Origin of the sequence: Uliginosibacterium sp. H1, assembly GCF_036017065.1 — a bacterium.
GTDB lineage: Bacteria > Pseudomonadota > Gammaproteobacteria > Burkholderiales > Rhodocyclaceae > Uliginosibacterium.
Map to the genome: position 1 here is coordinate 57,672 of NZ_JAYXHR010000001.1, position 113,190 is coordinate 170,861.

General features: G+C 65.9%; 106 protein-coding genes and 1 pseudogene (2 of these 107 running past the window's edge). 58 read left to right on the forward strand and 49 right to left on the reverse strand.

Annotation, left to right across the window (positions count from 1 at the left end; translation table 11 throughout):
- Positions 1-2,019: the 3' portion of a DNA topoisomerase IV subunit A gene (gene parC / locus VVD47_RS00245; RefSeq protein ID WP_327601391.1), read on the forward strand. Its footprint begins 375 nt before the window's first position; the window shows 2,019 of its 2,394 coding nt (coding positions 376-2,394); its start codon lies off the left edge, out of view; its stop codon occupies positions 2,017-2,019.
- Between the two features lie 102 nt (positions 2,020-2,121).
- Here parC and VVD47_RS00250 read toward each other — a convergent pair whose 3' ends face one another.
- The 4 genes from VVD47_RS00250 to VVD47_RS00265 all read right to left on the reverse strand — a co-directional run bounded on the left by VVD47_RS00250 (position 2,122) and on the right by VVD47_RS00265 (position 7,494).
- The gene (locus tag VVD47_RS00250; RefSeq protein WP_327603158.1) at positions 2,122-3,276 is read right to left on the reverse strand and encodes a GGDEF domain-containing protein; all 1,155 of its coding nucleotides are present in this window, start codon (positions 3,274-3,276) and stop codon (positions 2,122-2,124) included.
- An 82-nt stretch (positions 3,277-3,358) separates the two neighbouring features.
- The gene (locus tag VVD47_RS00255; protein WP_327601392.1) at positions 3,359-4,462 is read right to left on the reverse strand and encodes a mechanosensitive ion channel family protein; all 1,104 of its coding nucleotides are present in this window, start codon (positions 4,460-4,462) and stop codon (positions 3,359-3,361) included.
- Between the two features lie 36 nt (positions 4,463-4,498).
- Entirely contained in the window at positions 4,499-5,263 is a 765-nt protein-coding gene (gene otsB / locus VVD47_RS00260; RefSeq protein ID WP_327601393.1) for a trehalose-phosphatase, read from the reverse strand.
- A complete protein-coding gene (locus VVD47_RS00265; RefSeq protein ID WP_327601394.1) occupies positions 5,260-7,494 on the reverse strand; it encodes an alpha,alpha-trehalose-phosphate synthase (UDP-forming) in 2,235 nt (744 codons plus the stop codon). The genes otsB and VVD47_RS00265 overlap by 4 nt, the downstream gene beginning before the upstream one ends.
- A 162-nt stretch (positions 7,495-7,656) precedes the next feature.
- Between VVD47_RS00265 and VVD47_RS00270 the strand changes: the two genes are divergently transcribed.
- The gene (locus VVD47_RS00270) at positions 7,657-9,462 is read left to right on the forward strand and encodes a glycoside hydrolase family 15 protein (protein ID WP_327601395.1); all 1,806 of its coding nucleotides are present in this window, start codon (positions 7,657-7,659) and stop codon (positions 9,460-9,462) included.
- A 71-nt stretch (positions 9,463-9,533) separates the two neighbouring features.
- Here VVD47_RS00270 and VVD47_RS00275 read toward each other — a convergent pair whose 3' ends face one another.
- The 32 genes and pseudogenes from VVD47_RS00275 to VVD47_RS00430 form a co-directional block, all read right to left on the reverse strand.
- Positions 9,534-10,496, reverse strand: coding sequence for a Gfo/Idh/MocA family protein (locus VVD47_RS00275; RefSeq protein ID WP_327601396.1), 963 nt, complete (start codon positions 10,494-10,496; stop codon positions 9,534-9,536).
- A gap of 87 nt (positions 10,497-10,583) precedes the next feature.
- Positions 10,584-11,387: pseudogene (gene rsxB / locus VVD47_RS00280) on the reverse strand (electron transport complex subunit RsxB); the annotation flags it as partial.
- 70 nt (positions 11,388-11,457) lie between these two features.
- The gene (locus tag VVD47_RS00285; protein ID WP_327601397.1) at positions 11,458-12,468 is read right to left on the reverse strand and encodes a quinone-dependent dihydroorotate dehydrogenase; all 1,011 of its coding nucleotides are present in this window, start codon (positions 12,466-12,468) and stop codon (positions 11,458-11,460) included.
- An 81-nt stretch (positions 12,469-12,549) separates the two neighbouring features.
- On the reverse strand, positions 12,550-13,173 hold the full coding sequence (locus VVD47_RS00290) for a hypothetical protein (protein ID WP_327601398.1): 624 nt from the start codon (positions 13,171-13,173) through the stop codon (positions 12,550-12,552).
- Positions 13,174-13,193: 20 nt separating this feature from the next.
- Positions 13,194-14,420 (reverse strand): beta-ketoacyl-ACP synthase, encoded by a 1,227-nt coding sequence (locus VVD47_RS00295; RefSeq protein ID WP_327601399.1) that lies wholly within the window; start codon positions 14,418-14,420, stop codon positions 13,194-13,196.
- A complete protein-coding gene (gene fabG / locus VVD47_RS00300) occupies positions 14,417-15,148 on the reverse strand; it encodes a 3-oxoacyl-ACP reductase FabG (protein ID WP_327601400.1) in 732 nt (243 codons plus the stop codon). The genes VVD47_RS00295 and fabG overlap by 4 nt, the downstream gene beginning before the upstream one ends.
- Positions 15,149-15,178: 30 nt before the next feature.
- Positions 15,179-15,655, reverse strand: a complete 477-nt coding sequence (locus tag VVD47_RS00305) for a hotdog family protein (protein WP_327601401.1) — start codon at positions 15,653-15,655, stop codon at positions 15,179-15,181.
- Entirely contained in the window at positions 15,648-16,823 is a 1,176-nt protein-coding gene (locus tag VVD47_RS00310) for a beta-ketoacyl-ACP synthase (protein WP_327601402.1), read from the reverse strand. Before VVD47_RS00310 ends, VVD47_RS00305 begins: the two co-directional genes overlap by 8 nt.
- Positions 16,824-16,899: 76 nt before the next feature.
- The gene (locus VVD47_RS00315) at positions 16,900-17,481 is read right to left on the reverse strand and encodes a DUF3261 domain-containing protein (RefSeq protein WP_327601403.1); all 582 of its coding nucleotides are present in this window, start codon (positions 17,479-17,481) and stop codon (positions 16,900-16,902) included.
- The gene (locus VVD47_RS00320) at positions 17,478-19,784 is read right to left on the reverse strand and encodes an MMPL family transporter (RefSeq protein ID WP_327601404.1); all 2,307 of its coding nucleotides are present in this window, start codon (positions 19,782-19,784) and stop codon (positions 17,478-17,480) included. The genes VVD47_RS00315 and VVD47_RS00320 overlap by 4 nt, the downstream gene beginning before the upstream one ends.
- Before the next feature lie 885 nt (positions 19,785-20,669).
- Positions 20,670-21,269, reverse strand: coding sequence for an outer membrane lipoprotein carrier protein LolA (locus tag VVD47_RS00325; protein ID WP_327601405.1), 600 nt, complete (start codon positions 21,267-21,269; stop codon positions 20,670-20,672).
- Positions 21,257-21,691, reverse strand: a complete 435-nt coding sequence (locus tag VVD47_RS00330) for an acyl-CoA thioesterase (RefSeq protein ID WP_327601406.1) — start codon at positions 21,689-21,691, stop codon at positions 21,257-21,259. Before VVD47_RS00330 ends, VVD47_RS00325 begins: the two co-directional genes overlap by 13 nt.
- A 15-nt stretch (positions 21,692-21,706) precedes the next feature.
- Positions 21,707-22,642, reverse strand: coding sequence for an LpxL/LpxP family acyltransferase (locus tag VVD47_RS00335; protein ID WP_327601407.1), 936 nt, complete (start codon positions 22,640-22,642; stop codon positions 21,707-21,709).
- Positions 22,639-23,382, reverse strand: coding sequence for a glycosyltransferase family 2 protein (locus VVD47_RS00340; RefSeq protein ID WP_327601408.1), 744 nt, complete (start codon positions 23,380-23,382; stop codon positions 22,639-22,641). Before VVD47_RS00340 ends, VVD47_RS00335 begins: the two co-directional genes overlap by 4 nt.
- Positions 23,379-25,130, reverse strand: coding sequence for an ApeI family dehydratase (locus tag VVD47_RS00345; protein ID WP_327601409.1), 1,752 nt, complete (start codon positions 25,128-25,130; stop codon positions 23,379-23,381). The genes VVD47_RS00340 and VVD47_RS00345 overlap by 4 nt, the downstream gene beginning before the upstream one ends.
- Positions 25,123-25,683 carry a hypothetical protein gene (locus tag VVD47_RS00350; RefSeq protein WP_327601410.1) on the reverse strand — a complete coding sequence of 187 codons (561 nt, stop codon included), beginning with the start codon at positions 25,681-25,683 and terminating at the stop codon, positions 25,123-25,125. Before VVD47_RS00350 ends, VVD47_RS00345 begins: the two co-directional genes overlap by 8 nt.
- A complete protein-coding gene (locus tag VVD47_RS00355) occupies positions 25,680-25,928 on the reverse strand; it encodes an acyl carrier protein (RefSeq protein WP_327601411.1) in 249 nt (82 codons plus the stop codon). Before VVD47_RS00355 ends, VVD47_RS00350 begins: the two co-directional genes overlap by 4 nt.
- A gap of 15 nt (positions 25,929-25,943) precedes the next feature.
- Positions 25,944-26,204, reverse strand: a complete 261-nt coding sequence (locus VVD47_RS00360; protein ID WP_327601412.1) for a phosphopantetheine-binding protein — start codon at positions 26,202-26,204, stop codon at positions 25,944-25,946.
- Positions 26,188-26,988: a lysophospholipid acyltransferase family protein gene (locus tag VVD47_RS00365; protein ID WP_327601413.1), complete on the reverse strand. Its 801-nt coding sequence runs from the start codon at positions 26,986-26,988 to the stop codon at positions 26,188-26,190. Before VVD47_RS00365 ends, VVD47_RS00360 begins: the two co-directional genes overlap by 17 nt.
- Entirely contained in the window at positions 26,985-27,734 is a 750-nt protein-coding gene (locus VVD47_RS00370; RefSeq protein ID WP_327601414.1) for a beta-ketoacyl synthase chain length factor, read from the reverse strand. Before VVD47_RS00370 ends, VVD47_RS00365 begins: the two co-directional genes overlap by 4 nt.
- A 187-nt stretch (positions 27,735-27,921) precedes the next feature.
- A complete protein-coding gene (locus VVD47_RS00375) occupies positions 27,922-28,845 on the reverse strand; it encodes a cation diffusion facilitator family transporter (RefSeq protein ID WP_327601415.1) in 924 nt (307 codons plus the stop codon).
- 26 nt (positions 28,846-28,871) lie between these two features.
- Positions 28,872-29,639: a flagellar brake protein gene (locus VVD47_RS00380; protein WP_327601416.1), complete on the reverse strand. Its 768-nt coding sequence runs from the start codon at positions 29,637-29,639 to the stop codon at positions 28,872-28,874.
- Positions 29,636-30,043 (reverse strand): EscU/YscU/HrcU family type III secretion system export apparatus switch protein, encoded by a 408-nt coding sequence (locus tag VVD47_RS00385; RefSeq protein ID WP_327601417.1) that lies wholly within the window; start codon positions 30,041-30,043, stop codon positions 29,636-29,638. The genes VVD47_RS00380 and VVD47_RS00385 overlap by 4 nt, the downstream gene beginning before the upstream one ends.
- Complete coding sequence (gene fliK / locus VVD47_RS00390; RefSeq protein WP_327601418.1) at positions 30,040-31,320, reverse strand: flagellar hook-length control protein FliK; 1,281 nt, start codon at positions 31,318-31,320, stop codon at positions 30,040-30,042. Before fliK ends, VVD47_RS00385 begins: the two co-directional genes overlap by 4 nt.
- Positions 31,321-31,346: 26 nt before the next feature.
- A complete protein-coding gene (locus VVD47_RS00395) occupies positions 31,347-31,682 on the reverse strand; it encodes a flagellar protein FliT (RefSeq protein WP_327601419.1) in 336 nt (111 codons plus the stop codon).
- Positions 31,679-32,092 carry a flagellar export chaperone FliS gene (gene fliS / locus VVD47_RS00400; protein ID WP_327601420.1) on the reverse strand — a complete coding sequence of 138 codons (414 nt, stop codon included), beginning with the start codon at positions 32,090-32,092 and terminating at the stop codon, positions 31,679-31,681. The genes VVD47_RS00395 and fliS overlap by 4 nt, the downstream gene beginning before the upstream one ends.
- A gap of 18 nt (positions 32,093-32,110) precedes the next feature.
- Entirely contained in the window at positions 32,111-33,496 is a 1,386-nt protein-coding gene (gene fliD / locus VVD47_RS00405) for a flagellar filament capping protein FliD (RefSeq protein ID WP_327601421.1), read from the reverse strand.
- A gap of 83 nt (positions 33,497-33,579) precedes the next feature.
- Positions 33,580-33,960, reverse strand: a complete 381-nt coding sequence (locus tag VVD47_RS00410; protein ID WP_327601422.1) for a flagellar protein FlaG — start codon at positions 33,958-33,960, stop codon at positions 33,580-33,582.
- A gap of 414 nt (positions 33,961-34,374) precedes the next feature.
- Entirely contained in the window at positions 34,375-35,208 is an 834-nt protein-coding gene (locus VVD47_RS00415; RefSeq protein ID WP_327601423.1) for a flagellin N-terminal helical domain-containing protein, read from the reverse strand.
- Between the two features lie 457 nt (positions 35,209-35,665).
- Positions 35,666-36,505 (reverse strand): flagellin N-terminal helical domain-containing protein, encoded by an 840-nt coding sequence (locus VVD47_RS00420; protein ID WP_327601424.1) that lies wholly within the window; start codon positions 36,503-36,505, stop codon positions 35,666-35,668.
- A 32-nt stretch (positions 36,506-36,537) separates the two neighbouring features.
- A complete protein-coding gene (locus VVD47_RS00425) occupies positions 36,538-37,368 on the reverse strand; it encodes a flagellin N-terminal helical domain-containing protein (RefSeq protein WP_327601425.1) in 831 nt (276 codons plus the stop codon).
- A gap of 36 nt (positions 37,369-37,404) precedes the next feature.
- Positions 37,405-38,229 carry a flagellin N-terminal helical domain-containing protein gene (locus tag VVD47_RS00430; RefSeq protein WP_327601426.1) on the reverse strand — a complete coding sequence of 275 codons (825 nt, stop codon included), beginning with the start codon at positions 38,227-38,229 and terminating at the stop codon, positions 37,405-37,407.
- Between the two features lie 440 nt (positions 38,230-38,669).
- Here VVD47_RS00430 and VVD47_RS00435 point away from each other — a divergent pair, with 440 nt between their 5' ends.
- The 17 genes from VVD47_RS00435 to pseG all read left to right on the forward strand — a co-directional run bounded on the left by VVD47_RS00435 (position 38,670) and on the right by pseG (position 57,833).
- Positions 38,670-40,823 (forward strand): motility associated factor glycosyltransferase family protein, encoded by a 2,154-nt coding sequence (locus VVD47_RS00435; protein ID WP_327601427.1) that lies wholly within the window; start codon positions 38,670-38,672, stop codon positions 40,821-40,823.
- Between the two features lie 583 nt (positions 40,824-41,406).
- Positions 41,407-42,408, forward strand: a complete 1,002-nt coding sequence (locus tag VVD47_RS00440; protein ID WP_327601428.1) for an NAD-dependent 4,6-dehydratase LegB — start codon at positions 41,407-41,409, stop codon at positions 42,406-42,408.
- An 8-nt stretch (positions 42,409-42,416) separates the two neighbouring features.
- Positions 42,417-42,914, forward strand: coding sequence for a hypothetical protein (locus VVD47_RS00445; protein WP_327601429.1), 498 nt, complete (start codon positions 42,417-42,419; stop codon positions 42,912-42,914).
- A gap of 49 nt (positions 42,915-42,963) precedes the next feature.
- Positions 42,964-43,230, forward strand: a complete 267-nt coding sequence (locus tag VVD47_RS00450) for a hypothetical protein (RefSeq protein WP_327601430.1) — start codon at positions 42,964-42,966, stop codon at positions 43,228-43,230.
- 143 nt (positions 43,231-43,373) lie between these two features.
- A complete protein-coding gene (locus tag VVD47_RS00455; RefSeq protein ID WP_327601431.1) occupies positions 43,374-44,555 on the forward strand; it encodes a LegC family aminotransferase in 1,182 nt (393 codons plus the stop codon).
- Positions 44,556-44,957: 402 nt separating this feature from the next.
- Complete coding sequence (neuC, locus tag VVD47_RS00460; RefSeq protein WP_327601432.1) at positions 44,958-46,139, forward strand: UDP-N-acetylglucosamine 2-epimerase; 1,182 nt, start codon at positions 44,958-44,960, stop codon at positions 46,137-46,139.
- 52 nt (positions 46,140-46,191) lie between these two features.
- Positions 46,192-47,334 (forward strand): N-acetylneuraminate synthase, encoded by a 1,143-nt coding sequence (neuB, locus tag VVD47_RS00465; protein ID WP_327601433.1) that lies wholly within the window; start codon positions 46,192-46,194, stop codon positions 47,332-47,334.
- Positions 47,331-47,987 (forward strand): acetyltransferase, encoded by a 657-nt coding sequence (locus tag VVD47_RS00470; RefSeq protein ID WP_327601434.1) that lies wholly within the window; start codon positions 47,331-47,333, stop codon positions 47,985-47,987. Before neuB ends, VVD47_RS00470 begins: the two co-directional genes overlap by 4 nt.
- Positions 47,988-48,038: 51 nt before the next feature.
- On the forward strand, positions 48,039-49,097 hold the full coding sequence (locus VVD47_RS00475; RefSeq protein ID WP_327601435.1) for a nucleotidyltransferase family protein: 1,059 nt from the start codon (positions 48,039-48,041) through the stop codon (positions 49,095-49,097).
- A gap of 48 nt (positions 49,098-49,145) precedes the next feature.
- A complete protein-coding gene (locus VVD47_RS00480) occupies positions 49,146-50,327 on the forward strand; it encodes an N-acetyl sugar amidotransferase (protein ID WP_327601436.1) in 1,182 nt (393 codons plus the stop codon).
- 248 nt (positions 50,328-50,575) lie between these two features.
- Entirely contained in the window at positions 50,576-51,217 is a 642-nt protein-coding gene (hisH, locus tag VVD47_RS00485) for an imidazole glycerol phosphate synthase subunit HisH (protein ID WP_327601437.1), read from the forward strand.
- Positions 51,214-51,972 carry an imidazole glycerol phosphate synthase subunit HisF gene (hisF, locus tag VVD47_RS00490; protein ID WP_327603159.1) on the forward strand — a complete coding sequence of 253 codons (759 nt, stop codon included), beginning with the start codon at positions 51,214-51,216 and terminating at the stop codon, positions 51,970-51,972. Before hisH ends, hisF begins: the two co-directional genes overlap by 4 nt.
- Positions 51,973-52,600: 628 nt before the next feature.
- On the forward strand, positions 52,601-53,299 hold the full coding sequence (locus tag VVD47_RS00495; RefSeq protein WP_327601438.1) for a hypothetical protein: 699 nt from the start codon (positions 52,601-52,603) through the stop codon (positions 53,297-53,299).
- Positions 53,296-54,009, forward strand: coding sequence for an acylneuraminate cytidylyltransferase family protein (locus VVD47_RS00500; protein ID WP_327601439.1), 714 nt, complete (start codon positions 53,296-53,298; stop codon positions 54,007-54,009). Before VVD47_RS00495 ends, VVD47_RS00500 begins: the two co-directional genes overlap by 4 nt.
- A 23-nt stretch (positions 54,010-54,032) precedes the next feature.
- The gene (locus VVD47_RS00505; protein WP_327601440.1) at positions 54,033-55,325 is read left to right on the forward strand and encodes a glutamate-1-semialdehyde 2,1-aminomutase; all 1,293 of its coding nucleotides are present in this window, start codon (positions 54,033-54,035) and stop codon (positions 55,323-55,325) included.
- An 11-nt stretch (positions 55,326-55,336) separates the two neighbouring features.
- Entirely contained in the window at positions 55,337-56,119 is a 783-nt protein-coding gene (locus tag VVD47_RS00510) for an oxidoreductase (RefSeq protein ID WP_327601441.1), read from the forward strand.
- A gap of 196 nt (positions 56,120-56,315) precedes the next feature.
- Positions 56,316-57,833 carry a UDP-2,4-diacetamido-2,4,6-trideoxy-beta-L-altropyranose hydrolase gene (gene pseG / locus VVD47_RS00515; protein ID WP_327601442.1) on the forward strand — a complete coding sequence of 506 codons (1,518 nt, stop codon included), beginning with the start codon at positions 56,316-56,318 and terminating at the stop codon, positions 57,831-57,833.
- A 99-nt stretch (positions 57,834-57,932) separates the two neighbouring features.
- On the opposite strand, the gene VVD47_RS00520 is transcribed toward pseG, so the two are convergent.
- Positions 57,933-60,110: a DUF3141 domain-containing protein gene (locus VVD47_RS00520; protein ID WP_327601443.1), complete on the reverse strand. Its 2,178-nt coding sequence runs from the start codon at positions 60,108-60,110 to the stop codon at positions 57,933-57,935.
- 152 nt (positions 60,111-60,262) lie between these two features.
- Complete coding sequence (locus VVD47_RS00525; RefSeq protein WP_327601444.1) at positions 60,263-61,753, reverse strand: glycosyltransferase family 9 protein; 1,491 nt, start codon at positions 61,751-61,753, stop codon at positions 60,263-60,265.
- Between the two features lie 337 nt (positions 61,754-62,090).
- Between VVD47_RS00525 and VVD47_RS00530 the strand changes: the two genes are divergently transcribed.
- The gene (locus tag VVD47_RS00530) at positions 62,091-62,774 is read left to right on the forward strand and encodes a bifunctional 4-hydroxy-2-oxoglutarate aldolase/2-dehydro-3-deoxy-phosphogluconate aldolase (RefSeq protein WP_327601445.1); all 684 of its coding nucleotides are present in this window, start codon (positions 62,091-62,093) and stop codon (positions 62,772-62,774) included.
- Between the two features lie 87 nt (positions 62,775-62,861).
- The gene (locus VVD47_RS00535) at positions 62,862-63,962 is read left to right on the forward strand and encodes a sugar kinase (RefSeq protein WP_327601446.1); all 1,101 of its coding nucleotides are present in this window, start codon (positions 62,862-62,864) and stop codon (positions 63,960-63,962) included.
- Positions 63,963-64,147: 185 nt separating this feature from the next.
- Here VVD47_RS00535 and VVD47_RS00540 read toward each other — a convergent pair whose 3' ends face one another.
- Together VVD47_RS00540 and VVD47_RS00545 are read right to left on the reverse strand one after the other, a co-directional pair.
- Positions 64,148-64,333, reverse strand: a complete 186-nt coding sequence (locus VVD47_RS00540) for a hypothetical protein (RefSeq protein ID WP_327601447.1) — start codon at positions 64,331-64,333, stop codon at positions 64,148-64,150.
- Positions 64,334-64,430: 97 nt separating this feature from the next.
- Positions 64,431-64,631, reverse strand: coding sequence for a hypothetical protein (locus tag VVD47_RS00545; protein ID WP_327601448.1), 201 nt, complete (start codon positions 64,629-64,631; stop codon positions 64,431-64,433).
- A gap of 168 nt (positions 64,632-64,799) precedes the next feature.
- On the opposite strand from VVD47_RS00545, the gene VVD47_RS00550 reads away from it, so the two are divergent.
- From VVD47_RS00550 to VVD47_RS00595, 10 genes are all read left to right on the forward strand, one after another.
- Complete coding sequence (locus VVD47_RS00550; protein ID WP_327601449.1) at positions 64,800-65,876, forward strand: ABC transporter substrate-binding protein; 1,077 nt, start codon at positions 64,800-64,802, stop codon at positions 65,874-65,876.
- Between the two features lie 16 nt (positions 65,877-65,892).
- Entirely contained in the window at positions 65,893-66,810 is a 918-nt protein-coding gene (locus tag VVD47_RS00555; RefSeq protein ID WP_327601450.1) for an ABC transporter permease, read from the forward strand.
- Complete coding sequence (locus VVD47_RS00560; protein WP_327601451.1) at positions 66,807-67,640, forward strand: ABC transporter ATP-binding protein; 834 nt, start codon at positions 66,807-66,809, stop codon at positions 67,638-67,640. Before VVD47_RS00555 ends, VVD47_RS00560 begins: the two co-directional genes overlap by 4 nt.
- Before the next feature lie 52 nt (positions 67,641-67,692).
- Entirely contained in the window at positions 67,693-69,210 is a 1,518-nt protein-coding gene (locus VVD47_RS00565) for an amidohydrolase family protein (protein WP_327601452.1), read from the forward strand.
- A 156-nt stretch (positions 69,211-69,366) separates the two neighbouring features.
- Positions 69,367-69,771: a hypothetical protein gene (locus tag VVD47_RS00570; RefSeq protein WP_327601453.1), complete on the forward strand. Its 405-nt coding sequence runs from the start codon at positions 69,367-69,369 to the stop codon at positions 69,769-69,771.
- A 67-nt stretch (positions 69,772-69,838) separates the two neighbouring features.
- Positions 69,839-70,333, forward strand: a complete 495-nt coding sequence (gene mobB, locus VVD47_RS00575) for a molybdopterin-guanine dinucleotide biosynthesis protein B (RefSeq protein ID WP_327601454.1) — start codon at positions 69,839-69,841, stop codon at positions 70,331-70,333.
- An 11-nt stretch (positions 70,334-70,344) separates the two neighbouring features.
- Positions 70,345-71,529 (forward strand): molybdopterin molybdotransferase MoeA, encoded by a 1,185-nt coding sequence (locus VVD47_RS00580; RefSeq protein WP_327601455.1) that lies wholly within the window; start codon positions 70,345-70,347, stop codon positions 71,527-71,529.
- Between the two features lie 8 nt (positions 71,530-71,537).
- Positions 71,538-71,789, forward strand: coding sequence for a molybdopterin converting factor subunit 1 (moaD, locus tag VVD47_RS00585; RefSeq protein WP_327601456.1), 252 nt, complete (start codon positions 71,538-71,540; stop codon positions 71,787-71,789).
- Between the two features lie 23 nt (positions 71,790-71,812).
- Entirely contained in the window at positions 71,813-72,271 is a 459-nt protein-coding gene (gene moaE, locus VVD47_RS00590; RefSeq protein WP_327601457.1) for a molybdopterin synthase catalytic subunit MoaE, read from the forward strand.
- A gap of 161 nt (positions 72,272-72,432) precedes the next feature.
- Positions 72,433-74,571 (forward strand): WD40/YVTN/BNR-like repeat-containing protein, encoded by a 2,139-nt coding sequence (locus VVD47_RS00595; RefSeq protein WP_327601458.1) that lies wholly within the window; start codon positions 72,433-72,435, stop codon positions 74,569-74,571.
- Positions 74,572-74,635: 64 nt separating this feature from the next.
- On the opposite strand, the gene VVD47_RS00600 is transcribed toward VVD47_RS00595, so the two are convergent.
- From VVD47_RS00600 to VVD47_RS00610, 3 genes are read right to left on the reverse strand one after another with little or no spacing between them, the layout of a single operon-like run.
- Positions 74,636-75,211, reverse strand: coding sequence for a nucleotidyltransferase domain-containing protein (locus VVD47_RS00600; protein WP_327601459.1), 576 nt, complete (start codon positions 75,209-75,211; stop codon positions 74,636-74,638).
- 9 nt (positions 75,212-75,220) lie between these two features.
- Complete coding sequence (locus VVD47_RS00605) at positions 75,221-75,778, reverse strand: type II secretion system protein (protein ID WP_327601460.1); 558 nt, start codon at positions 75,776-75,778, stop codon at positions 75,221-75,223.
- A gap of 6 nt (positions 75,779-75,784) precedes the next feature.
- Entirely contained in the window at positions 75,785-76,261 is a 477-nt protein-coding gene (locus tag VVD47_RS00610; RefSeq protein WP_327601461.1) for a type II secretion system protein, read from the reverse strand.
- 358 nt (positions 76,262-76,619) lie between these two features.
- On the opposite strand from VVD47_RS00610, the gene VVD47_RS00615 reads away from it, so the two are divergent.
- Positions 76,620-77,363: a transglycosylase SLT domain-containing protein gene (locus VVD47_RS00615; RefSeq protein WP_327601462.1), complete on the forward strand. Its 744-nt coding sequence runs from the start codon at positions 76,620-76,622 to the stop codon at positions 77,361-77,363.
- Here VVD47_RS00615 and VVD47_RS00620 read toward each other — a convergent pair.
- Positions 77,347-78,513, reverse strand: coding sequence for an aminotransferase class I/II-fold pyridoxal phosphate-dependent enzyme (locus VVD47_RS00620; protein WP_327601463.1), 1,167 nt, complete (start codon positions 78,511-78,513; stop codon positions 77,347-77,349). The genes VVD47_RS00615 and VVD47_RS00620 overlap by 17 nt on opposite strands.
- 121 nt (positions 78,514-78,634) lie before the next feature.
- On the opposite strand from VVD47_RS00620, the gene VVD47_RS00625 reads away from it, so the two are divergent.
- The 3 genes from VVD47_RS00625 to pbpG all read left to right on the forward strand — a co-directional run bounded on the left by VVD47_RS00625 (position 78,635) and on the right by pbpG (position 83,300).
- On the forward strand, positions 78,635-80,914 hold the full coding sequence (locus VVD47_RS00625; RefSeq protein WP_327601464.1) for an NADP-dependent malic enzyme: 2,280 nt from the start codon (positions 78,635-78,637) through the stop codon (positions 80,912-80,914).
- Between the two features lie 109 nt (positions 80,915-81,023).
- Entirely contained in the window at positions 81,024-82,208 is a 1,185-nt protein-coding gene (locus VVD47_RS00630; protein WP_327601465.1) for a patatin-like phospholipase family protein, read from the forward strand.
- Positions 82,209-82,340: 132 nt separating this feature from the next.
- Entirely contained in the window at positions 82,341-83,300 is a 960-nt protein-coding gene (pbpG, locus tag VVD47_RS00635) for a D-alanyl-D-alanine endopeptidase (protein ID WP_327601466.1), read from the forward strand.
- A 65-nt stretch (positions 83,301-83,365) separates the two neighbouring features.
- Here pbpG and VVD47_RS00640 read toward each other — a convergent pair whose 3' ends face one another.
- Positions 83,366-84,154, reverse strand: coding sequence for an IclR family transcriptional regulator (locus VVD47_RS00640; RefSeq protein WP_327603160.1), 789 nt, complete (start codon positions 84,152-84,154; stop codon positions 83,366-83,368).
- 67 nt (positions 84,155-84,221) lie between these two features.
- Positions 84,222-84,731: a disulfide bond formation protein B gene (locus tag VVD47_RS00645; protein WP_327601467.1), complete on the reverse strand. Its 510-nt coding sequence runs from the start codon at positions 84,729-84,731 to the stop codon at positions 84,222-84,224.
- 278 nt (positions 84,732-85,009) lie between these two features.
- Between VVD47_RS00645 and rimP the strand changes: the two genes are divergently transcribed.
- The 21 genes from rimP to VVD47_RS00750 all read left to right on the forward strand — a co-directional run bounded on the left by rimP (position 85,010) and on the right by VVD47_RS00750 (position 106,198).
- A complete protein-coding gene (gene rimP / locus VVD47_RS00650) occupies positions 85,010-85,438 on the forward strand; it encodes a ribosome maturation factor RimP (RefSeq protein WP_327601468.1) in 429 nt (142 codons plus the stop codon).
- 39 nt (positions 85,439-85,477) lie between these two features.
- Complete coding sequence (gene nusA, locus VVD47_RS00655) at positions 85,478-86,950, forward strand: transcription termination factor NusA (protein ID WP_327601469.1); 1,473 nt, start codon at positions 85,478-85,480, stop codon at positions 86,948-86,950.
- Positions 86,951-86,965: 15 nt separating this feature from the next.
- Positions 86,966-89,689: a translation initiation factor IF-2 gene (gene infB / locus VVD47_RS00660; RefSeq protein ID WP_327601470.1), complete on the forward strand. Its 2,724-nt coding sequence runs from the start codon at positions 86,966-86,968 to the stop codon at positions 89,687-89,689.
- A 67-nt stretch (positions 89,690-89,756) separates the two neighbouring features.
- Positions 89,757-90,152 (forward strand): 30S ribosome-binding factor RbfA, encoded by a 396-nt coding sequence (rbfA, locus tag VVD47_RS00665; protein WP_327601471.1) that lies wholly within the window; start codon positions 89,757-89,759, stop codon positions 90,150-90,152.
- Positions 90,152-91,063, forward strand: coding sequence for a tRNA pseudouridine(55) synthase TruB (truB, locus tag VVD47_RS00670; RefSeq protein WP_327601472.1), 912 nt, complete (start codon positions 90,152-90,154; stop codon positions 91,061-91,063). The genes rbfA and truB overlap by 1 nt, the downstream gene beginning before the upstream one ends.
- A gap of 211 nt (positions 91,064-91,274) precedes the next feature.
- Complete coding sequence (gene rpsB, locus VVD47_RS00675) at positions 91,275-92,036, forward strand: 30S ribosomal protein S2 (RefSeq protein ID WP_327601473.1); 762 nt, start codon at positions 91,275-91,277, stop codon at positions 92,034-92,036.
- 111 nt (positions 92,037-92,147) lie between these two features.
- Positions 92,148-93,047, forward strand: coding sequence for a translation elongation factor Ts (gene tsf, locus VVD47_RS00680; protein ID WP_327601474.1), 900 nt, complete (start codon positions 92,148-92,150; stop codon positions 93,045-93,047).
- Positions 93,048-93,056: 9 nt separating this feature from the next.
- On the forward strand, positions 93,057-93,770 hold the full coding sequence (gene pyrH, locus VVD47_RS00685; protein ID WP_327601475.1) for a UMP kinase: 714 nt from the start codon (positions 93,057-93,059) through the stop codon (positions 93,768-93,770).
- A 31-nt stretch (positions 93,771-93,801) separates the two neighbouring features.
- The gene (frr, locus tag VVD47_RS00690; protein ID WP_327601476.1) at positions 93,802-94,359 is read left to right on the forward strand and encodes a ribosome recycling factor; all 558 of its coding nucleotides are present in this window, start codon (positions 93,802-93,804) and stop codon (positions 94,357-94,359) included.
- A 50-nt stretch (positions 94,360-94,409) separates the two neighbouring features.
- Positions 94,410-95,183, forward strand: coding sequence for an isoprenyl transferase (locus VVD47_RS00695; protein WP_327601477.1), 774 nt, complete (start codon positions 94,410-94,412; stop codon positions 95,181-95,183).
- Positions 95,176-95,973, forward strand: a complete 798-nt coding sequence (locus VVD47_RS00700; RefSeq protein WP_327601478.1) for a phosphatidate cytidylyltransferase — start codon at positions 95,176-95,178, stop codon at positions 95,971-95,973. Before VVD47_RS00695 ends, VVD47_RS00700 begins: the two co-directional genes overlap by 8 nt.
- A 4-nt stretch (positions 95,974-95,977) precedes the next feature.
- Complete coding sequence (ispC, locus tag VVD47_RS00705) at positions 95,978-97,162, forward strand: 1-deoxy-D-xylulose-5-phosphate reductoisomerase (protein ID WP_327601479.1); 1,185 nt, start codon at positions 95,978-95,980, stop codon at positions 97,160-97,162.
- Complete coding sequence (gene rseP / locus VVD47_RS00710; protein ID WP_327601480.1) at positions 97,159-98,523, forward strand: RIP metalloprotease RseP; 1,365 nt, start codon at positions 97,159-97,161, stop codon at positions 98,521-98,523. The genes ispC and rseP overlap by 4 nt, the downstream gene beginning before the upstream one ends.
- A 4-nt stretch (positions 98,524-98,527) precedes the next feature.
- Positions 98,528-100,828, forward strand: coding sequence for an outer membrane protein assembly factor BamA (bamA, locus tag VVD47_RS00715; RefSeq protein ID WP_327601481.1), 2,301 nt, complete (start codon positions 98,528-98,530; stop codon positions 100,826-100,828).
- A gap of 18 nt (positions 100,829-100,846) precedes the next feature.
- On the forward strand, positions 100,847-101,353 hold the full coding sequence (locus VVD47_RS00720; RefSeq protein ID WP_443080953.1) for an OmpH family outer membrane protein: 507 nt from the start codon (positions 100,847-100,849) through the stop codon (positions 101,351-101,353).
- 8 nt (positions 101,354-101,361) lie between these two features.
- Positions 101,362-102,399, forward strand: a complete 1,038-nt coding sequence (gene lpxD, locus VVD47_RS00725; RefSeq protein ID WP_327601483.1) for a UDP-3-O-(3-hydroxymyristoyl)glucosamine N-acyltransferase — start codon at positions 101,362-101,364, stop codon at positions 102,397-102,399.
- A 17-nt stretch (positions 102,400-102,416) separates the two neighbouring features.
- Positions 102,417-102,863, forward strand: a complete 447-nt coding sequence (fabZ, locus tag VVD47_RS00730; RefSeq protein ID WP_327603161.1) for a 3-hydroxyacyl-ACP dehydratase FabZ — start codon at positions 102,417-102,419, stop codon at positions 102,861-102,863.
- Between the two features lie 19 nt (positions 102,864-102,882).
- Positions 102,883-103,653 (forward strand): acyl-ACP--UDP-N-acetylglucosamine O-acyltransferase, encoded by a 771-nt coding sequence (gene lpxA / locus VVD47_RS00735; protein WP_327601484.1) that lies wholly within the window; start codon positions 102,883-102,885, stop codon positions 103,651-103,653.
- 7 nt (positions 103,654-103,660) lie between these two features.
- Entirely contained in the window at positions 103,661-104,818 is a 1,158-nt protein-coding gene (gene lpxB, locus VVD47_RS00740) for a lipid-A-disaccharide synthase (RefSeq protein ID WP_327601485.1), read from the forward strand.
- Complete coding sequence (gene rnhB / locus VVD47_RS00745) at positions 104,818-105,396, forward strand: ribonuclease HII (protein ID WP_327601486.1); 579 nt, start codon at positions 104,818-104,820, stop codon at positions 105,394-105,396. The genes lpxB and rnhB overlap by 1 nt, the downstream gene beginning before the upstream one ends.
- Before the next feature lie 13 nt (positions 105,397-105,409).
- Positions 105,410-106,198 carry a TrmH family RNA methyltransferase gene (locus tag VVD47_RS00750; protein ID WP_327601487.1) on the forward strand — a complete coding sequence of 263 codons (789 nt, stop codon included), beginning with the start codon at positions 105,410-105,412 and terminating at the stop codon, positions 106,196-106,198.
- Positions 106,199-106,270: 72 nt separating this feature from the next.
- On the opposite strand, the gene VVD47_RS00755 is transcribed toward VVD47_RS00750, so the two are convergent.
- Positions 106,271-108,838, reverse strand: coding sequence for a sodium-translocating pyrophosphatase (locus VVD47_RS00755; protein ID WP_327601488.1), 2,568 nt, complete (start codon positions 108,836-108,838; stop codon positions 106,271-106,273).
- A 251-nt stretch (positions 108,839-109,089) separates the two neighbouring features.
- Here VVD47_RS00755 and VVD47_RS00760 point away from each other — a divergent pair, with 251 nt between their 5' ends.
- On the forward strand, positions 109,090-110,259 hold the full coding sequence (locus VVD47_RS00760; protein WP_327601489.1) for a M20 aminoacylase family protein: 1,170 nt from the start codon (positions 109,090-109,092) through the stop codon (positions 110,257-110,259).
- A gap of 36 nt (positions 110,260-110,295) precedes the next feature.
- Here VVD47_RS00760 and hydA read toward each other — a convergent pair whose 3' ends face one another.
- Complete coding sequence (gene hydA, locus VVD47_RS00765; protein WP_327601490.1) at positions 110,296-111,711, reverse strand: dihydropyrimidinase; 1,416 nt, start codon at positions 111,709-111,711, stop codon at positions 110,296-110,298.
- 11 nt (positions 111,712-111,722) lie between these two features.
- Positions 111,723-112,451 (reverse strand): maleate cis-trans isomerase family protein, encoded by a 729-nt coding sequence (locus tag VVD47_RS00770; RefSeq protein WP_327601491.1) that lies wholly within the window; start codon positions 112,449-112,451, stop codon positions 111,723-111,725.
- Between the two features lie 373 nt (positions 112,452-112,824).
- On the opposite strand from VVD47_RS00770, the gene VVD47_RS00775 reads away from it, so the two are divergent.
- Positions 112,825-113,190, forward strand: partial view of a putative bifunctional diguanylate cyclase/phosphodiesterase gene (locus VVD47_RS00775; protein WP_327601492.1) — the 5' portion only. The gene runs 2,589 nt beyond the window's last position; the window shows 366 of its 2,955 coding nt (coding positions 1-366); its start codon is at positions 112,825-112,827; the stop codon falls past the right edge of the window.

Sequence of the window (113,190 nt, forward strand, 5' to 3'; positions counted from 1 at the left end):
GCTGCGGTGCGCCTGGCGCAGGATTTCTCGCTGCGCTATCCGCTGATCGATGGCCAGGGCAACTTCGGCTCGCGTGACGGCGACGGTGCGGCGGCGATGCGCTACACCGAAATGCGCCTGACGCCGATCGCCGAGCTGCTGCTGTCGGAAATCGACATGGGCACGGTGGACTTCGTGCCCAACTACGATGGTGCCTTCGAAGAACCGAAGCTCTTCCCGGCACGCCTGCCGATGCTGTTGCTCAACGGTGCCTCCGGCATCGCCGTGGGCATGGCGACGGAATGCCCCCCGCATAACCTGCGCGAGGTGGCCGCAGCCGCCACGCTGCTGATCAAGAAGCCGGACGCCTCGCTGGACGAGGTGATGGCCGTGTTGCCCGGCCCGGATTTTCCGGGCGGCGGGCAGATCATCTCGCCGGCCGCGGCGATCCGCGAAGCCTACGACGGTGGTCGCGGCAGCCTGCGCGTGCGTGCGCGCTGGCGCATCGAGCAACTGGCACGCGGCGCCTGGCGCGTCATCATCGACGAGCTGCCGCACGGCGTGTCGGCCGCCAAGGTGTTGTCGGAAATCGAAGCGGTGACCAACCCGCAACCGAAGGCCGGCAAAAAGGAAATCTCGCAGGACGAGAAGAACAACAAGGCGCTGGTGCTGGGCGTGCTCGACGCCGCCCGTGACGAGTCCTCCGACAAGGCGCCGGTACGCCTGGTGTTTGAGCCCAAGACCCGTACGCAGGAGCCGGACGAGCTGATGCGCGTGCTGCTGGCACACACCAGCCTCGAATCCTCGGTGTCGGTGAACCTCACCGTGGTGGGCCGCGACGGCCGGCCGGGGCAGAAGGGCCTGCGTACGCTGATCAGCGAATGGATCAGCTACCGCTTCGACACCGTGGAGCGTCGCACCCGCCACCGCCTGGGGCAGGTCGACCGCCGCATCCACATCCTGGAAGGCCGCCAGATCGCCTGGCTGCACATCGACGAAGTCATCAAGGTGATCCGCGAGGCCGACGAGCCGAAGACCGAGCTGATCGCGCGCTTCGGCCTCACCGAGACGCAGGCCGAAGACATCCTGGAAATCCGCCTGCGCCAGTTGGCCAAGCTGGAATACATCGCCATCGAGAAGGAGCTGGCGACGCTGCGCGACGAGCGCAAGGGACTGGTGGAACTGCTCGAGAACCGCAACGCGATGACCAGGCTGATCCTCAAGGAAATTGCCGAGGATACGAAGAAGCACGGCGACGACCGCCGCACGCTGATCGAGACCGCGACACCGGTCGCCGCGGTGGAGGCCGTGGTGCTGGACGAGCCGGTGACGGTCATCCTGTCGAAGAACGGCTGGGTACGCGCGCGCCAGGGGCATGGCATCGACCCGATGAGCCTCAGCTACAAGAGCGGCGACAGTGCCTTCCTGGTGGCCGAGTCGCGCACCGCCTGGCCGCTGGTGCTGATCGACACGATGGGTCGCGCATATTCCGTCCGGGTATCCGACCTGCCGGGTGGACGCGGCGACGGCGTGCCGATCACCACACTGATCGAACTGCAGGGCGGCGCTCGCATCGCGCAGGCGCTGAGCACCGATCCGGACAGCGACTGGCTGTTCGCCAACAGCGGCAGCTACGGTTTCATCAGCAGGCTTTCGGAGCTCGTCGGCCGCAACCGCGCCGGCAAGACCTTCATGACCATCGAGGACAAGGAAACGGTGCTCGCACCGGCCCGCGCCGAAGGTCAGTGGATTGCCGCCGTGTCCGGCAACGGCCGCCTGCTGTACTTCCCGCGTGCCGAGCTGAAGGTGATGCCGCGCGGTCGCGGCATGATCATCATGGGCCTGGACGAGAAGGAAGAGCTGGTCGGCGTGTGCTGCCCGCCTACCGACGCCGTGAAGGTGTCCGGCGCCGGCCGTGGCGGCAAGGAGACCGAGCTGGTGGTCAAGGGCGTGGCGCTGGATGCCTGCCGTGGCAAGCGCGCCCGCAAGGGCGGCGTGCTGGCACCGAAGGTCAAGCCTGTGAGTGTGACCGGCGCCTGATTCCCGCTGGTCGTCGCAGGATGCGACACAGGAAAGGGCAGACCGTGGTCTGCCCTTTTTCTTTCCGTTGGGGTGCCGCGCCCCGGTACGCCGATGGCATCCCTAGGGCATGTAGTGGCGGACTTCCACGCGATTGCGGCCGAAATGCTTGGCGTCGTACAGGGCCTCGTCGGCGATACGCATCAGCAAGGACAACTCTGCCTTGCGGGGTGACAGGCACACACCGATGCTGACCGTGACCCGCAAGGGCACGCCGGGCACGCATTCCAGCATGGCGATCTGCGCGCGGATGCGTTCCGCGAGGCGCTGCGGGAAGCCCTGGCGCGAGTCCGGCATGACGATCACGAACTCCTCGCCGCCGAGCCGGGCGAACAGGTCTTCGCTGCGGATGCTGCCACGTACCGTGTCGGAAAACTGCTGCAGCACGATGTCGCCGATGCCGTGGCCGTGCGTGTCGTTCACCGACTTGAAGTGATCCAGGTCGAGCGCGATGATCGCCATGCCGGTGCTCTCGTGCAGGCGTCTCATGCGCTCGCGCAACTCGGCGTTGAGGCCGCGACGGTTGAGCGCGCCTGTCAGCGGATCGAGCAGCGCGCTCTGGCGAAGACTCTCCGCCACGCGGAAGCTGGTCAGCATCAGCATGCAGAAATTGAGCATGAACCAGATGGACAGGTCGGCCTGCACGTAGGGGGCGTTCGGCAGGTAGGTGCCGAACAGGGCGGCCAGCAGATCGCGGCCGTAGAGCAGCATCAGCAGGCCGCAGCCCACCATCATCAGGCGTGCGGGCAGTACGTCGGGCCGCGTGCTCAGTTCGCGCAGGTGCCAGACGATGAGGACGAGGCTCAGCACTTCGGCCGCGCTCATGGCGGCGCCCTGTGCGCCCGGCGTGCTCCACAGCCAGCCGACCAGCGAGAAAGCCAGGCAAACGGGGACGAGCGCCAGTTCGACGCGCGTGAGGCTGCGTTGCTGGACGAACTGAACCACCGCCAGCGCCAGGCCCGCCATGCCGCCGCAGGCAAGCAGGCCGCCGGCGCGGATCAGCGTCTGCAGCCACATGTCGACCGGGTGGCCGCTGCCAACCAGTTGCACGGATCCGTCCAGCAGCGCTGCGCCGAGCGTGTAGGCCAGATGCGCGGCGCCCCAGGTCGCGATGCCCCGCAGTCCACGCGCGATCTGCGCTGCGTACCAGAAGAGGCCCAGCAGGACGACCGACAGCAGGCAGTCGCTCAGGAGGATGAGGTAGAAGTCCGCATTCATGCTCGTCACGGATTATCGTTCATGACGATGCGTTGGCGGAACCCGCTGCGCCAATGGGCGGTGCAGCGGGCCGGGCGGGGGCTCAGCCGGAGGACACTTCCGGCGCCGGTGGCCGTTCGCCTTGCAGGGCGCCGGCGTGGCCGAGGACGCGCAGCGTCTGCGTCGGCAGGGCCAGCGCGATGTCCTTGCTCTGCAGGTGGCGGATCAGGGCGAGGTTGATGCGCTGCTGGGTGTCCATGTACTTGTTGAAGTCCGGGTCGAGCGTGAAATACACGACCTCGAAATCCAGACTGGATGCGCCGAAGCCGCGGAAGTGCGCGCGGTCGAAGCGCGTGCCTTCCTGTGACTCGACGATGGCGCGCACTTCGCCGGGCAGGGCTTCCAGCTGGTCGGCCGGCGTGTCGTAGGTGACGCCGAAGGTGAAGACGATCCGCCGTTCGTTCATGCGCTTGTAGTTGCGGATGCGGCTCTTCAGCAGGTCGTTGTTGGAGAAGATCAGCTCTTCCCCCGACAGGCTCTGGATGCGCGTGGTCTTGAGGCCGACATGCTTCACCGTGCCCATGTAATCGTCGACGATGATGAAGTCGCCCACCACGAAGGGCTTGTCGATGGCGATCGACAGCGAGGCGAACAGGTCGCCCAGGATGTTCTGCAGGGCCAGCGCCACGGCCACGCCGCCGATGCCCAGGCTGGCCACCAGTGTCGTGATGTTGACGCCCAGATTGTCGAGCAGCAGCAACAGCACGATGACCCAGATCATCAGCCGGGTGATGAAGGCGATGACGCCGAAGTTGGTGATGGCTTCGCCGTCGCCGGCCTGGGTACTGCGTTCCAGCCGCTTGCGTACCCAGGTGCCCACGCCGCGGCTGGCCCAGATGCCAGCCTGCAGGATCAGCAGCACCATCATGGCCTTGTACGGCAGGGTTTCGACTGAGGGCGGCAGCTCGATCTGCGTCAGGCCGGCCAGCACGGAGATCCACAGCAGGAAGGGCAGCTTGGTGGAGTCGACCACCTCGGCCAGCACGTCATCCCAGATCGCGATGCTCTGCGCAGCCCGCGCATGCAGGCGGGAACTGAGCATGCGGCGGACGAAGAGAAGGGCGGCGAACGCCGCTGCCGCCACGCACAGCGCGAGGATGACCTGTTCAAGCGAGTTGTGATCGCGGATGTACAGCAGTGCCTTCATTCGATGCTCTCCGGAGGGCCTTGGGGGCGTGATGTTCTACAGGCGGTGTCGCTCGATGCTCTTCAACAGACGTTGCAGGAAGATGGCGACTTCGTTCTGGTGATTCAGGTGGAAGCGGGCGCGGTGGTGGTCGCGGGCCTCGACGCGGATCGTGAGCCAGCTCGCGGGGGCTTGTTCGAAGACCACGTCGTCCGTGATGTCGTCGCCGGCGAAGATGACGGTGTCACATTCGGCGACCCGCATCAACTCCACTGCGGCACGGTACTTGTCCGGGGCGCCTTCCGGCAGCAGGTTGATGACGAACTTGCCGTCGATGACCCGCGGCGTGGGCTCCAGGGCCGACACGGTGGCCTGGATGGCATCGAGCGCGCTGACACGGTCGCGTGCCAGCCGGTAGTGCAGGGAGAAGGAGTGTCCCTTGTCTTCCACCAGCACGCCCGCCGCGTCCAGCACGGGCGCGAAGTCCTGGTTCAGCGCGCGGCGCCAGCGGCCAACGGCCTGCGTGGCGCCGGAGACGGTACTGTCAGGCAAGCCTTCGGCGCCATGGTTGCCGACGATGTAGTGCGGCGAGAACCCCAGTCGTTCGGTGACATCGGCGATGGCGCGGCCGGTGACGATGGCGACCGGCATCAGCTCGGCCAGGCGCGCCAACACGCGTGAGATGGGCAGTGGCGTCCGTGCGTTTTCCGGCAGCGGCACGATGGGAGCCAGGGTGCCGTCGAAGTCCAGCGCGAGAAGCGGCTTGCGGGTGACGATCTCGTCGAGGGCGTGATCGCCCTCCGGGGAAAACAGGTGGCTCATGCCGCACGCGCCTCCCGCGACACGATGCGTGCGCTGACGCGCTCCGCGCGGCGCAGGCGGGCTGCGTCCAGCAGCATGTGGGCGGCCCAGCGGTACACGTTGTCCTCGCGCACCATGGTGCGCAGGCTGCGCATGCGCTCGGCCTGTTCGGCGCGGCTCATGGTGAGCCCGCGATACAGCGCATCGGCCGTCTCCTCGACGTCGTAGGGATTGACGATCAGCGCGGTGTTGAGCTCGCGTGCCGCGCCGGCAAACTGGCTCAGCACCAGCGTGCCGTAGCCGTCGTCGCGGGCTGCCACGAATTCCTTGGCCACGAGGTTCATGCCGTCGTGCAGGCTGGTCACCACGCAGCAGTCGGTGCCACGGTAGTGGCGCGTCACTTCGTCGCTGTCCTGGTGTTCCGCGATCAGGCGGATCGGTTGCCAGCTGCTGTCACCGTGGCGCGCGTTGATACGGTCGGTCAGCGTGTGCACCTGCTGCACGAAGAGCTGGTACTCGTCCAGCGAACTGCGCGTGGGCGCGGCGAACTGCACGAAGGTGAAGCGGCGCTTCAGCTCGGAGTGCTTCTGCAGCAGGCGGTCGACCGCGTGGAAGCGCTCGATGATGCCCTTGGTGTAATCGAAGCGGTCGATCCCCACCGCCACGAGGTGATCGTCCGCGACACCGAGCATCTCGCGCAGGCCACTGCGGCAGTCCTGCACCGACGGCCACCGGGCGCTCTCCTCCAGGGTCGGCCAGTGGATGGAGATCGGATAGGCATTCACCTGGGTCAGGTCGTTGGCGAAGGAGACGGTCGACTCCTCCATGCGGATGCGGGCTTCCAGGAAGCGGTCCACCGACTCCAGGAAGTTGCGGCTGTGCTGGCGGGTGTGGAAGCCGAGGATGGAACTGCCCAGCAGGCCCTTGAGGATTTCCTCGTGCCAGGGGCAGACCCCGAAGGATTCCGGATTCGGCCAGGGGATGTGCCAGAAGGTGATGATCGTGGCATTGGGCAGGCGGGCGCGGAGCAGGTCGGGCAGCAATGCGAAGTGGTAGTCCTGCACCAGCACGATGGGGTCGTCGGTGCGGGCTTCCTTCACCACTGCGTCGGCGAAGCGCTGGTTGATCGCCTTGTAGTGCTCCCAGTCGGACAGGCGGAACACAGGCCGTACGTGGGCGAGGTGACACAGGGGCCACATGCCCTCGTTGGCAAAGCCGAAGTAGTAGCCCTGTTCCTCCTCCTCGGTCAGCCAGACACGGCGCAGGCTGTAGGAGGGGTCGTCCGGCGGCACCATGACGCGGTCGTTGTGGTCGACGGACTCGCGGTCGCCGCTGCCACTGCCGTGTGCGATCCAGGTGCCGGAACAGGCGCGCATCACCGGCTCGATGGCGGTGACCAGACCGCTCGCGGGGCGCTGCACCTCCAGGCCTTGCTCACGCTTGAAGTGGATGTAGGGCTCGCGGTTGGACACGACGATGACCTGTTCGCCACGCATGTCGGTGTTCAGAAGCTGGCGCAGGCGCTCCGGCGTCCAGTCCTCGGCATGCATGCGCGATCGTCGCTCCTCGTCCATCTCGCGCAGCATCTCGCGCAGGTCGGTCGCCACCACCTGCAGTTCGGGCGGCGGGCGGAACGGTTCGAGCAGGCCTTCGCCGCGCAACAGCGCCTTGGTGCCGGCCACCCAGCCACGCCAGCTGATGTGGGCCACCAGCACCGTGATCAGCGCCATGCCGCAGCCCAGCGCCACGAACAGCATGATCAGGTAGCGCCGGGTGTCGGCGCTGCGCAGGTGGATGTAGCTCAGATCGTGCAAGACGACGAGACGGCCGTCCTTCAGGTTGGGCAGCGTCAAGGGCACCACGGTGACGTGCACGTCGCCACGCGGCAGGGTGACGATCGCCGGTGACTGCGCCGCGGCTTCCCTCGCCTGCGTGCAGTCCAGGCGCGGCGGAAAGGCGGCGGTGCTGGCGGTCAGCTTGCTGTCGGCATTGCACAGGCCGATGGCGAAGATCCGTTCGTCGCGGATCGCGCGGTTGAATTCCGATTGCAGCTGCCGCTGGCTGGGGACTTCGGGAGTCTCTACGATGGTATTTGTCATGTTCTCCGCGATGAGCTGGGAGCGCACGTCCAGATCGCGGAGAAACCAGCGCAGCGTGAGCTTGTCGACGAGTGGAACCGTGACATACGCGGCGATGACCAAGAGGAGAACCAGCGGTAGCAGGAAGCGCAGCTGGAGACGGAGTGATTTCATTGTGTAGGAATGCTCCGACAGGCTGTGGTTATTGTTGGGAGGCCTTTGATCTGCCGGCATGCGGACAGATCAAAAATTCGATGTTGCGCAGCAGCGACAGTTCCATCGAATTAAGTTTTAGACCGAAAATCAGTGTGTTGCGACAAGAAGAAAGGTGAACGCATGCAAACGGCATCGCTTGAAAACGGCCTTATCGGCAACAGCGCGATCAGCGCACTCGTAGACGGCAACGGCAGCATCGTGTGGGCATGCCTGCCACGCTTCGACGGCGACCCCGTGTTCTGCAGCCTGTTGTCACCCGTGGGTGGAAGCGGCGAAGACGGCGACGGCCGCGGTGCCTGTTCCGTGCTGCTGGCGGACTTCACGCGCGCCGAGCAGGAGTACATATCGCATACCGCCGTGCTGGTGACGCGGCTGTACGACGCCCACGACGCGTGTATCGAGATCACCGACTTCGCGCCGCGTTTCAAGATGAACGGGCGCATGTTCCACCCGATGATGCTGGTGCGCCGCGTGCGGCGCGTGAGCGGCAATCCGCGCGTGGCCTTCCGCGTGCGGCCGCTGTTCAGCTATGGCGAGCTCGACCCCGAGGTGACCGTGGGTAGCCATCACGTGCGTTACGTCGGCCCGCAGATGGTGGTGCGCCTCACCACCAACACTTCCATCAATGCACTGGTGGAGGAGCGATACACCTACCTGCATGACACGGCCACCCTGATCTTCGGGCCGGACGAGACGGTGCAGGGGAGCGTGGAAGACATCGGCCGCCGCTTCATGGACGAGACCGTGGCCTACTGGAAGGACTGGGTGCGCACGATCTTCGTGCCGGTGGACTGGCAGGACGAGGTGATGCGCGCCGCGATCACGCTCAAGCTCAACGCCTTCGACGACACCGGCGCGGTAGTGGCGGCGATGACCACCTCGGTGCCGGAGCATCCCGGCTCGGGCCGCAACTGGGACTATCGTTACTGCTGGCTGCGTGACGCCTACTTCGTGGTTAACGCCTTGAACCGGCTCGGCGCCACGACGACGATGGAGAACTACATCAACTTCATCCTCAACGTCGTGGCGGCGGCGGAGGGCGGGGTGCTGCAGCCGGTGTACGGCATCAGCGGCCACAGCGCACTGTACGAGGGGCAGGCGACTGCGCTGGCGGGGTACCGCGGCATGGGGCCGGTGCGGGTCGGCAACCAGGCCTACGAGCAGATCCAGCATGACGTGTATGGATCGGCAGTGCTGGCGGCGACCCACATGTTCTTCGACGCGCGCCTGCGCCACCGTGGCGACGAGAGTCTTTTCCGCCAGCTGGAGCCGCTTGGCCACCACGCCCTGGCCACCTACAACCAGCCGGATGCGGGCATCTGGGAGCTGCGCGGCTCAAAGCGCGTGCATACCTATTCCAGCATCATGTGCTGGGCGGCAGCGGACCGGCTGGCACGCATCGCGGTCAAGCTGGAGCTCCAGGAGCCGGCAACGTTCTGGCGGACGCATGCCGACCGCATCCACGCCGAGATCTGCGGGAAGGCCTGGGATGAAGGACGAGGCGCCTTCGTGGCCTTCTGGGGCGGCGACGTGCTGGACGCCAGCCTGCTGCTGATGCACGAGTTCGGTTTCCTGAAGGCGGACGACCCGCGCTTCGCCGGTACCGTGGAAGCCATCGAAGCCGAGCTGAAACATGGCGACTTCATCTACCGCTATGTCGAGCGGGACGACTTCGGGCATCCGGAGAACGCCTTCCTGGTGTGCACCTTCTGGTACGTCTATGCGCTGGACGCACTGGGCCGCAAGGAGGAAGCGCATGCCAGCTTCGACAAGCTGCTGAAGTGCTGCAGCAAGCTCGGGCTGCTGGCCGAGGACATCGACCCGGTCAGCCGCGAGCAGTGGGGCAACTTCGTGCAGACCTACAGCATGGTCGGGCTGGTGAACTGCGCGTTGCGCCTGTCGCGGCCCTGGGACGAAGCGTATTGAAGTAACCGGGGAGCCGACGGAAAGGCGTCGGCTCCCAAGGCCGGACGCCTGTCGGCGCCCCGTGCCAGGTCTCAGCGTTTGAGCGCCTGCGCCACCCGGTCCAGCACTTCGGCGTTGCGGATGGTCTCGTCCAGTCCGAACAGGGGCTGACGGCCTTCGAGGATCGCAGCGGAGAAGTCTTCCACCTCGCCACGGTAGCGGTCCGATTCGACCACCGGGATCAGCCGCGTGCCTTCCCTGGTATGCAGGCTGAGGTGGCCGCGGAAATCCAGGAAGGGGTCCGGCACCTCCAGGACGCCCTGCGTGCCAATGATCTCCGCCCCCTGGCGGCCGAAGGCATTGAAGCCGGTATGGATGGTGGCCAGCAGGCCATCCTCGTAGCGGAACAGGGCGGACAGATTCACGTCGACGCCGTTGTCGAACTCTGCCTCCGCATGCACGGCGATGGGCGTGCGTCCGGTGATCAGGCCCAGCAGGTTGATCGGGTAGCAACCCACGTCGTACAGCGCGCCGCCGCCCAGTTCAGGCTGCACCTTGATGGTGTTCGGCCGGTCGAGGAAGAAACGGAATTGCGCATTGACGTGACGGATGCTGCCCAGCACGCCGCTGTCGATGATCTCCTTCAGCTTGCGGCTGCGCTCCGTGTAGCGATACATGAAGGCTTCCATCAGCAGGCGCTGCGCGGCCCGTGCGGCATCCGCCATCTCGCGCGCCTCCGCAGCGTCCAGTCCCAGCGGCTTCTCGCACAGCACATGCTTGCCGGCTGCCAGCGCCTTCAGCGTCCATGGCTTGTGCATGGAGTTGGGCAGCGGGATGTAGATGGCATCCACGTCGGGGTCGGCGATCAGCGCTTCGTAGCTGGCGTGCACATTGCCGCAGCCGGTCTCCTGGCGGATGGCGTCGAGCTTGTCGCTGCCACGGGTGGCAATGGCCTGGAGGCGTGCATTGCCGCTACGGGCGAGCGCCGGCAGGAAGCTCATGCGTGCGATGCGGGCGTAACCCAGCACGCCCCAGCGGATGGTGGATGTCGTCATGGTGGAACCTCTCGTGTTGCGTGCTGCAGGAATACGATGGGAAACGGTGGCAAGCGGTGGCGGGCGCAGGCGTAGCGGCCCCGGGAGTCAGCGTTGCGGGCCGTCGCCGGACGCGGCATTGCGTTGGGCCGCGTCGGCGCGGCGACGTTCTGCTTCGTCGACCTGCCGTTGCTGGGCGGTGGTGAGGCCGCTGGTGTTGGCGGGCTGCACGGCGGCGCGCTGGGCCCTGGCACGCTCCATGGCGGCAGCGATCAGTGCCTTCTTGCGCGCCTCCGCGTCATCGACGCCGGGCGACGGTGCCGCGGCCGGCGATGTGCCCGCGGCGGGCGCCGTCTGTGTGCGCTGGCGCATCGCCAGGCGCTCGGCCTTCTCGCGGCGCTCCCGCTCCAGGCGGACGTTGCGCGCTTCGAAGCGGGCCCGGTAGCTGTCGGCCACGCGGAGCGGCTGTTGCGGCGTGCGCCACTGCAGGACGGGCGGCGTGGTGGGTTTCCAGGCAGCGGCCGGTTCCATGCTGATGCAGTCGACCGGGCAGGGGGCAACGCACAGTTCGCAACCGGTGCAGTCCCGCACGATCACGGTGTGCATCTGCTTGGTGGCACCCATGATGGCGTCCACCGGACAGGCCTGGATGCACAGCGTGCAGCCGATGCAGACACGCTCGTCGATGAGCGCGACCGCCTTGCGCCGATGCTCGCCGTTGGCCGGGTTCAGCGGCCGGACTTCACGTCCCAGCAGGCTGGCGAGCTTGCGGATGCCGGCGTCGCCGCCGGGTGGGCACTGGTTGATGTCGGCCTCGCCGTCGACGATGGCCGTGGCATACGGGCGGCACCCGGAATGGTTGCACTTGCCGCACTGCGTCTGCGGCAGCAGGCTGTCGATGCGTGCGATCAGCCGCTGACGATCCGGCGCGGGGCCGGGAAAGGGTGCGGAGTGCGGCGCGACCACGCGGTGTTCCTGCGTCTCAGAAGTCGCGCGTTGCCGTCACGGCGTCACGGACCAGCGAGGGTCCGTGGTAGATGAAGCCGGTGTAGAGCTGTACCAGGCTGGCGCCGGCCTCCAGCTTCTCGCGTGCGTGCTGGCCCTCGGTGATGCCGCCGACGCCGATGATCGGCAACTCGCCGGCCAGTGCCTTGGCCAGTTTGGCGATGACCGCGGTGGAGGCGTGGCGCAGCGGGCCGCCGGACAGGCCGCCCGTCTCGTCGGCATTCGGCTGGCCGCTCACGGCCTCGCGCGACAGCGTGGTGTTGGTGGCGATCACACCGTCGATGCGATGGCGACGCAGCGCGTCGGCGATGTTGGTGATCTGCGCATCGTCGAGATCCGGCGCGATCTTCAATGTCAGTGGCACATAGCGCCCGTGCTGGTCGCTCAGTTGCTGCTGGCGGGCCTTCAACTGGCCGAGCAGGCCGTCGAGTTCCGACTCACCCTGCAACTGGCGCAGGTTCTTGGTGTTCGGGCTGGAGATATTGACGGTGACATAGCTGGCGTGGGCGTACACCTTGTCCAGGCAGATCAGGTAGTCGTCTACCGCACGCTCGATCGGCGTATCCAGGTTCTTGCCGATGTTCACGCCCAGCACGCCCTTGAAGCGGGCGGTGCGGATGTGCGACACCAGGTTGTCCACCCCGTGGTTGTTGAAGCCCATGCGGTTGATGATGGCTTCGCTCTGCGGGATGCGGAAGATGCGCGGCTTGGGGTTGCCGGGCTGGCCGCGCGGCGTGACGCTGCCGACCTCGATATGGCCGAAGCCGAAGCTCGCCAGGGCGTCGATGGCTTCCCCGTTCTTGTCCAGTCCGGCGGCGAGGCCGACGCGGTTGGGGAATCGTATGCCCATCACTTCGACGGGCTGGGCTTCCAGCGGCTGCGCCGCGGGCATCCAGCCTGCGAAATGCTTGAGGGTCCAGATGGAGAGTTCGTGCGCGGAGTCCGGGCTCAGCGCGAAGAGCAGGGGGCGGGCGAGGTCATAGAGCATGGCCGCGATTCTACCGTCTTTGCCCCCTGCTTCCGGGTGCCCACCTCCATCGTGGGCGGCCCGGCCGTGCTGCGGTGCTGCTTACTTCAGCTTGACGAAATCACCCTTGAGGGCGACGCCAGCCATCAGTGCGCCTTCGGCGCACTCGAACTCGGTCGGGCTGGAGAACTCGATGTTGTCGTAGTTGCTGCGGATGTTCACCACCGCGTCGGCGCCCTTGCGGCGGGCTGCGTCCTGGAAGCGGATCAGCGCGCTCGCGAGGGCGATCCCGCAAGCATGCTTGGCCGTCTTGTTGACCGAGTTGGTACGCACGCTGGTGCGGTCCTCGCCGAATTTCTGCGCGACCACCGGCGTCTTCTGGTTTCCGAAGTAGAGCTTGACGCCGTTGAACTTGCTGGCGTCCGGTCCAGTGAGCACGTCCTGCAGCGGGAAGCGGTTGATGCCACGGCGTCCCGAATCCGGGCTGGTCGTTGCCGCAGCCGGGGCGGCGGCAGTGCTGCTGGCCGTGCCGGTGGACGCGGTGCTGGCAGCCGGCTTGGCCGCCGGGGCGGTGCTGGCCGAAGAACTGGAGGATGACGCGCTGGACGTCGACGACGGGGCAGGTGCCGGCGTGCTGGATGCCGATTGGGTGTTCGAACCGGAGCTGGCGCAGGCGGCCAGCACGGCGGTCATGGCAAGGGCGAGGGCGGTTGTTTTCAGCGTCATGTAAAGCTCCTGGGCAAGAGTCAGAGTTTGCGGAAAATCAGCGAAGTATTGATACCACCAAAAGCGAAGTTGTTGCTCATGACGTACTCGCCATCGATCTGGCGGGTGCTGCCGGCGATGTAGTCGACATCGCCGCAGCGCGGATCGATGTTCTGCAGGTTGAGGTTCGGCGCGAACCAGCCTTCGCGCTGCATCTCGATGCTGTACCAGGCCTCCAGTGCACCGCAGGCGCCCAGCGTGTGGCCCATGTAGCTCTTCAGCGTGCTCAGCGGAATGCGCTTGCCGAAGACATCCTGGGTGGCGTGCGACTCGGCGATGTCGCCATGCTCGGTGGCGGTGCCATGACCGTTTACGTAGCAGATGGCATCAGGCGGCAGGCCGGCGTCCTCCAGCGCGAGACGCATGGCCTGGGCCATGGTGCTGCTCTGCGGCTGGGTAACGTGGTTGCCGTCGCAGTTGGTGCCGTAGCCCACCAGTTCCGCATGGATGCGCGCGCCGCGGGCCACGGCGTGATCCCAGTCTTCCAGGATCAGGGTGCCGGCGCCTTCGCCCAGCACCAGGCCGTCGCGTGCCGCGTCGTAGGGACGCGGGCTCAGTTCCGGCGTGGCGTTGGTGGTCGAGGTGGCAAACAGCGTATCGAATACCGCGGCTTCGGTCGGGCACAGCTCCTCCGAGCCGCCCGCCACCATCGCGACAGCCTTGCCGCTCTTCACCGCTTCGTAGGCATAGCCCACGCCCTGGCTGCCGGACGTGCAGGCGCTGCTGGTGGTGTAGACGCGACCGGAGAGGCCGAAGTACACGCCGATGTTCACTGCCGCGGAGTGCGACATCATGCGCAGGTAGCTGTTGGCGTTGATGCCCTCGGTGGACTTGTTGAGCAGCATGCGGCCGAAGTCGCGGATCGCGGGCGGCGAGCCCATCGACGAGCCGTAGGAGACGCCGACTTCGCCGCTCTTCAGCAGCGGGTCGCCGAGCAGGCCGGCATCCGCCAGCGCCAGTTCCGTGGCGCGCACCGCCAGAATGGCGACACGGCCCATGCTGCGCGTGCGCTTGCGGTCGTAGCCCTCGGCGGGCAAATCGAAAGGCGCGGCCGGTGCGGCCAGGCGGGTCAGCAGGCCTTCGTACTGATCCCAGTCTTCCATGTACTGCACGGCATTGCGCAGCGACAGCAAGCGCTCGCGCACGCTGGGCCAGTCGGTGCCCAGGGGGCTGAACCCGGCCATGCCGGTGACTGCTACACGCTTCAAACCATGCCTCCGTTCACGCTGATGACCTGGCGGGTGATGTAGCCCGCGTCCTCGCTCATCAGGAATGCCACTGTTCCTGCCACTTCGTCCACGCTGCCCATGCGGCGCATGGGAATCATCGCCATCGCTTCTTCCAGCACCTCGGGCGACACCATGTCGGTGTCGATCAGGCCTGGCGCCACGCAGTTGACGGTGATCTTGCGCTTGGCCAGTTCGATCGCCAGCGCCTTGGTGGCGCCGATGATGCCGGCCTTGGCCGCGCTGTAGTTCACCTGGCCGCGGTTGCCGGCGACGCCGGACACCGACGACAGCGTGACGATTCGCCCTGGCTTGCGCGTCTGCACCATCGGCAGCACCAGCGGGCGCAACACATTGTAGAAGCCATCGAGATTGGTGCCGACCACGCTGTCCCATTCCTCGTCGGTCATCGCCGGAAAGGCGTTGTCGGCATGGATGCCGGCATTGCAGACAACGCCGTAGTAGGTGCCATGCGCGGCGATGTCCGCTTCCAGCAGATTGCGTGCAGCGTCGCGATCAGCCACGTCGAACTGCAGCGTGCGGGCGCGACGTCCCATGGCCTCGATCTCTGCCGCGACGGCCTGTGCTTCGTCGATGCGCGAGCGGCAATGCACGACGACGTCATGGCCGTCGCGCGCCAGCCTCAATGCGATACCCCGTCCGATGCCGCGGCTCGCGCCGGTGACCAGGACTGTCTTGTTGGTGCTCATGTGGAACCCGATGGTGCTTTCTTGCGTTCTTTACTGAGGAGCCTGCTGCAGGTACTGCGCCACGTTGGCCGGTTCGAAGACGGACAGGGTTGCCTCGGCAGCCAGGCCGTCCTGGTCCTCGATGGAGCAGGCGAAGGCGGCAAGCCCGTCGCCGCCCTGGAACTCGCGGCGCGCCGTCACGCGCAGCACGCTGCCAATGGCGAAGCGCGGGCGGTGGCACAGCTGCTTGCGGGTACCGAGAAGGAAGCCGACTTTCGGCGGCTGTCCCTGCTGGCGCCAGACGTTGCCGCCGTATGCGCCGACCGCCTGCGCCATGTATTCGATGCCGACCCAGGCACCGACCGCACCGTCGCGGCAGAACATGGTGTCGGGCCGGATCACCACCTCCGCCACCAGGTGCTCCTCGCCGATCTCCACGCAGCGATCCAGCAACAGCATGCGGCTTGCATGCGGCAGCAGGCTGGCGATGTCCGGGAGGACCGGTTGGCCGGAGGTTGCTTCAGTCATGGCGCGAGAGTACCAGCGCGGCATTGTTGCCGCCGAAAGCGAAGGAGGTGGACAGGACGTTGCGCACGGGCCGTGTGGCGTGTCCGCCAATTGCCACCAGGTTCAGGGCCGGCAATTCGCTGTCGGCCTGGCCGTCCCACAGATTGGGCGGCAGCCGGTGTTGCGCGTCAGTCAGGGTCAACCAGCACAGCGCGGCTTCCACGGCCCCGGCCGCGCCGAGTGTATGGCCGGTCAGCGCCTTGGTGGAACTGGCCGGCACTTGTGGGCAGAGCTCGCCGAACACACGCGACTCCATGGCGTCGTTCAGCGGCGTGGCGGTGCCGTGGCAGTTGATGTAGTCGAGCTGCGCAGCGTCCAGCCCCGCGCGCTGTAGCGCCTGGCAGACCGCTTCGCGTGCGCCGCGGCCGGAGGGCTCGGGGGCCGAGATGTGGTGGGCGTCGGAGCTCTCGCCCCAGCCGCTCAGCGCCACCGGCCCGGGATCGCGGCTCATGACGAACAGGGCGGCCCCTTCGCCGATGTTGATGCCGTGGCGATTCGCGGAGAACGGGTTGCAGCGTTCGGCCGATACCGACTCCAGCGCCGAGAAGCCGGCCACCGTGAAGTGGCACAGGCTGTCCGCTCCGCCAGCGATCACCAGGTCCACCATGCCGGCGCGCAGCATGCGGGCACCGGTGGCCAGCGCGCGGGCACTCGACGAGCAGGCGGTGGAGATGGCGTAGGCCGGCCCGCGGGCGCCACTCAGGTGGGCGATGAAGGTGGCCGGCGTGCCCAGCTCGTGGTGGGCATAGTGGTAGTCGTCCGGCCACGCTCCGTGTTCGGCCTTGTAAGGCAGGGCGTGTTCGGTCTGGCTGATGCTGGAGGTGCTGGTGCCGAGGATGACCGCGATGCGCTCCGGCGCGATGCCTTGCGCAAGCTGCCGGTATCCGGCTTCGATCTGCGCGAAGGCCTGTGCGAGCAGCGCGTTGTTGCGGCCGCGCAGCGGCAGGGGCTGGTCGTCCAGCGAGGGCAGGTCGGTGCCCACCGTGCCCAGCGTCAGGGCGCGGCCGGGGCTGAACGCATCGGTCGTCCGCATGCCCGGCGAGTGGCCGGCGAACAGGTTCTCGCGGATCGTGTCCGTCGAGTCGCCCAGCGCGCACAGCAGGCCCACGGTGTTCAGGAATACCTTCATCTCGTCACGTTCCCGGTTGGCGTGTCGTATGTGTGTCGTTCGTGCATGTCGTGTCGTGGCTTGCCCGATGCCGTGCCTACTTCACTTCGGCGCTCACGATGTCCAGCGTGTAGCCGCCCAGGCGTTGCTGCACGCGCAGGCTGCCGTTCCACGGGGCGTCGGGGCCGTACTCGATGTCGATGGCGGGCTGGCCGTCCTTCAGCAGGATGCGGCTGCCTTCCTCGTCGACGACCTGCCAGCCTGCGGGCAGGGCCTTGCGCAGCGTTTCGATCGGTGCCAGGGCATACAGCATGTCGTTCATGATCCAGGCCGGCGGCAGGCCTTCCGGCAGGCGATTGTCGCTGATTGCGAGACGCTCGCCATCGTAGTCGAGGGCCAGCAGGCGCAGGCCCACGCCGCTGGCGACCAGGCGCAGGCGTCTGGCGTCGATCTCCACCACGGCGTCGAAACTGCGGGTGGTGCCGCCGCGGGTGATGCTGACCTGCTGGTTCAGGGTGCGCTCGCCCAGTGCCGCCACCGGGATGCGCAGCAGTTGAGGCTCGTCCGCCGGCGCGCAGGCGGCGAGCAGGCCGAGCAGGAGTGCGCCGGCAAACGAGCGGGCGACAAAGCGGGCGACAAAGCAAACGCCACGGTGGGCAACAAGGTGGGCAAGGCTCATGCGGTCTCCAGGCGGCGGAACAGGGGGGCGGACAGGGCGGCGATGCCGATGCCGGCAAAGATGGCGAAGCCGAATGCGCCCAGTGCCGGCGTGCTGGAGAAGGCCAGCAGGCCGAAGGACAGCACGGTGGTGGAGGCCGCCAGCAAGGTGGCGACGAAGCTGCGCCCGTCGCCATGGCTGTCCACGATGAACACGCCGTAATCCACGCCCATGCCCAGCACGATCAGCAGGGCCAGCATGGTCAGCAACTGTACCGGCATGTTCAGCGCGCCCATCAGCGCCAGCGTGCAGGTGCAGGCGAACACCACCGGCGCCAGCACCCGCCAGCTGTCGCCACGGAAGCGCGGCCACAACAGCGGGACGGTGAGTGCGAAGGCGATCACGCAGATCCAGCCCAGGCGCTGGCGATAGTGGCTGAACAGGCCGGAAATGCGCTCGGGCTTGTCCACCCATTGCACGCCCTCGGTCTGCAGGGCCGACAGGGCGGCGATGCTGGCCTGCCCCGACAGGCCTTTCAGCAAGACGACGCTGGCCGGGGGTGTATCGCCGCCGCCGGGCAGCCACAAGCCCTGCAGCAGCGGCAGCAATGGCGAGCTCATGAGGGTGGGCAGGCTGAGCGTCTGCTCGCCGCGCGCCGCCGGTTGCCAGTCGGCGTCCAGCCCGAGCGCATCGCGCAGGGGCGCGATGCCCGGTTCGCCGTAGAGCCGCGCCGTCGCCTCGCGGGCGGCTTGCTGGCGAGCGGCCGATGGCAGCCAGTCCGACAGGGCCTGATAGCCTCCCAGGCTGCCGGCGGCCATCGCCTCGCGCAGCCTGGCGGTAAGGGCTTCCTCGCGCTGCAGGACGGTCTCCGCGTCCGGTCCGCTGACCAGGAAGAACTGCGCCGGACTGGGCAGGCCCAGCACGCGCGCCACTTCGCCGTGCTCGGCGAGCAAGGCCGGGTTGCTGGCCATCAGCCCGCGGATGTCGTCGCTGATGGTAAGTCGCGACAGCCCCCAGCCCAGCGGCAGCGCCAGCACCGCGGCAAGGGCGAAGCCACGCCAGCCCGACGGCCAGATCGGGTAGCGCTCGCGCTGGCGCAGCAGCACCGCGGCAAGCGGCCCCGGCCGCAGCGAGGCCGGCGCGATGAAGGGATACCACAGCACCACGCACAGCCAGGCGGCGGTGATGCCGATCAGCGCGAACACCGCCATCTGGCGCAGGCCGGGAAAGGGCGTCACCAGCAGGCCGGCGTAGGCGAGCACGGTGGTCAGCCACGCCAGCGCCATGCCCGGCAGCAGGATGCGGTAGCGCTGCCGTGGCGGCTGCGGGTCGTCCAGGCTGCTGCCCAGCGCGTGCTCGGCGTAGTCCACCGCCACGCCGATGAGGCTGGCGCCGAACACGAGGGTCAGCACGTGCACCTGGCCGAAGACCAGGAAGCTGCCCCCCAGCGCCCACAGCGAGCCGATGGCTACCGGCAGCAGCATCAGCGGCAGGCCGCGCCAGCCACGGAAGGTCAGCAGCGTGACCAGCACGATGCCCAGCATCGAGCCATTGCCGATGAGGTTCAGTTCGTGCTCCGCCGCGCGGGCCGTGGCGGCGGCATGCATGATGACGCCGGCGCGACGCACCGCGACACCCGGCCGCGTTGCCGACGCGATGGCGGCGCTGACCGCGGCATCGATCTCCTTCTGCACGCTCAAGGAAAACGCGTTGCCGGTGATGCGGTAGTTCAGGATCGCATGCGTCTGGCCGCCTTCCGCCACTTCCAGCAGGTCGCCGACCGGGCGTGCCGGCGATGCTTGCGCGCGCTCCAGCAGCCAGTTGCCGAACAGGCCATAGGGGTCGTCGTTCCAGCTCAGGCCGCTGGTGCTGACAGGACTCATGGCATTGGCGGCAGCACGCGCGGTCCACGCTTCCGCGCCATGCATCAGCGCAGCGTTGTCGCTGGCCGACACCAGCCCCGCCCGGTAGGGCTTGAGGGTGTCGCGCAGGACGGTTGGGTCCAGCGCGGAAGACTCTTCCGCCAGGGGCTGGCCCTTCAGGGCCTCCCGCAGGGCATGCGCGGTGGCACGAGCCGCTCCCGCATCCTGGCTGCTGGCCATCAGCACCAACTGGCGCTCGCCACGACGGGCGAGTTGTTCGAGCGCTTCCTCCGCGCGCGGGTCGCGCTGGTCGTGCGGCAGCAGGGCGAAGATGTCGCTGTCCAGCCGCTGCTTCCACTGCGGCCATTGCAGCAGTGACACGCCGCTGAGGAGCAGGGTGAGGGCGAGCCACGCCCAGGCGGCGAGGGGGAGGCAGCGGGCGCGGATGTTGTCGCGGTTCATGCGTTTTTCCCTTCTGTCTGGAAGGGGTGTGCGCGCTGAAAACGTGTCACGCGTGCCACGCAACGTGCCGCGCTCATGTGGGCCTCGCGCCTCCTCCGCGTCATCTCTGCACGGACTATCTGGGTTGGCACAGACCATCGCACCGTCATTCCCGCGGAAGCGGGAATCCAGCGACTTTGTTTTGTGCTCTTGGTGTTGTGCCGGCTCCCGCCGAAGGGCCGGTGGCTTTGCGTTGCGCTTGGCCGGGAGTTCGCCCCGGCGGGCGACCTACTTTCTGCTGCGCGGCAGAAAGTAGGCAAAGAACGCGCCCCGCTTGCACCGCCGCCTTCGGCGGTTCCCTGCGCTGCTCGCGGAGCCGGGCGGCTGCCGGGTTTTGCAACCGAGTCGCGCTGCGCGCTCAGACATCCGCGCCGTCGCGCTGCGCGCGATTCCCCGTCACCGCTGCGCTGCTCGGCGGCTGCAGAGGGGGTAGGGGGCCGTGTCGACATTGCCGCGACGTCGCTTGCAGGAGCGGCCCTTGTTGTATTGGTTCTGGATTTGTAGCTCGGCCTCTCAACCCTGCACGACGCCCCGTCCCCTCTGCAGCCGCCGAGCAGCACAGACAAGCCGAGGGATCGCGCGTAGCGCGACGGCGAGCATGTCTGTGCACCGAAGGCTGAGCGCAGCGACAGACTGAGGGTGAGTTGCGGAGCCGCTCGGCTTGTCGAGCAGCGCAGGGCACCGCCGCAGGCGGCGGCGGAAGCGGGGCGGCTTTCTTTGGGTTCTTTCTTTGTCCGCACAAAGAAAGAACCTCGCCCGCCGGGGCGAGTCCCGGCCCGGCCTCCAGCGAAGTGACGCCCTAGCGAGTCCGGATAACCGTCCCAGCCAGCATGCTTGGCTGCATGCTCACTCAAACGCAGCACGCTCAGCCGTCTCTGCCTGCTGGGCCGTCGTCACCTTGCGCATCTCGATGCGCGTGCGGTCGCCATTGGGAGCGTCCAGCACCACGTCTTCCACGGTGCTGGCGCCGGCGACGCGGATTTCGCCGATCACCTTGGCCATCGCCGCTTCGCGCGGTGCCAGCGCCAGTTGCCAGCGCTTGCCGTCGAGCTTGCCGCTGACGGTGAACAGCTTGTCCAGCTGGGTGAAGTCGCCGGCCATGACGCCCATCAGCACCTGGCTGATGGTGCCGACCACCGGCTCGCCGTCGGCGCGCAGGCGCAGCGAGTTGCCGCGGGCGTCCCGCTGCAGGATCTCGGTGGAGGTCACCCGCAGTGAACTGCCGAAGGGTTTGGTGGTGCTCCACAGCACGCCCTGTCCACGCAGGACGAGGAACTGGCCTTCCGCGCTGACCGGTTTCTTGATGCCGGACAGCTCGCGCGTCTGGGTGAATTCACCGCGCACCACGGGGGCCTTGGTGATGCGTTCGCCGACGTCGGTGAGCAGGTCGGCGTGGGCCAGTGCAGGCAGGCACAGTGCGGCGAGTAAGGCGATCAGGCGTCGCATGGCGGCTCCAGTCCAAGCTTTTCAAACAGGATGGCGGGGGACACGAAGCGCATTTCCATCGTGCCGGCGTGAACGGCCACCTGCACGGTGTAACCACGGGTGATGCGGTCACCCGTGGCAGCGTCGCGGATCACGTAGCGGATCTTCAGGCGGTTTTCCCACTCGACGATTTCGGCGGCGACGCGGATGGTCTGCTGGTAGCGCAGCGGGCGCACGAAGTGCTGGCTCATCTCGACTACCGGCCACACGTAGCCGGACTCGCGCATCTGCGGGTAGTCGTAGTCGATCTGCTGCAGCAGCGCGCAGCGGGCGATCTCGAAGTAGCGCGCGTAGTTGCCATGCCACACCACTTCCATGGGATCGAGATCGTGGAAGGGGATGAGGATGTCGACTTCGGCGTGCCAGCGGCGCTGGGTGTTCATCGTGACGGGCCCGGTTCAGGTTCTGGCGGCCCAGAACGGGAAGAAATTGAACCACTGCAGCGGTGCCGTGTGGCATTCAGTTTCAAGTTGTTGCACAAAAGCCTGTGCCAGCGGACGCACGCTGCCCAGGCGATCGCGCCGGTCCAGGCGTACTTCGTCGGCCAGCTTGAAGATGCGGAAATGGTGCCCGTCGGCCTGCTCGCTGGTCAGCATGCCGAGCAGAGGGCAGCGCAGCAGGCCAGCCAGCACGTAGGGGCCGATGGGGAAGTCCGCTTCGGCGCCTAGGAAGGGCAGGCGGAGGGTGGCGCGGCTGTCGTCCAGGGGGACGCGGTCGCCGGCGATCATGATGGTCTCGCCGGCCGCGACCTTGGCCGACAGCTGCATCGCGGTGGCCGGATCGAGGGCGCCGACCTGCAGCAAGGACAGGCCGCTGTCCGGGTTGAGGCTCTTCAGCAGGTTGTTGAAACGCTCCGCGTGGCGGGTATGCACCAGGGCGTTGATGCGCAGCCCGTGCAGGGCGCCGATGACGCGCGAGACCTCCAGGTTGCCCATGTGCGCCATGACGACCACCGCGCCGCGGCCCTCGCGCGCAAGCGACAGCAGGCTTTCCTCGCCGGAGAAATGCACGGCCCAGTCCTGCTCGCCACTCCAGGCGCGCAGCTTGTCGAGCAGGGTCTGCCCGAAGGCCATGAAATGGCGGAAGACGTTGGCGAAGCGTGGTGCCGGCGAGGCACCGCCGCTGTGCGCATGCAGGTGTGCGAGGTAGTCGCGCGACGCGTGACGTGCGCTGCGACGGACGAGGACGTACCAGAAGATCACCGGGTAGAGCGCCAGGCGGAACAGGTGATGGCCGCCGATGCGGTGCAGCCACAGCAGGCAGCGCATGCCGCCGGTGAAGCCGGCCTCGCCGATATTGGCCCAGTGGCGGGTGCCGGTCGTGTCGCGGCTCATCCGCGTGGCCCGCCCAGGTGGCGCCAGAGCAGGCGCGGTGCGCGCGGCAACATGGCGAAGAACAGGCGCGCATGCATGGCGGAGATGCGGAGGTTGTCGCGCCACATCTGGAAGTGCGACACGCCATCCAGCGGATAGCGCACCGGCGTTTCGAGGTTCACCACCGGCACGCCGGCCCAGTCCATGCGCACGATGATCTCGGTGTCGAAATCCATGCGCTGTCCCAGCGCAGGAAGATCCACCACCGGCATGGCGCTGGCCAGCGGATAGATGCGGAAGCCGCACATGGAGTCCCGGATGCGCAGCGACAGCGTGTTGATCCACACCCAGACGTGGGTGATGTAGCGTCCGACCAGACGACCCGTGGGCACCGATTCGTCGTAACGCGGGCAGCCGTTGATGACCGCCTGCGGTTGCGCTTGCGCGGCCGCGACGAAGCGCGGGATGTCGGCGGTGTCGTGCTGGCCGTCGGCGTCGATCTGCAGTGCGTGACTGAAGCCGCGCGCCTGTGCCCGGCGCATGCCGGCGGACACGGCGGCGCCCTTGCCGCCGTTCCGGGGCAGGCGCACCAGGTCCACCCCGGCGACTTCGTGCGCGAGGCGATCCAGTTCCGCGGCGCAGGACGGCGCGCTGGCGTCGTCGACCAGGATGACCGGCAGACCATGACGACGCACACCTTCCACCACGGTGCCGATGGCGTGTTCGTGGTTGTAGACGGGGATGACCACCGCCAGCTTCATGCGCCGGTGTCCGTCGCGGTGCCCAGTGCAATGCGCCCGCTGGCGTGGCGATGCTCACTCGCCTCGCCACTGCGGTATTCGAAGCTGAGCGATGCCTTGTCCGGGTTCCAGTCGAGCTGCAGCAAAACCTGCTGCCCGGGACGGATGACCTGCTGGAACTTCACCACTTCCAGGCGCAGGCAGTCGGGGGGAAGTTCGAAGCATTGCGCGCCGAAGTGCAGCGCCCAGTCGAGCTGGGCCACCCCGGGCAGGATGGGAATCTGCGGGAAATGGCCGTCGAAGTGGATCAGGTCGGCGTCGATGGCCAGCGTCAGCGTCTGGCGGTCACCGTCGCGGTGCGTCTCCAGCACGCGCGGCCATTCACGGCCCGCGGGAGCCGTGGTCGCGTCGAAGCACTCCTGCAAGGCAGCCTCCGTGGTCTTGCCCAGTTCGTTGTGCGGCAGCGCCGCGACGTGCCGCCAGCGCCGCGGCAGGCCCAGCGGCTCCACCGTGCGGGCCAGCAGCGTGCGCAGGCGGCGGTCGAACCGGCCCTTGCCCTCGCGGGCCAGCGCTGCTTGCCCATGTTCGCTCAGCACCAGCACGGCACCCACTTCGTCGCGCGCGCCATGCAGGACGATGACCCTCGCCTCGGCCACGTCGTCCAGCGCGCGCAAGGCGGCCTCGATGGCGGTCAGCGATATGCGCTTGTCTTCGATCTTCGCGAGCCGGTCGGTGCGACCCAGCAGGCGGAAGCTGCCGGCCACCGCCTCGGCGCGATCCGCACTCTGGAACCAGCGGTTGCCGTTGAATTCTTCCGCCAGCCAGGTCGCCTGCCAGGCCATGCAAGCGTCCGGCCCCAGTTGCCAGCGTGCGCCCGGCAAGGGCATCCAGTCAGCATCCGGCCCGAGGCGGCGAGCCACGGCGCCGGTCTCCGAGCTGCCGTAGATCTCGGTCACCATGCAGCCGAGCTTGCGGGCGGCATCGAGCGCGGCTTCGCGCGGCAGCGGGCTGCCGGCGGAGACCACGCCGGCCAGCGGGGGCAGGGCGGGCCAGTCCAGCGTGTCCGGCAGGCGTTTGAGCAGCGCCGGGCTGCTGATGAAAACCGCGCGCCGCCCGGCCGGCAGCGACCACAGCGTTTCCGGCCCGGGCAGTGCATGGGCCAGCAGCGTGCGGCCGGCAGCCAGCGGCCACACCAGCCGGAAGCTCAGGCCGTACATGTGCTGGTGCGGCACGCTGCCGGCCACCAGCACTGCGTTGTCCGGGTCCGCCAGGCTGGCGCCGACGGAACATTCGATGGCGAGCGCCTCGGCTTCGGTCTGGGCCAGCGTCTTGGTGATCTCGCTGGGCGTACCGGTGGAGCCGGAGGTGTGGATGACGATGCGGCTGCGTGTATCCAGTTGCGCTGGCAGCGCGGCGACCGGAAAGTCGTGCCAGTCGCGCAGGGCGCTGTCGGGCAGATCGCCGATGAGACTGTCGCCGTCGCGGGCGAGACGCTCGCGGGTGGCGGTGGTGATCTCGCCCGGCATGACGACGGTGGCGCCTTCGCACAGCGCGGCCACCAGCCATACGGCGGCCACATAGGTGTCGTCGCTGTAGAGCACGCGACGCCCGCCGCCGAGTGAGCGCAGGGCGCTGATGGCGCGGCCGGTGTCTTCGAGGAATCGTGCGGGGCTGACGGGCTGGCCGTGCCGCAGCGCCACCGACGCATGGCGTGACTGCAGCGTGCGCGGCAGGTCGCGCAGCAAAGGAAGGGCCGGGTTTTCAGGCATGGGTCTTACCGGCGTCCTGCATGGCTTCGTTGCGGCGGATCAGGCGCTGCCGCAACAGCCACTCGCCAGCGAACATCAGGCCCATCAAGCCGTAGGAAATGCCGCCGTTGTACAGCGCCCACACGCGTTCGCTGGCGGCCACCGCAGTCCACAGGGCTACCGTGCCGTTGAGGCAGAAGAACACGCACCAGGCGATGGTGACGCGCCGGCAATGGGCCACCGCCTCGGGCGGCAGTTCCGGCCTGCGCAGGCGGGCGAAACGCTCGATCATGGTCGGCGTGCGCCACAGCGTGACCCCGAAGACGAACAGCATCGTGAAGCTGATGGCCACCGGGTAGAGCCGCACCGGCATGTCGCTGCGCGCCAGCAAGGCCCAGGCACCCAGCACGGCGGCGGCGAGTGCGAGGGTCCAGGCATGGCGCCTGCCTTGCAGGATGGCCAGCGGCAGCAGGAGCGCGCCGCCGATCCACAGGGGCCAGCCCTGGGCGTGGCATAACCAGAAGAGGGCGGGCAGCAACAGCGCGAGCGGCGCTGTCCAGGCGCCGGATTTCATTCGCCCTGCACGATCTTGTGGATGGCCTCGACCACGTCGCCCACCGTGCGCACGGAGCGGAATGCCTCGGGCGACAGGCGTTGCCCGGTCAGGGTCTTGAGTTTCACCATCAGGTCGACGGCGTCGATGCTGTCGATGTCCAGGTCTTCGTAGAGCTTCGCCTCCATCGTGATGCGCTCGGGCGCGATCTCGAAGGTCTCCTGCAAGGCTTTGGAGATGGTGTTGAAGATTTCCTGCTGATTCATGACGACCTCTGGTGCTTACAGGGTGCGGTTGGCGCTGACGAAAGCGGCCAGCGCTGCAACCGAGCGGAAGTGCTCGCGGGTTTCGGCCGCCTCGGCCGCGAGGTGGATGCCGTAGCGCTTCTGCAGGGCGATGCCCAGCTCCAGCGCGTCGATGGAGTCCAGGCCCAGACCCTCGTTGAACAGCGGCGCATCGGTGTCGATGTCGGCCGGCGTGATGTCCTCGAGATTCAGGCTGTCGATGACCAGTTGCTTGATCTCGTCAACAAGTGCTTGCATGGAGTTTGAGTTCCTCGGTGAAGTAGTCGCGCAGCGCGGTGGTCAGCGCGCGGGCTTCGAGCGCGGCCTCGCGCTCGGGGGGGATCAGGGATTCGATCGGCATTTCCTCACGGGCTTCCACGACGAAATGCGGGCGGCGCTGCGGCACCTGCCACCAGGGCGTGCCCTTGGTGAGCATCGGCTCCGACGAGCTGATGAGCACCGGCGTGAAACGGCGCTCGCCGCGTACCGCCACGTTGGCCGCACCGCGTTGCAGTTGCATCGGCTGGCCCGGCTTACTGCGCGTGCCCTCCGGAAAGATCACCAGTGTATTGCCGGCGCGCAGCGAGGCAATGCAGTCTTCCACCAGTTGCGGTCCGCCATCGTTGCGGATGAAGCCGGCGATCTTCAGCGGCCCCATCATGCAGGGGTTGTCCCACAGCGAGGCCTTCACCACGCAGTCCGGCCGTGGCACGACGGAGATCAGCAGCACCACGTCGATCAGCGAGGGATGGGTGGCGAGCAGCAGTTGCCCGCCGCGCCGCAGGCGCTCGATGTCGCGCCATTCCACGCTGATGACGCCGACGATTTCCATGAGTCGCGTGAAGAAGCGGAAGCTGTAATGGATGAAGCTGCGCGCCCAGCGGTTGCGTCGCTTCGGATTGCGCACCAGCGCCAGCACCGGCAGCACGATCATCAGGACGAACAGGCCGCCGAGGCCGAACACGGTGAAGCAGAAGCCGGTGGCGAGGATGCGCCACGGGCGGTCGATTGCACGCGCGAAGGTGCCGACCAGGGCTTTCATGCCGCGCGCCTCGCAGCGTCGACGGCCGTCAGTTGCCAGCACTGTGCCGGCGTGCGGACGAGGGTGTTTTCACCACGCAGCAGACCGCGCAGGCACTGCAGGGCGCCCGGGATGTCGGTCGTCGCGGGCGCCACCGTATCCGGCGACGCAGCGAAGCGCCATTCGTCACCGGCACGCAGCGCCAGCGCGAAGGCATAGGCCTGCTGCGGCTCATCGACGAACGTGGCGAAGATTTCCGGCATCGGTTCCTCGCAGACGGCAATCCAGACTTCCTCGTGGCCGTCGGAAAGCAGTGTCGCTGCTTCGATGAACGCGGCGGCAAAGCTGTCCGCCCCTGCCGCAACGGCGGACACCGGCGCGGCAACCTGACGGTCGATGGTGTACAGGCCCGGCACCGCATTGTGGACGGCCACGCTGAAACCCTGGGGCGACAGGCCGCCCGTGGCGTGGCGTTCTTCCAGCAGCGCCAGGCAGCGCGACAGTTCGCCGTGGCGGGACGCGAACACGATGGGCTGGCCGGTGTTGTCACCGAGGCCGAAGAGGGTTTCCAGCGCCATGCGACCGTAGCGCCCCAGGCGACGGCGCAGCATCGGTGCCATGGCCGCGACGGCGGGTGCGTGCTCGACGTCGTCGCTGCGGCCGTCCTGTGCCCAGGCCAGCCAGGCGGCCGCGTCCGGCAGGCGGGGCGCCCAGGCGCACCAGCGGGCGAGCGAGAAGTGAAGGGTCATGGCGGTGCTTGCGGACATGTCGCTCGGGGTGCCGTTCAGGGCCTGGTTGCCGCGCGGGCCACGGGCACGGCTACGCTGCCGTGCAATACGGCACGGGTCGCGCGTGTGGCGGTGGAACGAAGCTGGAAGGCGGCAGTCATGGTCAATGCAAATCCACTGGAAACCCGGCCCGGCAAGTGACTGGAACGCCGGGAAACCCGCAATTTTAACCTGCCCGGTCTGCCTCGCGGGGCGCCTGAAGCGGCATTACAGCCTCCAGGGGTTCCAGATGTGTGACGGTTTGCGCGCCCGGCAGGCGTGCTGCCAGCGCGGCCTCGATCTCGTCGAGCAGGCCGTGACTGGCATCCACCCGCCAGTCACCGGGTACGCGCACCTTCACGCTGATGAAACGGGCATGGCCGCCGCGACGGGTCTGCAGTTCGGCAAAGTGCAGGCCGCGCGGGCGGAAGCCCTCCAGTACGTCTTCGATGACAGCCAGGTCGTCGGCCGGCAGCGCCTCGTCCATCAGCCCGCCCACGGCACCGCGCATCAGGCGCCAGCCCTCGGCCAGGATGCGCAGCGCCACCAGTACGGCGATGGCAGCGTCCAGCCACAACCAGCCGGTGGCCAGCACGGCCAGCAGACCGATGACCACGCCGCAGGAGGTCCACACGTCGGTCATCAGGTGGCGGGCATCCGCCTCCAGCGCGACGGAGCGCAGGCGTTGCGCCGCGCCGGACAGCACGCGCGACACCGCAAGGTTGACGGCCGTGCTTGCGGCCGTCAGCCACAGGCCGATGCCCAGGGTCTCCAGTGGTTGCGGTGCCCACAGGCGCGGGATGGCGGTCCACAGGATGGCCGCCGCGGCCAGCAGGATCAGCGTTCCTTCGAAGCCGCTGGAGAAATACTCGGCCTTGCTGTGGCCGTAGGGATGGTCTTCGTCCGGCGGTGCCGCGGCCACGATGACCATGGAGAGCGCGAACACGGCGGCAAACAGGTTGACGAAGGATTCCAGCGCGTCGGACAACAGGCCGACCGAGCCGGTGAGCCACCAGGCGGCCAGCTTGAGGCCGATGGTGGCCAGCGCGGCGACGATCGACAACCAGACGTAGCGGGTGGCACCGGGACGGGTGCTGGAACTGGCGGGCATGTGCTGCAGGGCCGGCAGGCCGCGGTTCAGAGACCGGTTTCGCGCGCCTTGCGTTCGCGTTCGACGCGCAGGATGTAGCGCTGGATGGCGTTGGCCATCGGTGTGCTGAGGTCTTCGAACTGGCAGCCGGCGCGCAGGGTCACCACGCCACTGCGGCTGGTCAGGCGGAAGAGATTGCGCACGCGCAGCTTGGTGGTGACCGGGCCGAAATCCGGCAGGTCGATGCGGCAGTTCTCGAACACCATGTCGGGCGCGAAATCGGTACCCGCCGGCGGCACGATGACGGCGAGACCGCCACCGGAAATGTCGACGACCCGCGCTTCCATGCGGCCGCCATCGGGCAGCGGGATGACGCAGGACAGCGCGTGGGCGGTGGGCGCGTGCAGGCGGTAGTACTCGCGGCGCTGCAGGCGCAACAGGTTGTCGGGCAGCGGCGCGCGGAGGGCCGGCAGGCCATCGGCCTCGGCACGTTGCAGCTTGCTCAGCGCGAACTGCACCTTCACCTTGTCGAGCTGGGTGATGCACAGCAGGCGCTCGGCCAGCAGCGCCTCGGCATTCAGCGCTTCGTCGCGGGCGACGTCCAGCAGCAGGGAGCGCTCGTCTTCGGACACGCCGATGACGCTGGTCGTCAGGAAGCGCTCGTTCGGTCCGTAGTAGGCCGTGACCAGGCTGCGCTTGTGCGCGAGCTGGCGCAGCACGAAGGCGATCTCGCGACGCTCGGAGAGCAGGTACTGGGTGAGGTTGTCGGCCTGCAGCAGCTCGAAGCGCGGGGCGGGTTGTTGGGTCTCGGTCATGCAGGTTCGGACGGACTGGACACGGGCGAGGAGTCGGCGTGCGGCGACTGGGGCAGCGCGGCACTGGCGGCGACTATATCACCGGGCAATTGCGGCGGCGGTGCAGTAATGCCTGCTTCCAGACGGTAAATCCAGGCCAGCAACTCGGCCACCGCGACATACAGCTGCGGCGGTATGCGAGCGTCCAGGTCCACCTGCATCAGCAGGGCGACGAGCTCGGGTGATTCATGCACGAAGACATTGGCATCGCGCGCACGATTGATGATTTCCTGCGCCAGCACGCCACGGCCCTTGGCCACCACGCGCGGCGCGGCTTCCCCCTGGCCGTATGCCAGCGCGACCGCCGTGGCACGCGGGTCGAACTCACCGTTGTTCCTGCCGTTGCCCTTGGTGGCCTTGTTCATGTGCCGGACCCCGACGGGCTCTCCAGCGACATGCCGGTCAGCGGCACGCCGGCCGCCTCGAGCGCCGTGGCCAGCTCGTTCTGGTGCGCACGCATGGTGGCGATGGCTTCCGGGTTGGGCGCCGTGATGCGCAGGGCCAGGCCGGCAGGCGTCAGGATCAGTTGCGCATCGAGACCGCCGAGACCGGGCAGCAGCATGCGGATGTCACTCTTCCAGGCGGCGAATTCCTCGTCGCTGCCTTGCTGGCCATCACCGCCCTGGCCGCCATTGCCGCCGCGAGGATCTTCCACGGTCCAGTGCATGATCTGGCCCGGCCATACCTGACCGGTCCAGGTTGCCTGCTGGGTCGCCAGGGCGTCGAGTTGCTGGTGCACGATCGGCCCCACGCTCTCCGGCATGCGCGCTGCGCCGCGGGCAGATTCGGCCGACGTGCCGGTCGTGGTGGTGTCGCCGTTGGCCAGGCGCGCGGCCTCGTCGGCGGTTGTCATATCGTTGCCGGCCAATGCGGCCTGCTGGCGTAGCGCGGGGGTGTCGCGCAGGGGGGCCGCCTGCCCGCCCGGTTGCGTGCCGTCCTGTGCGGACGCTTCGGCTGCCGCGTCAGGCAGGGGGCCGCCGGCGGATGTGCTGGCGAGGCGTGCCTGGGCCTGCGGTTCTTTCAGCAGGCTTTCCAGCGGCAGCTCGCCATCCACCCAGCGGGCCTGGTGTGATTCGTAGAACAGGCCGCTCTGGCTGACTGCTTGTCGTAGTGCCGGCGCCAGCTGCGCGGCCAGGCGCGCGCCGAGCTGGGCGTTGGGGGTTGCGGCCGTCTCCGCGGCGGACGAGGCATTGCCCTGCCGGGGCGTCACCGCGGCCGGCGAAGTGTCCACCAGGGGTTTGCCGCTGTTGAGCTGGACTTCCGGGTCCGTTTGCGAATGCCGCCCGGTCAGCAACTGGCTGATGATCTGGCCGGCATGCGAGAGTTGGGGGCGCGGCTGCGCCTGGGCGGCGGGCTCGGCGAGGCGGGCCGTGACGGTGCCGTCGGCCTTCGGGCGCTCGGTCACCACCAGTTCCAGCACGTCGCCTTCCTTGGCGGATTCCGGCAGGGCCAGCGTCATGTTGCGGCCGGCGACCAGGGCCTTGAAGGTGCCGTCCGGCAGGGGGGACTGGATGAGGGCGTTGAAGCGTTGCCCGAGTTCGAAGTCCGGCAACTCGCTGGCGAGCGAAGTGCTCGCCGTGAGCGGCTGGATCTGGGACGCGATGAGTTCGCGAAGGCGGGTGGCGAGGTCGGCCGGAATCACGGTCGACTCCCGTCAGCGGGTGAGGATTATTCGCCGAACGCCTGGTAGGCCATGCGGACGTTGCGGGTGCGGGTACCCGCCGCCAGGAAGCTTCGCACGCTCTCCATCCAGGGTTCGGTATAGCTACGCACGGTGCGGTCGTCTTCCAGCATGCGGCGGATGAGCGTCAGCTTGCGCTCGCGCAGGGCGGGGTCGGACAGGCCTTGCGGCGCGGTGATCGGATCTTCGCTGACCAGGCGGTTGCGCAGGCCGGCGACTTCCTGTTCCAGCTCGCACAGGCGGTCCCAGTCTTCCGCGCGGGCGGCGTCCACCATCTGCCCGGTCAGGCCACTCATGGTTTCGTAGAGGTGCAGGCTGCTCATGGCGTGACTTTCTCGCCACCGTTGGTGACGCTGCCCATGTTCTCCCACGCATCCTTGAGATCCGCCAGCAGGTTGGAGATCTCGGTCAGCGTGGCCTGGTTGTTCTTCAGGTTGGCGAACAGCAAGCGTTCGCACATGTAGTCGTAGAGCGTACCGAGGCGCGTGGACAACTCCCCGCCGGCTTCTGCGTCCAGGCTGGCTTTCAGCCCGTAGGTGATGATCTCGATGGCCTTGGAAATGTTCTGGCCCTTGGCGGCGGGATCGCCTTTTTCCATCGCGATGGCGGCGCTGTTGATGGCCAGCAGGGCGCCGTCGAACAGCATGACGATCAACTGGTGCGGATCGGCCGTACCGACGCCGGTTTCGACGCCGACCTTGGCGTAGGCGGAAGCGGATTGGGTGGTGAACATGCGTGTTCTTTCGACCGGTTAGGAGTTGGCGGCCAGCGCGGCAAGTTGCTGGGTCAGGTAGTTGCCGGTGCTGGTGTAGCTGGCCACCATGGTGTCCAGTGCGCTGAACTGCCGGCGATAGCGGGCCTCGATGGTTTCCATGCGTACTTCGAGCGCCTCGATACGCTTGGTGTAGTTCGTGATCGTCTTGTTGATGCCGTCGGTGCGCGAGGTCAGCACGCCTTCGGTACCCAGGAAGTCGGAGATCTTGCTGTCGATCTGCTTGCCGAAGCCCGCCACGCCGTTGGTGTCGGCGAACAGCGCGGACACGTTCTTGGTCGGATCGGCCAGCGCGGCCTGGAACTTGGTGCTGTCCAGCGACAGGCTGCCATCCACGGCGATCTTCACGCCCACTTCCGACAGGCGCGTCAGCGTGCCGCCCGACAGCGTGCCGCTCACGGTGGCGCGCAACTGGGACTGGATGCTGCGCACGGCGGCGTCGCCGTTCAGCGTGCCGGCCTTCTTGCTGGTCGCGTCGTAGGACGTCTGCGTGCGGATGAACGAATTGACGTCGTTGTAGGCCTTGATGAAGGCGCTGACCTTGTCTTCCACCGCCTTCGCGTCGGTCGTGACCGCCAGCGTGGTGGGCGAGCCGGTGTTGGTCTTGGTCAGGTTCAGCGTCACGCCGTTGATGGCGTCGGTGATGGTGTTGGACGACCGCGTCACCTCGATGCTGTCGATGGTGACCTTGGCGTCCAGCGCCGAGGTGATCTTCTCCATCGAGCCCGTTTCGCTCGCCGGGTTGTAGTCGAAGCCGCTCAGGCCGGACAGGCGGAAGGTATTCGTCGTGCCGGAATTCTTGGAGGTCAGCACCAGGCGCGAGCTGGTGCCCTCATTCACGATGGACGCGCTGACTTCGGCGCCGGATGCGTTGATCGCATCGCGCAGGCCGGCCAGCGTGTTGTTGCTGCTGTTGATGACGATGTTCTTCGTCTTCGTACCGTCGGCAGTGAAGGCGCCGCCGGTGGTCGTGCCCAGCTCCAGCGTCAGCGTGCCGGTGCCGATCGTCGCGCCGTTGGTGACGGCAGCGGACTTCACCTTCTGGAACTGCGCGAGCTGGGTGACCTCGATGCTGTACTGGCCGGCGACGGCACCGCCGGAAGCGGTGGCACTGGCCACGTCGGTCGCGGCGACGCTGGTCTTGAACGCGTTGAACGTGGTGCCCGTCGACAGGGCCTTGGCGGCGGTCTGCAGGTTGGACAGCGCGCTCTTCAGGCTGCCCAGGGCAGAGAGCTGCGTGGTGGCGCCGGCGCTACGCGTCTGCAACTGGGTGATCGGCTGACGCTCGAGCTGCATCAGCTGCGTCACCATGTCTTCGAGGTTGAGGTTGGAACCTACCCCGAGCGATGTGATCGTGCCTGCCATGATGTGCTACCTCATCTGACGCCGCACGGCCTTGCGCAAGGATGCCTGCGCCTGGTCAGTGCGTCGGACCGCGGAACTGCCCGTCAAACTTTCTGTTTGACAAACAAACCCGAGAACTTATCCAGCGACCGCGTGATGGCCAGCAATTCTTCGCTGGGCATCTGGCGGATGACTTCCTTCGTCGTCGCGTCCACCACCTTGATGACGGTACGGCCTGTCTCGTCATCGATCGAGAACTGCAGATTGCGTGCCACGGGGCCTAAAGCTTGACGGACTTCATTCATGGCACGGTCAACCTGTTCTCGAACACTTAGAGCGGAAGATGTCTGTTCAGTTTGCGCGGTTTGTTGTGGAGCTGTGGACTCGGTGGTCGCAGGGGCTTCCGCGGCAGGTCGAGCCGGGGTCACGCCCTGGGGGCGACTCACAAGTTGTCCAAGCGGCGGCGGTACGGGTTGGATCGCCATGGTGCTACCTCCTTCCTTGCCGGTGCCCTGCGGCCCGCGGTTCCGGCTTTCGCCTCGACCGCGGGATGGGCGTGGGAGCCCATCTTCCGGTTCAGAGTTTTTTCTGTGCGTTTCTCGTTGTTTGCCGTTGCCGGCGAGGATTGCTTCTGCAATCCCTGCCTGTTACTACGGCATACCCGTCGTCGCCTTGAGAATCTTGTGGATTCAATGACTTCCGAAGGGCTTGAGAACAATTACGGCGCTGTGAAACGCCAGCACAGGGTTAGCTGACCTTCTTGGTTTCCAACTGTGACAAACCGCCCTGGTCTCCCGAAAATACTCCTGCAAAACAAACGTTTACGAACTGACTGAAAACACCGTGCCGGCCAGAAAAAACAGGGGGCCATGTCCCCCTGTCGTTTTTCCGGCCTCCGATCAGCCTTGCAGCAGCTGCAGCACTTGCTGCGGCAGGGCATTTGCCTGCGCCAGCATGGCGGTACCGGCCTGTTGCAGGATCTGCGAGCGGCTGAGGTTCGCGGTTTCCGCCGCGAAGTCCGCGTCGATGATCCGGCCACGTGCGGCCGCCTGGTTTTCCACCGCGATCTGCAGCGAGGAGATGACGGCACTGGCGCGGTTCAGCGCGGCACCGAAACCCGCGCGGGTCGTGGTGATGGTGTTGATCGCCGAATCCAGGTTGGTGATCGCGATCAGGGCGGTCGAGGCCATCGTCACGTCGATCGACACGCTGCCGATCGCCAGCACCGAGGCGCGCAGGTCGGCGGTGGACACGCTGATCTGGTCGTTGGCCGTGGTACCCGCACCGATCTGGAAGGTGAAGGTGGTGGTCAGCGAGTTCAGCAGGTTCACGTTGTTGAACTTGGTGGCCTGGGACAGGCGTTCCACTTCGGCGCCCAGGGCGGCGAATTCCACCTGCAGGTTGGCGCGGTCGCCGCTGTTCAGCGTGCCGTTGGCGGCCTGCACGGCCAGCTCGCGCATGCGCTGCACGTTGTCGGCGATCTGCTGCGAGCCACCGTCAGCCACCTGCATCAGCGAGATGGCGTCGTTGGCGTTGCGGATCGCGACGTTGAAACCACGCACCTGGGCGTGGATGCGTTCCGCCACGGCCAGGCCGGCGGCGTCGTCCTTGGCGCTGTTCACGCGCAGGCCGGAAGACAGGCGTTGCAGCGATGTCGCCAGCGAATCCTTGGTGGTGCCGAGGTTCCGCTGCGCGTTGAGCGACGGCACGTTGGTGTTGATGGTCATTGCCATGTTTGGCTCTCCTTCGTCATTGCGTTATCACGCCGCTCGGTACGGTTTTGCGGCAACAGCCGACGGGCAGTACCGAGTCGCAGGGGTACTGCGCGGCTGGCCGGCTCGCACTCCAATTAGCAGCGAGCGTGCCAGCTTGACGAAAGCCAGTCATGGCAAGGGTTTCAGGGGTCTTGGGCGCGTCGGCGCAAGTTGCGGTCGAGTGGCCGAGCGGGGTGGGAGAGGGCCTTTTTTTCCGGCGGGGCGGCAGTCTTTGCCGCAGTGTTGCCGCCCCCTGCAGGCATTCGGCGGAATGCTGGCGGACTTCTGGTGTGTGCCTGGCGTGTGTCTGGCGCGCCGTGACGCGGGGCGCTCAGCCGCCAGACAGCACCGCCCCCGAAAAAGAAAAACCCCGCCGGATCGCTCCGGCGGGGTGTGAGGCCGGCGCCCCGAGGGGCGCGGTCTGCCTTTGTCTGTCTTAACGCAGCAGGCTCAAGACTTGTTGCGGCAGCGCGTTGGCTTGCGCCAGCATCGCCGTACCCGCTTGTTGCAGGATCTGCACGCGGCTGAGGTTGGCCGTTTCCGTCGCGAAGTCGGCATCGACGATGCGACCGCGGGCGGCCGACTGGTTCTCCACCGCGATCTGTAGCGAGGAGACGACAGCCTGGGCACGGTTCAGCGCAGCACCGAAGCCGGCGCGCGTGGTGGTGATCGAGTTGATCGCCGAATCCAGATTGGTGATCGCAGCCAGTGCGTTGGACGCCGTGGAACCGCCGACGTTGATCAGGGTGGAGTCCACCGACAGGCCGGCGGTGCCGGCCGTCAGGGTCTTGGTGTCGATCGTGATCTGGTCGTTGGACGTCGTGCCCGCCCCCACCTGGAAGGTGAAGGTGGAGCTGCCATTGGTCAGGTTGATGTTATTGAACTTCGTGGCTTGCGCCAGTCGTTCGATTTCACTGCCCAGGGCGGCAAATTCCACCTGCAGGTTGGCCCGGTCACCACTGTTCAGCGTGCCGTTGGCAGACTGGACGGCCAGCTCACGCATGCGCTGGATGTTGTCCGAGATCTGCGCGGCGCCGCCGTCGGCCACCTGCATCAGCGAGATCGCATCGTTGGCGTTGCGGATCGCGACGTTGAAGCCGCGAACCTGTGCCTGGATGCGTTCCGCCACGGCCAGGCCGGCGGCGTCGTCCTTGGCGCTGTTGATGCGCAGGCCGGAGGACAGCCGTTGCAGCGAGGTCGACAGCGAGTTCTGGGTGCTGTTGAGCGAACGTTGCGAGTTCAGCGACGACACATTGGTGTTGATGGTCATTGCCATGTTTATCTACTCCTGGTTGCCTGTCCGGTGGCTTAGCGCAGCAGCGACAGCACTTGCTGCGGCAGGGCGTTGGCCTGGGCCAGCATCGCCGTACCGGCCTGTTGCAGGATCTGCACGCGGCTCAGGTTGGCGGTTTCCGTCGCGAAGTCGGCATCCACGATGCGACCACGTGCGGCCGACTGGTTCTCCACCGCGATCTGCAGCGAGGAGGTGACGGCGTTGGCGCGGTTCAGCGCGGCACCGTAACCGGCGCGGGTCGTGGTGATGGTGGTGATCGCCGTGTCCAGGGTGGTGATCGCGGCCAGCGCGGTCGATGCCATGGTCACGTCGATCGACACGCTGCCGATGGTCAGGATCGAGGCACGCATGTCCGAGGTCGACACGCTGATCTGGTCATTGGACGTGGTACCCGCGCCCACCTGGAAGGTGAAGGTCGTGGCGGCCGAGTTGGTCAGCGCGATGTTGTTGAACTTGGTGGCTTGTGCCAGACGGTCGACTTCGGCGCCCAGGGCGGCGAACTCCACCTGCAGGTTGGCGCGGTCACCGCTGTTCAGCGTGCCGTTGGAGGCCTGCACGGCCAGCTCACGCATACGCTGCACGTTGTCGGAGATCTGCGCGGCGCCACCGTCGGCCACCTGCATCAGCGAGATGGCGTCGTTGGCGTTGCGGATGGCGACGTTGAAGCCGTTCACCTGCGCCTTGATGCGTTCCGCGACGGCCAAGCCGGCGGCGTCGTCCTTGGCGCTGTTGATGCGCAGGCCGGAGGACAGGCGTTGCAGGGACGTCGCCAGCGAGTTCTGGCTGCTGTTCAGCGAACGTTGCGAGTTCAGCGACGAGATGTTGGTGTTGATGGTCATTGCCATGATGCGTTTCCTTTATCTTTTGTCCGTAACCGGGGCTTAGCGCAGCAGCGACAGCACTTGCTGCGGCAGGGCGTTGGCCTGGGCCAGCATCGCCGTACCGGCCTGTTGCAGGATCTGCACGCGGCTCAGGTTGGCGGTTTCCGTCGCGAAGTCGGCATCCACGATGCGACCACGTGCGGCCGACTGGTTCTCCACTGCGATCTGCAGCGAGGAGGTGACGGCGTTGGCGCGGTTCAGCGCGGCACCGAAGCCGGCGCGGGTGGTCGTGATGCTGTTGATCGCGGAGTCCAGCGCGGTGATCGCGGTCAGCGCGGCGGCGGCGTCCGAGACGCTGATCGTCGTACCGATACCCAGCGTGGAGCCACGCACGTCGGCGACGGACACGGTGATCTGGTCGTTCGTCGTGGTGCCGGCGCCCACCTGGAAGGTGAAGGTCGTCGAGGCGTTGGACACGGCGATGTTGTTGAACTTGGTCGCTTCACCCAGGCGGCTGATTTCAGACGACAGGGCGGCGAATTCCACTTGCAGGTTGGCGCGGTCGCCGCTGTTCAGGGTGCCGTTGGCGGCCTGCACGGCCAGCTCACGCATCCGCTGGATGTTGTCGGACACCTGGGAGGCGCCACCGTCGGCCACCTGCATCAGCGAGATGGCGTCGTTGGCGTTGCGGATCGCGACGTTGAAGCCGTTCACCTGTGCCTTGATGCGTTCTGCGACGGCGAGGCCGGCGGCGTCATCCTTGGCACTGTTGATGCGCAGGCCGGAGGACAGGCGTTCCAGCGAGGTAGAGAGCGAGTTCTGGGTACCGTTAAGTGCGCGCTGGGAATTCAGCGAGGACACATTGGTGTTGATGGTCATAGCCATGATGCATTTCCTTTATGGTTGCGTTTCCCACTTCGGTCTGGCTGCTTCATCGCCTTGCGACGCTCTTGCCTGTTCCGTTGGCTCGTGGGCGGCTGGTCATTCGTGCCAGCCAGTCCCTAGCCATGAGCCAAATAACGACGGAAAAGCCCCTCACTTCAGGGTTACGCTGGCCTTCAGGCAGAGATATTTTTTTCATGCGTCAGAGGGCTGCCCGCAAAGCAAGCAATGGCGCGGGTTTCCGGGTGGCCTGCCTTGCTGTAAATAGGCCCCTGACGGCTCAAGTTTCAAGAAACGGTCGCCGATAACACGGTTAAGCCCGGATTGCGTCCGTGCCCCGCATGTCGGTCAAATACGTGAAAAGAATCGTGTCTGCGCGCCCGCGCTGGCATGACCCCATGCACCCAGATGCCAGCGCAGCGTTGGTATAGATCGGGAAGACGATGACGCAGACACCCCCTCAGCAGCCGGCACCCGGCGGTATCGAGGAAGGCTGGACCACCCTCCAGGAGGCCTACATCCAGAAGCTGATGGCCACTTACCAGGCCAATCTCTTCTTCCTCCAGAAGAACTTCCCCCGCGTCTTCGAGAAGATCATGGGCCGGGAGCTGCCCGCTCCCTTCACCGTCGGCCCGAATGCCGAGATGACCATCTACTCCGGCCGCCACCACGGTGACGCCAAGGATCACGTGGAGCTGGGCAAGATCCTCATGTCGGTCTTCGACAACCCGAAGACCCGCCCGCGCATCGTCGTGGACACCGCTTACCTGAACGACCTGTACAACGTCGCGCCCCACCAGGACATCCCGTACTTCCATACCTATATAGAGAAGGAATACCGCACCGAACTGGTCCAGACCTTCATGGACATGACGGCGGGTGAAGGCGAGCGCCTCACCCTGGCGGATTTCGGCGACAAGAAGCTGCCCATCGCCATCGTGTTCGGCAGCGGCTACGGCTGGCACCTCGACCGCCTGGTGGACGACTACGAGATGCGCCACCTGTTCATCGTCGACACCGACATCGCGCGGCTCAACCTGTCGCTGTACCTGGTGGACTACGTGCTGCTGGCGCAGCGCTTCGCGCGCACCGGTTTCCACTTCTCGATGGCCTGCGACGAAGATCCCGACATCCTGGCCGACCAGTTGCGCCACGTCATCTACAACAACTGGCCGCCGTACTACGTCCAGGGCGCCGGCCTGTTCTTCAACGACTACGACTCGGAGAAGGTCCGCACCCTGTGGGGCACGCTGCAGCGCGACCTGTGGACGCTGTACCGCGGCTGGGGCTTCCTGGACGACGAGATTGTCGGCCTGAAGCAGGCCGTGGAAAACGGCGTCGACCACCCGCCGGCCTTCACGCGCGCGCCGCTGGACATGCCGCAGGATTCGGTGGCCGTGGTCATCGGTGCCGGGCCGTCGCTCGACACCCTGGTCCCGCTGCTCAAGGCCAACCGCGAGCGCATGGTGGTGTTCAGCTGCGGCAGTGCCGTCACCGCCCTGGCGCGCGAAGGCATCAAGCCGGACTTCCACGTCGAGATCGAACGCACCCTGCTGACCTGCCGCTTCCTGGAAGACCCGGTCACCAAGGCCTTCATCGCCGACGTGCCGATCATCGCGCTGACCATCATGCACCCCGACGTCTTCGAGCTGACCACCACGCCGCTGGTGTTCTTCAAGGAAACCGACCTCGGCACGGCGGTGGGCGATTTCTTCAACGAGTATCCGCACTTCCGCAGCGGCCCGACCTGCACCAACGGCGGCGTCGGCCTCGCGCTCAAGCTGGGTTTCAGCAAGATCTTCCTGGCCGGGGTGGACTTCGGCTTCCGCGACGAGAAGCGCCACCACGCCAAGTCGTCCATCTACTACGACGAGGAAGTCGAGATCGACCCCGGTCTCATGAAGTACGTGGACAACGTGCACGCCGAGCACAAGGAAGACACTGCCCGCACCGTCGAGGCCAACTTCGGCGGCGACATGCTCTCCACCGAGATCTTCATGCACTCGCGCGACTCGATGGCCATGACCATCAAGGAGCATCCCGGCCCGCAGGTCTTCAACCTCAACGACGGCGCGCTGATCAAGGGCGCCCAGCCGCTGAAGCCCGAGGACTTCCACATCGACGCCACGCCCGCCACCAAGCAGGCCACGCTGGCCGCCGTGATGACCGCCTTCACCCAGGACTACAGCCGCGATCCGCTGGAAAACCTGTCCATGCTGGAGGTGCAGCTCAAGGCCGTGCGCGAGGACCTCACCCGCATCGTCAATGGCGAGTTCCGCGACGATCCCGAGCTGAAGACCAAGATGGACGTGGTGGATCGCCTGTACGACATCCACTACTACTTCTTCCAGGCCAAGCACCAGTCCACGCAGATATTTCCGCTGATGCGCGGCTCCATGCTGCACATGGGCCGTTTCTTCTACGACTGCGTCAGCCTCTGCGCCACCGACGAGAAGGCCACCGAGTTCGGTCGCTTCGGCTTCGACCTGATGCTGCGTTTCATCGATGCGGCGTCGGCCGCGCTGGCGCAGCTCCATGAAGTCGGTGCGGAACGGAAGGAATACAACAAGGGGCGTCAGAAGGTGGCAGTCAATTGAACGCAGCTTTCGTGACCGCCGCAGCGATCACCGCCCCGATCACCACCGCCCTCACGCCCCGTCATTCCCGCGAAAGCGGGAATCCAGCGACTTTGTTTTGTGCTCTTGGTGTTGTGCCGGCTCCCGCCGAAGGGCCGGTGGCTTTACGTTGCGCCGAGCCGGGAGTTCGCCCCGGCGGGCGAGGTACTTTCTTTGTACGGACAAAGAAAGTACCCAAAGAAAGCCGCCCCGCTTGCGCCGCCGCGCTGAAGCGCGGTGCCCTGCGCTGCTCGACAAGCCGAGCGGCTCCGCAACTCGCCCTCAGTCTGTCGCTTCGCTCGGCCTTTGGTGCTCAAACATGCTCGCCGTCGCGCTACGCGCGATCCCTCGGCTTGCCTGCGCTGCTCGGCGGCTACAGAGGGGATGGGGGGGCGTGCCGGATCGCCACGCCTGGGGGCGACGTTCGTTCTGAAAGCAGCCTGCATGGAACATCGGCTTCCGAGCTTCCGCGCTCGCCCGCCTGGATTCGCTATTCGCGCCATCCCCGCCGTTCCCTGAGCTTGTCGAAGGGCGGAAATTACGGTGCCGCTTGTCGGACTCGAACATGACCCGAAAAGTCCTCATCACCGGCGCCGACGGCTTCATCGGCTCCCACCTCACCGAAGCCCTGGTGCGCGCCGGCTACGACGTGCGCGCCTTCGTGCTCTACAACTCCTTCAACAGCTGGGGCTGGCTGGACGAAGCGGCGCCGGACGTGAAGGGCAAATTCGAAGTCTTCGCCGGCGACGTGCGCGACCCGCACGGCGTGCGCACCGCCATGCAGGGCTGTGACGCCGTGCTGCACCTCGCCGCGCTGATCGCCATTCCCTACAGCTACCACTCGCCGGACACCTACGTCGACACCAACGTCAAGGGCACGCTCAACATCGTGCAGGCCGCGCGCGACCTCGGCGTCAGCAAGGTGGTGGTCACCTCCACCAGCGAGGTGTATGGCAGCGCGCGCTTCGTGCCGATCACCGAGGAACATCCGCTGCAAGGCCAGTCGCCGTACTCCGCCACCAAGATCGGCGCCGACGCGCTCGCGCTGTCCTTCCACGCCGCCTTCGGCACACCCGTCGCCGTGCTGCGCCCCTTCAACACCTACGGCCCGCGCCAGAGCGCCCGCGCCGTCATTCCCACCGTCATCACCCAGATCGCCAGCGGCGAGCGCCGCATCAAGCTCGGCGCGCTGACGCCGACGCGCGACTTCTCGTTCGTCGCCGACACCGCCCGCGGCTTCATCGCCGCGCTGGAATCCGACCAGACCATCGGCACCGTCACCAACACCGGCAGCGGCTTCGAGATCTCCATCGGCGACACCGCCCGCGCGATTGCGGAGTTGATGGGCGCCGACATAGAGATCGTCACCGACGAACAACGCCTGCGCCCCGCCGACAGCGAAGTCGAACGCCTCTTCGCCAGCTACGCGAAAGCGGAGGAGCGCATGGGCTGGCGGCCGGAATACGGCGGACTGGAAGGCTTCAAACGGGGGCTGGGAGAGACGATTGCGTGGTTCACGCAGGCAGGGAACCTGGGGCGGTACAAGGTGGGGCAGTACAACATTTAGGTTCTGAGATGACAGTAGATGCTTGGCTCAAAGCAAATGCTTTTGGTTATGCCGACCTGTCCGATGAAGAGACAGAGGCCATCAGAGACTTCTCTCTTTTGTGGAGTTTCTTCGAAGGAACGTCTCTAAGAGGAAGTGCCTCCGCGAACAAGATTCAGGCGCTGGTGGATCACTGGGAGGGTTTGGGCTTGTTGGACGCAGCCGACTTCTTGAACGAGCTTGAGTATTTCCGGAACCGGTATGAAGTCGGTGGTGCGCTGAACGCTAGCTTTGACATGCTGAATCTCCGTCAGCGAGACATGCCGGGACTGGTCTCTGACGTGATTTCACGCAAACTCGACGCTCCCAATGCCACCGTTGTTTCTCTGCTTATTGTTATCTATCGACTGAGAAACAATCTTTTCCACGGACAAAAATGGGCCTACGGGATCAAAGGACAACTATCAAATTTTCGTCATGCGATCAGTGTGCTAATGACTGCACTGTCACGGCCCCCATTGCCATGATCGGCGAAGGTGTTCATATCCGCATAGGGAGCAATAGGCATTGCGCCGGATGACGATGACCATACCTGAGTTTGAATTGAAGGAAGCTGATGAACCCAATCCGCGTGCCGTGCGCATGGGGCGTGGAACTTTGATCGGAGTTGGCGTTTTCCTTCTGGTTATTGCGGGTGTCTGGGGGCATTTCAATCCCAAGCTGAATGTGGTCTTCACGGCTTTCCTGTTTGGATGTGGCTTTGGGTTGATTTGGCTAGGCGTTGGATTGCCAGTGAAGCTTGCTGCTCATGTCGGCTTCAACTTGCCTTGGTTCCTGCAATAGGTGTAGGGCGCAATAGCATTGCGCCGAATGATTGATCGCTGGGCATGCGGCGCAATGCGCTTCGCTTATTGCGCCCTACGGTTTGGTTGGTGACTCAGCGGACGATTGGCCGCACATAGAAAGCGCTTCTCTTGCACACGCCGTTGGATCTCCCCGCACTGATCGAAGCCCTCCGCCGCGTTCTCCCCGAACGCGAGCGCATTGCCCTGCACGAGCCCGAGTTCGGTCTCGCCGAGCGGCAGGCGCTGCTCGACTGCCTGGATTCCGGCTACGTCTCCAGCATCGGCAAGTACGTCGATCGCTTCGAGCAGGAGCTGGCGGCCTACACTGGCGCTTCGCATGTCGTGGCGGTGGTGAACGGCACGGCGGCGCTGCACATCGCCTTGAAGCTGGCGGGCGTGGAGCAGGGCGATGAGGTGTTGATGCCGGCGCTGAGTTTCGTCGCCACGGCGAACGCGGCGACCTATTGCGGCGCGCGGCCGCACTTCGTGGATAGTGAGTTCACCTCGTTGGGCCTGGATGCCGCGGCGATGGACGAGCACCTGCGGCATGTCGCAGTGGCGTCGAAGGAAGGCTGGCGTAACCGTGAGACGGGTGCGCCGCTGGCGGCCATCGTGCCGATGCACACCTTCGGCCATCCGGTGGACCTCGACGCGCTGGTGGCGTTGTCGGAGCGCTGGCACATCCCGCTGGTGGAAGACGCGGCGGAGTCGTTAGGCTCTGTCTACAAGGGTCGGCACACCGGCCGCGCGGGACGCATCTCGGCGCTGAGCTTCAACGGCAACAAGATCATCACCACGGGCGGTGGGGGGGCGATCCTCACCGAGGACGCGAAGCTGGCGGAGCGCGCCCGCCACATCACCACCACGGCGCGCGTCGGGCGTGGCTGGACGTTCCAGCATGACGAGGCGGGCTATAACTACCGCATGCCCAACCTGAACGCGGCGCTGGGTTGCGCCCAACTGACGCGCCTGCCGGCTTTCGTGGAGGAGAAGCGGGCGCTGGCCGCGCGTTACCGCGAGGCCTTGCACGACGTGGCCGGGCTGAAGTTCGTGGCAGAGCCAGCCGACACCTGCAGCAACTACTGGCTGTGCGCCGTGCTGCTGGACGAAGCGCGTGGCAGTACGGCCAGTGCTTCCTGCGAGCTGCGCGATGCTGTGCTGCAGGCCACCAACGAGCTGGGCATCATGACCCGCCCGGCCTGGGACCTGCTGCACACCCTGCCGATGTACGCTGACTGCCCGCGCGCAGCGCTGCCGGTGGCCGAGGCGCTGGCCCGCAGGCTCATCAACTTGCCGAGTTCGCCGCAGTTGGGGCGGGTGTGATGGATGCGCTTGTCGATCCGGGTCGCGTCATTCCTCGCACAGCCGTTGCATACCCGGGACCCCGTAGGATGGGTTCGGACGAGCTTGCCAAACCCGGCGATAACCCACCGCTGGCTTGCGCTGCTGTGATGAGCGTACGAAAAACGGTGGGTTGCTTCGCGAACCCACCCTACGCACAGCGTGCAGCAACGATGATCGGCGTAGGTTGGGTTGAGCAACGCGAAGCCCAACAGCGGCTTGCATCGAAGGCTGCTCATTCAGCTTCGAGTGTTGGGCTTCGCTACGCTCAACCCAACCTACCGCCTTCTGCGATTCGCCGCACTCAATCCAACCGACGGTCTGGCAACTTCGCGCTCCTTCGCCTTTCTTCGCGCCCTTCGTGGTGAAAGACAGCCTGACACCATGACCACCCCCCGCAAGATCGCCGTCGTCACCGCCACCCGCGCCGAGTACGGCCTGTTGTACTGGCTGATGAAGGCCCTGCAGGCCGACCCGGCCGTGGCCCTGCAGGTCATCGTCAGCGGGGCGCACCTGTCGGATCGTCACGGCCTGACGGTGCAGCAGATCGAGGCGGATGGCTTCGACATCGCGGCCCGGGTGGTGATGGACCTGGGTGACGACAGTCCGGCCGGCGTCACGCGCTCGCTGGGGCACGCGACCATCGGTTTCGCGGAGGCGCTGCAGCGCCTGCAGCCGGACCTGATGGTGATCCTGGGTGACCGCTACGAGCTGCTGGCGGCTGCGCAGGCGGCGCTGCTGGCGCGCGTTCCCGTTGCCCACATCCACGGTGGCGAGACCACCGAGGGGGCAGTGGACGACGCGGTGCGCCATGCGCTGACCAAGCTGTCGCACCTGCATTTCGTGGCGGCGGAGGACTTCCGCCGCCGCGTCATCCAGATGGGCGAGGCGCCTGAGCGGGTGTTCGTGGTGGGGGCGACCGGGCTGGACAACATCGCGCAACTGCCTTTGCTGGGCGAGGGGGAACTCGCCGCCCAGCTGGATTTCCCTTTGCATGACGCCGCGCAAACCGCCGCGCCGTGCTTTCTGGTCACCTATCACCCGGTGACGCTGGGCGAGGACTCGGCGGCGGATTGCCGGGCGTTGCTGGCGGCGCTGGAGGGCTTTCCCGGCGCGCGCATCATCCTTACCGGGGCGAATGCCGACCCCGGGCGCGAGGCGGTGGAGCGTGAGCTGGAGGCTTTCGCTGCGGCCCGACCGGACCGCGTGCTGCTGCGCGCATCGCTGGGCCAGTTGCGTTACCTCAGCGCCATGCGCTGGGCGGACGTGGTGGTCGGCAATTCCTCCAGCGGCCTGCTGGAAGCGCCTGCCATCGGCACGCCCAGCGTGAACGTGGGCGAGCGCCAGCGGGGCCGGCCCTGTGCGCCGTCGGTGATTTCCTGCGCCGCGACGACGGAGGCGATCCGCGACGCCGTGACGCAGGCATTGAGCCCGGCCCACCGCGCCATCGCCGCGCAGCGCGAAACGCCGTACGGCACGCCCGGCGCCGCGCAACGCATCGCGGACGTGCTGCGCATGCAATCCCTGCAAGGCGTCGTGGTCAAACACTTCCACGATCTGCCGTGAACAAGGGGAGGCGGCTGTTGCACGCCGCGTCCCGACTTCAAAGGTGCGATTCATGAAACATCCCCAGGTCTTTGTCATCGCCGAAGCCGGCGTCAATCACAACGGCTCGCTGGACATGGCGCGGCGGTTGATCGACCTGGCGGCCGAGGCGGGGGCGGACGCGGTCAAGTTCCAGACCTTCCAGGCCGCGAAGCTGGTGACGGCTGCGGCCCGCAAGGCCGACTACCAGGTGGTGAACACCGGCGTCGCCGAGGCGGAACGCGCGGGTGAAGCCGGCGGCCAGCTGGCCATGCTGAAGAAGCTGGAACTGGACGAGGCCGCCCATGACGCGCTGGTGGCGCATGCCAGGGCGCGTGGCGTGGAGTTCATGTCCACGCCCTTCGACGTGGACAGCCTGGATTTCCTGGTGAAGAAGCTGGGTGTCGCCCGCCTGAAGCTGGGCTCCGGCGACCTGACCAATGCCCAGTTGCTGCTGGCGGCGGCGCGCAGCGGGCTGCCGCTCATCCTGTCCACCGGCATGTCCACGCTGGCCGAGGTGGAGGCCGCGCTGGCGGTGCTGGCCTTCGGCTACAGCGCCGCGCCGGACGCACGGCCGGGGACGGACGCCTTCCAGGCAGCCTGGGCCAGCGCTGCCGGGCAGGCCGCACTCGCCGGAAAAGTGACGCTTTTACATTGCACCACCGAGTATCCGACCCCTTTCGATCAGGTTAACTTGAGAGCCATGGATACCTTGGCCCAAGCCTTTTCCCTGCCGGTCGGCCTGTCCGACCACACGCCCGGCATTTCCGCCGCGCTGGCGGCGGCGGCGCGCGGGGCCGTGGTGGTGGAAAAACACTTCACGCTGGACAAGTCCCTGCCGGGGCCGGACCACGTCGCCTCGCTGTCGCCGGACGAACTGCACGCGCTGGTGCAGGGCCTGCGCGAGGTGCAGCACATCCTGGGTAGCGCCGTAAAGGCGCCGGCCGCGGTGGAGCTGTCCAACCGCGCCGTGGCGCGTCGCGGCCTGGTGGCGGCGGCGCCGATCCGCAAGGGGGAGTCCTTCACCGAAGCCAACCTGGCCGTGAAGCGTGGCGGTGGCGTGCCGGCCATCCACTTCTGGGACTGGATCGGCCGTACTGCGACGCGTGCCTATGCCGAGGACGAAGCCATCCGCGACGCCTCGCTCGACCTTCCGCAGCAAAGCGAGCAGGGATGAACGCCCAGGCAGCCCATCCCGCGCGCGTGGTGATCATCGGTGCCGGTGGTCATGGCCGCGTGTTGCTGGATGCGCTGCGCCAGGCGGCTGCCGTGGAAGTGCTGGGCTTCTGCGATGCCCACGAACAACTGCATGGCGTCACGCTGCACGGCGTGCCGGTGATCGGCAACGACGAAGACCTGCTGCGCGACTACAAGCCGGACGACGTGGCGCTGGTGAACGGGCTGGGCTCGGTGGGTGACTCCGGGCCACGCGGCCGCGTGTTCGAGTTGTTCAGGCGCAAGGGCTACCGGTTTGCCAGCGTCATCCACCCACGGGCCATCGTCGCGGCCGACGTGCGCCTGGGTGAGGGCGTGCAGATCATGGCCGGTGCCATCGTGCAGAGTGGCGCGCAACTGGGCGAGAACGTGCTGGTGAACACCGGCGCCATCGTCGATCACGGCTGCCGGCTCGGCGACCACGTGCATGTGGCCAGCGGTGCAGTGCTGTCCGGCGAGGTGGTGGTGGGCGAGGCCGCTCATGTCGGCACGGGTGCGACCGTTATTCAAGGTATCCAGATCGGCCCGCGTGCGCTGGTGGCAGCGGGCGCGGTGGTGATCTACGACGTGGGCCGCGACACCAAGGTGGTGGGCGTGCCGGCGCGTGAGCGTTGAACAGGCCCACGGAATGTTGCAACCGAGCCAACAAGGCCAACAGGCGGGGCGATGAGCGAGCAAGAGTGGAAGAGGGCGTTGGTCCTGCCGCACCAGAGCATCCGCGATGCGGTGCATGCCATCGACGCCGGTGCCATGCAGATCGCCCTGGTGATCAGCGAGGCCGGCCGCCTGCTCGGCACGGTGACCGACGGTGACGTGCGCCGCGGCATCCTGGTGGGCGCGCAGCTCGATGCTTCCGTCGGCACCATCATGAACCCGAAGCCCGTCGTCGCACGCACCGGCGAGTTGCCGGGCGACATCCTGCTGATGATGAAGCGCCAGCGCATCCAGCAGGTGCCGCTGGTGGACGAGCAGGGCATGCTGGTCGGTGTGCAGACCCTGGCCTCGCTGATCCGCCCGGCGCGGCGCGACAACCCGGTGGTGCTGATGGCCGGTGGCCTCGGCTCCCGCCTGGGCCCGCTGACCGACGTGCGCCCCAAGCCGCTGCTCAACGTGGGCGACCGGCCCATCCTGGAGAGCATTCTCGGCAACTTCGTGGACAGCGGCTTCCGCAACTTCTACATCTCGGTGAACTACAAGGCCGAAATGGTCGTCGACCACTTCGGCGATGGCAGCGCCTGGGGGGTGAACATCACCTACCTGCGCGAGACCAAGCGCATGGGCACGGCGGGCTGCCTGTCCATGCTGCCGGAACGGCCGACGCTGCCCGTCATCGTGATGAACGGCGACATCCTGACCCGCATGTCATTCACCACCTTGGTCGACCACCATGTGGAAAGCCGCGTGGCCGCCACCATGTGCACCCGCGAGTTCACCCATACCATTCCCTACGGCGTGGTGAACGTGGACCACGGGCGCCTGCAGAGCATCGTCGAGAAACCCAGCAGCAAGGTGCAGGTCAACGCAGGCATCTACGTGCTGAACCCGGAGCTGCTGGATGCGATCCCGGCGGACGAATACTTCGACATGCCGATGCTGTTCGAGCGCGTGATGCAGCGCGGCCTGCCGGTGGGTGGCTTCCCCATACAGGAATACTGGCTGGACATCGGGCGGCTGGAGGACTTCCAGCGTGCCCACGAGGAATACCAGAGCGTGTTCCCGGGCTGAGCCCCCGCGCATCAGCCGGACACCAGACGAAAAACAGGTAACGAAAAAATGCTTCCCGGATCCCTTCGCCGCTGCAGACGCTGCCTCCTCCCGGAGACCTACGAGACCATCGAGTTCGACGAGGAAGGCATCTGCAACATCTGCCGCAGCGCCGAACACAAGCAGGGCGCCATCGACTGGGGCGAGCGCAAGCAGCTGCTCGACCGCCTGGTGGAGAAGTTCCGCGGCAAGTACGAGTACGACTGCATCATCCCCTTCAGTGGCGGCAAGGACAGCACCTTCCAGCTCTGGTACCTGGTGACGCAGTACAAGCTGAAACCGCTGGTGGTGCGCTTCAACCACGGCTTCATGCGCCAGGTGATCCAGGACAACAACCAGCGCACCTTCAAGAAGCTGGGTGTCGACGTGCTGGAGTTCACCCCGAACTGGAAGGTGGTGAAGCGGCTGATGCTGGAGGCCTTCCTCCGCAAGACGGATTTCTGCTGGCACTGCCACACCGGCATCTACTCCTACCCGCTGCGGGTGGCCTTGCGCTACAAGGTGCCGCTGGTGTTCTGGGGCGAGCCACAGGCGGAGATCACCGCGTACTACGACTACCTGAATGACGAGATCGAGTACGAGGACGACAAGAAATTCAACATGCTGCGCACCCTCGGCATCACCGCCGAAGACATGCACGGCATGATCGACTCGCCGGAGAACCCGGTCGACAAGCGCGACCTGATTCCCTACACCTTCCCCGACGTGAAGGAGCTGAAGGCGCTGGGCTACGTGTCCGTGCCGCTGGGCAGCTTCATCCCGTGGGACTACACGCGCAACACCGAGATCATCAAGAGCGAGCTGGGCTGGCAGTCGGATGAACTGGAAGGCGTGCCGGAAGAGATCAACGCGCACGGCGAGAAGATCGAGTGCTTCATGCAGGGCACGCGTGACTACATCAAGTTCATCAAGCGCGGCTACAGCCGCGTGGCGCAGATCAATGCCTTCCACGTGCGCAACGGCCGCATGGAGAGCGACGAGGCCGCGCGCATCGACGAACAGTTCGACGGCCAGCGTCCGCCGTCGCTGGACGTGTTCCTGGAATACATGGGGCTGGAGGAGGACGAGTTCCGCAAGATCGTCACCGCCACCGCCATCCCGCCTTACCGCCACGACTTCGAGAAGGAAGGCCAGGCCAAGCCGACCTGGGACTACGTGAAGTGGTACCGCGAGGACAACCGGAAGAAGTGAAGGGGCGTGAAACGTGAAACGTGAAAGGTGAAATGTGAAACGTAAGAGACCCGGCTTCGTCGGGGTTCCTCACATCGAGGGCCACGTTTCACATTTCACACACGTACGTGGGGCCGAGGACAATCGGAAGAAGTGAGGATGGTGAAATGTGAAACGTGAAACGTGAAACGCAAAGACCCGCTCCGTCGAGAGTCCTTCCATCGAGGGTCACGTTTCACCTTTCACGTTTCACCTTTCACATACAGACAATGATCGGCATCGTCGACTACGGCATGGGCAACCTGGGTTCGGTACGCAACGCGTTCGAACACCTGGGCCACGCCGCGCGCATCTTCGATGACCCGCATGAGGCCGCGGGTTTCGAACGCATCCTGCTGCCGGGCGTCGGTTCCTTCGCGCAGGCCATGCGCAACCTGGACGAGCGTGGCTGGTCACCGGTGTTGCGTGAAGTCGCGGCCAGCGGCAAACCCATGCTGGGCATCTGCCTGGGCATGCAGCTGCTGTTCGATCGCGGCGAGGAGCACGGCGACACGCAGGGCCTGGGCCTGGTACCGGGGCAGGTCGTGCTGATGAAACCGACCCCGCCCAACCGCCTGCCGCACGTGGGCTGGAACACGCTGGACCATGCGCGCCGTCACCCCCTGCATGCCGGCGTGAAGGACCACGTGGACTTCTACTTCGTGCATTCCTATCACTGCGTGCCCGAAGACGATGCCGACGTGCTGGCCCGCGTGGACCACGGTGGTCGCGTGGTGGCCAGCGTGGCGCGCGCCAACGTGGCCGGCATGCAGTTCCACCCGGAGAAGAGCCAGGCCGTCGGCCTCAAGCTGCTGGACAACTTCGCGGCCTGGGACGGCAGCGACACCGTGGGGAGTGCGCTGCCTTGGTGAAGAAGCGCGTGATCCCCGTGTTGCTGCTGAAGGACGGCCGCATGGTGAAGGGTCGTCAGTTCAAGGACTATCGCGACACTGGCGACCCGAAGGGTGCTGTGCGCATCTACAACGCGCAGGATGCCGACGAGCTGGTGTTCCTCGACATCCAGGCCAGCCTGCAGAGTCGCGGCGCGCTGGTCGACATCGTGCGCAACGCGGCGACCGAGAGCTTCATGCCGCTCACCGTGGGGGGGGGCGTGACCAGCACCGACGACGTACGCGAACTGCTGCGCGCGGGGGCCGACAAGGTGGTCATCACCACTGCCGCCGTGAAGCAACCGGGCCTGATCCGCGCCGCCGCCGAGATGTTCGGCGCGCAGTGCGTGCTGGCCGGCATCGACTACCGTGGCAGCGGTGCGGATGCACGCGTCTGGTTGCATTGCGGCACCGAGGCGACGGAGCATCACCCGGTCGCGCTGGCGAAGTCCTTTGCGGAGCAGGGCGCCGGTGAGATCTTCCTCAATTGCATCGACCGCGACGGTTGCATGGAAGGCTACGACCTGGACATGGCGGCGCAGGTGGCGGACGCGGTGCCGGTGCCGGTCATCGTGTGTGGCGGGGCGGGGCACTTCATGCATCTGGCTGAAGCGCTGCAGCAGACGGCGGTGTCGGCAGTGGCGTGTGCGAGCCTGTTCCACTTCGGTGACAACAACCCGATCCGCGCGCGGAGCTACCTGCGCAATCTGAAGATTCCGCTGCGGGTGTTGAAATGAACGCCTGTCACGCGTTCGTTCGCCGTCATGCCCGCCGTTCCCTGAGCTTGTCGAAGGGCGGTAGTCCAGTGACGTTGGTTGTCGTTCTACCGGCTCCCGCCGAGGGTGTTGTGGTTGCGCCTTGCGCCGAGCCGGGAGTTCGCCCCGGCGGGCGAGGTACTTTCTTTGTGCGGACAAAGAAAGGACCCAAAGAAAGCCGCCCCGCTTACGCCGCCGTGCTGGCGCACGGTTCCCCGCGCTGCTCGCGGCGCCGGGCGGCTGCGGAACTCGCGCTGCGCGCTCAGACATCCTCGCCGTCGCGCTACGCGCGATTCCCCGTCACCGCTGCGCTGCTCGGCGGCTACAGAGGGGATCGGGGACTGTGCCAGATCGCCACTCATAGGTGTGGCGTGGACGTTCGCTCCACTTGTCGTCCGTCACATACGCGCCGCTCCGGATACGTAAGTCCGCTCGCTTGGCTCCGTCATTCCCGCGAAAGCGGGAATCCAGTGACGTTCAGTCTGCGTTGGCAAGAACCGCTAAGCCCCTGCTCGGGCAAAGTGCGATTCAATTTCGTAGGTTGGGCTGAGCCTAGCGAAGCCCAACACATCGACGCGCGCAAAGGTCATGAAGCAGGAGGGGCACGCAGATGATGTTCCACCTCTCCCTCCCCAGGGACCAGCTCACCGCCTATCTGCGCGCGCTGCTGCAACATCACATCCCGGACGGCTGTGCGATTCCATCGCCGGAACGATGGCTGGACCGTGCGCTGGATCGTGCCGAGCATTGCTTCGGCAGCATCCACCGCAAGTACTTCCGCGAAGGCGACAGCCTGCGCTTCGATCACCTCAACGGCGACCAGATGGCGGCCTTCCTGTACCTGCTGGCCAACACGGCATGGAGGGAGGATGGCGAGGAGGCGCTGGCGACGCGGCTGTTCTACCTGAACAAGATCCTGCATGGCCTGGACCTGTACTTCGCGGTGCAGATGCCGGAGGCATTCCGCCTGGTGCACCCCGTCGGCACGGTGCTGGGGCGCGCGGACTACGGCAACTACCTGATGGTCTACCAGAACTGCAGCGTCGGTGCCGACGAGGCCGGCATCTACCCGCGCTTCGGCGAGGGCACCATCCTCTTTTCGCGCAGCAGCGTGCTGGGCGATTGCACGCTGGGCGACAACGTGGTGATCGGCGCCAATACTTTCGTCCTCAATACCGACGTGCCGGCCGACTCGGTCGTCGTCGGCCAGTACCCCAACCTCCGCATGCTGCCCAACGAGCGCAGCGTGCGGGAACGGGCTTTCGATCCGGCCGGGCCGGTTCGTACGTCTGCAGGAGCATCAACATGATCGACGGCCTGCGTGTCCTCGGCCTCATTACTGCCCGCGGCGGCTCCAAGGGGCTGCCCGGCAAGAATATCCGCATGCTGCGCGGCAAGCCGCTGCTGGCGTGGACGGCGGACGTGGCGAAGGCCTCCGTCTATCTGGACGCGCTGGTACTGAGTACCGACAGCGAGGAGATCGCCGAAGTCGGCCGCCGCCATGGTGTCAGCGTGCCGTTCCTACGCCCGCCGGAACTGGCGTCGGATACGGCGACCTCGGTGGACGTGGTGGAGCACGCGCTGCAGTTCCTCGCCGAGCAGGGCCAGCGTTTCGACCTCATCGCGCTGCTGGAGCCGACCTCGCCGCTGCGCGAAACGAAGGACATCGACAGTGCGCTGGCGCTGATGCGCGATTCGCGCGCGGACTCGGTGGTCAGCGTATGCAGCGCGGAGAGCATCCACCCGGCCTTCATGTTCGGCATGTCGGACAGGGGCCTGCTGCACTCCACCCAGCCCGGTGGCTTCAAGGTGCTGCGCCGGCAGGAACTGGAACCGCTGTTCTTCCTGGAGGGCACGATGTACGCGTCGCGCATCGACACGCTGCTGGCCGACCGCACCTTCTGCCAGGCGAACACGGCGGGCTACGAGGTGCCGAAATGGAAGTCGCCGGAGATCGACGACATCGTCGACTTCCTGCATGTGGAATCGATCATGACCCACATGGGTCTGGGCGAGTGAAAGTGAACGAGAAGGACGCAAGCATGAACTACCAGGAACGCCTGCTGCGCGTGATTCCCGGCGGCGCGCACACCTACTCGCGTGGATTCGACCAGCATCCGTCCAACGCGCCGCAGATCCTCGCGCGTGGCGAGGGTGCCTATGTCTTCGACCCGGAAGGCAAGCGCTACCTCGACTACGGCATGGCGCTGCGGGCGGTGAACATCGGCTACGCGGAACCGGAGATCGACAACGCGGCCCTCGCGCAGATCCGCAACGGCAACAACCTGACGCGTGCCTCGATGATCGAGCTGGAGGCGGCCGAGCTGCTGGTGTCGCTGATCGATTCGGTGGACATGGTGAAGTTCACCAAGAACGGCTCGACCTCGGTGTCCGCTGCGGTGAAGCTGGCGCGTGCCTACACCGGCCGCGACCTGGTGGCACGCTGCGTGGAGCATCCGTTCTTCTCCTACGACGACTGGTTCATCGGCTCCACGCCGGTCACCCGCGGCATCCCGCAGGAGACCATCGCGCAGACCAAGCTGTTCAAGTACAACGACCTCGATTCGCTGGCCGCGCTGATCGACGCCAACCCGAACCGCATCGCCTGCGTGGTGCTGGAGCCGGCGACCACCGAACCGCCGGTGGATGGCTATCTGCAGGGCGTGCGTGCGCTGTGCGACCGCCACGGCATCGTGCTGGTGCTGGACGAGATGATCACCGGCTTCCGCTGGCACATGAAGGGCGCGCAGTACCTGTATGGCATCAAGCCCGACCTGTGCACCTTCGGCAAGGCGATGGCCAACGGGTTCTCGGTCTCGTGCATCGCCGGCCGGCGGGAGATCATGGAGCTGGGCTCCATCGAGTTCGAGGGGCGTGAGCGCCTGTTCCTGCTGTCGACCACGCATGGCGCCGAGATGTGCGGGCTGGGGGCCTTCGTCGCCACCATGAACTTCATGCAGCGTGAGCATGTGGTCGACCACCTGTGGGAGTACGGCAAGAAGCTGGTCGACCTGATGAACCGGGTGGCGGCCGCCAACGGGGTGGCGAAGCATTTCAGGGCGGGTGGCTTTCCCTGCTCGCCGTACTACATGACGCTGGATGACACTGGCGCTGCCTCGTTGCCGCTGCGCACGCTGTTCGCGCAGGAGATGATCCGCCAGGGCGTGATGATGCCGTGGATCGCGTTGAGCTGGCGCCACGGCGACGCCGAGCTGGCATTGACCGAGCGCGCGCTGGACGCGGCGCTGAAGGTCTATCGCAAGGCACTGGACGAGGGCGTCGACCGGTATCTGGAAGGCCCGGTCATCAAGCCGGTATTCAGGAAGACGAACTGAGGAACCAGCGGATGAGCATGCTCGGCGGCAAGGTGGTGGTCATCGTCGGCGGGGCAGGCCTGCTCGGTCGACGCTTCTGCATGGCGAGCGCTGCCGAGGGCGCGCGCGTGGTGGTGGCCGACCGCAGCCTGGAGGCCGCCGAGGCGGTGGTGCGCGACATCGTTGCGCACGGTCATCACGCTGAGGCGGCACCGGTCGACATCACCGACACTGCGTCGGTGGATGCCCTGATCGCCAGCGTGCAGCAACGCCACGGCCGCATCGACTCTGTGGTGGTCAGCGCCTACCCGCGCAACCCGCAGTACGGCCGCAGGCTGGAGCAGGTGACCTACGCGGATTTCTGCGAGAACCTGGGCCTGCATCTCGGTGGCTACTTCCTCGTCGCGCAACGCTTCGGCCTGCATTTCCAGCAGCAGGGTGGGAGTGGCGCGGGCGGGTCCATCGTCCTGCTGGGCTCCATCTACGGCAGCATGGCACCGCGCTTCGAAGTGTATGAAGGCACGCCGATGACCATGCCGGTGGAGTACGCCGCCATCAAGGGTGGCATCGTGCAACTGGTGCGCTATCTCGCACAGTGGTTCAAGCCGGCTGGCGTGCGGGTGAACTGCCTGAGCCCGGGTGGCATCCTCGACAAGCAACCGGACTCCTTCCTGGCGGCCTACAAGGCTCACACCGCAGGTACCGGTATGTTGAGCCCGGACGACATCAGCGGCGCACTGCTGTTCCTGCTGTCGGACGCGGGACGTCATGTCACGGGGCAGAACCTGATCGTGGACGACGGCTTCTCCCTTTGACGGCCACAAGCAGCGGCCACAAGCAGCGGTCACATTCATCGGGCGCATCACCGGGCACATTGCGCGAGGCCTTGCGCAACGCGACAGAAACCATTGCCGGAACTTGTCCGCGGGCATGAGGCGGGAGAAGATTCGCACTGTCTGTCAGTCGTATCGATTGGCGGCTGATCCAGCCACCAACCCTCGGGGTTCATCCATGCACGTCGTCTTCCGTACCGATGCTTCCGAACTGCTGGGCCTTGGCCATGCGATGCGTTGCTTCGCACTGGCGCAGGCACTGATGCGCAGTGGGGCGACGGCGACCTTCCTGGTGCGCCACATGCCCTCGTCGGTCAAGCAGCGCCTGCAGGCCGCGGGCATCAGCGTGATCGCCATGGACACCGCCCAGGCCGAGGAAGGCGCCGACCCACGGCTGGGCGTGTCGGCGGCGCGCGATGCGGCGGACAGCCGCCGTGCGCTGGCAGCGCTCGGCACCGTGCACTGGCTGGTGGTGGACCACTACGCGCTGGACGCCGGCTGGGAGAGCAGCCTGCGTGGCCAGGTGCAGCGCATCGCGGTGATCGACGACCTGGATGACCGCCCGCATGACTGCGACTTGCTGGTCGATCAGAACCCCGGTGTTTCCGAGTCGCCGCGTTACCAGCTGCATGCGCCTCCGGGCGCGCTGCGTCTGCTGGGGCCGCGCTATGCGCTGTTGCGCCAGGAATTCGCCGCGGCGCGGGAGTTGCCGCTGACCGTGCGCCGCAAGGTGCGCCGCGTGCTCGTGGCGTTCGGGGGCGCCGACCCGACCGGGGGAAGCGCCTTCGTGCTGGCGGCGCTGGCCCCCCTGGTGTTCGAGGGCTTGTCGCTGGACGTGGTGCTGGGCGCAACGGCGCAGGGCAGCGATCTGGCCCGATCGGTCGCCGAGCTTCCGAACGCGCACCTGCACCTGGACGTGGCGGACATGACGCAGCTCTACCGCTCGGCGGACCTGGCCATCGGCGCGGCCGGTACGAGTGCCTGGGAGCGCTGTGCGCTGGGCTTGCCGACGGTGCTGCTGAGCCTTACCGAGAAGCAGAGCCAGGGGGCGGAGGCGCTCGCTGCGCTGGGCGGTTCGGTGCACCTGGGACGCGCCACCGCGGAGAGCATCGTCGCCCTGACCGGCCTGGTACGCGCGCTGGCGCACAGCCCGGACTGGTTGTCGGTGTTGTCGCGTCAGGCGGCCGAGGTGTGCGACGGGCAGGGCGCGGCGCGCGTCGCGGCACGGATGGAATCTTTCGACATGCAGTTGCGCGTGGCCACGCTGGAGGACGCGGACGACCTGCTGAGCTGGCGCAACCACGAGGTGAATCGCCGTCACGCGGTGGACGCGCGGCCGATCACGAAAGCGCGTCACATGGAGTGGATGCGCCAGAGCCTGGAGGATGCCGACCGCGTGCTGCTGATTGCCGAGGACGAGATCGGCCCGGTGGGCGTGCTGCGCTACGACATTGCCTTCGGCATCGCCACGGTGTCCATCTACCTCGCGCCCGGCCGGCATGGCCAGGGGCGCGGTGGCGTGCTGCTGCTGGCCGGCGAGGAGTGGATCATGGCGCACCGGCCCGAAGTGCAGGCGATCGACGCGCGCATCCTGGTGGACAACACCGCGTCGATGAACGTCTTCCTGGAGTCAGGCTACCTGCCCGACAGCCACCACCTGAGCAAGGCGCTGAACCGGCCGGAGAAGGTCAAGTAGGTCAGGCAGGAGTCCGGCAAAGTCGGATGAAGCAGCGACGGCGAGGGTCTGGTGCCGTCATCTCCGCGCCCCCGTTGCCGGCGGCGCGGAGATCAGGCTTCAGCCCGCGGCCGCCTTGCGGCGACGCGCCGCCGGCTTGCTGGTGCCGATGCGTGCAAGGTCGTCGGCCAGGGTGTCTTCCGGCGGCTCCTCACCTTCACGCATCAGCACGAAGTCGACCAGCTCCGCGGCGAGTACCTGGTCCTTCTCGCTGCTCAGCAGCAGCGGCAGGGTCTCGGCGGACTCGACCGGGAACAGGCTGATGATCTGCCGTTGCAGGTCGTAGGTCCCTTCCCAGTCCACCTTGGCATGGCCCGCGCTGATGCGGCCTTCGGCAATCCAGCGGTCCACCTGCTCGGACGCCAGCCGCGCCAGGCGCACGCTGCGTAGCGACAGTTCGCCCCGTTGCTGGATGGCCAGCCCCAGCATCCGGCACACGCCTTCCGGGAAGCCGCCCTTGTCGATGAGGGTTTGCAGGCGACCGCTGGCCGCGGCCAGGATGCGCTCGGCGCGGGTCCGCGCAGTGCTTTCCTCCGGCGCTTCCGGTGGCAGCCAGGCGCCCAGTCCCAGCGGTCCATAGACGGCATCCACCCAGTTGGCGACGAACTGGTCGCGGGCATCGCCGATGCTCTTCAGGTTCTTCTCGATGACGCTGGACATTTCATGTTCCAGCTTGCGGAAGCGGTTGGTGAGGGCGGCCGGCTTGCGCTGCTCGCGCACCTGGTCGGCGACCTGGCCGAGCGACTTCATGGCCGGGTTGACGTCGGAGGCCAGCACGCGCTCCATCGAGTGGCTGTTGAACGAACGCAGCGTGTCGGCGACCTGCCGGTTGATCAGCGGCTGGATGTAGGGCCGGGCGAAGTGGGTGTAGGCCTCGTGGTTGATCTCGGAGATCTTCGCGATGGTGCTGAAGATGGCCTCTTCGTCGCGACCATCCGGGTCCAGCGCGAGCAGGTCATCGAAGCTCCGCTGCACGAAACGGACGGTGTACTGGCCGCGCGTCAGCGACTCGTAGCGCACCGGGCCGGACTTGGTCTCGATGACCATCTGCCACAGGCCCGGGCCAAGCCCTTCGATTTCGTTCAGCGCGTTGATGAGCTGGTCGTGTTCCTTCTTCGCCACGGCGGTGCCGACGAAGATGCCGAGGTGGCCGACGCCTTCGTGCAGCAGGTAGACGATAGTGCGGCCGGCCTGGACCAGCGCCTTCTCGCTGCCCCATACGTCGATCACCCAGTTGAGCGCTTGGGCCGGCGGGGTGATGTCGTCACCCCAGGAGGCGAAGACGATCACCGGGCTGGTGATGTTGCGCAGGTCGATCACCTCGCCGCCGGACAGGCGGTTGCCGATGAAGAGGTTGCGTGTGATCGACTCGATCTCCTCGCCGGTCATGCGGAAGACGCCGCCCCACCAGCGTTCGAATTCCACGAAGCGGGGACCTTCGGTGTCGGCCTTGGCGAAGACGTTGTAGTACTTCGTCCAGTAGGTGTTGGCGAGGTTGAGGTTCTCGAAGTTGCTGATCAGGTAGCCACCGTCGAAGCGATCGCCGCCGAGGTCCGCCGCGAATGCCGACATCCACGAGCCGCCCAGCACGCCGGCTGAATAGCGCATCGGGTTCTGCTCGCGCGAGCCGGCCCAGTAGGACAGCGGTGCGCCATTGAGCATGATGGGCCCCATCAGGCCGGGCTTGGCGGCAGCCAGCGCCGCCACGGCCCAGCCGGCCTGGCAGTTGCCGATGACGGCGGCGGCCGGTGCGTCAGGGTGGCGCTGGGCGATCAACTCCAGGAAGTGGGCCTCCGCCGTGGCGACGTCGCGCAGGGTCTGCCCGTCTAGCGGTTCCGGGGCGAAGGTGACGAAGTAGGTGGGGTGGCCTTCGCGCAGGGCGATGCCGATCTGCGAGTCGGGCTTGAAGCCACCGATGCCGGGGCCGTGGCCGGCGCGCGGATCGATGACCACGATGGGCCGCATGTTCGGAATGGTGGCTGGATGCTCCGGGCCGGGCTTGATCTGCAGCAGCGAGTAATTGCAGGGCCGCGGGAGGGTGGCGCCGTCCGCGATCTTCTCGTGGCTGAACTTGAGCAGCGGCGGCTTGCCCTGGATCGAATGCTCGACGAAGGCGTTGCCACGCTGGCGCATGATGTCCCAGAACAGGATGCCGCGCTGGAACGCATCCACGCCGTATTCGACCGCTTCCTGCTGCAGCTTCACGGTGGCTGCGGCGAGATTGACCAGAGGAAACATTGCGCATCTCCCGATGTGGGTTGGAGGTGCGGGCCAGCAAGGCGGCAATGCCGATGTCAGTGGGGCAGCGTCGTCAGGCCCGGCGATGATTTGTGCGTTGCATCATCGTCATTCACTGTAGCACAGGGTCATGGCGCAATTGTTGCGACGCGTCAATGGCTTCCAAGCGCCTGTTCCACGCGCTCGAGCGCCGGTTTCCAGCCCGCCACAGGGTCGCGCCACAGCGGGCGCAGGCTGGGGTAGAGCGCGGCGGCGGTGTCTCCCTCGGTGCCCCAGCGCCAGTCCGCGCCGGGTGACAGCAGCACGAAGCCGGGTTTGCCCAGCGCACCTGCGACATGGGCCAGCGCGGTGTCCACCATGATCACGCAGTCCAGCTCCGCGACGATGGCCGCGGTGTCGCCGAAGTCATGGATGAGGTCGGCCAGCGGCACGATGCCGGCGGCGCACTGGCGGTCGATGTCGGCCAGTTCTCCCGCACCTTTCTGCAAGCTCAGCAGCATGACGCGGCCCCGCAGGCGCTCGGCGAGATCCAGCACGGCGTCGAGCGGCAGCGAGCGCATACGATCGATGGCGTTGCCCGGGCTGCCCGCCCAGGCGATGCCGACCCTGGGCAGGCCGGATGTGCCCGCCCATTGCGCGAACTGCTTGCGCCAGTCTGCCTGCCGGTCCGCCGGGGCCTGCAGGTAGGGCGCGCCCGGCCAGGCGCGACCGTCCTCCTGGCCGAGGCGCCAGGGCAGGGACAGCAAGGGTGTCCAGCAATCGAAGGCGGCGTTGGCGGGCGGCCGCGCATGCACGGCGGCCACCCCGGGCGTTGCGGTGAGCAGGGGCAGCAGCGGCGCAGCGCAGACTAGCTCGACGCTTGCGCCCAGCGCAGCCAGTTGCGGCAGGAAGCGGGCGAAGTGGATCTGGTCGCCCATGCCCTGTTCGCCCATCACCAGGATGCGTTTGCCGGCCAACGACTCGCCCTGCCATTGCGGCCACGGTGGCGGGTCGCCGTCGACTGCGAACGCCACCTTGTCGTGGGCCTGCAGATCGGCGGCGTAGCGTGCCTCGTACAACGGCCAGGCCTCGCCGAAGCGATCCTGGGCCAGCAGGGCCAGTGCGAGGTTGGCGCGGCCGCGGGAGTTGTCGTGGCATGCCAGGGCCTGGCGATAGCAGCGCTCGGCACCGGCCCGGTCGCGCTGGTACAGGCGCACGTTGCCCGCCAGCAGCCAGCACTCGGCTTCCCGTGGCAAAAGTTCGCAAGCTGCGTCGGCCAGTTCGCGTGCGGCCGCAAGGCGGCCATCGCCGTACAGCAACTGGATGTGTTCCGACTGCAGGTCGGTCGTAGCGGCCGCGCTGGCCTGGAGCTGGCGGTACAGGACGTCGGCCTCGTCCACTTCACCCAGACGGGCCAGGGTGCGGGCCAGGTTGATGCGTGCCGGCTGGAAATCCGGGCGTAGCGCCAAGGCTTCGCGCTGGAAGTTTGCCGCCTCGGCGAACTGTCCGACCCGGAAGGCCAGGGCGCCCAGGTTGAGCAGGGCGTCGACGCAGCCCGGGTCGGCAGCGAGGACTTCGGCATACAGGGCGACCGCCTCGTCGAGGTGGCCTGCTTCGTCGGCGGCGATGGCGGCGGCGAGGGTGTCTGGGATGGACCGGGGCATGGCGGCGGCAGAAGGAAAGTGTCGGACGAGGTGCCAGGTGAGGCGTCTAGCCAGGTGCCGGAATGACGGCGCAGGACGGCTGGTGGCGATTCTGGCGCGTTCCGGCAAGGCTAGCCAGACCGGGCGGCCGGCCTGCCTCCCGCGCCAGCTTCCTTGTCCGGACGCAAAGGGCGGACTGCCGTCCCGTTTTATGCTGCCTTGGCATGCCGGCATCCGGGCTAGCCCCGATTGTGCCTGGCGGCTTGATACTTGAGGCGGCTTGCAGGAAAATGCCCGCCTCGTCTGTACGGCGCGGCGGGCTTCCCGGCAGCGCAACCCTCATCTCAGGAGATTCCCGATGGCAGCTAAGGACCGCATGGCAGTCCTGTCCGCAATGATGGACCAGTCGATCATTCCGGTGTTCTACGATCCGGACGTCGAAGTTTGCAAGAACGTGATCCAGGCCTGCGCAAACGGCGGTGCCAAGTGCATCGAGTTCACCAACCGTGGCGACTTTGCTTCCCACGTGTTCTACGAAGTGACCCGTCACTTCGCCAAGGCTGACCCGTCCGTGATCATGGGCGTGGGCTCCATCTGCGAAGCCCCGACCGCCGGCATCTACATCGCCAACGGCGCCAAGTTCATCGTCGGCCCGCTGCTGAACGCCGAAGTCGCCAAGGTCTGCAACCGTCGCGGCATCCCCTACAGCCCCGGCTGCGGCTCCGCCACCGAGATCGGTGACGCACAGGAGCTGGGCTGCGAGATCGTCAAGGTCTTCCCGGGTTCGTCCGTGGGTGGTCCCGAGTTCGTCAAGGCCGTCATGGGCCCGATGCCCTGGACGCGCATCATGCCCACCGGCGGTGTCGAGCCGGACGAGGCTTCGCTGCGCAAGTGGTTCGGTGCCGGCATCGTCGCCTGCGGCGTCGGCAGCAACCTGATCACCAAGGAACTGCTGAAGGCCAAGGATTACGCCGGCATCGAGAAGCGCGTTGCCGAGACCATCGCCCTGGTCAAGAAGATCAAGGCCGAACTGGCCAAGTAAGAAATCAGTGCCTGAAACGGGCCGTCGCGGTGCCCACCGGACGGCCCGATTTTCAAGGCCCTCTCCACCCAAGCAAGGAATCAGAAAATGGCTGAATTGAAGATCAAGACCGCCGCCGAGACCAAGTGGGACTGCGTGTCCTTCGGCGAAGTGATGCTGCGTTTCGACCCGGGCTTCGGCCGCGTGCGCAACACCCGCACCTTCCAGGTGTGGGAAGGTGGTGGCGAGTACAACGTCGCCCGCGCCATGCGCAAGTGCTGGGGCAAGCGTGCCGCTGTCGTCACCGCGCTGCCGAAGAACGACCTGGGCTGGCTGGTTGAAGACTTCATCATGCAGGGCGGCGTGGACATGTCCCACGTCATCTGGCGCGATTTCGACGGTCTGGGCAAGAACACCCGCGTCGGCCTGAACTTTACGGAAAAGGGCTTCGGTCCGCGTCCGGCGCTGGGCTGCTCCGACCGTGGCCATTCGGCTGCCTCGCAGATCCGCCCGGGCGAAGTGAACTGGGAGAAGCTGTTCGGTGAAGAAGGCGTGCGCTGGTTCCAGACCGGTGGCATCTTCGCCGCCCTGGCCTCCAACACCGCCGAAGCCGTGCTGGAAGCCGTGGAAGTGGCACAGAAGTACGGCACCGTCGTGGCCTATGACCTGAACTACCGCGCTTCCCTGTGGAAGAGCCAGGGTGGTAAGGAAGGCGCGCAGAAGATCAACAAGGCGATCGCCAAGCATTGCGACGTGATGATCGGCAACGAAGAAGACTTCACCGCCTGCCTGGGCTTCGAAGTGGAAGGCGCCGACGAGCACCTGACCAACATCGAGACCGAAGGCTTCAAGAAGATGATCGAGACGGCCGTCAAGGCCTTCCCGAACTTCAAGGTGGCTGCCACGACCCTGCGCAACGCCAAGACCGCTTCGATCAACGACTGGTCCGCACTGGTCTGGTACGACGGCAAGATCTACGAGTCGATGAAGCGCGACAACCTGGAAATCTACGACCGCGTCGGCGGTGGTGACGGCTTCGCCTCCGGCCTGGCCTACGGCTTCCTGGAAGGCAAGGGCCCGCAACTGGCCGTCGAGTACGGCGCAGCCCACGGCGCGCTGGCCATGTCGACCCCGGGCGACACCTCGATGGTGCGCGTGGAAGAAGTCGAAGCAGCCATGAAGGGCAAGGGTGCTCGCGTCATCCGCTAAGCCGATTTACGCATAGGGCTACTGCGCGGGTGGATCTCGCGATTCCGGTGCTCAACGTACTTTTCGTACGTCTCCGCTCCTCGTCGCGACCTCCGCCCGCTCGCTACGCCCTCTGCGCAAATCTCGCGCTGATGTACAAAAGCCCGCAGGCGCTGCCTGCGGGCTTTTTGTTTGGGCTGGCGATTTCAGCTGTTGCTGCGTGCGGCGAACGAGAACATCCGCTGGAAAGACGCGACGGGCAACTGGCCGACGATGGGTTGGGCGGGGTTCAGGCCGCTTGCGGCGCTGCCAATGGGGAGCGGCGTGGAGGGGGTGGCAGCGGAGTCGGAAAAGCGGGTCGCACTGCCGGGAAAGGTGTTGTTCAAGCTCATGGGGCCATCTCCTCGGAACGGTCTGTGTTGAGCCCTGCAGGCGGATCCTGATCGAGGATGGGGCAGAGCGGCATGCGTACTTTCCCGGAAGCCTCCGTCAAGAGCCGTGAGTGTTTGTATCAAGATGCGACAGCGCACCGGCATGGGCCGCGGTCGCCATCGTGGTGCGTGGTCCGGTCTCGGGGCGTGCGGTCGCCCGGCCATGGCCGGTCATTGAAAACAAGGGTTTAAGCCAGAACTGCCAGCCCGGCTTCCGCTGGCATCCGTATTGCTTCGATTGAATCAGCGCAGGCTTCATGGCCTCTCCGGTTGGCGTGCCGAAATTCTTGGGTTTGAGACGAGAATTCGGCACTCAGGCTCGGAGCATCTGGCGGGGTCCTCCCGCAGCGCTGCCGACTCACCGGATTCCCGGATCGACCTTTCGATCATTGCGCCTCACGGCGCATACGAGGAATGAGGTGAAGATATGTGCGAACGTCATGGTCAGGCCTTCTCGGCCCTGCAATCCCGACTCGACCGTCGTGGTTTCCTGAAGTCGCTTTCCGTCGGCGGGGCGCTCGTCGCGATGCCGATGGGCATGGCGGCGATGCTGGGCAGCGGCGAGGCCGCTGCCGCCGGCGTCACGAAGGTGAAGGCCACCCACGGTGCCGGCCTGTGCAACCTCGGCATTTTCCTGGCCAAGCATCGCCAACTTGCCAAGGGCGACGGCGTGGAGCTGGAGTTCGTGGTCACGCCGACCAATACGGACATCGTCACCCTGTTCGGCGTGGGCGCTGTCGACATGTCGATGATCCCCTATTCGAACTTCCTGTCGCTGTACGACGCGGGCGCGCCGGTGCGCATCGTCGCGGGGGGCGGCGTCAATGGCTGCCTGGTCGTGGCGCGCGACGGCATCAAGAGTGCCGCCGACATGAAGGGCAAGACGCTGGGCACCTTCCAGGCCGACACGCTGGAGGTGCTGCCCTACGACTGGCTGAAGAAGGCCGGGCTGAGCTTCAAGGACGTCAAGATCCGCTACTTCAACACCTCGCCGGAAATGGCGCAGGCCTATATCGGCGGCGCGGTGGACGCGATCTGCGCGGTGGAGCCGTATGCGGCGCAGACGGTGGCGGCGCGCAAGGGCTCCAGCATCCTCACCGACGGCACCGACCTCTACGGCAAGCAGTACGCCGACTGCGTGCTGGCGGTGCGCGCGCCGATGCTGGAGAAGCAGCCGGAGGTGGTGCGTGCGGTCATCAAGGCGCTGATGACCGCGCAGCAACAGGCCGAGCAGAACCGCAGCGCGGCGCTGAAGGATACGGTCGGCACCTACTACAAGACGACGATGGAAGCGGCCAGCCTGGCGGCCGAGCGTCAGCCGGTGATGATCGACCAGCGCAACCAGACGCAGTTCATCCTGGCGCGTGCGCAGTCCATGAAGGAGATGGGTTACCTCAAGAAGGTGCCCGACGAAAAACTCTTCGACTGGGCGCCACTCAACGCGGTGATCGCCGGCAACAAGGCGCTGTACGACAGCCTCAGGCTGAAGTCGGCCGTGGCCTGATGGGGGATCGTCAATCATGTCCGTCATCGAAATCGGGACCACGGTCCGGCCATCGGCGCCCGCGCCGCTGCGACCGCCCGCGGCGCTGTCAGTGCTGATGCGCCGCTTCATGCAATGGGGCCAGCGGGTGCTGTGGGCGCTGGCGTCCATCGGCATCGTCATCGGCGTCTGGGAATATGCCGCCTGGGCAGGCTGGGCCGATCCGCTGCTGATGCCCGCGCCGCATGTCTTCCTCGGCAACTGGCACGAGCAGCTGCGCTTCTTCGACATGGCCAACACCATCGGCTCGGCCGGCGAGGGCGGCAGCTGGCTGGCGGTGCTGAGCGTGGTGGCATGGACGTCCATGCGGGTCTTCGTCGGCCTCGCGCTGGGCTTCGTGCTCAGTGTCGCGGTGGGGCTGCTGATCCGCTACAACACGCTGTTCGGCAAACTCACCCTGCCGGCGGTGACGATGTTCGCGCCGATCTCGCCGGTGGCCTGGCTGCCGGTGGCGGTGTTCCTCTTCGGCATCGGCGACAAGCCGGCGATCTTCATGGTGTTCATCGCGATCTTCTTCGTGATGGTGATCGCCACGCTGGCGCAGATCGACGAGGTGCCCAGGGCCTACATCCAGGTCGCGCGCATCATGGGGGCGAGCAAGCGGCAGGTCTTCCGCACGGTGATCCTCCCCGCCATCCTGCCCGGCCTGTTCGTCACGCTGCGCATCAACCTGTTCGCCGCCTGGATGGTGGTGCTGGTGGCCGAGGCGGCCGGCGTCGGCAGCGGGCTGGGGCAGATCGTGATGATGGCCCGCAACACCTTCAACGCGAGTCTCGTGTTCTTCACGATGACCCTCATCGGCCTCACCGGCTTCCTGTTCGACCAGGCCCTGCGCCTGGTACAGCAGCGCATGCTGTGGTGGGCCGACAACCACACGGCGGGGAGGGGCGCATGAGTATCGTCGGCAAGAAGATTGCGAACGAGGCTGCGAACGAGACTGCCAATGCCATCGAATGCCGCGGCGTCGGCAAGATCTGGAACGCGGACACCGCAAAGCCCTTCGTGGCCCTGCGTGACATCGACCTCGCCGTCGCCCCGGGCGAGTTCGTCGTGCTGCTGGGGCCCTCGGGTTGCGGCAAGAGCACGCTGCTCTACCTGCTGGCGGGGCTGGAGTCGCCCACCAGCGGTGAGCTGCTGAGCGAGGGCGTGCCGATCACCGGTACGAGCCCGCAGCGCGGCATGATCTTCCAGGAAGCCTCGTTGTTCCCCTGGCTGAACATTCGCGACAACGTGGCCTACGGCCTCGCGCTGCAGGGCATCGACAAGGCGAGGCGTGACGAGGCGGCGATGGCATTGCTGTCGCGCGTGGGCCTGCAGGACTTCTGGAGCAAGCGGCCATCGGAGCTTTCCGGCGGCATGCGACAGCGTGCGGCGATGGCGCGCGCGCTGGCCATGCAGCCCAAGGTGCTGATGATGGACGAGCCCTTCGCGGCGCTCGACATCCAGACCCGCGCCAAGATGCAGGACTACCTGCTCGACCTGTGGCGCGAGAGCGGCGCGTCGATGTTGCTGGTGACGCATTCCATCGAAGAGGCCATCGGCCTGGCCGACCGCATCGTGGTGTTCACCGCCAGGCCGGGACGGGTGAAGACGATCGTGCCGGTGGCGCTGCCGCGTCCGCGCAATCCACGCGACCCGGCATTCCATGCGCTGCAGGACCGGCTGGCGGAGTTGCTTGCCGACGAGGTCGACCGCGCCTTCGCCGAACAGGAGGCCGTGCGTTGAGCGACACGCGGCGCAAGGCTGCGCCGCGTGTCCGTTCCACAGGACAACACCCATGAAAGAAACCACACCGCTGCTCATCCGCAACGCCCGCGTGCTGAGCCTGGACGATGCCGGCCGCGAATGGCCGTGCGCCGACATCCTCGTTCGTAACGGTCGCATCGCGGCGATCGGCGAAGGGCTGGAAGTGCCGGCCGATGCGCAGGTCATCGAGGCCCGGGGCCAGCTCGCCATGCCAGGGCTGATCAACGCGCACTTCCATTCCCCGGGCAATTTCCTCAAGGGGCAGCTCGACGGCTATCCACTGGAAATCTTCATGCTCTACGAGGTGCCGCCGCTGGCCTCGCAGGGGGACGCCTCCCGCTTCGCCTACCTGCGCACGCTCATGGGCGCGCTGGAAATGCTGGAGCGCGGCATCACCACCGTGCACGACGATGCCTATCACGTGCCGGTGGCCAGCGAATCCGGCATCGACGCGGTGATGCAGGCCTATGCCGATGCCGGCATCCGCGCCACCGTGGCGATCGATCAGCCCAACATCGTGGAGTACGACAAGTATCCGTACCTGAAGGATCTCCTGCCCGCCGACATGCGTGACGAGATGGAGCGTGCGCCACGACAGGATGCACGTGAGCTCCTCGACCTCTATGGCTACCTGCTGCGCCGCTGGCATGGCGCGGAGCAGGGCCGGCTGGCGGCCGCGGTGTCCTGTTCGGCCCCCCAGCGCGTGAGCGACGACTACTTTCATGGCCTGTCCGCGCTGAGTCGCGAGCACGACCTGCCCTTCAACATCCATGTGCTGGAAACCAAGCTGCAGATGGCGACCGGCGAGGAGCGCTTCGGCAAGTCGCTGGTGCGTCATCTGCGCGACATGGGCATCCTCGACGCGCGCAACCAGATCATCCACGCCATCTGGATCGACGACGAAGACATCCGTCTGCTGGCCGAGGAGGACGCGGTGGTGGCGCACAACCCGGTGTGCAACCTGCGCCTGGGCAGCGGGGTGATGCCGTTCCGCGCGCTGCGCGACGCCGGCGTCACGGTGGCGATCGGCACCGACGAGCTGTGCACCGACGACACGGCCAACGTGTGGGCGGCGGGCAAGATGGCCGGGCTCATCCACAACCTGAGCACGCCGGACTACGAGCGCTGGCCACAAGCGAACGAGATTTTGCAGGCGATGACCCGGGGCGGCGCGCGGTCGGTGCAACGGCAGGGGGAACTGGGTGAACTGAAGGTCGGTGCGCTGGCCGACATCATCCTGATGGATCTCGACACCTGGGCCTTCACACCCTTCAATGACCTGCATCGCCAGCTCGTGTACAGCGAAGACGGCAGCTCGGTGCGCACCACCATCGTGAACGGTGAGGTGGTCACCGCGCAGGGCCGGCACCGGAGCCTGGACGTGTCGGCGATCCGCGCCGAGATACGCGAACTGTCGGTCGCCATCCAGGCGCAGCTTGCGGATTCGCACGCGGCGGCGCGGCGCCTGTTGCCTTACTACCGGACGATGTACGACCGCGCCCACGCCATCCAGCGCGGCTTGCCACGCCGCCTCGTGGCGGGCGACTGAGGAAAGGGCCGGCAGCACGCGAGCGTGACGGATTGCAGGGCAACTCGCTCAAAAGTCAGGCTGCTTCGCATTCTGTTCACGGATTTGCCGATATTCTTGGTGCCGTAAAACCAAGAAATGCCACACCAGTGGCAACAGACCTTCATGCCATTCCGCTTGCGTACGCTCACAGGTTCCGGCCCGGCCCGCTGGCTGGTCGCCGCAGGCATCCTCCTGCTGGTGACCGTGCTGGCATTTCCGGGGCTAGGTGAGCAGGTGCGGCGGCTGCGTCATGCCGAGCTGCGTGACGCGGTGGTGTCGGTCGCCACCCGGGCCGACCACGGCATGGCCCAGCACCGCAGCTACCCGGCGACGATCGCCGGCCCCGTGCTGTCGGATGTGACCTTCAGCTACACCACGGACACCGCGCGGCAGGACTACAGCGTCAACGCCTACAACACCAAGTGGCAGGTCTGGGCCGGCGCCAACGGCCGCAAGCTGCGTTGCACCTGCCGCGATTGCCCGGTTTCCAGCCTGGACGGCGCGGCGACGAGTTGCCCCGCCGGCACCCAGCCCTTCTGATTGCCGGCGGCGTCCGCGGCGCCACGCACCCGTTCGACCAGGCTTGCGGGAGTAGAATCCTGCACCCATGAAAGTGTTCGGATTCGCCGGCTGGTCCGGCTCGGGCAAGACCACGCTGATCGAGGGCGTCCTGCCGCTGCTGCTGCGCAGGGGCCTGCGCGTGTCCCTGATCAAACATACCCACCACGGTTTCGACATCGATCGCCCCGGCAAGGACTCGTTCCGCTTCCGTGAAGCGGGTGCTGGCGAGGTGATGCTGGCCGGCGCACAGCGCTGGGCGCTGATGCGCGAATTGCGTGACGAAGCCCAGCCCTCGCTGGCCGATCTGCTGGCGCGCATGAGTCCCTGCGACCTGGTGCTGGTGGAGGGCTTCAAGTCCGCCGAACTGCCGAAGATCGAAGTGCATCGGCCGGCACTGGGCAAACCCTTCCTGCACGGCGAATTCCCCAACGTGGTGGCGGTGGCAAGCGACGCGTCGCTGGATGTCGACCTGCCGCTGCTCGACCTCAATCACCACGACGACGTGGCCGCTTTCGTGCTGAACGAAACCGGTCTCGCCTGACAGGAATCCCGATGCAGAGTTACGAAGAAGCCCTGTCCCGCCTGCTGGCTGCTGCGCGCCCGCTGGCGGAGCAGGAAACCCTGGCCTTGTCCGATGCGCTGGGTCGCGTCCTGGCCGCACCGCTGGTGTCCCCGCTGAGGGTGCCGCCGCATGACAACTCGGCCATGGATGGTTACGCCGTCCGCGTGGCGGATTTGGCAGCGGTGGGCGTGCGCCTGCCGGTGAGCCAGCGGGTGCCGGCGGGCAGCCAGCCGACAGCACTCGAGGCCGGTACGGCGGCACGCATCTTCACCGGTGCGCCGATTCCGCCCGGCGCCGACGCGGTGGTCATGCAGGAGCGCTGCCGTGCTGAGGGCGACGCCGTGATCGTCGAGCACACGCCGAAGCCGGGCGAGAACATCCGCCGCGCCGGGGAGGACATCGCCGATGGCGCCGTCGTGCTGCCCGCGGGCAAGCGCCTCGTCGCGCAGGACCTGGGGCTGGCCGCCTCGATCGGTGTGCCGGCGTTGACGGTGTTCCGCCGCCTGCGGGTGGCGACCTTCTTCACCGGTGACGAACTGACTACGCCCGGCGAGCCGTTGCGCCCCGGTGCGATCTACAACTCCAACCGCTACGTCTTGCGCGGGCAGCTCGAGGCGCTGGGCTGCGAGGTGCGTGAGATCGGCATCGTGCGCGACGACCTGGCGGCCACCCGCGAGGCCCTCCGCCAGGCTGCCCGCGACGCCGACCTGGTGCTCACCTGCGGCGGCGTGTCGGTCGGCGAGGAGGACCACATGAAGGCCGCGGTCGAAGCGGAAGGCGCGCTGGAAGCCTGGAAGCTGGCCATCAAGCCGGGCAAGCCGCTGGCATGGGGCAGGGTCGGGGAGGCCGCTTTCATCGGCTTGCCGGGCAACCCGGTGTCCAGCTTCGTGACCTTCGTTGCGCTGGTGCAGCCCTATATCCGTGCCCGCCAGGGCGAGCCGGCAGCCGTGCCGCGCGCCCTGCCCATGCGCGCGGACTTCGCGTGGCCGCGTGCCGACCAGCGTCGCGAATTCCTGCGCGTGCGCCGTAACGAGCGTGGTGGCCTCGACCTGTATCCCCAGCAAGGCAGCGGCGTGCTGAGTTCCTGCAGCTGGGCCGATGGCCTGGTGTCCAATCCGCCGGGGCAGACGATCGCCGAGGGCGATGTCGTGCACTACCTGCCTTTCCAACCCTGAGCACTGCCATGAAGCTCACCGTTCTCTACTTTGCCCGCCTGCGGGAAGCGCTCGCCTGTGATGCCGAGACGCTTGTCCTGCCGGACGGGGTCGGCGACATCGCCGGCTTGCGTGCCCACCTCGTCGCACGCGGTGGCGCCTGGCAGGCCCTGGCCGCCAGCACCGTGCGCGCGGCGCTGAACCAGGACATGGCGACGCCGGACGCCGTGCTGCGCGACGGCGATGAAGTGGCCTTCTTTCCCCCGGTGACCGGAGGCTGAACATGGTGGCGAGCGATTCAGCCATGGATGCCGTGAGTGTGCGGCCGGACGCCTTCGACGCGGGCGCCGAGATCGCCGCGCTGTCTGCCGGCCGCGAAGGCGTGGGCGCGGTGGCCAGTTTCGTTGGCACGGTACGCGGCGAAGGTGTGCTGGCGATGACCCTTGAGCACTACCCCGGCATGACCGAGCGCGCGCTTCACCGGATCGTCGAGGACGCGCGGACGCGCTGGCCGCTGGCGTCGGTGCGGGTGATCCATCGCGTCGGCCGCTTGCTGCCCGGCGAGGCTATCGTGTTCGTCGGCGTGGCCAGCGCCCACCGTCATGCGGCCTTCGAGGCCTGCGCGTTCATCATGGATTTCCTGAAGACCCGTGCGCCGTTCTGGAAAAAGGAAGAAACCGCGGCCGGCGCGCGCTGGGTGGATGCGCGCGACAGCGACGACACGGCTGCCGCACGCTGGGCCAGTCCCGGCAGCGAAACCTGATCGACCGCAGCGGCCCTGCGCGCCGCAGCAACATGGCTTTGCCAGACAAGGCAGAATGCCGGCTCTGCTGTCCAGGACCCGCCGCATGTGCGGGTGACAGTCCGTCCGAAGGCCGGCACGCGACCGGTTGCAGCGACAACGAGTGAAGCAAAGGAGAACAGATGTCCCTGATCCAGACGGCCCGCCCATGGCGCACACTGGCCCTGGCGAGCGCGCTGGCGCTTGGCCTCGCAGCCTGCAGCAAGCAGGAGGCCGAGACCCCGCAAGTGCAGGCCGATGCCGTGGCGCCGGCGTATGTGGCGCGCGTGATCAACCCCACCTTGTTCAATGGCCTGGTCGAACCGGCCAGCGGGGCACTGCTGGTGTTCGGCAGCGACGGCGCCATCCTGCGCTCGGAAGACGGCCGCAAGTGGGACTTCATGACGACGCCGACGGCGGCTGCATTGGCCCGCATCGAGGCAGACGACAAAGGCAGCGTGCTGGTGGCCGTGGGTGGCAGCGGCACCCTGCTGCGCTCCGAAGACGGTGGCCGCGTATGGGTCGAGCTGGAAGGCATGATGCCGGTGGACCTGCGGGCCCTGGCCTATGACGCCAGCAAGAAGACCTGGCTGGCCGGCGGGCAGAACGGCGTGATCCTGCGTTCCGAGGACGGCGCGAAGTCCTGGCAGGTCATCAATTCCGGCGTGGGCGCCTTCCTGGGCACCCTGTTCGTCGACAAGGAGTCCGGCGTCGTGCTGGCGGCTGGCGAGGATGGCGCGCTGTTGCGTTCCGAGGACGTCGGCAAGACCTGGCAGGTCATCAAGACCAACACCCCGGCCGCGATTACCGGCGTGCTGGCGGTGAAGAAGAGCCTGCTGGCCACGACCTCGGGCGGCGAAGTGCTGCGTTCCGACGACCATGGCAAGACCTGGAAGACCGGGCGCACCGGCTTCGATGGCTACATCACCGATTCCTTCTGGAGCGAGCGGCATGGCGTCGTGGTGCTGGGAACGCACCTGGGCCAGATCATCACCTCGCGTGACAGCGGCAAGACCTGGGCATTGCACGACTCCGGTCGCCGCGCCTACCTGCCGACGATCCGCCAGGACCCGGACAGCGGCGCACTGCTGGTGGTCGGCGATGGCGGCCTGATCCTGCGTTCCGAAGACGGTGCGAAGTCCTGGCAGCAGGTCGGCCTCAACGGCAAGACCAACCTGGAGGCGCTGATCTACGACGCCCGGCGCAAGCAGTACCTGGCAGTGGGCGCCGGTGGCTACATGGTGAGCTCCACGGACGGCGGCAAGACCTGGACGCAGCAGTCGCCCAACATCTCGCAGTACGTGCACGACGTGACGGTGGCGCCGGAGTCGGACGTGCTGGTGGGCGTCGGCTCCGAAGGCTGGCTGATCCGCTCGGAAGACGGCGGCGTGAGCTGGCAGCCGGTGTCCGCCGACCTGGGGCGCGCCACCTATCTGTACGCCATGACCGTCGACCCGCGCACCAAGGCGCTGGTGGCAACCGGGCCGACCGGCATGGTGCTGCGTTCCACCGACCGTGGCCGCAGCTGGAACAAGACTCTGCATACGCCGCTGGAGAAAGGCGATTACTTCCACACCATCGTCGCCGACAAGAAGAACGGCGCACTGGTGGTGCTGGCCGGACCGGGGTCGGTCTACAGCTCGCAGGACGGCGGCATCAACTGGAAACCGGCTGAAGTGTCGACCGAACGCCACCTGTTTGCCGGTGCCGCGTCCGAGAAGCATGGCGTGGTGATGGCGACCGGCAAGCAGGGCGTGGCAGCACGCAGTGCCGATGGCGGCCGCACCTGGAGCATGGTGAGCTCCGGCGTGGAATCGGATCTCTATGGCGCCTGGTCGGACGAGAAGAGCGGGGTGCTCTTCCTGATGGGCGACGAAGGCGTGATCCTGCGTTCCGGGGACGCCGGCAAGACCTGGCAGCGCAGCGCGGTGCCGGTGAACAAGTCGGTGCGCTTCATGATCCGCGACCCCAAGAGCGACACCCTGGTGGCATTTGGCCGCGGTGGCACCATCCTGCGCTCCACCGATACCGGCAAGAACTGGAACGAGATCGCCTCCGGGACCGAGGAGGACCTGCGCCAGCCCCTGCTGGAGCCGGCGACCGGCAACATCGTGGTGGTCGGGCGTGGCGGCGTGATCCTGCGCTCCGAGGACGGCGGGCAGAAGTGGGACGCGCAGTTCAGCCACACCGGCATGCGCTTCAAGACCGCCACCTTCCACCCGAAGAGCGGCGCGTTGATCGCGGTGGGCGAGCGCATCGTGCGGATGGATGCGCTGAAGTAGGAGGGAGGCTTCCGCGCTGGTCGCGCTGTCTCCCGCAAGTGGCTTGCCGTCAGACCATTGATTGCTACAGGCGACTCAGCCAGTCATGCTCCGGATGGCAGGCTTCCAGCGCCGAGACAAGCCACTGGCGTGAGGTGGTATCCAGGGTAGGAGCGGTCAGCTGGAAGTCGTCGACATCATGCTGACGGGGTGTCTTGGCTTTGAACAGCAACACTATCTCCGGGCACAGGTAGGGCAGCCCGCTCGCCGTGTGCCGACCCACTTGAGACAACGGCATGGATATCGCAGGCATCCGGCGAAATATCCAGTTGTCCCCGTCTGATTCGTTCAGCAGTAACTCCAGCGCTACCTCACCACGCTTGCCATGTATTTCGTGGATCGGTGGTAACAAGGACTCGGTGTTGCGCCAAGGTTGGAGTGCGCCTCCAACTACCTTGTGGAGGGACCAGTCCGCAAACAGTCGTTGGATTTCTGGTTGGTCACGGCGTAGCGCGGCGATGTCCAGATCGGCGTGCGCACGGGTCTGGCGGCCAAGGTGCAGGTCGATCGCCCAACCGCCCGCGATCCACCAGGGGCTGCGGTAACCGGACATCGCGTGGCTGTGCGGCGTGATGAGCCAGCCGTTGTCCGCCTTGTGCATGGGCGGGAGTTATCGGGGGCTCATGCCCGATGGCTGGTAATAAACGCTGTCGTCCTGCTGCGGCAGGGTGCAACCGCGGTCCTCGCAGACGACCCCATAGACGAACACCCAGTCGCGAAAGCTCTTCTTGCCCTTGAAGTGGAAGAACTCGTCCGGGAAGTTGTCGATGCGGATCGGCACGTCCTTCGAACGGCTATACACCCCCAGGATGCCGCCATCGGTGGAGCGGATCAGGCCCCAGTCGGTCTTGCCGGTCAGCGGGTCGGGGTAGATCTGGCGCAAGTGGCGGATGGTGTTCGGGAAACGCGGATCCTTCACCAGGTCTTCCAGGCGGCGCGGCGCCGTGGCGGCGTTGCCGATGGGCGTCTTCTCGAAGTAGCTCTTCACCGCCTGTTTGAACTGCAGGCCGACGAACAGCAGTTCCTCCTCGGCGGATCGGCGCTGCACCACGCCGCCGATCTGCACTGTGGCCGCGGCGGCCACGCCGATCAGGGCGAGCATGATCATCAGCCCGACGTACGTGAAGCCGGCAGCACGGGTGGAGCGGTTGCGGAACTTGTGGCTCACGACGACTTACCAGCGGCGGTAGGGAATGCCGTTCAGGCCGATGGCTTGCGAGAGCGAATGCACGTCGTAGACGTCCTCTCCCTCGCGCGGCTCGTCGGCGGAACTGCTGTAGCTGCGCATCCCCCAGGTCTTGGCGTCGGGCACGCTGGGGTCGTCGAAGGTCGGGTCGCGCGGGATGCGGCGCAGGAAGAACAGCTTGCGGCCATTGGAGTTGCGCTGGTCGGTCACGCCCTTGACGAGATCGTCCAGCGTTTTCGGATAACCCGAGGAGCCCACCGTGGTCGCGATGACGCCCTGGTCGGCCGCGGTCTTGTAGGCGTCCAGCGCGCCGCGGATCTCGCGTAGCGCCTGGCGCATCTGCTGTTCCTTCTGGCGCTGGATGGACACCTGGGCGATCGGCACGGAAATGCTCGCCAGCAGCCCGAGGATGGCCAGGGTGATGAGCAATTCGATCAGGGTAAAACCTAGGTAACGCCGTTGCATGGGCAAGAGTCCCGCAGGCTCGGAAAACGAGGTTGCGAGTGTAGTTCAATGCCTCCGGAAGGTGATGACGCACAGCACACAGCAATCCCTTGCCTGGCGGGGCTTTCCGGGGTGGATTGACAAAATTCAATCTAATCAATAAGATGCGACCCGTCATCAAGTGCGGCTTGCCCGAAGCGGCACTTGCTTTTTGCAGTTTCCAACGGCTCGCCCGGCAATTGTGGAGTCGAGCCCACCGTCCCTGACAGGAGCGGAAACCCACCCGGCATATGCGGGTGAACCGCCGCCTGCCACGTCCCCCGGCATGCTGCCAGGGTGTCGCCGCGATCGAGCGGGGCGGTCTGTACAGGAGTTCGCAATGACCGGATTCGTACGCATCGCGCGCTATGCGCGCTACGTCGGAACCTTCTTCGTCCACTTCGTCCATGGTGGATTCGTCGCGGCAGGTGTCATCGTGCTGGCACTTGTCACCATGCAGGTATCGCGTCACGGCATGGCTGGTCTGAGCCTGGACCACTTTGCGCCCGGCCGCGCCATCGTCTCGGAAGAAGAAAGCGGGGGCGACGACGTGCTGGCGGTGTCCGGCTCGCAACTCAGCCCGGACCTGATGCGCGTCGCCCAGCACATCGCCCGCAAGTACAAGGTGTCCACGGCCGCACTAGAGCCCATCGTCATCGAGGCGCAGCGCGTCGGCCACACCCACAAGATCGATCCGCTGCTGATCCTGGCGATCACCAGCATCGAGTCCAGCTTCAATCCGCTGGCCGAAAGCCCGTTCGGGGCGCAGGGCCTGATGCAGATCGTGCCGCGCTTCCACATGGACAAGATCAGCACGGACCGCGGCGGCTTGGCGCTGTTCGACCCGGCGGAGAACATCCGCGTCGGCACCCTGGTGCTGAAGGAGTACATGCGCACCACCGGTTCGCTGGAAGCCGCGCTGCAGCAGTACGGCGGCGCGTCGGAAGACGCCTCCATGTCCTACTCCACCAAGGTGCTGGGCGAGATGCAGCGCCTGCAGGCCGTGCGCCAGACCGGCGCGGCCAAGACCACGACGGCGGCTGCCTCCGGCAAGACCGTCGTCGCGCTCAGATCACCCGGCTGATCCGCTCCAGCGCCTGCGCGATGCGTGCCACGTCGGTGGTGTAGGCGATGCGCAGGTAGCGGTGGGCCTCCCGGCTCACGAAGTCCAGCCCCGGCGTCGTGGCAACCCCGGCTTCTTTCAGCAGGCGATGGGCCAGCCGGGTGCTGTCGTCCGTCCTGGCCGAGACATCCGTCCACACGTAGAAGGCCCCGGAAGGTCTGGCGGCGACGCTCAGCCCGAGCGACTCCAGCCCGCTCACCAGCACGTTGCGGCGTTCGGCCAGGGTCTGCCGCCGTTGCTCCAGCTCCCGCAGATTGTCATCGTCGAAAGCCGCCAGCGCCGCCACCTGCGCGGGGGTGGAGGCAGCGATGAAGTAGTGCTGGGCGAGCATTTCGGCCTGACGCTCCACGCCCGGCGGGACGACCAGCCAGCCCAGCCGCCAGCCGGTCATGCCGAAGTACTTCGAGAAGCTGTTCACCACGAAGCAGTCCTGGCGCCGCGTCAGCACCGTGGTCGCCGGCGCGTCGTAGACGAGCCCCTGGTAGATCTCGTCGACGATCAGCGCGGCACCCAGCCCGGCAGCGGTATCTGCCAGCGCATCCAGGTCGGCGGGCATCAGCACCGCGCCGGTCGGGTTGGCTGGCGAGGCCACGATGAGACCGCGGGTGCCTTCGCCCCAGGCCGCGCGCAACAGCGCTGGCGTGGGCTGGAAGCCGGTCGTGGCGTCGACATGCAGGGGCAGGGCGCGCCCGTTGAAGGCAGCCACCAGCTCGCGGTTGCAGGGGTAGCCGGGATCGGTCAGCAGCCAGCCGTCGCCGGGCTCGGTCAACAAGGCCAGCGCGAGCATCAGCGCGCCGGATGCTCCGGCCGTGACGATAATGCGGGAGGGTTCGACGTGTGCGTCGAAAGTCTGCAGATACCACTGTGCGATGGCCTCGCGCAGCGCGGGCAGGCCGGCGGCCGGGGTGTAGCGCACCTGTCCGCCGGCCAGGCCGGCCTGCGCGGCCGCCAGCACTGCGCGTGGCGTTGGGAAGTCCGGTTCGCCGACTTCCATATGGATGACGTCGTGACCGGCGCGTTCCAGTTGCTGGGCACGCGCCAGCAGTTCCATGACGTGGAAGGGCGCCACGAGCCGGGCTCGCGTGGAAAGGCGGGGCGGGTGCAACGACATGCGCGATGACGAATGAGCAGGTTTCGAGCGCGCCATATTGGCAGAACTACCTAGCAGGGGCCACGCCGCGGGGCCGTAGAATGCGCTGCAGCATGTGTTGCACCCGCACTGGAGATTCGCAATGGATGAGGCGATCCGCGCCGCCGCCCTGGACTATCACGCCAACCCGCGCCCCGGGAAGATTTCGGTCACGCCCACCAAGGCGCTGACCAACCAGCGCGACCTGTCGCTGGCCTACTCGCCCGGCGTCGCCGCCGCCTGCGATGCCATCGTCAATGATCCCAACGAAGCCAGCCGCCTGACGGCACGCGCCAATCTCATCGGCGTGGTGACCAATGGCACAGCGGTGCTGGGGCTCGGTGCCATCGGCCCGCTGGCTGCCAAGCCGGTGATGGAAGGCAAGGGCGTGCTGTTCAAGAAGTTTGCCGGTATCGATGTCTTCGACATCGAGCTGGCCGAGCGCGACCCGGACAAGCTGATCGACATGATCGCCGCGCTGGAGCCCACCTTCGGCGGCATCAACCTGGAAGACATCAAGGCGCCGGAGTGCTTCTACATCGAAGCCAAACTGCGCGAGCGGATGAAGATCCCGGTCTTCCATGACGACCAGCACGGCACGGCCATCGTGGTCGGTGCGGCGGTACTCAACGGCCTGCACCTGATCGGCAAACCCTTGTCCGGGGTGAAGCTGGTGACCTCCGGCGCCGGCGCTGCGGCACTGGCCTGCCTCGATCTGCTGGTGATGCTCGGGGTGAAGGTCGAGAACATCTGGGTCACCGACATCAAGGGCGTGGTGTATGAAGGCCGGGTCGAAGAGATGGACCCGTTGAAGGCGCGCTACGCCAAGCCGACCGCGGCCCGTACGCTGGGCGAGGTGATCGAGGGCGCCGACGTATTCCTCGGCCTGTCCGCAGGCGGTGTGCTGAAGCCGGAGATGGTGGCGAAGATGGCCGCCAGGCCGCTGATCCTGGCGCTGGCCAATCCGACGCCCGAGATCCTGCCGGACGAGGTGCGCAAGGTGCGCGACGACGCGATCATCGCCACCGGCCGCTCCGACTACGCCAACCAGGTGAACAACGTCCTGTGCTTCCCCTTCATCTTCCGGGGCGCGCTGGACGTGGGCGCCACCACCATCAACGACGAGATGAAGCTGGCAGCGGTGCGTGCCATTGCCGACCTTGCGCGTGCCGAGGCGAGCGACGTGGTGGCCCAGGCCTACGGTGCCGAAGTGACGGCGTTCGGCTCCGACTACATCATTCCCAAGCCCTTCGACCCGCGCCTGATCGTGAAGATCGCGCCGGCGGTGGCGTCCGCTGCGGTCGAGTCCGGCGTGGCCACGCGTCCGATCAAGGACTGGGACGCCTACGTGCAGTCCCTCAACAATTTCGTGTGGCAATCCGGCCTGCTGATGAAGCCGGTGTTCACCGCGGCCAAGCGCTCACCGAAACGCATCATCTTCGCCGAGGGCGAGTCGGAGCGGGTGCTGCGAGCCGTCCAGACCGTGGTGGACGAGGGTCTGGCCAGGCCGATCCTGATCGGCCGGCCGGACGTCATCAAGCTGTACATCGAGCGTTTCGGCCTGCGCCTGATCCCCGATGTCGACTTCGAGATGGTCAACCAGGACTCCGATCCGCGTTATCGCGAGCTCTGGAGTGCCTACCACCGCCTGATGGAGCGTCGTGGCGTGTCGGTGGAGTACGCCAAGCGCGAGGTGCGTCGCCGCTCCACGCTGATCGGTGCGCTGCTGCTGAAGTTCGGCTACGCCGACGGGATGATCTGCGGCACCTATGGCTTCCACAACCAGCATCTGAAGCTGGTGGAGAACGTGCTGGGGCGCCGCGCCGGCGTCGGCAATTACTACGCGATGAACCTGCTGGTGCTGCCCGGCCGCGTGCTTTGCCTGTGCGACACCTATGTGAACTACGACCCGACTGCCGAGCAGATCTTCGAAATGACCTGCCTGGCGTCCGAAGAGCTGCGTCGTTTCGGCATCCAGCCCAAGGTGGCCTTGCTGTCTCATTCGAGCTTCGGCACCGAGGACTCTCCGACCGCTGCGAAGATGCGCCAGGCTCTCAAATGGCTGCACGAACGCCGGCCGGATATCGAGGTGGAAGGCGAAATGCACGGCGATGCCGCGCTCGACCCCGCGCTGCGCCTGCAGCTCTTCCCCAACGCCCACATGCGCGAAGCGGCCAACCTGCTGGTATTTCCGACGCTGGACGCGGCGAACATCGCCTTCAACCTGCTGAAGACCGCTTCGGGCGATGGCATGACCATCGGGCCGATCCTGCTCGGCTCCGCCAAGCCCGTGCATATCCTGACGCCAACGGCTACCGTCCGCCGCATCGTCAACATGACCGCCTTGACCGTGGTCGACGCGGCCCAGAACTTCAGGAGCTGAATGTGCCGCAAGCCCCGGCGGCCTGAAAGGCGCCGGGGTGGTGACGGCCGTACTCAAGGCTGCTAGGGTTCCGCCGCTAAACAAGTCATTGGTTTTTCGGGAGCGGCAGATGCCTCAGGGGCGGGCGGCGTTGGTATTGACCGGTGGGGGCGCCCGCGCTGCTTACCAGGTAGGGGTGTTGGCCGCGATCCGCGAGATCTGGGGCCGGCGCCAGGACAACCCTTTCCCGATCATCTGCGGCACCTCGGCAGGCGCCGTCAATGCTGCGGCGCTGGCCTGCTACGCCGACAACTTCAACGAAGCGACCCGGCGGCTGATCTGGATCTGGCGCAATTTCACGGTACACAAGGTGTATCGCGGGGACGCGCTGGCGGTCATGAAGTCCGTCGTGCTGTGGGCGAGCTCCCTGCTGTTCGGCTGGCTGTTCCGGCGCAGCCCGCGTTCGTTGCTGGACAACGACCCGCTGCGTGAGCTCCTCAAGCACTACCTGGATTTCGACCAGATTGCCCACAACATCGACACCGGCAAGCTGTATGCCGTGAGCGTGACCTGCTCGGGCTATTCCACTGGCGAAAGCCTCAGCTTCTTTGAATCCGTGCCGGGCGTGCCCGCCTGGCGCCGCGCCCAGCGGGTGGGGCTGCGTGCCAAGCTGACCGTCGAGCATCTGATGGCGTCCAGCGCGATTCCCTTCGTTTTCCCCGCGATCAAGATCCACCGGGAGTACTTCGGCGACGGATCCATGCGTCAGCTGGCGCCGATCAGCCCGGCCGTGCATCTGGGCGCCGACCGCGTGTTGGTCATCGGCAATGGCCGCACCCAGGGCGAGACCCGCCGCGTGCGTTCCGACCGCTATCCCTCGCCGGCACAGATTGCCGGGCACGCGCTGTCGAGCATCTTCCTCGACAGCCTGTCGGTGGACCTGGAGCGGCTGACCCGCATCAACGAAACCTGGGGCCGCATCGCGCCCGAGGTGAGAGAGGCAGCCGGGGTTGGCCTGAAGCCGATCGAGGCGCTGGTCATTTCGCCCAGTGAGCGGCTGGATTTCATCGCCGCAAAGCACGCCTACAGCCTCCCGTGGATGCTGCGGACCGTGCTGCGCGGTACCGGCGCCTACGGTCGGTCAGGGTCGGTCATCCTGAGCTATCTGCTTTTCGAGAAGCCGTATACGAGGGAGTTGATGGACCTCGGTTACAAGGACGCGATGGCCCGCCGTGACGAGATCGTCCGCTTCCTGCGCCTGGAGCAGCCGGAACCGGCTGGCGAACCAGAGCGCGAATTGTCAGAAAGCGCTTGAAATTCGAGCGCTATGTTATTAATTTGCATGTAATGTTGCTAGAATCATTGCATACCAATAAAACTGGTATGCGGATGTACTGCAGCCTTCCCGAATCATGAGGAACCCCAATTGAAGCTGTGCGCAAAACACATGGTCGCTGCCGTTCTGGCAACCATCGCAGTTCTGGTGTTGAGCCCGGCCCCTGCGGAGGCGGCACAACGTAGTACAACCGCCAAGAAATCTGCGCGCGTCGTCGCAGTCAAGCGACAGCCGGCCAAGAAGCCCGCGCGACGTGCAGCCCCGGCACCCGCCCGCAAGGTCGTCGCCAAGGCGCCGGAACCCGAATTCGATCGCGAAGGCAACCCGCTCCTGCGCTCTTCTGCCTTCCTGGTGCAGGACCTGAATTCCGGCGAAGTGATCCTGGAGAAGAACTCCGCCGCAGTCCTACCGATTGCCTCCATCACCAAGCTGATGACCGCCATGGTGGTGCTGGATGCGCACTTGGGCCTGGATGAGCAACTGGTCATCAGCGAAGAGGATCTGGACCGCCTCAAGGGCACGGGTTCCCGCTTGGGTGTGGGTACGACGCTGTCGCGTGAGGACATGTTGCGTCTGGCCTTGATGTCGTCGGAGAACCGCGCCGCTTCCGCGCTGGGGCGCCATTATCCGGGCGGCCAGGCGGCCTTTGTCGAGGCGATGAACCACAAGGCGCATGCGCTTGGCCTGCACGACACCCGCTTCTACGACAGCATCGGGCTGAACAAGGGCAACGTGTCGTCGGCCCGCGATCTCGCCCAGATGGTGTCTGCCGCCTCGCACTATCCGCTGATTCGCGAGTTCTCCACGATGTCGGACTACGCGGTGAGCGTGCGCGGACGGGCCCAGCAATTCCGCAACACCAATTCGCTGGTGGCCAGCCCGGACTGGCAGATCGGCGTCTCCAAGACCGGTTTCATCAACGAGTCCGGCAAGTGTCTGGTCATGCAGGCCTGGATGGGCAACAAGCCGGTCGCGATCGTGCTGCTGGATTCCTGGGGGCGCTATACCCGTATCGGCGATGCCCAGCGTGTCCGCAAGTGGGTCGAGGCGATCCTGCCGATGCGCAACTGACGCGTAGCTGAGTCAAAAGACAAGGGCCGCGAGAGCGGCCCTTGTCTTTTCCGTGATGCCCCGGTTCAAGGCGTCGATACGTAGCCGATTGCCCGCGATATTTCTTCCGCTGTCTGGCGGATCACCGGCGCCCAGTCCGGGTTGAAGCGTTCGCTGGGCGTCGACAGCGACAATCCTGCTACCAGTGCGCCGCTGTCGTCCCGGATGCCCGCCGCGATGCAGCGCACGCCGATCTCGACCTCTTCGATGTCGTAAGCAACATGGTGGCGACGAACGCGCTCTATTTCCCGTTCCAGGTTGCGGATGTCGGTAATGGAGGCGGGAGTGCTGCCGGGCAGACCGGTGCGCTTCGCGTAATCGTGGGCTTTCTTGATGCCGTCCTCGGCAAGGAAGAGCTTGCCGGTTGCGGTGGTGTGGAGGGCTGCCCGCGCGCCGACGATATGTACGACACGCACTGCGGAGCGGCCGCTGGACGTCCGCTCCACATAAACAATCTCGTCACCGTCGCGGATGCCAAGATTCACGCTCTCGCCGGTGGTTGTATGCAGGCGCAACATTGCCGGCATGGCTACCTCGCGCACCGAAATGCGCGACTTGACCAGATTGCCGAGCTCCAGCAGGCGGATTCCGAGACGGTAGGAGCCTTGGTCGCCACGTTCGACGAACCCGGCGGTGGTCAGTGCCGCCAGGATGCGATGAGTCGTGGACGGATGTAGCCCGGTATCCAGCGCCAGTTGCTTGAGCGTGGCGTCATCGGTACGGGTGGCCAGCGCGTCGATCAGGCTCATCATGCGGTCGATGACCTGGATGGAAGCCTTGTCCTTGACTTCTACGGCGTCTGGAGATGCGGGCATGTCAGGCATGGCCGCATCTTACTCGATACAACAGCATTTCGTAATGTGAAATGCTCCGCGGGCTGCTTCAGCCGAAGGTGCGGCGGGGGTAGTTGCGCAGGGTCTGCCACAGGCCAGCGACGACGACGAGGGCGAAGAACAGGATCGCCCAGTTGGCCAGCGACAGGCCGAGGAAAGTCCAGTCGATCTTGCTGCAGTCTCCGTCGCCGTTGAAGATCATCGGCAGGGCTTGGCCCAGCGGGAAGGAATTGACCATGTAGGCGAGATCAGGCCCGCACATGACCTCTTCGGACGGGAAGCGCTGCAGCCAGCTCTGGCGGATGGCTATGCCGATCCCGGTCAGCGCGGTGATGACGAGCAAAGTGCCATAGAACCGGCGTCCGCCACTGCCCGGATGGTGCAAGGCTGCAATCAGCGCAATCAAGCCGCAGGCGATGAAGGCATAGCGTTGCATGATGCACATGGGGCATGGATGGAGGCCCGCCACATGCTGGAGGATCAGGCCCGCCACGATGAGGCCTGCGCAGAACAGGAAGATCAAAAAGAAGGCTAGACGCGGTGAGGTTCTGGCGAGCATGGCAAGAGGTGTGGTGGAGGCTGGAGGATTCGAGCGAAGGGATTCTACAGGCAGCGCCCGTCAAGGCTTTCGCGTTGCATCAAGTCAGGACGGCCCTCGCTTCGCGCGCAAGGGGCTGATTTACTGCGCTGCGGCGGCGTGCTACAATCTTTCGGATTCGCTGGCCCTTGCCTGTTTGGAAGGAAGCAGACCGGAATTGGTTCTCTCTCCGGTGGCCGGCACCGTCTGGTGGGTTGGGAAGATGGGCGTTGCGCCCATTTTTTATTTGTGGCGCCGAAATGAACATCGCGGAAATCGTTGAGCAAGCCGTGGCAGGTCTGGGTTATGAACTCGTGGATACTGAGTTGTCGCCCAAGGGCCGTTTGCTGCGCGTGTTCATCGACATCGAGCGCGGTATCCACGTTGAAGATTGCGTGGCGGTGAGCAACCAGTTGCAGCGGATTTTCGAGGTCGAGGGCGTGGACTATGACCGGCTCGAGGTTTCATCGCCCGGTCTGGATCGGCCGCTGAAGAAGATAGCCGATTTCGAGCGTTTCACGGGTCAGCAGGCGCAGGTTCGTCTGCATGTGCCGGTGGGTAACCAACGTAACTTCGTTGGCCGTCTGGATGGTCTCCGCGACGGGCAGGTGGTGTTGAACACCGACAAGGGCGAACTGGTGTTCGCCCTCGATCAGATAGAGAAGGCTCGGCTTGTGCCGCAGTTTTGACGAGCCATTGATGAATTTGGATTGCGGGAGAGTGGAGCGATGAGCCGCGAAGTGCTGCTGCTTGTGGATGCGTTGGCGCGTGAGAAGAATGTAGCCAAGGATGTCGTGTTTACGGCTCTTGAGCTGGCTTTGGCTTCGGCCACGAAAAAGCGTGTGCATGACGATGCTGACGTCCGTGTCGCCATCGACCGCGAAACAGGTGAGTACGAAGCCTTCCGTCGCTGGTTGGTGATGCTCGATGCCGAAGTGGAGAACGACGAAGCCCAGATGGGCATCATCGATGCACGCGAGCAGTTCCCCGATATCGAACTTGGTGAATACATCGAGGATCCGGTGGAAGTCGTCGATTTCGGGCGCATCGGCGCGCAGGCGGCCAAGCAGGTCATCCTCCAGAAGATCCGTGACGCCGAGCGCGAACAGATCCTCAATGACTTCCTGGAGCGTGGCGAGCACCTCGTGACCGGCAGCGTGAAGCGTATCGAGCGTGGCAATGCCATCGTCGAGGCCGGTCGCCTGGAAGCCGTGCTGCCGCGCGACCAGCAGATCCCGAAAGAAAACCTGCGCGTGGGCGACCGTGTGCGTGCCTACCTGCTGCGCATCGATCGCGCTGCCCGCGGCCCGCAACTCATCCTGTCGCGCAGTGCGCCGGATTTCATCTCCAAGCTTTTCGAACTGGAAGTGCCCGAGATCGAAGACGGTCTGCTGGAGATCAAGGCTGCCGCACGCGATGCTGGCCTGCGCGCCAAGATTGCCGTGAAATCGAATGATCCGCGCGTGGATCCGATCGGTACGTGCGTGGGCCTGCGTGGCTCCCGTGTCACCGCCGTGCGCAACGAACTGGGTGGCGAAAACGTCGACATCGTGTTGTGGTCGACTGACCCCGCGCAGTTCGTCATCAACGCCCTGGCGCCGGCCGAGGTCAGCTCCATCGTCGTCGATGAAGAGGCCCACAGCATGGACGTCGTGGTCGACGAAGCGAACCTCGCGATGGCGATCGGTCGTGGCGGCCAGAACGTCAAGCTGGCGTCGGAACTGACCGGCTGGAACATCAACCTGATGACGGTCGAGGATGCCGCCAGCAAGAGCGAGGAAGAGCAAGGTCGCCTGCGTTCGCTGTTCTGCGAGAAGCTGGATGTGGACGAAGAGGTCGCCGACATCCTGATCGAGGAGGGCTTCTCCTCGCTGGAGGAAGTGGCCTACGTGCCGCTCGCCGAGATGCTGGAAATCGAGGCCTTCGACGAAGACACGGTCAACGAACTGCGCACCCGTGCGCGTAACGTCTTGCTGACCGAAGCGATCGTCAATGAAGAGCAGCTCGAAGGCGTGGCCGAAGACCTGCTGACGCTGGAAGGCATGGACAAGACGCTGGCTGCGAAGCTGGCCCAGTCCGGCGTGAAGACGCGGGACGACCTCGCTGATCTGGCTGTTGACGAGCTGGTCGAAATGGGTGGGCTGGATGAAGCCCGCGCCAAGGATCTGATTACCAAGGCGCGCGCGCACTGGTTCGAGTAAAGGGGAACGCAGCACATGGCCCACATGAATGTGGTGGAGTTCGCTTCTGAACTGAAAATGCCCGCTCCGGTACTGCTTGAGCAGTTCCAGAAGGCTGGTGTCGCCAAGAGCGCACCGACCGACCCGGTAAGTGAGGCCGACAAGGCCAAGCTGCTGGAGTATCTGCGCCGCTCGCATGGCGAGACCACGCCCAAGTCCAAGATCACGCTGACCCGCAAGCAAACTTCAGAGATCCGCGCTGCGGACTCGACGGGCAAGTCGCGCACGATCCAGGTCGAAGTGCGCAAGAAGCGCGTTTTCGTCAAGCGCGACGAAGTCGAAGCTGCGACGGAAGAAGTGTCGGCCCTGCAGGAAGAGTTGATCGTGCCGCCGGTCCCCGAGCCCGTCGTGGAGGTTGCTCCCCCGGTGCCGGAACCCGAGCCGGAACCCGTCGTGGCAGAAGAAGTGCCTGTCGTGGAGCCGGAACCCGAGCCGGTGATCGAGGTGGTTGTTGAGCCCGAGCCGCAGGTTGAAGAGCCTGCGCCGGTTGCGGAGGTTGCACCGGTCCCCCAGATGAGTGCGCGCGAACGCGATGCCAAGCGCCAGACCGACCTGCTTGCTCGCCAGGCAGCAGACCTGAAGGAAAAGCAGGCTCGCGAGGCTGCTCGCAAGGTCGCGGAAGAAGCCCGCAAGGCGGCCGAGGAAGCTGCTGCGGCGCTGGAGAAAGCCAAGGCCGAGGCTGCTGCGCGCAGCGAAGGCGAACGCAAGACCTCGGGCACCCTGCACAAGCCTGCCAAGGCTGACGACAAGAGCGGCGGAGCCAAAAAGCCCGCGGCACCGGCCAAGAGTGGCTGGCAGGATGACGCCGCGAAGCGCCGCACGATCAAGACGCGCGGCGATGCCAGCGGCGGCGGTGCCGGCTGGCGTGGCGGCAAGGCGGGCGGCCGTCATGGCGGTCGCCACCAGGAACAGGCAAGTACCTTCCAGGCGCCGACCGAGCCGGTGGTGCGCGATGTACACGTGCCGGAGACCATTACCGTCTCCGATCTGGCCCACAAGATGTCCGTCAAGGCCACTGAAGTCATCAAGAAGATGATGATGCTTGGCCAGATGGTCACCATCAACCAGGTGCTGGACCAGGAAACGGCGATGATCGTCGTCGAGGAAATGGGCCACAAGGCGCTGGCTGCGAAGCTGGATGACCCGGAAGCCTTCCTGGACCTCGGCGAAGAGCACAAGGACGTTGCACCGGAGCCGCGTGCCCCGGTGGTGACCGTCATGGGCCACGTCGACCACGGCAAGACCTCGCTGCTGGACTACATCCGTCGCGCCAAGGTGGCGGCGGGCGAAGCCGGCGGCATTACGCAGCACATCGGCGCCTACCACGTCGAAACCGGTCGCGGCATGATCACCTTCCTCGACACCCCGGGTCACGAGGCCTTCACGGCGATGCGTGCCCGCGGCGCGAAGGCGACCGACCTGGTGATCCTGGTCGTGGCGGCCGACGACGGCGTCATGCCGCAGACGAAGGAAGCCATCCACCACGCGAAGGCGGCTGAAGTGCCGATCATCGTGGCGGTGAACAAGATCGATAAGCCGGAAGCCAACCCGGAGCGCGTGAAGCAGGAACTGGTGACCGAAGGCGTGGTGCCGGAAGAGTACGGTGGTGACGCCATGTTCATGCCGGTTTCCGCCAAGACCGGCGCCGGTATCGATGCGCTGCTCGAAGGCATCCTGCTGCAAGCGGAAGTGCTGGAACTGACCGCACCGATCGAAGCGCCGGCCAAGGGCCTGATCATCGAAGCACGTCTCGACAAGGGGCGTGGTCCGGTGGCGACGATGCTGGTGCAGAGCGGTACGCTGCGCCGTGGTGACGTGGTGCTGGCCGGTGCGACCTTCGGTCGTGTCCGTGCCATGCTCGACGAGAACGGCAAGCAGATCAACGAGGCAGGTCCGTCGATTCCGGTCGAGATCCTGGGCTTGTCCGATGTGCCGGCCGCAGGTGACGAAGTCATGGGCCTGGCAGACGAGCGCCGCGCCCGCGAGATCGCGCTGTTCCGCCAGGGCAAGTTCCGCGATGTGAAGCTGGCGAAGCAGCAGGCCGCCAAGCTCGAGAACATGTTCGAGCAGATGAAGGAAGGCGAGGTCAAGTCGCTGCCCCTCATCGTCAAAGCCGACGTGCAGGGTTCGCAGGAAGCATTGGTGCATGCGCTGGCCAAACTTTCGACCGACGAAGTCCGGGTCAACGTCATCCACGGTGCCGTGGGCGCGATCACCGAGTCCGACGTCAACCTCGCGCAGGCTTCCAAGGCGGTCATCATCGGCTTCAATACCCGTGCCGATGCCAACGCCCGCAAGCTGGCCGAGAGCTTCGATGTCGACATCCGCTACTACAACATCATCTACGACGCCGTGGATGAGGTGAAGCAGGCGCTGTCGGGCATGCTGTCGCCGGAAAAGCGCGAGCAGGTCATCGGTACCGTGGAAATCCGCCAGGTGTTCGTGATTTCGAAGGTGGGCACGATTGCCGGCTGCTACGTGCTGGATGGCGTGGTGCGCCGCAACTCCCGCGTGCGGGTGCTGCGCGACAATGTGGTGCTCCACGACGGCGAGCTGGATTCGCTCAAGCGCTTCAAGGACGACGTCAAGGAAGTCAAATCCAACTTCGAGTGCGGCCTGTCGATCAAGAATTTCAACGACATCGCCGAAGGCGACCAACTGGAAGTGTACGAGATCCAGGAAATCGCCCGTACGCTCTGAGCACCGGGCAAGGCAACAACAACGGGCCCTGCGGGGCCCGTTTGTTTTGAAACAGGAGGGCAGGCTCATGCCTAAGGAATATTCCCGCTCGGCCAGGGTGGTCGAGCAGATCCGCCGCGAACTGGCCGATCTCATTCGCTCCGAGGTGAAGGATCCGCGGGTGGGCTTCATTTCGCTGACCGAAGTGGAGATCACCCCGGACTATGCGCACGCCAAGGTGTTCTTCACCTCCATGACCGGCGAGGAGGGGGTGGAAGACATCCTGGCGGGTCTGCGCCGGGCCAGCGGTTTCCTGCGCTGCGAACTGGGCCGGCGCGTGCGCATCCACACCACGCCGGAGCTGCATTTCGTCTACGACCGCTCGATCGAGAATGGCAATCGCATGTCGGCCCTGATCGACAAGGTGATTGCCGAGGATCGATCGCGCACGGGCGCTGACGACGTCGAGCCGGAGAATGACTGATGGGCCGTGCCAGTCGCCGTCGCGGTGATGCTGTCGATGGCGTGCTCTTGCTCGACAAGCCGCATGGTGCGAGCAGCAATGCGGCGCTGCAGCGGGCGCGCCGCCTGCTGAATGCCGCAAAGGCCGGCCACGCGGGCACGCTGGACCCGATGGCGTCCGGGCTTCTGCCGGTATTGCTGGGGGAGGCCACCAAGTTTTCCCAGTTGCTCCTGGATGCCGACAAGGCTTATGAAACGACGCTGAGCCTGGGCGTCACCACGACGACGGGTGACGTGGAGGGTGAAGTGCTGAGCCGCCGCGAGGTCATGGTGGACGAGGATGCCATCCGCTCGGCCTGCGCGCGTTTCGTGGGAGAGATCGAGCAGGTGCCCCCGATGTATTCGGCACTCAAGCATCAGGGCAAGGCACTGTACGAGTACGCGCGCCAGGGTGTGGAGATCGAGCGCAAGGCACGCCGCGTCAACATCCGCGAAATCGAAGTGCTGGAGATCGCGCCCGGGAGCGTCAGCCTGCGGGTGCGTTGCAGCAAGGGCACCTATATCCGCACGCTGGGCCAGGACATCGGCGAAGCCTTGGGCTGCGGGGCGCACCTGTCGGCCTTGCGTCGTACCGCGGCGGGGCCGCTGAGTCTGGATACGGCGATCACGGTTGATGCGATAGAAGCCATGCCTGCAGAACAGCGCAGCGGTTTGTTGCTGCCTGTCGACACCCTCGTTGCCCACTTCACGGAGGTCCGTCTCGATGTGGCTGCCGCCGAACGTTTCCGGCTGGGGCAGGCCGTGGAGGCGGAAGGGCATGCCATCGAAGGCGAAACCTGCCGGGTCTACGGCGAGTCTTTCCTGGGGCTTGGGCAGTGGCGGGCAGGTCGCATGCAGCCACAGCGGCTCGTTGCGCAAGCCCAGGAAGCTTGATGGGCTTGAGTTTGGGCTGTTTCACCTGCTAAAATCTCGGGCTCTGCTTCGCGGTGCGGCTGTTTGTGTGCCGTGGGGCAAATTCGCACGCTTGCGTAACAGGTTCGGCACTGTGTCCAGTTGTGATGCAGAGCATGCCGGGCGGTAGCCGGGAACGTATTCCTGATACCGACGCGAGCGGAGGTTAAACCTGTAAATCGGAGTTCATTCCATGTCTGTGACCATGCGTCAAATGCTGGAAGCCGGTGTCCACTTCGGACACCAGACGCGCTTCTGGAACCCCAAGATGGCCCCCTATATTTTTGGCCATCGCAACAAGATCCACATCGTCAACCTGGAGAAGACGCTCCAGAAGTACAACGAGGCGATGGCTTTCATCCGCAAGCTGTCCGCCAACCGCGGCACCATCCTGATGGTGGGCACCAAGCGCCAGGCCCGCGAGATCCTCGCTGAAGAAGCGCAACGCGCCAGCGTTCCCTACGTCGACGAGCGCTGGCTCGGCGGTATGCTGACCAACTTCAAGACCGTCAAAGGCTCGATCAAGCGCCTGAAGGACATGGAGCAGATGTTCGCCGACGGTTCGTCCGAGCGCCTGTCCAAGAAGGAAGCGCTGCTGAACCAGCGCGAGCTGGTCAAGCTGCAGAAGAGCCTGGGCGGCATCAAGGACATGGCCGGCCTGCCGGATGCGCTGTTCGTGATCGACGTTGGCTACCACAAGATCGCCATCACCGAAGCCCAGAAGCTGGGCATCCCGGTCGTGGCCGTGGTCGATACCAACCACTCGCCGGAAGGCGTGGATTACGTGATCCCGGGTAACGACGACTCGTCCCGCGCCATTCGCCTGTACGCCGCTGGCGTGGCAGACGCCGTGCTGGAAGGTCGCAACAACGCCGTGGCCGATCTGGTTGCCGCTGTCTCCTCGAGCGAAGAGTTCGTGGAAGTGCAGGACGGCGCCGACGCGCAACAGGCGTAATACGCAGCATCGATACTGGACGATGGGCGCGTGCGCCTGTCGTCCCCGGCAAGGCCCCGCTATGCGGGGCTTTGTCAATCAGGCAATCAAAGACTTAATTCAGGAGTGATCATGGCGGCAATTACCGCAAGCATGGTGGCTGAGCTGCGCGCGAAGACCGACGCGCCGATGATGGAATGCAAGAAGGCCCTGACCGAAGCCGACGGCGACCTGGGCAAGGCTGAAGAAATCCTGCGCGTGAAGCTGGGCAACAAGGCCAGCAAGGCTGCTGCCCGCGTGACGGCCGAGGGTATCGTCGGGACCTACATCTCCGATGACGGCAAGCTGGCCGCCATCGTCGAAGTGAACTGCGAAACCGACTTCGTGGCGAAGAACGATGACTTCCTGGCCTTCACCAAGTCGGTTGCCGAGCTGATCGCCACCCAGAACCCGGCTGATGTCGCCGCGCTGTCGGCGTTGCCGCTGCAAGGTTCGACGGTCGACGCCGTGCGCACCGCGCTGGTCGGCAAGATCGGCGAGAACATCTCGGTCCGTCGCTTCCAGCGTGTCGAAGCGCAGGGCAAGGTCGTCAGCTACATTCACGGTGGCGCCAAGGTTGGCGTGCTGGTCGACCTGGTTGGCGGTGAAGAGGCGCTGGGCAAGGACGTGGCGATGCACATCGCGGCCTCCAAGCCGAAGTCGCTGGATGCCTCCGGTGTTCCGGCCGACCTGATCGAGACCGAGCGTCGCGTCGCGATCGAGAAGGCCAAGGAGTCCGGCAAGCCGGAAGCCATGCTGGAAAAGATCGCCGAAGGCACGGTGCAGAAGTTCCTGAAGGAAGTCACCCTGCTGTCGCAGGTGTTCGTCAAGGCCGAAGACGGCAAGCAGACCATCGAGCAACTGCTGAAGTCCAGGTCCGCTTCCGTGGCCAGCTTCACCCTGTACGTGGTGGGCGAAGGCATCGAGAAGAAGGTGAACGACTTCGCCGCCGAAGTGGCAGCCCAGGCTGCCGCCGCTGCAGCCGCCCGCTAAGGAGTGTCGATGCCCGCCGCCTATAAACGGATCCTGCTCAAACTCTCTGGTGAAGCCCTCATGGGGGATGATGCCTACGGCATCAACCAGGGAATCGTCTCCCGCATCGTCAGCGATGTGGCTGAGGTCCAGCGCCTCGGTGTGGAGATCGGCATCGTCATAGGCGGCGGCAACATCTTCCGTGGCATGGCAGGCGCCGCGTCCGGCATGGACCGCGCTACCGCGGACTACATGGGCATGATGGCGACCATCATGAACGCCATGGCGCTGGGAGACGCGATGCGCGTCGCCGGCGTCGCGGCCCGTGTCCAGTCCGCGCTGAATATCGAGCAGGTGGTCGAGCCTTACATCCGGGGCAAGTCCATCCGCTATCTGGAAGAGGGCCGCATCGTCATCTTCGCGGCCGGTACCGGCAATCCGTTCTTCACCACCGATACTGCTGCCGCGCTGCGTGGCACCGAAATCGGTGCGGAAATCGTGCTGAAGGCCACCAAGGTCGACGGCATCTACACGGCGGATCCGAAGAAGGATCCGAACGCGACGCGCTACGCGAAGATCAGCTTCGACGAGGCGATCGCCAGGAACCTGCAGGTCATGGATGCCACGGCTTTTGCGCTGTGTCGTGACCAGAAGCTGCCGATCAACGTATTCTCCCTGTTCAAGCCGGGCGCGCTGCGCCGTGTGGTGATGGGCGAAGACGAAGGCACGATGGTGCATATCTGAACAGTGCTGAACCAGTAACGAGAGGTACGCGATGATTCCCGATCTGAAGAAGACCACCGAACAGAAGATGCAGAAGTCGGTGGAAGCGCTCAAGAACGATCTGGCCAAGGTGCGTACCGGCCGTGCCCACACCGGCCTGCTCGACCACGTGATGGTCGACTACTACGGCACGCCGACGGCGATCAACCAGATTGCCTCCGTGTCCCTGCTGGATGCCCGCACGATCGGCGTGCAGCCCTGGGAAAAGCCGATGATCGCCAAGGTCGAAAAGGCCATCCGCGATTCCGACCTGGGACTCAATCCGGCCACCATGGGCGACGTGGTGCGCGTGCCGATGCCCGCGCTGACCGAAGAGCGCCGCAAGGACCTCATCAAGGTGGTGCGCGGCGAGACCGAGGAAGCCAAGGTGGCGATCCGCAACGTTCGCCGCGATGCCAACAACTCCCTGAAGGATGCCTTGAAGGCCAAGACCATCGCGGAAGACGATGAGCGTCGTGCCCAGGACGACATCCAGAAGCTCACCGACAAGTACATTGCCGAGACCGAGAAGCTGCTCGCGCACAAAGAACAGGAACTGATGCAGATCTGAGTCGCTTCGCGGCTCGCTCTGCTCATCAATCCATTCCAGGGTCGCCCGACATGGTTCTGTCGCGGTTCATCAGCTCCACGCGCGAAGTGCCCGACTCGGCCGAGGTGCCGCAGCACATTGCCATCGTCATGGATGGCAATGGGCGCTGGGCCAAGAAGCGCTTCCTCCCGCGTGTCGCGGGTCACAAGCGTGGTGTGGAAACGGTCCGCGCAGTGGTGCGCCGCTGCATCGACCGCGGCGTACGGCATCTCACGCTGTTCGCATTCAGTTCCGAGAACTGGCGGCGTCCGCAGGACGAAGTCTCCTTCCTGATGAACCTGTTCCTGCAGGCGCTGAAGGACGAGGTTGCCCGCCTGCACAAGAACAACATCCGCCTGCGCATCATCGGCGACCTGTCGCGCTTCAATGCCGACCTGGTAGCAGCCATTCGCGAAGCCGAGGCCACCACAGTCGGCAATACCGCCCTGACCCTGTCCATCGCCGCCAACTACGGTGGCCGCTGGGATATCCTGCAAGCCATGAACCGCATGGTGGCAGAGCACCCCGCCAAGGCCGGCAGTTATGGTGAAGAGGATCTCGCACCCTATCTGAGCATGGCCGATTCGCCCGAGCCGGATCTGTTCATCCGTACCGGTGGCGAGCAGCGCGTCAGCAATTTCCTGCTGTGGCAACTGGCTTACGCCGAGTTCTACTTCACCGATCGCCTCTGGCCCGATTTCGATGACGCGGCCTTTGACGAAGCGATCGCCTCCTACCAGAAACGCGAGCGCCGCTACGGCCGTACCAGCGAGCAACTCGTTCCTTCCCCGGGCGAACATGCTTAAACAACGCGTCCTCACCGCAATCATCATGGTCGCGGTGTTTGCCGCGGCGTTGTTCCTGCTGCCGAACTGGGCCTGGGGCGTGTTCGTCGCCGCGATCGTGTGGGTCGCCGGCAGCGAATGGCGCCGCCTGGCGGGGCTGTCGGATACGGTCGGAACCTTGCTGAGCGCCGTGCTGACCGTATTCGCGGTGGTGGCGGCCGTGTGGCCGACCCTGCTTGCGTGGCAGGTGGTGCTGGCGGTGGGGCTGGCGTTCTGGTTGTTGTGGGTGCCGGCGCTGATGCGCCCCGGTGCCGCACCGCTCGCACAAGGCAGCAAGAAAATCTGGCTCGGCCTCCTGGTGTTGTTGCCGGCGGCGGTTGCGATGGTGCTCATCCGCAATCAGCATGGCCCGTGGATGCTGCTGTACGGCATGCTTGCCGTGTGGATCGCCGACACGGCGGCGTATTTCGTGGGCCGCGCGATCGGCCGTCGCAAGCTGGCGCCACGCATCAGCCCGGGGAAAAGCTGGGAGGGCGCGATTGGCGGCGCGGTGGCGGTACTCGTGTATGCGCTGGTGTTGCGTCAGATCGAACCGGCCCTCGGCCAGCGTGGCAGCGTACTTGCGTTTGCCGTGCTGGCAATCGGCTATGCCGCGCTCAGCGTGCTGGGCGATCTTTTCGAATCGCTGGCCAAGCGTCAGGCGGGCATGAAGGACAGTGGCACCTTGTTGCCGGGACACGGCGGCGTGCTCGACCGCGTCGACAGCCTGACTTCCACGCTGCCATTGCTCGGCCTGCTGTTGCTGCTCTGAATTCATGTCGAAACAGGTTCTCACCGTTCTGGGCGCCACCGGCTCCATCGGCGTCAGCACGCTGGACGTGGTGGCCCGTCATCCGGAACGCTTCGAAGTCTTTGCCCTCACCGGCAATCGCCAGATCGAGCGACTGGCCCAGCAGTGCCAGCAGTTCCAGCCGCGCTATGCGGTGGTGGCGGACGACGCGCTGGCTGCCGATCTGCGCAGTCGCCTGGGGCCGGCAAGTCGCACAGACATCCTGGTTGGACGCAAGGCGCTGGTCGAGGTGGCTGAAGCCGCCGAAGTAACTGCCGTGATGGCGGCGATCGTCGGCGCGGCCGGGCTGGAGTCCTCCCTCGCTGCCGCGCAGGCGGGCAAAAGGGTGTTGCTTGCCAACAAGGAGTCGCTGGTACTGGCCGGCAGCCTCTTCATGGACGCGGTGTGCAAGGCAGGCGCCACCTTGCTGCCGATCGATAGCGAGCACAATGCGCTGTTCCAGTCGCTGCCCACGGGCTTCGACTACGGCCTGCAGGATTGCGGTGTCAGTCGTCTGGTGTTGACGGCTTCCGGTGGGCCGTTCCGATGCACGCCGGTCGAGCAGCTCGACGGCATGACGCCGACGCAAGCTTGCGCCCACCCCAACTGGGTGATGGGCCGCAAGATTTCGGTGGACTCCGCCTCGATGATGAACAAGGGGCTGGAGGTCATCGAGGCACGCTGGCTGTTCGGTGTCGAACCCGGACGCATCGGCGTGTTGATCCACCCGGAAAGCGTCATCCATTCGATGGTGGAGTACGTGGACGGCTCGGTCATTGCGCAGCTGGGCAACCCGGACATGCGCACGCCGATCGCACATGCCATGGCCTGGCCGGAACGTATCGCCTCCGGCGTGGAGCGGCTCAATCTCGCGAAGGTGGGCAAGCTCAGTTTCGAAGAGCCCGACCTGCAGCGTTTTCCCTGCCTGCGCCTGGCATTCGATGCGCTACAGGCGGGCGGAGACGCTTGCGCAGTGCTCAACGCGGCGAACGAGGAGGCGGTGGCCGCGTTCCTGGAGGGGCGCCTCGGATTCACCGGTATCGCGGCGGTCGTGGAGTCCGTGCTGGCGCGCAGCGTGCGTCGCCCGGTGGCGGTACTTGAAGACGCGCTGTTTGCCGATGCCTCGGCGCGCGAACTTGCCCGGGCGGAAATCGTCTCACGACAGCAATGAGCATCCTGCATTACATCTGGTGGTTCCTGGTCGCACTGGCCATCCTGATCGCCGTCCACGAGTACGGCCACTATCTCGCCGCGCGTCTTTGCGGCGTAAAGGTGCTGCGCTTTTCGCTGGGCTTCGGCCCCCGCATCTTTGCCCGCCAGATCGGGCCGGACCGCACTGAATGGGCGCTGTCCGCGATACCGCTGGGTGGCTACGTGAAGATGCTGGACGAGCGCGAAGAGGCGGTGCCGCCGGCGGAGCGCCATCGCGCTTTCAACCGCCAGTCGCTTGGCAAGCGCTCCATCATCGTGCTGGCTGGCCCCGTGGCCAATTTCCTGCTGGCCATCCTCATCTACTGGGGCGTGTTCTTGCACGGCAGCCAGGAGCTTGCACCGGTGGTGGGTGCCGTGTCCGCGGACTCGGTGGCTGCGCGTGCCGGGCTGGTGGTGGGGGATCGCATCGAACGCGTGGCCGGCGAAACGATCGATACGGCCTCGGATCTGCGCTGGGTCATCATCGACCACGCCATCGACCGCAAGCGCGTAGAGGTGGAGGTATCCACACCGCGTGGCGCGCGTGAAGTTCGCCAGATCGATCTGGCGGACGTGAAGATCGACGACGGCGCGCCCGATGCGTTGGCACAGCTGGGCCTTACCGTCGGATTGCCGCCCTTGCCTGCCGTCGTGGGGCGCACGATGCCGGGCGGGCCTGCAGAGCGCGCGGGCCTGCAGCCAGGTGACCGCTTCATCGAAGTCGATGGTCAGCCGGTGGAGGACTGGCGCGGGTTCGCGACATACATTGCCAAGCGGGGCGGGCAGGACACGCGACTGGTCATCCAGCGCGGAGCCGGACGCCTGGAGATGGTAGTGCAGCCGGAAACCGTGAATGATCAGTCCGGCTCGCGGGGTCGCCTCGGGGTCGAAGTGCAGCAGGATCCGGAACTGCTGCAGCGTCACCTGATCACCATGCGCTACGGCGTAGCTGAAGGCTTTGTCCGGTCGATCGAGCAGACTGCCGAGACATCGATCTTCACGCTGAAGGTGATGTACCGCATGATCACCGGCGTCGTCTCGCTGAAGAACGTCAGTGGTCCGGTGACCATCGCCGACTACGCGGGCCAGACAGCCCGCATGGGCGTGGAGCACTACCTGCGTTTCCTGGCGCTGGTCAGCATCAGCCTGGGCGTGCTCAACCTGCTGCCCGTGCCGGTGCTGGACGGGGGGCACTTACTGTATTATGTGGCCGAATTTGTCAGGGGGCGTCCGCTGTCCGAACGCGTGATGGAAGCAGGCCAGCGCCTGGGTCTGACCCTGCTGGTGCTGCTGTCGATGCTGGCCCTGTTCAACGACATCAATCGCCTGCTTCCCGGCTGAACACATGAAACTCAAGATTCTGGCTGCTGCCGTCATGGCGGCATTCGGCTCGCTCGCGCATGGCTTCACCCCCTTCGTGGTGAAGGACATCAAGGTAGATGGTATCCAGCGCACGGAGGCGGGCACCGTCTTCAGCTATCTGCCGATCAAGATCGGCGATACGGTCACCGACGAGAGCGTGGCTGCCGCCGTGAAGGCCTTGTACGCCACCGGCTTCTTCAAGGATGTGCGCATCGAGGCCGACGGCGACACCATCGTCGTGTCGGTCGACGAACGTCCGGCCATTGCGCAGCTCGCGTTCTCCGGCAACAAGGAGTTTGACGAGGCTGCATTGCGCAAGGGCCTCAAGGATGCCGGCATTTCCGAGTCGCGCATCTTCGACCGCTCCACGCTGGAACGCGCCGAGCAGGAACTCAAGCGCCTCTACCTGACGCGCAGCTTCTATGCCGTCCGCATCCGCACGACGGTGTCGCCGCTGGAGCGCAACCGGGTGGCGGTGAACTTCGAGATCGAGGAAGGCGAGGCGGCCCGCATCAAGGAAGTGCGGGTCATCGGTGCCAAGGTGTTCAGCGAGAGCCGTCTGCTCGACCTCATGTCGCAGACGACCACCGGCTGGCTGTCGTGGTTCACCAAGGACGACCAGTATTCCAAGGTCAAGCTGCTGGCCGACCAGGAAACCATCAAGTCCTACTACCTGAACCGCGGTTACCTGGACTTCGCGTTCGAGTCCACCCAGGTGTCGATCACGCCGGACAAGAAGGACGTGTACATCACGCTGGCGATCAAGGAAGGCGAGCAGTACAAGGTGTCTTCCGTGCGCCTGGCGGGAGAGATGCTGGTGCCTGAGGCCGAACTGAAGGCACTCGTGCAGATCAAGCCTGGCGAGATATTCTCGCGCCAGAACCTCAACGACACCTCGCGCAAGATCAGCGATCGTCTGGGTAACGAGGGCTATGCCTTCGCCAACGTCAACGCCGCGCCGGAAGTCGACCAGGCCAAGCGCGAAGTCGCGCTGACCTTCTACATCGATCCGGGCCGCCGGGCGTATGTGAACCGCATCAACATCGTCGGCAACTCCAAGACCCGCGACGTGGTGATCCGCCGCGAATTCCGCCAGCCTGAAAGCGCCTGGTTCGACCGTACCCTGGTCGAACGCTCCAAGGAGCGTCTGACCCGCACCGGTTATTTCGAGGATGTCTCCATCGAGACCGTGCCGGTACCGAACCAGACCGATCTCGTCGACCTGAATGTCGAGGTGAAGGAAAAGCCGACCGGCAACATCACCTTGGGTGCGGGTTACTCGCAGACCGAAAAGTTCGTGCTGCAGGTGGGCATCTCGCAGGACAACGTCTTCGGTTCCGGCAATTCGCTGGCGGTCCAGGGCTCCACGGGCAAGGTGAACCGCAACATCTCGGCGTCATTCACCAATCCGTACCTGACGGCAGATGGCGTCAGCGGTGGTTTCGACGTGTACAACCGCAGGGTGGATCCGACCTCGCTGGACGTCGTCGCCAAGTACAAGTCGGAAGCCACTGGCGCAGGCATCCGCTTCGGCCTGCCGATCTCGGAAGACCAGTCGGTGCGCCTGGGGCTGTCGTTCGACCACACGCGCATCGAAACGCTGCCGGACAGCCCGCCGCAGTACATCCGCCATGTGCAGGAGTTCGGTGAGCTGTCCACCACCTTGCTCACCAACCTCACGTGGGCCGATGACCGCCGCGACAGCGTCCTCTATCCGACTACCGGCCTGTACCAGCGGGTATCGGTGGACGTGGCCATCCCGCCTGCCGAGATGCGCTACACGCGTGCCAGTTACCAGTGGCAGCGGTTCTTCGCGATGAGCGACACGTTCACGTTGCTGCTCAACGCGGACTTCTCGTATGGCGTGGCCTACGGTGGCAACTCCTACCCCTTCTTCAAGAACTACTATGGCGGGGGTATCGGGTCGGTGCGGGGCTACGGCGACAACTCGCTGGGTCCGCGCGTGCTCAACACCACAACGGGCCAGTACGAGGCCATCGGCGGTACGCGCAGGGTCCTGACCGGCGCGGAATTGCTGTTCCCGTTCCCGGGCATGAAGGAGAACAGCAAGACCACGCGGCTGTCGGCATTCTTCGACGGTGGCCAAGTGTGGGATACCGACTCCACCACGACGAGTTCGGGCCCGATGCGTTTCAGTACGGGTCTGGCCCTGACCTGGGTTTCGCCGCTCGGTCCGATGAAGTTCAGCTATGGTTTCCCGATCAACAAACGGGATGGCGACGAAGTCCGTCGCTTCCAGTTCCAGATCGGCCAGGTGTTCTAGGAGTCTGCGATGAAGCGTTTGCTGGTCCGTTTGCTGGTCCTACTCTGCGGTGCCTGGCTGTCGACCGCGGCCACGGCGCAGACCGATATCAAGATCGGGTTCGTCAATGCCGACCGGGTCATGCGCGAGTCGGCCCCCGCGCAGCGTGCCCTGAAGAAACTCGAGCGCGAATTCGAGAAGCGCGAGACCGAACTCCGCAACCTGGAGAAGCAGCAACGCACGTTGCAGGAGTATCTCGAGAAGAACAATCTCACGATGAACGAGACCGAACGCAAGCAGCGTGAGCGTGAATTCGCCGATCTGAGCCGCGAGGTGACGCGCAAGCAGCGCGAGTACCGTGAGGACCGCAGCCAGCGGCAGAACGAGGAGCTGGCTGCCGTGCTGGAGCGCGCCAACCAGGCGATCCGCGATGTTGCCAAGGCCGAGAAGTACGATCTGATCGTGCAGGATGCCGTCCATCACAGCCCGCGCATCGACATCACGGACAAGGTCATCAAGGTCCTGGCGGACGCGCCCGCGCGCTGAGGTTTCCGATGAGTCGACATGCATCGTCCGCCCGCGCCATCGTCGAGGCCCTGGGAGGAGAACTGATCGGGGACGGCGACGTCGTCATCGACCAGGTCGCGCCGCTGGAGCGCGCCACCCCGCGCGAAATCGGCTTTATCGTCAGCGACAAGTACCTGAAGGCGCTGGACGACACACAAGCCGGCGCCGTCATCCTGCCGCGCAAGCTGGCGGATGCCTGGGCGGGTACCCGCATCGTCGTCGATGATCCGTACCTGTACTTCGCCCGCGTATCGCAACTGCTCAACCCGCTGCCCGTGCCGGCGCCAGGTGTTCATCCTTCCGCCGTCGTGCTGAGCCCGCTGTCGCCGGATGCCAGCGTCGCCGCGCAGGCCTTCGTCGACGAAGACTGCGTGATCGGTGCCGGTGTCGTGATCGGCCCCGGCTGCGTGATCGAGCGTGGTTGCAGGATCGGTGCGGGTACCTTCATCCACTCGCGCGTCGTGCTGAAGCACGCTTGCGAGGTTGGCGAACGTTGCATCCTGCATTCGGGCGCGGTGATCGGATCGGATGGCTTCGGCATCGCCAAGCGTCGCGACGGCAGCTGGGAAAAGATTCCGCAGATCGGCCGGGTGCTGGTCGGCGATGACGTCGAAATAGGTGCCAATGCCTGTATCGACCGCGGTGCGCTCGATGACACGGTGATCGAGAACGGCGCGAAGCTGGACAACCTCGTCCACATCGCCCATAACTGCCGTATCGGACAGGACTCTGCGATCGCCGCGCTGGTCGGCATCGCTGGCAGCACGCGCATCGGCCGTCGCGTCATCATCGGTGGTGCGTCTGGCGTGGCGGGGCATGTGGAGATTGGTGACGACATCACGGTGACGGGGCACGCGAGCGTCACGAAGAGCCTCGTCGAGAAGGGCGCATACTCGTCCGTGATCTCCACCCAGCCCCACGCCGAATGGTTGCGCAATGCAGCGTACGTACACAACCTCGACAAGATGGCCGAGCGCATCAAAAAACTTGAAAAACGCCTGAAAGAACTGGAAAACAAGACGTGAGCCAAGACGTGAGCGTGATCGACATCCTCGAGATCAAGAACTACCTGCCGCACCGCTACCCCTTCCTCCTGATCGACCGCGTGGTCGAGATGGAACTGGGCAAGCGCGTCATCGCCATCAAGAACGTCACCATCAACGAAGAGTTCTTCAACGGACACTTCCCGCACATGCCGGTGATGCCGGGCGTGCTGATCCTGGAAGGCATGGCACAGGCGGCGGCGATGCTGTCGTTCAAGACCGCTGCAGTGACCCCGGATTCCGATTCGCAACTGCTGTTCGCCGGCATCGACAACGCGCGCTTCAAGCGCCCGGTGGTGCCGGGTGACCAGCTGCGCTACGAGATGTTCATCGAGCGCAACATGCGTGGCATCTGGAAGTACAAGGGTACGGCGAGTGTCGATGGTGAGCTGGCGGTCGAAGCCGAGCTGATGTGCGCGATCCGTCCGGGCAAGTCGGGGAAGTGAGCGGCAAGTGAGTGCATCCATGATTCATCCCGCCGCCCTGGTCCACCCCGGGGCGAAGATCGGCGAGCGTGTCGAGATCGGTCCTTTCAGCGTCATCGGCGAGCACGTCGAGATCGGCGAGGGCACGGTCGTCGGACCGCACGTGGTCATCAAGGGCCATACGAAGATCGGCCGCGACAACCGCATCTTCCAGTTCGTCTCGCTGGGCGAGATTCCGCAGGACAAGAAGTACGCCGGCGAGCCGACGCGGCTGGAGATCGGCGACCGCAACACCATCCGCGAGTACTGCAACTTCAATATCGGTACCGCGCAGGACGTGGGCGTCACCCGTATCGGCAATGACAACTGGTTCATGGCGTCGGTGCACATCGGCCATGATTGCCAGGTGGGCAACGAAACCATCATGGCCAACAACGTGACCCTGGGTGGCCATATCCACCTTGGCGATTACGTGATCCTTGGCGGCATGGCGGCAGTCCACCAGTTCTGCGTGATCGGTGCCCACAGCATGGCCGGCGGTGGGGCGATCATCACCCAGGACGTGCCGCCCTACGTGATGCATGCCGGCAATCCGACGACGCCGCACGGCATCAACAGCGAGGGGTTGCGTCGGCGCGGTTTTTCGGCGGAGGCCATCGCGCAGATCAAACGTGCCTACAAGGCCATCTACCGCCAGAACCTCACGCTTGAACAGGCCCGCGAAACCATTGCAGCCATGGCCGACGAAACGCCGGAGCTGCAGGTGATGCGCGATTTCCTGGCAGCCTCGAAGCGCGGCATCATCCGCTGAGCGCACCATGGCGAAAGTGCGTATCGCCATGGTCGCAGGCGAGGCCTCGGGAGATCTGCTGGCTGCGCACCTCATCCGTGCCTTGCGTGTTCACTACCCCGATCTGGAATGTGTCGGGATCGGCGGCCCCAGGATGGAGGCCGAAGGCTTCGAATCCTGGTGGCCTAGCGAGCGCCTCGCCGTCATGGGCCTGGTGGAAGTGCTGCGTCGCTATCGCGAGTTGTGGGGCATCCGCTCCGACCTGATCAAGCGGCTCAAGGCGGATCCGCCGGACCTCTTCATCGGCATCGATGCGCCGGATTTCAATCTCGGCCTGGAACAGCGCCTGCGCAAGTCGGGAATCCGTACCGCCCACTTCGTCAGTCCATCGATCTGGGCCTGGCGCGGTGGCCGCGTGCATGGCATCGGCAAGGCGGCGGACCACGTGCTGTGCCTGTTCCCCTTCGAGCCCGAGCTGTACACACGCCACAATATTCCCGCAAGTTTCGTCGGCCATCCGCTGGCGGACGAATTCCCCCTGCAGCCGGATCGCGACGCGGCCCGTGAACAACTGCAACTGAAGCAGGGCACATGCGTCGTGACGATGATGCCGGGCAGCCGCGTCGGCGAAGTGTCCCGCCTCGCGGACGACTTCATCGAAGCGGCGCGCCTGCTGGCTGAACGTCGCCCCGACATCAAGTTCCTGGTGCCGTTGGTGACGCGCGAGACACGTCAGGTTTTCGAGGAGGCGATGGCCCGGCGCAATGCCGGCGAGTTGCCGATCCGCCTGCTGTTCGGCCACTCGCACGAGGCCATGATCGCCAGCGACGTCGTCCTGCTGGCAAGTGGGACGGCAGCGCTGGAAGCCGCCTTGCTCAAGCGTCCCATGGTGGTGGCCTATCGGGTGGCCGACATGACCTACCGCATCGTGAAGCGCATGGTGTACCTGCCGTACTTCTCGCTGCCGAATATCCTCGCCGGGCGTTTCGTCGTGCCGGAGTTCGAGCAGGACGACGTGAAGCCAGCCGCGCTCGCCGACGCTGTCGAGCGCTGGCTGAACGATCGCGAAGCGGTGGAGCATCTGGTGGAAGGCTTTACCGAGATGCATCTCGCCCTGCGCCAGAACACGGCCGAGCGCGCTGCCGAAGCCTTGCTGCCGCTGATCGCGGCGGGCGGGAGGCACTGATGCATGTCTGTGGCGTCGATGAAGCGGGGCGCGGGCCGCTGTGCGGGCCGGTGGTCGCCGCCGCGGTCATCCTCGATCCCGCCCGTCCCATCAGCGGGTTGAACGATTCCAAGCAGCTGACTCCGCGCGCCCGGGCACGGCTGGAGGAGCAGATCCGCAGCCATGCGCTGGCCTGGGCGGTGGCGGAGGCGACGGTCGCCGAGATCGACACGCTCAACATCCTGCACGCCAGCATGCTGGCGATGCGTCGTGCGGTGGAAGCCCTTGCGACGATACCTGCCGAGGTGCTGGTGGACGGCAACCGCATTCCGGTCGGCCTGCTGATGCCGGCGCGCGCGATCGTGCAGGGCGACGCACTGGAGCCGGCCATCTCGGCCGCGTCCATCCTTGCGAAGGAACACCGCGATCGCCTGCTGGTATCGCTGGATGCGCGTTACCCGCAGTACGGTTTCGCGCGCCACAAGGGCTATCCGACCCCCGAGCATCTGGCGGCCATCGAACTGCATGGCGTGATCGACGAGCATCGTCGCAGCTTCGCGCCCGTGCGCGCGATCGTCGACCAGGCCCGCCTGTTCTGAGCGGCGGGCGGGCATGAAGCACCTCAGCTCACGCGACAATCCGACGTTCCGCCACCTGAGGGCACTGGCTGAAGAAGCGCGTTACCGCCGCGAGCAGGGCCGCACTGTCATCGACGGCGCCCATCTGTTGCGCGCCGCGCTGGATGCCGGCGTCGCCCCGACCATGACGGCGTGGGTGGACGCGCCGCTGGACACCGAACTGGCCGCCCTGCAGCAACGCTGCGCAGATGCCGGCGTACCGGCCATCAGCCTGCCGCCCAATTTGTTCAAGGTACTGAGCCCTGTCGACGCGCCGACCGGTGTGCTGGCCGAGATCGTGATTCCGGATGCGTCCGGCGATGACGGGGCGCTGGTGGATGTGATCGCGCTGGAAGGCGTGCAGGATGCCGGCAATCTCGGCACCTTGTTGCGCACGGCGGCGGCGGCGGGCATCCGTCATGCATGGCTGGGCGAAGGCTGCGCACAGGCGTGGTCACCGAAAGTCCTGCGCGCAGGCATGGGGGCTCACTTCCTGCTGGGTATCCGCGAACGCGTGGACCTGTCGGCACAGATCGCCGCGTTTGCGGGTGCGCGCCTGGCCACCGTCCTGGCAGACGATGCACAGACCGTTTTCGATTGCGACCTGCGTGGCCCCGTGTGCTGGCTGTTCGGTGCCGAAGGCCGCGGCCTGTCACCGGCTCTTGCAGCACTGGCGACACGTCGCGTCTTCATTCCCATGCCCGGCGGTGCCGAATCGCTGAACGTGGCGGCTGCGGCAGCCGTTTGCCTGTTCGAACAGGTCAGGCAGCGGCGCCAGGGATGAGCAGGCCGCCAGGGCGGTGCCAGAAATGAAAATGCCGGCTTGCGCCGGCATTTTCATTACGAAGGACGAGCGTCAGCTCGCATTGGACGAAGCGACCTTGCGCACGCTCTCATCCTGGATGCCACCCGAGTCGATGCGCATCGCGTAGAAGCTGCGATACACGAAGGCCAGGCAGAAGCCGAGGAAGATCGTGGCCAGCGCCCAGGTCACGTTCTGCAGGCCCTGGTTGTTCAGGCTGACCGCCATCTCCACGGCCAGCAGGCCGAACAGCGTGGTGAACTTGATGACCGGGTTCATCGCCACCGAGCAGGTGTCCTTGAACGGATCGCCCACGGTATCGCCGACCACGGCCGCTGCGTGCAGGTCGGTGCCCTTGGCGCGCAGTTCGGTTTCCACCACTTTCTTGGCGTTGTCCCAGGCACCGCCGGCGTTCGCCATGAACACCGCCTGGTACAGGCCGATGATGGCGATCGAGATCAGGTAGCCGATGAAGAAGAAGGGCTCCACGAAGGCCGTGCACAGCGTGCCGAAGAAGATGGCGAGGAAGATGTTGAAGGTGCCGCGCTGTGCGTACTGCGTGCAGATCTCCACCACCTTGCTGCTGTCCTCCACCGAGGCGCGCTGGGAGCTGCCATCCAGCTTCATGTTGCGCTTGATGTACTCCACCGCGCGGTAGGCGCCGGTCGACACCGCCTGCGTGCTGGCACCGGAGAACCAGAAGATGGTGGCGCCGCCGGAAATCAGGCCGAGCAGGAAGGGCGGATGCAATAGCGACAGCTTGGCGAGGTTCGCGGTGAGGCCGTCTGTCAGCAGCATGATGATGGAGAACACCATCGTCGCTGCGCCGACCACGGCGGTACCGATCAGCACCGGCTTGGCAGTGGCCTTGAAGGTGTTGCCGGCGCCGTCGTTTTCCTCCAGCAGGTCCTTGGCGGTTTCGAAGTCGGGATGGAAGCCGAAGTCGCGGTTCACCTCGTTGGAGATGTCCGGAATCGCTTCGATGGTCGACAGCTCATACACCGATTGGGCGTTGTCGGTAACCGGGCCGTAGGAATCGACCGCGATCGTCACCGGACCCATGCCGAGGAAGCCGAAGGCCACGAGACCGAAGGCGAACACCGCGGCCATGACCGTGGCCTTGGCCGGGTCCGGGTTGATCACCGCAGCGAGTTCATGTTGCGAGATCACGTAGGCGCCCGTCATCAGGCCGACGATCACCACGCCCATCCAGAACGCGGAGAAGTTGCCGGCAGTCAGGCCCGACAGGATGTTGAGGCTGGCACCGCCTTCGCGCGAGGAATTCACCACTTCGCGCACGTGACCGGAGTTGGTGGAGGTGAAGATCTTCACCACTTCCGGAATGATCGCGCCGGCCAGCGTGCCGCAGCTGATGATCAGCGACAGTTGCCACCACAGGTTCGGATAGGTCTGGCCCGCAATCTGGATGTTGCCGATCAGCAGGTCCGAGATGACGAAGGTGACGGCGACCGACAGGATGGAGGTGATCCACACCAGCGAGGTCAGCGGCGACTCGTAGTCGAACTTGCGCAGGCCGGCGAAGCGCTTGGTGGCGATCGCCTCGTTGATGAAGTACGACGCACCGGAGGTGACGATCATCAGCACGCGCATGACGAAGATCCACACCAGCAGTTGTACCTGCACGGCGGCTTCCGGCACGGCCAGCATGATGAAGGTGACCAGCGCCACGCCCGTCACGCCGTAGGTCTCGAAGCCGTCGGCGGTCGGGCCCACCGAGTCACCGGCGTTGTCGCCCACGCAGTCGGCGATCACGCCCGGGTTGCGCGCATCGTCTTCCTTGATCTTGAAGACGATCTTCATCAGGTCGGAGCCGATGTCGGCGATCTTGGTGAAGATGCCGCCTGCGATGCGCAGGGCCGCGGCACCCAGCGACTCGCCGATGGCGAAGCCGATGAAGCACTTGCCGGCCAGCGCGGGCGGAATGAACAGCAGGATGCCCAGCATGATCAGCAGCTCGGTGGAGATGAGCAGCATGCCGATCGAGATGCCCGACTTCATCGGGATCGCGTAGCAGGGGAAGGCACGACCCTTGAGCGCCGCGAAGGCGGTGCGGCTGTTGGCCAGCGTGTTGATGCGGATGCCGAACCAGGCCACGCCGTAGGAGCCGGCGATGCCGATCAGCGAGAACGCCAGGATCAGCGCGACCTCGAAGGCGGCCATGTGCTGCATCCAGCCGAAGTAGGCGATGATCGCCAGCGCGATGAAGGCCTCCAGCACCAGGATGAACTTGCCCTGGGTCAGCAGGTAGGTCTTGCAGGTGGCATAGATCAGTTCGGAGATCTCGGCCATCGAGCGATGCACGGGCAGCTTGCGGAGGTTGTTGTAGACCAGCGCGCCGAAGACCAGGCCTGCCAGGCAGACGATGAGGCCGAGCGCGAGCAGGTTCCAGCCGGACATGCCGCCGAAAGTCGCCAGCGTCTTGTCGGCGAGATCGGGCAGGACCAGATTCGCTTCGCCACCACTGGCAAGCGCGGGAAGGGCAAGGGTGGAAAACAGTGCTGCGAGGGGAGCGCGCAGCCAGCGGGAGCGCGCTTGCTCCTCGCCTTGTCTCGATGCCTGTCCGCGTGTCGGACATGCCGCTGCGGATTCTTGGTGTTTCATCACAACCTCCATCGTGTTGGGCGCATCGTCGTCAATGCGCCGCCCGCAGCCTGAAAAAAGGAAAGCAATCTCCGGGCAGTACCATTTCAGTACCGAATCCCGCGATGCGGGTTGACCCGGCGCAAACGCCGCGCATTGTTGCAATGCGATTCCGGCACTTTCCCAAGGCTTGCGCGTCGGGGAGGCCTCGGGAAGGCCTGCTCCTCGCGCGTGTACAATCTCCTCTCACCCACCCCGAAACGAGTCGCGCCATGTCCGCACTTGCCGCCCTCGAGTCCCGTCGCGACGAGATCGTCCGCGTCCGGCACGACATCCACGCCCACCCCGAACTGGCTTTCGACGAGCACCGCACCGCCGCGCTGGTGGCCGAGCGCCTGCGCGCCGCCGGCATCGAGACGCACACCGGCATCGGCCGTACCGGCGTGGTCGGTGTCATCCGCCGTGGCAACAGCCCGCGCGCGATTGCGCTGCGTGCCGACATGGATGCGCTGCCGATCACCGAGCTCAACGAGTTCTCCCATCGCTCCCGGCATGCCGGCCGCATGCATGCCTGCGGTCACGACGGGCATACGACGATGTTGCTGGCCGCCGCCGAGCACCTGGCCGTGCATCCTGATTTCGATGGCACCGTGGTGTTCATCTTCCAGCCCGCCGAGGAAGGCGAGGGCGGCGCCCCGGCGATGATCGCCGATGGCCTCTTCGAGCGCTTTCCGGTCGACGCCGTGTTCGGCATGCACAACTGGCCGGAGATGCCGGCAGGCCGCTTCGGTGTCACGCCCGGCCCGGTGATGGCCAGTGCGGACCGCTTCGACATCACCATCACCGGCCGCGGTGCCCACGCTGCCATGCCGCAGCAGGGGCTGGACCCGGTGATCGCCGGCGCCCAGCTCGTCACCGCCCTGCAGACGATTGCCTCCCGCAGTACCGATCCGCTGGATGCGGTGGTGCTGTCGGTGACGCAGTTCCATGCTGGCGAGGCGTACAACGCGATTCCCACGCGTGCAGACCTGTGCGGCACGGTGCGCACCTTGCGGCCGGAAGTTCGCAAGGCCACGCGCGCATCCATGCAGCGGGTCATCGACGGCGTGGCGGCGGCGTTCGGCCTGCAGATCGAGATGGTGTGGCGCGAGGGCTATCCACCCACGGTCAACTCGGACGCGGAGGCCGCTTTCTGTCGCGATGTCCTGCACGGCATGATCGGCGCGGACCGCGTCGACTGGGCGATCCGCCCCAGCATGGGCGCCGAGGACTTCGCCTATTTCCTGGAGAAGAAGCCGGGTTGCTACGTGTGGATCGGCAACGGCGCAGGGGCCGGCGGTTGCATGCTGCACAACGCCCGCTACGACTTCAACGACGAGATCCTGACCCTGGGCGCGAGTTACTGGGTCAAGCTCGTCCAGGCCTGGTGCCCGCCTGCCTGAGGCGCTGTGACAGAACGGTTCCTGTGGGTGAGCGAGCTAGCGCGGCCCCGCCCAGGGCTTGTCGCAGGGCAGGAAACGGCCCATGCCCGGCTTGCCCAGGTAATCCCCGTCGCGCCACACGACTTCGCCGCGTGACAGGGTGACAGCCGGCCAGGCGCGCACTTCGATTCCCTCGTAGGGCGTGTAGTCCACGTCGTGGTGCAGGTCCGCGTTGCGGATCGTGCGCGGCGTCTGCGTGTCCCAGATGACCAGGTCGGCATCCGCACCGATGGCAATGCTGCCCTTGCGCGGATACAGGCCGTAGGTCTTGGCGGCGTTGGTCGAGGTCAGCGCGACGAACTGGCAGATGTCGATACGCCCGTCCAGCACGCCGGCCGAGAACAACAGCGGCAGGCGCGTTTCCAGTCCCGGGATACCGTTGGGAATCTCGGCGAAGGAGGCGTGGCAGCCGCCCACTTTCTTGCCGTCATTGCCTTCATAACGGAAGGGCGCGTGGTCGGACGAGAACACGCGGAACACGCCACCGGCGAGCGCCTGCCAGATCACCTCCTGGTTGGCCTTGTCGCGCGGGGGCGGACTGCAGATGCACTTGGCGCCGTGCAGGCCGTCGTGCTCCGTCGCGTCCAGGTTGCTGCTGGTGAGGAAGAGGTACTGCGGACAGGTCTCCGCGTGGATCTGCAGGCCCAGTGATTGCGCCCAGCGGATCTGCTCCACGGCTTCGCGGCCGGACACGTGCACGATCAGGATGGGCACGTCGACCAGCTCCGCCAGCGCGATGGCGCGGTGGGTGGCCTCGCGTTCCACCAGCATCGGGCGTGCATCCGCATGGAAGCGGGGCGCGGTGTTGCCGGCCTTCACGAGTCGCTCGGTCAGCCAGGCGATGCAGTCGGTGTTCTCCGCATGCACCATGACCATCGCGCCTTCGGCACGCGCGACGCTCAGCACGTCGAGGATCTGGCGATCATCGAGCTTGAGGTCGTCGTAGGTCATGTAGATCTTGAACGAGGTGTAGCCCTCGCGGATCAGGGCGGGAAGCTCTTCTTCCAGCACTGCCTGCGTCGGGTCGCTGACGATCAGGTGGAAGGCGTAGTCGATGCTTGCGCGGCCGCTGGCCCGCTGGTGGTAGTCCTCGACCGCGGCGCGCAAGGTGTCGCCCTTCATCTGGCACGCGAAAGGAATCACCGTCGTGGTGCCGCCGCAGGCTGCGGAGCGGGTGCCGGTCTCGAAGTCGTCGGCCATCGTCGAGCCGTCGGTCATCGGCTGGTCGAGATGACAGTGAGCATCGACGCCGCCCGGCAGCACATAGCGCCCCGCGGCGTCGATCTCGCTGCGCCCGGCGGCGAGATTGGCACCGAGCGCCGCGATGCGTCCGTCGACGATGCCGATGTCGGCGTCGAACACGTCCGACGCCGTTGCACAGCGTGCGTTGCGGATCACCAGGTCGTAGCCCATCGCCGCGCCTCTTATTTCACGTCGCTGAACAGGCGGCCCCAGCCGGAGATCTGGCGTGTGTCGTAGTCCAGCAACCGCAGCATCTTCCACACCACGGTGCTGACGGTGTCGTAGACCGGAATGCCGTGCGCCGCTTCCCAACCCGCCACGAGGTGCGCGGCACGCAGGTTGGTGCAGAAGGTGGTGATGGCGTCCGGCTTTTGCGTCGCGACTTCGCCGACCATGGCGCCGAGCTGGGCCGCCGTCACTTCGGAGAAATCGAAGTTCACGCTGATGCCGAGGTGGCGTTCGGCGATGCACGCCATGCCTTCGCTGCCGAAGTTGTCGACGATCTTTGCCTGCACGTCGTCGAGGTAGGGCGTGACCAGGCCGAGCGTCTTCGCGTTGGTCTTCTTCATGATCTCGGCCAGCGCCAGCGTGGAGGTGGTGGCGGGGATACCGGTCGCGTCCTCGATGCGCTGGCACAGCACGCGGTCCGCCTCCAGGCCCAGCCAGCCGGAGGAGGTGCCGCTCCAGCCGATGCATTGCACCTTGGCGTCGGCCAGCAGGCGCGCGGCGCCGAGGATCTTGTCGTCGTCGAACTGGCCCAGCGCCTGGGGCTTGAGCGAGATCTCCGTGACGGGGAAGCGGGCGAAGTGCGCCGACACGCCGGGAGCGGCAGCGCACAGGGCGCTGGTCAGCGGTTCGAGCGAGGTATTGGAGGAGGGCGTGAGGATGCCCAGCAGGGTGCGTCGAGTCATGGTGTGGAGCCAACCGTCGTTGGTCGCTGCGTGAGGCCAAGGGCCATTTAAGCAGCCGCGCCGTGCGCGCAGTGATGTGCCGCCACAGTCCGGGTATACGAAAAAACTGGGAAACCTCGCGGGCGGTTCTGCATCCGTCACAGGACCGACGCTTGCCGCAGCGTGGCCGCCCGCAAGCCTTTCGTCGCCAGCCGACGGAAAAAGCGTGGAAATGCGTGGAATAGTTGGGGTCAGCCCTAAATTAGGAGGGCATGGGCGCCGTCAATGTCACTTGATACTTTCGTATCAGTGGCTGGGTGCGCGCCGGAACTACCGGCAACGACGAGAACACCCACTACAGGCCCATCTGGACGGTCATCGAACCAAACCCGTTATGCAACGTCTGGCAGAGCGCATCGACCGGCAGCTTCACCGCGTGGGCATCCATACCCTGCGGGCGAAGCTCATCCTGCTGCTGATCCTGTCCATGGCGTTGACCGTTGGCGTGGCCGGCGTGCTGATCGTGCGGCAAGTGAGCAGCGGCCATAGCCAGCTTGTGGACCAGGGCTTCGACCGGGTGCGCGAAGGCCTGGCGATGACCTACGCCACGCGGCTGGACGAATCCCGCCGCCTGCTCAACTCGCTGTCGTCCGATCCGAACGTGGTGTTGCGGCTGGACAGCGTGGCCGGTGGATACGACAACCACGAGCCCATGATCCTGTTGCGGGCACACCAGCGTGCGATCACCATCCGCCTCGCG

What these genes read in the sequence shown, in the direction of transcription:
- VVD47_RS00250 (WP_327603158.1), bottom strand. Translation starts at nt 3,276, where the DNA reads ATGAATGCGGACTTCTACCTCATCCTCCTGAGCGACTGCCTGCTGTCG.
- VVD47_RS00255 (WP_327601392.1), bottom strand. Translation starts at nt 4,462, where the DNA reads ATGAAGGCACTGCTGTACATCCGCGATCACAACTCGCTTGAACAGGTC.
- otsB (WP_327601393.1), bottom strand. Translation starts at nt 5,263, where the DNA reads ATGAGCCACCTGTTTTCCCCGGAGGGCGATCACGCCCTCGACGAGATC.
- VVD47_RS00265 (WP_327601394.1), bottom strand. Translation starts at nt 7,494, where the DNA reads ATGAAATCACTCCGTCTCCAGCTGCGCTTCCTGCTACCGCTGGTTCTC.
- VVD47_RS00270 (WP_327601395.1), top strand. Translation starts at nt 7,657, where the DNA reads ATGCAAACGGCATCGCTTGAAAACGGCCTTATCGGCAACAGCGCGATC.
- VVD47_RS00275 (WP_327601396.1), bottom strand. Translation starts at nt 10,496, where the DNA reads ATGACGACATCCACCATCCGCTGGGGCGTGCTGGGTTACGCCCGCATC.
- VVD47_RS00285 (WP_327601397.1), bottom strand. Translation starts at nt 12,468, where the DNA reads ATGCTCTATGACCTCGCCCGCCCCCTGCTCTTCGCGCTGAGCCCGGAC.
- VVD47_RS00290 (WP_327601398.1), bottom strand. Translation starts at nt 13,173, where the DNA reads ATGACGCTGAAAACAACCGCCCTCGCCCTTGCCATGACCGCCGTGCTG.
- fabG (WP_327601400.1), bottom strand. Translation starts at nt 15,148, where the DNA reads ATGAGCACCAACAAGACAGTCCTGGTCACCGGCGCGAGCCGCGGCATC.
- VVD47_RS00305 (WP_327601401.1), bottom strand. Translation starts at nt 15,655, where the DNA reads ATGACTGAAGCAACCTCCGGCCAACCGGTCCTCCCGGACATCGCCAGC.
- VVD47_RS00310 (WP_327601402.1), bottom strand. Translation starts at nt 16,823, where the DNA reads ATGAAGGTATTCCTGAACACCGTGGGCCTGCTGTGCGCGCTGGGCGAC.
- VVD47_RS00315 (WP_327601403.1), bottom strand. Translation starts at nt 17,481, where the DNA reads ATGAGCCTTGCCCACCTTGTTGCCCACCGTGGCGTTTGCTTTGTCGCC.
- VVD47_RS00320 (WP_327601404.1), bottom strand. Translation starts at nt 19,784, where the DNA reads ATGAACCGCGACAACATCCGCGCCCGCTGCCTCCCCCTCGCCGCCTGG.
- VVD47_RS00325 (WP_327601405.1), bottom strand. Translation starts at nt 21,269, where the DNA reads ATGCGACGCCTGATCGCCTTACTCGCCGCACTGTGCCTGCCTGCACTG.
- VVD47_RS00330 (WP_327601406.1), bottom strand. Translation starts at nt 21,691, where the DNA reads ATGAACACCCAGCGCCGCTGGCACGCCGAAGTCGACATCCTCATCCCC.
- VVD47_RS00335 (WP_327601407.1), bottom strand. Translation starts at nt 22,642, where the DNA reads ATGAGCCGCGACACGACCGGCACCCGCCACTGGGCCAATATCGGCGAG.
- VVD47_RS00340 (WP_327601408.1), bottom strand. Translation starts at nt 23,382, where the DNA reads ATGAAGCTGGCGGTGGTCATCCCCGTCTACAACCACGAACACGCCATC.
- VVD47_RS00345 (WP_327601409.1), bottom strand. Translation starts at nt 25,130, where the DNA reads ATGCCTGAAAACCCGGCCCTTCCTTTGCTGCGCGACCTGCCGCGCACG.
- VVD47_RS00350 (WP_327601410.1), bottom strand. Translation starts at nt 25,683, where the DNA reads ATGAAATCCGGCGCCTGGACAGCGCCGCTCGCGCTGTTGCTGCCCGCC.
- VVD47_RS00355 (WP_327601411.1), bottom strand. Translation starts at nt 25,928, where the DNA reads ATGAATCAGCAGGAAATCTTCAACACCATCTCCAAAGCCTTGCAGGAG.
- VVD47_RS00360 (WP_327601412.1), bottom strand. Translation starts at nt 26,204, where the DNA reads ATGCAAGCACTTGTTGACGAGATCAAGCAACTGGTCATCGACAGCCTG.
- VVD47_RS00365 (WP_327601413.1), bottom strand. Translation starts at nt 26,988, where the DNA reads ATGAAAGCCCTGGTCGGCACCTTCGCGCGTGCAATCGACCGCCCGTGG.
- VVD47_RS00370 (WP_327601414.1), bottom strand. Translation starts at nt 27,734, where the DNA reads ATGTCCGCAAGCACCGCCATGACCCTTCACTTCTCGCTCGCCCGCTGG.
- VVD47_RS00375 (WP_327601415.1), bottom strand. Translation starts at nt 28,845, where the DNA reads ATGCCCGCCAGTTCCAGCACCCGTCCCGGTGCCACCCGCTACGTCTGG.
- VVD47_RS00380 (WP_327601416.1), bottom strand. Translation starts at nt 29,639, where the DNA reads ATGACCGAGACCCAACAACCCGCCCCGCGCTTCGAGCTGCTGCAGGCC.
- VVD47_RS00385 (WP_327601417.1), bottom strand. Translation starts at nt 30,043, where the DNA reads ATGAACAAGGCCACCAAGGGCAACGGCAGGAACAACGGTGAGTTCGAC.
- VVD47_RS00395 (WP_327601419.1), bottom strand. Translation starts at nt 31,682, where the DNA reads ATGAGCAGCCTGCACCTCTACGAAACCATGAGTGGCCTGACCGGGCAG.
- fliS (WP_327601420.1), bottom strand. Translation starts at nt 32,092, where the DNA reads ATGTTCACCACCCAATCCGCTTCCGCCTACGCCAAGGTCGGCGTCGAA.
- fliD (WP_327601421.1), bottom strand. Translation starts at nt 33,496, where the DNA reads ATGGCAGGCACGATCACATCGCTCGGGGTAGGTTCCAACCTCAACCTC.
- VVD47_RS00410 (WP_327601422.1), bottom strand. Translation starts at nt 33,960, where the DNA reads ATGGCGATCCAACCCGTACCGCCGCCGCTTGGACAACTTGTGAGTCGC.
- VVD47_RS00415 (WP_327601423.1), bottom strand. Translation starts at nt 35,208, where the DNA reads ATGGCAATGACCATCAACACCAACGTGCCGTCGCTCAACGCGCAGCGG.
- VVD47_RS00420 (WP_327601424.1), bottom strand. Translation starts at nt 36,505, where the DNA reads ATGGCAATGACCATCAACACCAATGTGTCGTCGCTGAACTCGCAACGT.
- VVD47_RS00425 (WP_327601425.1), bottom strand. Translation starts at nt 37,368, where the DNA reads ATGGCAATGACCATCAACACCAACATCTCGTCGCTGAACTCGCAACGT.
- VVD47_RS00430 (WP_327601426.1), bottom strand. Translation starts at nt 38,229, where the DNA reads ATGGCTATGACCATCAACACCAATGTGTCCTCGCTGAATTCCCAGCGC.
- VVD47_RS00435 (WP_327601427.1), top strand. Translation starts at nt 38,670, where the DNA reads ATGACGCAGACACCCCCTCAGCAGCCGGCACCCGGCGGTATCGAGGAA.
- VVD47_RS00440 (WP_327601428.1), top strand. Translation starts at nt 41,407, where the DNA reads ATGACCCGAAAAGTCCTCATCACCGGCGCCGACGGCTTCATCGGCTCC.
- VVD47_RS00445 (WP_327601429.1), top strand. Translation starts at nt 42,417, where the DNA reads ATGACAGTAGATGCTTGGCTCAAAGCAAATGCTTTTGGTTATGCCGAC.
- VVD47_RS00450 (WP_327601430.1), top strand. Translation starts at nt 42,964, where the DNA reads ATGACGATGACCATACCTGAGTTTGAATTGAAGGAAGCTGATGAACCC.
- neuC (WP_327601432.1), top strand. Translation starts at nt 44,958, where the DNA reads ATGACCACCCCCCGCAAGATCGCCGTCGTCACCGCCACCCGCGCCGAG.
- neuB (WP_327601433.1), top strand. Translation starts at nt 46,192, where the DNA reads ATGAAACATCCCCAGGTCTTTGTCATCGCCGAAGCCGGCGTCAATCAC.
- VVD47_RS00470 (WP_327601434.1), top strand. Translation starts at nt 47,331, where the DNA reads ATGAACGCCCAGGCAGCCCATCCCGCGCGCGTGGTGATCATCGGTGCC.
- VVD47_RS00475 (WP_327601435.1), top strand. Translation starts at nt 48,039, where the DNA reads ATGAGCGAGCAAGAGTGGAAGAGGGCGTTGGTCCTGCCGCACCAGAGC.
- VVD47_RS00480 (WP_327601436.1), top strand. Translation starts at nt 49,146, where the DNA reads ATGCTTCCCGGATCCCTTCGCCGCTGCAGACGCTGCCTCCTCCCGGAG.
- hisH (WP_327601437.1), top strand. Translation starts at nt 50,576, where the DNA reads ATGATCGGCATCGTCGACTACGGCATGGGCAACCTGGGTTCGGTACGC.
- VVD47_RS00495 (WP_327601438.1), top strand. Translation starts at nt 52,601, where the DNA reads ATGATGTTCCACCTCTCCCTCCCCAGGGACCAGCTCACCGCCTATCTG.
- VVD47_RS00500 (WP_327601439.1), top strand. Translation starts at nt 53,296, where the DNA reads ATGATCGACGGCCTGCGTGTCCTCGGCCTCATTACTGCCCGCGGCGGC.
- VVD47_RS00505 (WP_327601440.1), top strand. Translation starts at nt 54,033, where the DNA reads ATGAACTACCAGGAACGCCTGCTGCGCGTGATTCCCGGCGGCGCGCAC.
- VVD47_RS00510 (WP_327601441.1), top strand. Translation starts at nt 55,337, where the DNA reads ATGAGCATGCTCGGCGGCAAGGTGGTGGTCATCGTCGGCGGGGCAGGC.
- pseG (WP_327601442.1), top strand. Translation starts at nt 56,316, where the DNA reads ATGCACGTCGTCTTCCGTACCGATGCTTCCGAACTGCTGGGCCTTGGC.
- VVD47_RS00520 (WP_327601443.1), bottom strand. Translation starts at nt 60,110, where the DNA reads ATGTTTCCTCTGGTCAATCTCGCCGCAGCCACCGTGAAGCTGCAGCAG.
- VVD47_RS00525 (WP_327601444.1), bottom strand. Translation starts at nt 61,753, where the DNA reads ATGCCCCGGTCCATCCCAGACACCCTCGCCGCCGCCATCGCCGCCGAC.
- VVD47_RS00530 (WP_327601445.1), top strand. Translation starts at nt 62,091, where the DNA reads ATGGCAGCTAAGGACCGCATGGCAGTCCTGTCCGCAATGATGGACCAG.
- VVD47_RS00535 (WP_327601446.1), top strand. Translation starts at nt 62,862, where the DNA reads ATGGCTGAATTGAAGATCAAGACCGCCGCCGAGACCAAGTGGGACTGC.
- VVD47_RS00540 (WP_327601447.1), bottom strand. Translation starts at nt 64,333, where the DNA reads ATGAGCTTGAACAACACCTTTCCCGGCAGTGCGACCCGCTTTTCCGAC.
- VVD47_RS00545 (WP_327601448.1), bottom strand. Translation starts at nt 64,631, where the DNA reads ATGAAGCCTGCGCTGATTCAATCGAAGCAATACGGATGCCAGCGGAAG.
- VVD47_RS00550 (WP_327601449.1), top strand. Translation starts at nt 64,800, where the DNA reads ATGTGCGAACGTCATGGTCAGGCCTTCTCGGCCCTGCAATCCCGACTC.
- VVD47_RS00555 (WP_327601450.1), top strand. Translation starts at nt 65,893, where the DNA reads ATGTCCGTCATCGAAATCGGGACCACGGTCCGGCCATCGGCGCCCGCG.
- VVD47_RS00560 (WP_327601451.1), top strand. Translation starts at nt 66,807, where the DNA reads ATGAGTATCGTCGGCAAGAAGATTGCGAACGAGGCTGCGAACGAGACT.
- VVD47_RS00565 (WP_327601452.1), top strand. Translation starts at nt 67,693, where the DNA reads ATGAAAGAAACCACACCGCTGCTCATCCGCAACGCCCGCGTGCTGAGC.
- mobB (WP_327601454.1), top strand. Translation starts at nt 69,839, where the DNA reads ATGAAAGTGTTCGGATTCGCCGGCTGGTCCGGCTCGGGCAAGACCACG.
- VVD47_RS00580 (WP_327601455.1), top strand. Translation starts at nt 70,345, where the DNA reads ATGCAGAGTTACGAAGAAGCCCTGTCCCGCCTGCTGGCTGCTGCGCGC.
- moaD (WP_327601456.1), top strand. Translation starts at nt 71,538, where the DNA reads ATGAAGCTCACCGTTCTCTACTTTGCCCGCCTGCGGGAAGCGCTCGCC.
- moaE (WP_327601457.1), top strand. Translation starts at nt 71,813, where the DNA reads ATGGATGCCGTGAGTGTGCGGCCGGACGCCTTCGACGCGGGCGCCGAG.
- VVD47_RS00595 (WP_327601458.1), top strand. Translation starts at nt 72,433, where the DNA reads ATGTCCCTGATCCAGACGGCCCGCCCATGGCGCACACTGGCCCTGGCG.
- VVD47_RS00600 (WP_327601459.1), bottom strand. Translation starts at nt 75,211, where the DNA reads ATGCACAAGGCGGACAACGGCTGGCTCATCACGCCGCACAGCCACGCG.
- VVD47_RS00610 (WP_327601461.1), bottom strand. Translation starts at nt 76,261, where the DNA reads ATGCAACGGCGTTACCTAGGTTTTACCCTGATCGAATTGCTCATCACC.
- VVD47_RS00615 (WP_327601462.1), top strand. Translation starts at nt 76,620, where the DNA reads ATGACCGGATTCGTACGCATCGCGCGCTATGCGCGCTACGTCGGAACC.
- VVD47_RS00620 (WP_327601463.1), bottom strand. Translation starts at nt 78,513, where the DNA reads ATGTCGTTGCACCCGCCCCGCCTTTCCACGCGAGCCCGGCTCGTGGCG.
- VVD47_RS00625 (WP_327601464.1), top strand. Translation starts at nt 78,635, where the DNA reads ATGGATGAGGCGATCCGCGCCGCCGCCCTGGACTATCACGCCAACCCG.
- VVD47_RS00630 (WP_327601465.1), top strand. Translation starts at nt 81,024, where the DNA reads ATGCCTCAGGGGCGGGCGGCGTTGGTATTGACCGGTGGGGGCGCCCGC.
- pbpG (WP_327601466.1), top strand. Translation starts at nt 82,341, where the DNA reads ATGGTCGCTGCCGTTCTGGCAACCATCGCAGTTCTGGTGTTGAGCCCG.
- VVD47_RS00640 (WP_327603160.1), bottom strand. Translation starts at nt 84,154, where the DNA reads ATGCCCGCATCTCCAGACGCCGTAGAAGTCAAGGACAAGGCTTCCATC.
- VVD47_RS00645 (WP_327601467.1), bottom strand. Translation starts at nt 84,731, where the DNA reads ATGCTCGCCAGAACCTCACCGCGTCTAGCCTTCTTTTTGATCTTCCTG.
- rimP (WP_327601468.1), top strand. Translation starts at nt 85,010, where the DNA reads ATGAACATCGCGGAAATCGTTGAGCAAGCCGTGGCAGGTCTGGGTTAT.
- nusA (WP_327601469.1), top strand. Translation starts at nt 85,478, where the DNA reads ATGAGCCGCGAAGTGCTGCTGCTTGTGGATGCGTTGGCGCGTGAGAAG.
- infB (WP_327601470.1), top strand. Translation starts at nt 86,966, where the DNA reads ATGGCCCACATGAATGTGGTGGAGTTCGCTTCTGAACTGAAAATGCCC.
- rbfA (WP_327601471.1), top strand. Translation starts at nt 89,757, where the DNA reads ATGCCTAAGGAATATTCCCGCTCGGCCAGGGTGGTCGAGCAGATCCGC.
- truB (WP_327601472.1), top strand. Translation starts at nt 90,152, where the DNA reads ATGGGCCGTGCCAGTCGCCGTCGCGGTGATGCTGTCGATGGCGTGCTC.
- rpsB (WP_327601473.1), top strand. Translation starts at nt 91,275, where the DNA reads ATGTCTGTGACCATGCGTCAAATGCTGGAAGCCGGTGTCCACTTCGGA.
- tsf (WP_327601474.1), top strand. Translation starts at nt 92,148, where the DNA reads ATGGCGGCAATTACCGCAAGCATGGTGGCTGAGCTGCGCGCGAAGACC.
- pyrH (WP_327601475.1), top strand. Translation starts at nt 93,057, where the DNA reads ATGCCCGCCGCCTATAAACGGATCCTGCTCAAACTCTCTGGTGAAGCC.
- frr (WP_327601476.1), top strand. Translation starts at nt 93,802, where the DNA reads ATGATTCCCGATCTGAAGAAGACCACCGAACAGAAGATGCAGAAGTCG.
- VVD47_RS00695 (WP_327601477.1), top strand. Translation starts at nt 94,410, where the DNA reads ATGGTTCTGTCGCGGTTCATCAGCTCCACGCGCGAAGTGCCCGACTCG.
- VVD47_RS00700 (WP_327601478.1), top strand. Translation starts at nt 95,176, where the DNA reads ATGCTTAAACAACGCGTCCTCACCGCAATCATCATGGTCGCGGTGTTT.
- ispC (WP_327601479.1), top strand. Translation starts at nt 95,978, where the DNA reads ATGTCGAAACAGGTTCTCACCGTTCTGGGCGCCACCGGCTCCATCGGC.
- rseP (WP_327601480.1), top strand. Translation starts at nt 97,159, where the DNA reads ATGAGCATCCTGCATTACATCTGGTGGTTCCTGGTCGCACTGGCCATC.
- bamA (WP_327601481.1), top strand. Translation starts at nt 98,528, where the DNA reads ATGAAACTCAAGATTCTGGCTGCTGCCGTCATGGCGGCATTCGGCTCG.
- lpxD (WP_327601483.1), top strand. Translation starts at nt 101,362, where the DNA reads ATGAGTCGACATGCATCGTCCGCCCGCGCCATCGTCGAGGCCCTGGGA.
- lpxA (WP_327601484.1), top strand. Translation starts at nt 102,883, where the DNA reads ATGATTCATCCCGCCGCCCTGGTCCACCCCGGGGCGAAGATCGGCGAG.
- lpxB (WP_327601485.1), top strand. Translation starts at nt 103,661, where the DNA reads ATGGCGAAAGTGCGTATCGCCATGGTCGCAGGCGAGGCCTCGGGAGAT.
- rnhB (WP_327601486.1), top strand. Translation starts at nt 104,818, where the DNA reads ATGCATGTCTGTGGCGTCGATGAAGCGGGGCGCGGGCCGCTGTGCGGG.
- VVD47_RS00750 (WP_327601487.1), top strand. Translation starts at nt 105,410, where the DNA reads ATGAAGCACCTCAGCTCACGCGACAATCCGACGTTCCGCCACCTGAGG.
- VVD47_RS00755 (WP_327601488.1), bottom strand. Translation starts at nt 108,838, where the DNA reads ATGAAACACCAAGAATCCGCAGCGGCATGTCCGACACGCGGACAGGCA.
- VVD47_RS00760 (WP_327601489.1), top strand. Translation starts at nt 109,090, where the DNA reads ATGTCCGCACTTGCCGCCCTCGAGTCCCGTCGCGACGAGATCGTCCGC.
- hydA (WP_327601490.1), bottom strand. Translation starts at nt 111,711, where the DNA reads ATGGGCTACGACCTGGTGATCCGCAACGCACGCTGTGCAACGGCGTCG.
- VVD47_RS00770 (WP_327601491.1), bottom strand. Translation starts at nt 112,451, where the DNA reads ATGACTCGACGCACCCTGCTGGGCATCCTCACGCCCTCCTCCAATACC.